This is a genomic window from Roseiconus lacunae (assembly GCF_008312935.1).
GTDB lineage: Bacteria > Planctomycetota > Planctomycetia > Pirellulales > Pirellulaceae > Stieleria > Stieleria lacunae.
In genome coordinates this window covers 230,686-346,028 of the sequence record NZ_VSZO01000005.1, presented here as the reverse complement: position 1 = coordinate 346,028, position 115,343 = coordinate 230,686, and the positions used below count along the sequence as shown (strand labels likewise).

The window sequence follows — 115,343 nt, the reverse complement described above, 5'->3', positions numbered from 1 at the left end:
AAGGGCCAGACCCTCCAGTGCCGCTCGATAAAACGCACCGTTGGATTCAGGTACTGGTTGTCCCGTCTCGCTGGCAAACGCTTTGATCGCAGTCAGCATATCTTGCGGGGCGACGAAAGCACGATGGTCGGGGTCAAGCAGCAATTCGAATTCGCTAGCTTCGCTTGCTTGCTGTACCATCTGTTCCCACGACACATCGCTACCCTGCCGTTGGACTGACTTTCGCAACTGTTGAAAGATCCACAACCCGCCGATGTTCTTCAGCAGCCGTGTGCTTTCGGCGACGCCGCCTTCGTTGGTAAAGTTCAGCTGTGAACAAACTTCGTTGACGCGAGGACTCGCTAGCTCGCAGCCCATCAAGGACCACGTTCCCGAACTGATGTAACACCAACTCGGTTGCTCTGGGGCAAAGTCATCGACGGGAACTGAAATGACCGCCGATCCAGTATCATGGGTTGCCGGCACAACGACCGGTACGTCCTTTAGTCCCGTTGCTTCGGCGACCGAGGCTTGGACAGGGCCAAGAATCGTTCCCGGCTGCACCGTCGGCTCAAACAGACGCGTCGGAATGCCAAGCTGCTCCAACATCGACGTTTGCCACTGTCCCGTCGCAGGATCGACCATCTGAGTCGTTGACGCGTTTGTCGCTTCGATGCTTCGCTTGCCAGAAAGCAGCCAGTGAAAGAAATCACCCATCATCAAAAAGTGATCGGCGATCTCTAGCGACCGCTCACCGTGTTCGGCGGCAGCAAAAAGTTGATACAGCGTGTTGATTTCCATGAACTGAAGGCCAGTCGCGGCAAAGATCGCCGCTCGTCCGGCCTCGCCTCCACCCATTCGTTCGCACGCGCGAGACAACATGCCCTGTGTTCGTGAATCACGATAGTTTCGCACCGGACCGGCGAGCTGCCCGTTGCGATCGATCAACACGTAATCGACTCCCCAAGTGTCGACGCCGACCGAACGGATCGCTTGGTACTTCCCCGCTGCAACTCGCAAGCCTTCGCGAATTTCGGCCCATAGCGAATGCACATTCCACTGAAGCGAATCCTGGATCAGTACCGGATCATTGGCGAAGCGGTGGACTTCTTCTAGCGATAACTTTCCACCGTCAAGCCAACCCGCGATCACACGCCCGCTGCTAGCTCCAAGATCGACGGCGAGATGGACAGATTTTTCAGTCATGGCGATGGGTCGCGTTTCTATCGGTGTTCTTCGCAAATAATTCAGCGACAGATCATAGCAGAACGGCGCGTCACGACAGGAGCACGTGACCGTCATTCACATGATTGTGGCTCAACAAAAGGCCTCGTCGGTAACTCTCCGGAAACCGATGAATGCCGACATACTCAGCCGATAGCGGTGGCCTCGGGTCCTGCTTTCTATATGGTTTCACCACACCCTCAACGCCAACGGATTGGGCCCACGGGTGTGTTGGAGATCGTTTAACACAACGACGTGACGAACGGCGGTGTCAAACAGCACGATCGCCTGCCTACTGCTGATCCTTTTTGCGTTGCCGCATGTGCGGCAGTGCACGCCCCTGAGATTGGGCAATGTCGAGTTGCTCGTCCATTTCTTGCAGGCTGAGCGGATCGATCGGTATCGTCATTAACGTTTCTGGATCGATTTCGCTACTCGCGTTCCGCTTTGCCAAGCGATCCACTTCTTCTTCTAAAGCGGCGAGCCACGCGGGCACGTCCAACCCGGCGCCAGTTGGCGTTCGCGAAAGCAGTTCGGCCTCGGCCTCCAGCAACTCAAACCTCGACGAATCAATTCCTGATTCTGCGTCTTGCATTGCCGGTAGGACCAACGCTTTCATACGGGCGATCGTCATTGGTTGAACAAACCGTTCGAGTATTCGGTCGGCGACCGTCGGCATCCGCATCGAATAGCTTTTTTGCATCATTCGCAAACGATCGACGAACTTGTCAGCTTCGGCGCCGATGCGTTCGCTCAGACTGCGCCGCCACATCATCGCGGCATTTTCCAACCCTTCTCCGACGAGGACTTCGTGAGCCCACATCACCGGTTTTAAATTCCACGCGATCCGCTCGTAACCTGCTCGCAGTCGCAGGAAATCGAGAAACATGTAAACCAAATCGCCCCGGTCACTCTGCGTCGTCGTGCTGTTGTAGTCTTGGTATTCCGAATGGTGATCGATCAATGACTCATAGACCAACGTGATCCAGCGTTGCGCCCGCTCCATTCGTAATTCCCCGCTTTCCAAATCTTGGAATAGCCGCATTTCGGCAACCTGCGGATCATCTTCTTCGAGTACACGTTGCAACCAATCGGCGACACCCTGGTGCAGGATCGCTCGCACGTGTCCAAGCTGCAAAAATACTTGCGTGAAGATCGGATCGCCGTACACCCTGATGAATGCGACCAAACGATCCCACTGAAGACGGTCTGTCACGGTTTCCAGTGGCGACAATCGCAGCGTTTGACTGTGGGCCAACCAGGAGCCGAGCATGGTTTCGGTCAACCGCTCGATCAATGGGATCAAGACATCTCCGGCGGTATCCTCGTCCTGCACGCGCCGACGGGAAGTTTTCGCGAGCGATTTGCCGGTTGGGTTTTCCGGTTCGGATTCCGCAACCTCATCGGTCTCCGGTTGCGTTCCGACTTCGTGCCGCACCGACTCGATCACGGCCCCCACGATCGCTCGAAAGCCATCGCAGAACAAGCTATCGAACTCGGTGACCGCACCAATACCGACGCTATTTTGTTGCTCCATCAACCGCGACACTTCGATCAGCCGGCAAGCCTCGCTGACCAGGCCGCGGCGTGGCAACCAATGCATCAGGTGACGTAGAACTCGCTGACGTAGCCGGGCGACAAAAATTTTGACCGGGTCGCCGCCTCGAGACAACGGTATATAAAGCAAGTTCTCGCGACTGATCGCTTCAATGTATTCCGGAAAAAGACTGCGTGTGGTTTCCTTATTTCCAGAGATAAGCGAAGCATACAATCGGACCGCTTGAACGTCATCGGCGGACATCTCGTCTAGTCCCGCTTCCTGGGACCCGAGTTCGCTGTCGCTCTGTTCACGCTGCAAAACTTCATGCCGGTCGACATGCGCAATGATCGCACCACAAATCAGCCGTCGTGCGTCGCTGATCTCAACCGCCGTCCCAATAATTCGCTCCATCAACGAATCACGAAGCACACGGCTGCGATCGTACTCGCGCATCGAATCTCGGTCGCTGCCGGCGGCGGCGATCTTATACGCACGCACTGCGTCGAGTAATTCCAACAGACCGATTCGGTTTTGCTTCGCGCATTCGGCCCATTCACGGAGCGCATCAAGCTGGTCGGTTGCCCGTTTTTCGTCATCGGTCACCTGATCGGTCATCACGATGTCCGCTGCGACGGCCCACATGCGCGCCAAAGACTGCAGAAAAGCGAGGCGGTCAATCAGCCGTTTCCATTCGGCCTCTAATTCGGTGTGGCTTCCCGAATCGCCTCCGCCTTCAAAGACGGACCCTTCCACACCGTCGTCGGTGGTGTCTTGATAGGTAACGTTTTCGTAAGCAGCGCTGAAGACATCGTCTTCCGACTCGTCATCCATCTCACCGGCGAGTTCTCGATCCCAGTCGCGCGGCGTTTCTGGTTGATCGACCAGTGAAAAACGTGGGGCGTGGTAAAAATCTTCGGCGTTGGCCTGTAAGTAATCGAAGCACTTTCGGGCCATCGGCCAGACTTGCTCCGGGGCGAGCGTCGAAGGTACCAAGTCCCCCGCCGATAGTTCGTCATCGGTGCCGCGCAATTTCATCAGCCAACGTTCGGCCAACCGCGGCAACGAATTACCACCTTGCCGCAGTCCGATCTCTCCGGCGTTGCCAAGCCAATGAATCAACAGCGCCATCGAAGGCAAGAAGTCATTGCGTTCAAGCAGTGCCGTCACTACCAACGCGTAAGCCCGTGGTGAATCGAAAAAGTCCGCATGGGGCGCCCAGAACTTGACGTCGCCTGCCGCCGCACCGCCTTCGTGCCAAATCCGCAGTGCCCGCGCGACCATCTTTGCACTGTCATAGGACTCCAACGGGTCGGCCGCCTCAAGCGATTCGACGGTGTGGGCACCAAAGTTTCGCCACCACTGGGCGACGTCTCGGTACAGCGTGCTGACCGCTTCGTAGCACTCCATGTTGTTGCTTGCCGCCGACTCACTCCACACGCGCGCCATGTAACTGAACAGTTGATCGATCAGATACAAAAGATCGTCGACACGTGAATCATGGACACTGCAGTCGGGACTGGGGTGCAGACTGAATTGCCCCGCGAATCCGATTAAGTCCCAGGGATCCGCCAAAGCTCCGCATTCAATGGCCCGATGAATCAGATCATAAACACGCGGCGCGACTTCAAGCGCCACGTCTAGCTTTCCGGAACGTAACGCTCGCAATCCAAGCGTAATCTCGCAATCGATGCGGCAGATCATGCGCGCCGATGCTGCGGGGACGACATCAATTTGACGCGTCGCCGCATCGGGATAACCCATCCGCGCGTAAAGTCGGGCCAGTTGAACGTGCTGAACCTGGGCCGCCCTTCGCTCGGCCAATGCCGCGTTTAAATGTTGACGTGCGGCCCCGAACGGTTGCTTTCGAACCTGCTGTTCTTCCCCCAATCGTTCATGATGTTCGCCACGAAGCCGGTTGAGACGATCGAGATAGAACGCATCGCGATATTCTGCGATCGGCTTCATCAATTTGCCGAGCGTAACGTCGGCCGAGTACGCGGCCGGCCCCCAACCACTGATCCCGCTGGCCATCAGAATGGTTCCCGCCAGGACTGTCGCGGCCTCGGTCAATAACTCGTCTTCACTGTAACCTTGCTGCGAAACGAGATCGAACTCAGTCACCCGCGCTAAAAGCGAATCGAGCGTGACTTGGCGAAGCACGAACCGACTGTAGTAGCCCTCTTCGGTGACGCTCCGCTCATCCCAACCACCGAAATGATAGTTTGGCCGGCGGTTGACGGGATGGTCGAAATCGTAGGCCCGTGGATCGAGCGATAACTCGGCGAGTTCATCAAACTCAAACGATGCCGACCGCAGTATTGAAGCATCGGTGTCGTTGAGGATCTCTACCGCTCGAGTGATCAACTGATAATACGGCCCCGCCGAGACGCCGGCGCCGCGGACATACAACGGGATCGGACGAACGAATTCGTGCTCGTAAGGTTGGCAACGTCGATTTTCTAAGATCGCGACCGGCCGATAGCCCACATAATCGTTGAGCAACAAGATCGCTTCGTGCACCATCGCAGCGCCGACGCCGGATTCCAACACCGACTGGTCGTCATCGGTTTCGGATCGGTGCTCGCTGTACAGATTTAATAAGATCTCCGACGCGCGGGCGAAGAAGAATCCGTTGAATAAGACTTCCGGCTCTTGGTGAAATAACAGGTCACGGTGGTAATCCATGTACGCCGGCAAGAGCTGGCTGAGCAACAGTCGTGACACGTCGGATGCTTGCGATGTGTCCTCGAACCCGGCAGAGCTAAGCGACAACCGCTCCAGCGTCTGTTCGATCCAGTTATGAAGCACCAACCATGCCGGTGTACCGGTTAACGGATTCCCCTGACTGGCATGATGATATGCCTCGTTCCACAGCGACGCGATGGCCGGGTCACTGCTCCCGCCGGAAAAGTTCAGATACCCCGCTAACCGCCGAAGAGAATCATCGAGCGACTCTGGTGGGGGAACGATGGACATAGCGGCGAATGGTTACCGTAAGGATTGAGTCGACCGCGAAAGCTCAGGCCTTGAATGTTCGATCAAGACCAATCAGTGTCTCTACCTCAAGAGTCGTTGCCCGCTTCACAGCGACCCAACAACGCCCAAGCTTCATGTCGATAGGTGGGATAGGTCCAGTGCTTTGTCTAAACCAAGCTGACTGATACAGCTCGTCAGCGACGGGTTTGATCCCCGTCCACTGCGGCACATCGGTGGCGATCGCCATTCGACGAATCGCAAAATCACAATGAAACAAAGCACCGGAAACATCGTCTCAAAATGAAGGCCGATCGCAAAGTGGGCGAACCGAATCGCGAAGTGATTTGTGCCCCGCAGTTGCGTTTCGGCAGAGCCTTACTTTTTGGCTTTCTTTTTCTTCGTCGCCTTCTTCTTAGCAGCTTTTTTCGTAGTTTTCTTTGCCGCTACCTTCTTCGTTGCCTTTTTCTTGGCCGCCTTTTTGGTGGTCTTTTTCTTGGTGCTTTTCTTCTTTGCGCCTCCAAAAATGTCGTCCCAGTTATTGGAGTACTTTTCGTTGGTTCCTACGCGGAGAATCGTCATGTTTCCGAAAGTGAATGCGAGTAACGAATCACCACCGCTCCTGCAGTGGCCTGGCTCCGAGGACGAAGCCATGAAGTGCCGGCTCTATCCGGCATGAATGCTTTTGTAACGAGCTTGCTTGACGGCATCGGGATCTTCGCCCAACCGTTCCCGCAAGTTTCGCTCGTAAACTTCGAAGTTTCCTTCACACCAATACACTTTCCCGTCGCCTTCGAAGGCCAGGATGTGCGTCGCGAGGCGATCGAGGAACCAGCGGTCGTGCGATGTCACGACGACACAGCCGGCAAAGCTCATGATCGCTTCTTCGAGGGCACGCAAGGTATCGACATCAAGGTCGTTGGTCGGTTCGTCCAAAAGCAAGACGTTGCAACCACGCCGGAGGAGCTTGGCAAGGTGAACGCGATTTCGTTCACCACCGGAAAGCTTTCCGACTTTCTTTTCCTGATCAGGGCCACGGAAATTGAAACGCGACACGTATGCTCGCGCGTTCACACTCCGTCCGCCAAGATCAATGGTTTCGTGTCCGCCGCTGATTTCTTCAAATACGGTGTTGTCGTCTTGAAGTGAATCGCGGCTTTGGTCGACGTAGCCGAGGTCGACCGTGTCACCGACCCTGAACTCACCCGAATCCGGGGGTTCTTGGCCGGTGAACATTTTAAACAGAGTCGTTTTACCTGCGCCGTTGGGCCCGATCACTCCGACGATTCCACCGGCCGGCAAACGGAACGACAGGTCTTTGACGAGGACTTTTTCGCCGAACGCTTTATCGACGTTTTTAGCTTCGATGACCAAATCGCCGAGGTGACGATTGGAGGGAATTTGAATTTCCAGTTCGTCGGGGCGATCCTCGAACGTCTGTGACGCAAGATCTTCGTAAGCTTTGATCCGCGCCTTGCTTTTCGCCTGGCGGGCTTTCGGGCTCATGCGAATCCAATCCAGCTCGCGGCTCAACGTTCGTTCGCGAGCCTTCGCCTGCCGCTGCTCCAACTCCATCCGTTTCTTACGGGCTTCCAACCAAGCGGTGTAGTTGCCTTCGAAAGGAATGCCTTGCCCGCGGTCAATTTCCAAAATCCACTTCGCCACGTTGTCCAGGAAGTAACGATCGTGCGTCACAGCGACGACCGTCCCCGGATACTTGTCCAGGTGCTGCTCCAACCAAGACACCGACTCGGCGTCAAGGTGGTTGGTCGGCTCATCGAGCAGCAACAAATCGGGTTGGCGAATCAGCAGTTGACACAACGCGACGCGACGTCGCTCACCACCGGAAAGCTTGGTCACGTCCGCATCACCGGGAGGCAGATTCATGACCGCCATCGACATCTCGACTTGGCGATCTAGCTCCCAAAGGTTGTACGTATCGATCGTGTCCTGCAGCGATGCCATTTCGTCACAGAGCTTCTGCATCTCGTCGTCGTCGGTGACGTCGCCGAGCAACATGCTGATTTCGTTAAAACGATCGACGATCGCGCGACGTTCGGCCACGGCCGTTTGGACGTTTTCAAAAACCGTCTTTGTTTCGTCCAGCGGAGGCTCTTGTTCCAGATAGCCGACGGTGAAACCTTTGCTCAGACGCGCGGTCCCATCGTACTCGGTGTCCTGACCGGCCATGATTCGCATCAGCGTTGACTTACCGGCCCCGTTGGGCCCGAGAACGCCGATTTTCGCTCCCGGGTAAAACGCCAAGTGAACATCATCGAGCACGACCTTTTGGCCATGCTTCTTTGTCAGCCCTTCGATTTGGTAGATAAATTGACGACCCATAGAAATCCTATTCCCATTCGATTGTCGCAGGAGGCTTGCTGCTAATGTCATAGCAGACTCGGTTCACACCCTGGACTTCATTGATAATCCGTGTACTCATTCGGGCCAGCAGATCATACGGCAACCGGCTCCAATCGGCAGTCATAAAGTCGTCCGTATTGACGCTCCGAATTGCGATCGCGTTGTCATAAGTTCTCGCATCGCCCATCACACCGACGCTTTGTACCGGTAACAACACCGCGAACGTCTGGCTGGTATCGCGATACAATCCCGCGGCTTCGATTTCTTCGATCACGATCGCATCGGCCGCCCGCAAAACGACCAGTTTATCGCGAGTCACCTCGCCCAAACATCGTACCGCCAGCCCAGGGCCGGGGAACGGGTGACGCCACACCAGCTTTTCAGGCAAGCCCAATTCCAACCCAAGTCGCCGCACTTCGTCTTTGAACAAATCTCGCAATGGTTCGATCAGCTCGAACCCAAGTTCCTCGGGCAATCCGCCGACGTTGTGATGCAACTTGATGGTCGCCGCCGGGCCGTCGGGATCGGCGCCACTTTCGATCACGTCCGGGTACAACGTCCCCTGAGCAAGAAAGTGAGCGTTCTCGATCTGCTCCGCCTCGGCTTTAAAACACTCAATGAAATCGTGACCGATTCGGCGGCGTTTCTCTTGTGGCTCGGTGATTCCGGCCAGCGACGCCAGGAACCGATCTTCTGCGTTGACGACGTGCAAATCCGTCTTAAAGTGATTGGAGAACTCGTCGATGACCAATGACTGTTCGTTCTTTCGGAGCAGGCCGTTGTCGATCAAAATGCATGTCAGCTGGCTTCCGATCGCTTTGTAGAGCAGGGCCGCGACGACGGACGAGTCAACTCCACCGCTCAACCCACAGATCACGCGTCGATCGCCGACTTGCTTGCGAATCTGCTCGATCGTCAGTTCCGCGAAGTCACTTAGGTGCCAGTTCGGTTCGCACTTGCAGATCCCTCGGACGAAGTTGGCGAGCACCTTTCCACCCAGCGGCGTGTGCGTGACCTCGGGGTGAAACTGCATCCCGTAAACGGGCAAATCGTTGTGAACAATCGCCGCGTACGGACAAGTACTCGTCTTCGCCAAAGCCGAAAATGATTCCGTAATCGACGACACCTGATCGCCGTGGCTCATCCACACGTCGATTTCACCGGGAAGATCTTCGAACAGCCCTTCGCCGCTGACGATTTTACACTTGGCGTGCCCGTACTCGCGAGTCGTCGTGCTGTCGACCTGTCCGCCCAGCGCCTTGCAGGCCAATTGCATGCCATAGCAAATCCCCAGCACCGGGATGCCTAACTTGAACAACTCTGGATCACACTGCGGCGCGCCGTCCTGATAAACACTCGAAGGACCGCCGGAAAGAATGATGCCCTTCGGGGCGAGTTCGGCAATCCGCGCGGCCGACAAATCGTGTCGCAGGATCTGGCAGTAAACGTTCTGCTCACGGACTCGGCGGGCGATCAACTGGGCATATTGCGATCCAAAATCCAGGACAACAATTCGCTGGTCGGTCAGTGCCGAGCTATTCGTCGTCGCCGAAGGATCTTGGGCGTGCGAAACACTCATGCGGGCGTCAGTTGGGTTAAGGAAACCGAAGCGGCATCGTCAATGCCAAAGGTGGAGTTTAGAAAATGCTTCGAAAATACCCAAGGGGCTAACCACCAAGGTTTCTCCCTGTTCGGCCGAAAGTCATCGATTGGCGCTACGGGGCAAGTCAGTCACCGTACCAGCCAGCCTTTTCACCACCCTCGCGATCGCGACAATCTGGACGTGCGAAATGAGCGGCGGATCAACACCGTCCAGACCGAATTCGCCGGCGATCGCTCGAACGGGATGTTTCGTCTCGGTCGGCAGGAAGTCGTCCCATTGGTATCCGATCCGTCGCCCTACGTTTTCCCTCGCAAACAACTCTTTACTAACCACCAAGCTTTCTTGCCACCACCATCATGCGAATTCTATTGACCAACGATGACGGGGTATTTGCCCCAGGCCTCGCCGCTCTCGAACAACAATTGCGGCATCTCGGCGAAGTGATCGTGATCGCGCCGGCGACCGAACAATCCGGCGTCGGGCACTCAATCACCTATCTGACGCCGCTGGTCGGCAAATCGATTCACCGCGACGGTCGCCATTGGGCTTGGGCCGTCGAAGGTAGTCCGGCCGACTGTGTTAAACTCGCGATCGCCGAACTTCTACGAGATGATCCGGTTGACCTCGTCGTCAGTGGAATCAACAGCGGACTGAATGCGGGTATCAACGTGCTCTACAGCGGCACCGTTGCCGCGGCGATCGAGGGCGCGTTTTTCGGGACCACCAGCGTCGCGGTTTCTTTGGAGTACGATCCCGATGCAGATTTTCAGTCGGCAGCGGTGATCGCCAAAAACGTGATTAGCGGCATCGCAAAGAACCCCGACGCCCAGGGAAAACTCTTCAATTTGAATATTCCAACCCAAGCGACCGAATCGCCGACCGAGCTATCGATCGTTCCGATGGGATTGGCACAATACGGCAACCGCTACGAAAAACGCCAAGATCCCGGTGGTCGCGATTACTACTGGGCACTCTGGCAGGAACCCGACGAACCACCGAAAGAACAAACCGACGTCACCGAACTACGTCGTGGCAACGTCACGCTTTCGTGCTTGCAGTTCGACATGACCGATCACGGTGCCACCGAAGAAATGAAAGCCTGGGATTTGAAGATCTAGACCGCATCTTGCGCTACGAACTCTCTTGATTTTGGATTTGAGTATTAATCCATCGCGACAGTTGTGCCGCGGTACACGCGTCCCACGCCTATGGCTGATGATCACAACCCGAGTTCAAATCGATACAATAAACTCTCGATTCGTCTTCTTTTCAGGTAGCGGAGCAAGCGTTTGAGCATCGGTTAGTCCTCTCGAACTGCAACGCCCTCTGCGACGTGCCGCTTACCCCCGAGGTACGCGACCGTTGCCGCTACGGCCCGACACTTCACCACCGCCTTGACCCGATCTTCTCTTCCGGAGCCGACCATGACGGAGTCCCCCACGCCACTCAGGGATGCGTTCGATGCACTCCGCCAAGGCGAGCAACGGCGAGCCGAACAGATTTGCGAGACTGTACTTGCCGACAGTCCCGACCACGCACCGGCTTGGTACCTGCGTGGTATCTTACACGCCCAGTCCGGCGACCTTGAAACAGCGTTGCCTTGTTTTGAGCGTGCGATTGAGCTGCAACCCAACTCGGCGACCTACCGCTACAACCATGGACTGCTGCTGAGCAACCTCGAACGAACCGGCGAAGCGATCGATGCCTACCGAGCCGCTCTGGCGATCGAACCGGACATGCTCGAAGCACTCAACAATCTCGGCAACTGTCTCGTCCTCGAAGAACAAACCGATGAGGCGGCGGAGCACTTTCGGGAGGTTGCCGAGCGTTTCCCCGACGAAGCGATCGTACAATTCAATTTTGCCAACGTGCTGGAGGATATCGGCGACTACAAAGCCTGCATCGCCGCTTTCGAAAAGGCGATCGAACTGGAACCAAACTTCAGTTCGGCGCGTGATAACTTGGGCCGCACGTTTGCCGGCCTCACCGAATACGACGATGCCCTCCGCGTCTGGCGGGAGTGGCTCGAACACGAGCCCGATAATCCGATCCCGCGGCATATGATCGCGGGAATCACGGGCGAACATGTCCCTCCGCGGTGTGACGACGACTATGTTCTCAATACGTTTGATGAAACCTTTGCATCCTCTTACGAAAAACAACTTCGTCGGATTAGGTACGGTGTTCCCGAGTTGATTCGCCAAGCGATCGAGTCAAACGAATACGAACCGGATGGCAGCTCTATCGTTCTCGACGCCGGTTGCGGGACTGGGTTGTGCGCTCCGGTGCTTCGCCCCTTCGCCAAGTCTCTTACCGGCATCGACCTGTCGCCCGACATGTTAAAACTGGCTGACCAAACGGGTCTGTATGATCGTTTGGTCGAAAGCGAACTGACAGCATTTCTAAAGTCGATTGACGATCATTTCGATCTGATCGCGATCGGCGACACGCTCTGCTATTTTGGCGACCTCAACGAGGTGCTCGTTGCTGCCGCGGGATGTTGCAGCCCTACCGGAACATTGGTGTTCACGGCTGAAAACCTAGCCCTCGTTCACGAAGACGAACAAGCCAACCTTGATCACGATTATCGGCTACTGCCCAACGGTCGCTACCAACACAACGAAGTGTACGTCGAATCGGCCGTCACACAGGCCGGGCTTCGAGTAACGAGCATCGTCAAAGACACTCTCAGAATGGAACGTGGCCGAGCGGTTGAAGGCCTGATCGTGACTGCACGACCTCAGTGAGGCGTTCAGTGCAACAGATAAACAGCTGCTATTTAAAACAGCTTCGTTCGCTCGACTGGCCGACGTTAGCTCTTCAATCTCGTCCGCACACCCGCTGCGATTACGATCACGATTGTCGAGACCGGCGTCGCAGTACAACAACGACGCCGCCACTGACCAGCGCCGCCAATGCAGAAGGCTCAGGGATCGCGACCGCAGAAACTCGAAAAGTCATCGAGTAGTCAAAATCCTCTAAGTCCGTCTCGCGTATCCACACCGAATAATCGCCTGCCCCAAGCGGTCCCGGGGGCGCGATAGAGTTGTAATTGTCACCCGGAGTGTTAATGGTCAATAAATCCGCTCCACTGTCGCTGTCCGAGAACAGGTGTGCGACCAACAGTGATTGTCCGTCATAATTCTCCGGAAAGGTGAGCGAGGTCCCAGTATCCAAACCGAAGAAATGCCGCGTCGCTCCAGTGGCGTAATCCAATGTGATCGACTCGAGCTGCGTCCCCGGGGCAATGCGAAACGTGAACGCATCCTCGTCACTCATACTCGCATTCAAGATGGATCCTTCCACAATCGTGTCTCCGATCCCAAACGCTCCCAGCTGCGAAGGCGTCAGGTAACTATCAGCGAATTCGTATTCGTTCAGGGCTTCGTCCACAGGGACCAAGTCTTCTCCGTCCGGCAAGGTCACAACATCTGCTTTCGTCGAATCGTACAAAATCGACATCGCCAGAATGGCCATGATCAATCGAATCATTGGAAACCCTTGGGAGAAGTATTTGCGAGGGATGAGAAGAGCCCCTAGTTTAGATACTCTGCCTGTCCACCGCGACTCATTGTTTTCCAAGACGCGGTGACTCACACCCCACCCAGACCTACGCCGATGCATTACCCCACACCACACCTTCGGGTTTTCTTTCTCCTCGTCGCACTTTGCAGTGCGATCCTCGTGCCCTTGACCATTCCGCAGCGTGTGCTCGCCGACCGCCCCAATTTTGTCTTCATTCTCAGCGATGACGTGGCCCAGGGAGACCTGGGGTGCTACGGACAGCAACTGATCGCGACACCGCACCTGGACCGGATGGCCGCCGAAGGCACGCGTTACACCCAAGCCTACTGCGGCACCACGGTCTGCGCTCCCAGTCGCTCTTCCTTCTTCACCGGGTTGCACAGCGGGCACTGCCCCGTTCGAGGCAACTATGAAGTTCCACCGGAAGGCCAACTACCGCTCCCGACCGACGTTGTCACGATCGCCGAAGTCGCTAAGTCAGCCGGTTATGCGACATCGACTTTTGGGAAATGGGGAATGGGCTTTTTCGAAACCACCGGTGATCCTTTTCGCCAAGGTGTGGACCGCTTCTTCGGATACAACTGCCAACGCCACGCCCATTCGTACTTCCCAACGTACCTGTACGACGACGCTCAACCGTTCGCCTTACCCGGTAACGACGGACGCACCATCGGAAAAACCTACGCCCAAACGTTGATCCAGGACGCCATGATCCGATGGGTCAAAGATCATGCGGACGAACCGTTCATGCTCTTTTACGCAATCACCCTGCCACATGGCCGACACGAAATCGATGACTTGGGTGAGTACGCTGACAAACCTTGGACGCTAAAACAAAAAAGCTATGCCGCCCAAGTTACGCGAACAGACTCCGATGTCGGTCAACTTCTGCAAACACTTCGAGATACCGGCATTGCAGAAAACACTCTGGTCGTTTTCTCCGGCGACAATGGTTCGTCGTTCAATAGCCAATCCGAAATCGGAAAACGTTTTGACCAAGCGAGCAATGGTCTTCGTGGTTTCAAGCGTGGCATGTACGAAGGTGCGCTACGACAAGCCGCGATCGCATGGTGGCCAGGCGCCGTCCCCGCAGGTAGGGTGAGTGATCAACCCTGGGCGTTTTGGGACCTAATGCCAACGTTTGTTGAATTGTCCGGCGCGAACGTTCCACAAGGATACGAAACCGATGGTCATTCCCTGGTCAGTTTTTTCAAAGGCGGTGACGCACCTCAACGTGACTACTTCTACTGGGAACTGCACGAAGGCAATCTGCCTTCTCAAGCGGCTCGATTTGGTTCGTGGAAAGCCGTCCGAAACGGATTTGACAAACCGATCGAAGTCTATAACCTCGACCGCGATCCTGGTGAATCCCGTAATATCGCCGCGAAACATCCTGGCATCGTTTCCAAAGCAGAATCGATCTTCGCCAAAGCCCACAGGCCCGATCCCAATTGGCCTCTGAACGGTCGATCGGAGCAACGCATCAAAGTTTCTCAGCAAGCCTGGGCAATTAAACGGCAGAGAGACAAATCCGGTTGGATCCCAGAAAACGCCATAACAGCCGATTCGCTACCAGAGAACTCTCAATCCGATTGAGAAGCGAACCTTGTATGACGCGAGGTCATCGTTCACTGGCGTTATCCCGGGAATTTTTGCCGCGACGGCTTTGCCGAGTCACCGGTCATCGGTTTTCCGCAAGATCCGTCGAATGAGCATGAGAATTCGGCGTATCTCGGCGACCGATTTCGGTGGCTGACCTGCATGTATTCGAAATCGGCTCCAAAATGGCATCGCCGACCTGGGATCAGACCGTTCATGCTCGGCATGCGAATCGCTACGGTTTAGAAACCGGTTCAAGCGTGACTTAAAAGGAACGTGAATTGAAGCGGGAACACGAGCTGTTTTAGAGGACGCGTTTCGCTTTACGGCATGACAATCCGCCAAACGGCTCCGATTTCTTCTCAGCCAACGCCCCTCCATCGCCAGTGTGCCATAACCTGTGACCAGCCCCGCGAGACCACAAGCGACGACCATCAAAACCGTTTGAAGAAACGAAAAGGCCGCGACCGCCGCAAGCATGAAACCAAGGCCGCACCCCAGAATCATCAAACCAATGATTAGAAAAAGCTCCGCCATGATGTCGCTTCTCCAGCGAACGTCTGGGATACGTCAACACTCCCGCCAACGCTCTGTCACATCCTCGTCCGTTGCGAGCCCACGCTCTTTGGATGCAGTCAAAATCAGCTCACACAGGTCTGCCCGATGATCGGTCTCGATCAAGCATCCGTCACAACTTCCGTTCAGTTTATTCAACTGCTTAACGACAAACTTCACCGCATCGAAGATCGCTGGTTCATCGATACAGCCTTGTCGTTCGCCAAGGAATCTCCCGATCACAGTATTACATCGATCAACATCGCTTGCCGAATAGCCACAGCCGAAGTTGAGCTTTAAGACTCTACACGACACGGTTCAACGTCCACCCATGTGCCACGTCAAAATCGAGAGATCAATCGTCGGATAAAAATCCCAGGAAACCGCAAACACAGAACCGTTGCTGCGGTTCACAGCGACAAGTAGGCGTCTGCCCCACAGCCACTTGACGAATTCTGGAATGCGGTTTCCCGAGCGAAGACGGACTCATCGACCGTCACCATCAAACGCGTCGGTCCTGCGAAACCACCGCACCATTTGCGCAAAAAATTGCACAGTTCGTATACGCGGTCGAAACGTCCACCGGATTGGCTGAGCGGTTCCCGCTCGTTTGTCTGCCCGAATTCGATTTGACTGTTTGCCGACAGATAGACGAAGTTCCACGTCGTCTTTCCCCCTTTCTGGCGTCAACTGCTCACCGCAAGGTAGTATCGATCAATAGCTGCCTTTGCTCCACGATTTATGCTTCCATGCCGTTGCCCTCGCCCTTTCGAATTCTACAGCGAACCAGTTTCGCAATCCTGACTATCGTCGTTACCCCAGTCGTACTGATGATGGTCGCGACACTTGTCTGTTTACTTGCATACAAACGTGTAGAAACGAATCTTGACGAGATCGTTGCGGGAAGCATCCCGGCCACTCAGGCCTCATCCGATGCGGAGCTCGCGCTCACGAAAATGGGCGTCGCCACCCTGAAAGCCGTCGCGGTCTACGACCTCGACAAACGTCAACAGTATCTGGCGGAAGCGAGGCAACAAGGTCAACGTCTGCTCGCCGCGACCCACCGCCTTGAACGGTTGCCGCTTCCGTCCCCGGGAAAAGAAAAAGCGATCGCGATCGCAGAACATACGCCTCGACTTGTCGAAACGCATCTTCCGATTTGGCGTCTGCTAGACGAATGCACGGTATTCGCAACCGAAGACGCCCACCAACTGTTTGAACAAACGGTACCACCGCTTCATCAGAAAGTGTTCGACAGCGTTTCAGAATTTAAGGCCTACCATAAAGACCGGGTCAGCCGCCAGAAACAGTCAGCCGCCCAAGCACTCCACACCTCAAAGCTTTGTCTGCTGGTCGGCAACATCTTGATCGCAGGCATCGGATTGCTTCTCGGCTATCTGCTGTCACGTCGGATTCTGACCCATGTCGCGTGGACGCTACAAACCCTCAAACAAGTCGCCAAAGGAAACCTCGAAGCCCGACTGAACATTGTATCTGAAGGTGAGTTTGGTGAAATCGCGGCAGTCCTCAATAGCGCGATCAAAACCTCACAGGTCACATTGAAGCAACTGACCGATCGAAACAGAGACATTCAAACGCTTCTCGATTCGGTCGAAGAAGGATTCTTTACGATAGACAAGAATCTAACAATTAGCGATGAACGATCCGGAGCGGTGAAACGAATGTTGACCGATCCGGGGCCAAAAGAAACACTTCCCGATTTCATTCGTCGTTACGACACGACGGTCGGTGACTGGACTGAATTCGCGCTCCAAGAGGTGTTCGAAGAAGTCATGCCGATCGAAGTCACCCTCGATCAAGTGCCACAGCGGTTCGAACACGATGAACGTACATTCTCGATTCGCTATACGCCGATTCGTGACCTCAGCGGCGAATTAAAGCTAGCCGTCGTCTTCCGAGATATCACGACCGCGGTGCATCAAGAACAGCTTGAAGTGATCCAACGTGAAATGATGTCGATCGTTCATCGCATCACCGAAGACAAATCGGGGTTCTTAGAGTTTTTTCGCGAAGCCGATCACTTGGTCAAGTCACTACAAAGCGACTCGACCGAAGATACTCACCTGACTCTCCGTCGCATCCATACTCTCAAAGGTAACGCGTCGATTTTCGGTCTCGAACGACTCGGCCGCATTTGCCACGAAATTGAATCGGCCGTCGAGGAACTCCATCAACTCCCCGAAGATGGACGACTTGAACGACTCGTCGCTTGTTGGGATTCGGTCAAAGAATACATCGATCGCGTCATCGGTAACAACAGCGACCAAATTGAAGTTCACTGCAAAGAGTACAACGAAACCGTAATCTCGGTTCTCAATCGTATTCCTCACGAACGAATCGCGACACGAATGGCTTCATGGCGGCTCGAGCCGACCGAAATCTGGATGAAGCGTGTCAAAGAGCAAGCCGAAGCTCTCGCCAAGCGGATGGGAAAAGGCGACATCAACGTCACTTGCACGGGTGGCGATCTCCGCTTATGTCCCGATGACTGGAGTGAATTTTGGTCCGCATTCGTTCATGTCATCCGCAATGCCGTCGACCACGGGCTGGAGCCCCCCGAAGAACGTGTTCGCCTTGAAAAACCAGAAAGCGGTCAGATCGATCTTAGCACCACCATTCAAGATGACCGCTTTGTCGTCCAACTCACCGATGACGGACGGGGCATCGATTGGAAACGGATTCATCAATTGGCTGTCCAGCGGAAACTTCCTGCTAATACGCACCAACAACTCGTCGAGGCTCTGATGTTCGACGGGGTATCGACACGGGACCACGTCACAGAAACGAGTGGCCGAGGGGTTGGAATGGCAGCCGTACGATCTTCCTGTGAGAAGCTCGGCGGTGAGATGCAAATCGAATCCGCACTCGGCCACGGCACCACCATTACGTTTACGTTTCCCGTCGACCAAATGGCGACACAGACCATCGAGACACTCCGTCACCATGGGCTGCCAGAGCCGTTTCGTGTTGCGACGGGACCGGCCAACGTTGTGCTCGACAATTCGCTCGATACTCCGCTCGCCGATGGCCCAATGCTCCCATTTAACCATTCTTAGTCGACCGAAGTACGAATCGTGCTAAATCAAAACTCAATCGTCGCGGGATGGATCGGGCTGACCGCAATTTTCCTCGCCGGCCCGAGCTTGCCTGCCAATCCACCGCGATCGTCACAAGCCTCGGCCAACATTGCTGAATTCGATTTCAAGACGCTTGCCAAACGGTATGCCGAAACGCATGTTCGGCCCTTTTTACAGGACGATGAGAGTCTGATCGCCGAGCTTGAGCAGATCAACCAATCGAGAAGGCATTGGAAACCTTATCGTCACCGCTGGAAGGCATGGCGGCCCGACGAAGTCGAACTTAATCGAGAAAGTTATGACTACGCCGAGTACGTTTGGTCCGCACGAAAAGACCGTGAATTCAGAAATGCGCACACTCGATCCTCTGCCGCTGAAACCCTTCATCAGTTCAGCCAATCGAGCAACGGACTGATCTTAGAATTGTTTGTCGTTGATGCACGGGGTGGCAACGTCGCGGTCGCTTCTTGGACCAGCGACTGGTTTCAAGGTGATGAGCCGAAGTTCAAAAAGGCTGCGCAAAGTGGACAAATCGAAGTGTCACAACTGAGTCGTGATAACACCGTCGGTAGGGTGGTCGTACAAATCAGCATTCCACTCTTTGACCGCGACGGTGGCTTCGCTGGGGTCGCTATCGTTTCCCTCGATGCAGAACGACTGACGCAGCGGTAGTGACGCGAGCTGCTTATGCTTAACATCCCGCGGTCATACCCGTACGATCAGCAGGCCTTTTTCGTCACCTACGAAAACGGCGTCTTCATTCGTCGACCCGCAAATCGCTTAACGGGATGACGGCGAGTTCAGCACTGTTGTTGTTCCACAATTCGCGTCCCTCTCCCACCCTTCCGACGTTTCCCCCGTTGTTTGAGTAGCCGACATACAAATTGCCGCGGTACTCGATTGCGTAAGGATAGGACAGCGCGGCCTTGTGATGCGATTCGCCAGGCCCCTTTGGAAACACCCCATCGCGGATGATAAAGATCGCCGTGAAAACGTCTTCCCCTGGTCTCGACACAGCAATTGTCAACGGGGAGCGACGTCCACCGCTATCAGCAGTCGTCGTACAAACCAAGAACCGTTGACCCGAACTCAGTTTTCCCGCACAGGGTTTACTGGTCGCCATAGGCAGATTGCTCGGCGCCATCGGTGTCCAACTTCGCCCAAAGTCTTCGCTGACTGAAACCAAGGCCCTCGCTTCCTGGCCGTATCGTGAAATGTTCGTCACATGATTCCCTTCGACGATGACAGTCGACTCGCCCCACATTTTCCCTTTCGCTTGAACGGGAATCGTGACCACGTCCCAATTCTCGAACGTGTCATCCTTACTGATGGCGACGACCGCCGGATTACCATCGCCGACTTTCAGCCCGGCCATGATCCAGCTTCCATTGTCCATCTGGATTGGCTGTTGCATCGGCCAAAAACCTTGGCCGATCACCTTCCCCAGCCCGACCCAATTGCCGCTTTCTTCATCGTATTGGTACGCTCGAGTATGGACATCTTTCATGACTCCGCGATAAGCCCCCTGGAAAGCCCATAGTGAACCGTTGTGCGAAAGAAATGCACCGTGGCTCACCCCGATACCAGCGTCGTCTCCCGCATCGATTGTCTTCACATCTGACCATGTTTTTCCGTCGTCGCTGCTGACACAGAATCGTGCCTGCTCCGAATCGGTATTCTCGCCGCCCTGGTTGTGTCCAAACGAGGCATACAATTTGCCTTTGTGAAAACAAATCGCGACGCCATGCAAAAAGCGATAACCATCTTTGTCAAATTCATACGGTTTGATGACAGAGAACCTCGCATTCTTGAGTGCCCGAAGTTCAGCGACCGCCGGCACCGCTTGACTTCGATCCCAAAGCAAGTCTGTCTCAGACGCAAGACACCGGCCACTCAAACAAACCAATACCAACACTAACGACGACAACCAACACTTCATAAACGGGCTCCTATACAACCATCAGCGCAAGAAAAAAGGCGACACGGTTATTCTACCGTGTCGCCTCACCAATAATTCGTTCGCACTCGTTCGTTCGACGAGCCGATTTCTCGACTCCTACAGTTCCAACGCGTCCGTCATTTGCCGAGCTACAATCTCTACGTCATATTTTGACTCGGCCAATCGACGACTTTCTTTTCCCATCGAACTCAAAAGGCCGGGAGATTCCACAAATCGCTCCATCGCCCCTGCCAACGCGTCGGCGTTTCGAACTGGAACCAAAAAACCATTGATCTCGTCGTCGACGGTTTCTCGACATCCCCGCTGATCTGTCGCAATCACCGCCCTACCGCTCGCGAGGGCTTCCAGAATCGACCTCGGGGTTCCCTCCATGTAGTACGACGGTAACACAAACACAGAGGCTGCCTTAAGGAAGCCCTGCATATCGTCGACCAAGCCGACATAGTCGATAATCCCTTCCTTGACCCAAAGATCCATCTCCGACTCGCGAATTGCTGAAGGTGCTCGGTCATACTTCCCGGCGATCGTGAATTGAACGCGCTCGCCAAATTTACTTTTCAAATGCCGAGCCGCCTCAACGAACTCTGGGATTCCCTTGTCTGCCAACAACCGCGTCGCCATACAAAACCGAATCGGATTGCCCGGACATTCGGAATATGGAAATTGCTCTAGGTCGACGCCACTACCGTTGACTCGATGAATCGTCGCTCCGTGGAGACCGATCCCACAGTTCGCTAGAGTCTCTCGGTCTTCGTCATTTTGGAAAATCGCAATATCGACGCTTGAGTAGGCAAATCGGCAAAGTTGCCTCGCGGCGAGCTTCACCAGTTTCGCACGCATTCCATGGGAGGGCGCGAAGAGATAACCAAGCCCAGGAAACAAGATTGCGACCTTACATCCCTTCACGCTCCTGGCAGCGATCGCGGACCATGTGGCACATTTGGCTTGATAAGCGAGGATTCGATTCGGTCTCAACCGAAGAAACGCCTTTCGCAATCGCCGCGCGTAGGAAGCGTCCTTAAAAGGATTCATTCCGGTGCGATCCATCCGAATCAATTCCACCGACAAGCCTTGTGCGGACAGCATCGCAAGTCGCTCATCATCGCAGTCAGCGTCTGACGTAATCAGTGTGACGTGATGTCCAAGGCTGACCAGACGCAGCGCGACCGGCAACCGGAAACGCAAAAACGTACTCAACAGATCGCAGACAATGACGACGTGTTTTCCCGGTTTGACCTTCGGGGTCTCCACTTCTCCTATCCTTTGATTCACACCTTCGTCCAGTATTCGATTCATCGTCGCAATTGCAGTCACGACCGAACCAGTTCAGCTTGCCCGATCATTTGATAGTCGTAGTCGTCCGGCTCATAGTTCCGCTTCCGAGAACCCGGGACCAAGTCTCGCAGATGTGACCACGACAAGGTATCGATTTCAAAATCGCCTTCATCGTTCCGTTGCAACTCACAGATGGCAAGGAAAACCGCATACGCCAACCAAAACGCACTAAACCGAATGCCGTTGTGGGTCATCCCATAAGCATAAAGCGGTGCGAAAATTGAGATGAATAACTGAGGCGACGCCTTTAAACAGCGAAGATTGAAAAGGAAAAAGAACAGTGCACCAGCAACACCGTAACAAAAAACTATGTTACCTATCGTACTGTGCATCTCCAAAAGAGCCCCAAACCGCCGGTACTCACCTTCTCCAGCACCAAAGATTAATTTTTCAGGATACCGTTTGATACGGTTATAACCACGTCCTGCAATCGAGTCATCTCTATCGTGGCCAATATCTTGAATACGCGCGACGACACGCGAAACCACATTGGACTCAATGATTTTCGGCGCCAAAAATGGCAGGGTAATAACACACAACACACCTAGAAACGCTAGGTCACGACCTTTAATGCTGGGAGCAAACAGCAGGAGCCCCAAAAATGCGGATACGAGCGCCGCCTTGCTAAGCGATACAAGAATAAGGTAGACCGACGCCGCTATCCCGGCTAACGCTAAAATACGGGCATACTTGAGGGTGCAAACCGAATAACAAGCCAGAAACAGCATCACATCAATTAAGCCAAAATACCCAAGCTGATTCGGATTATTGAAGAATCCTGTTTGGCGCCCGGAATTAGGCCCCATGTTAAGTATCACACCCATCAATGCCAAACCGACTGCAAGAAGCATCCCGATAAACACATGGTTCAGTGCTGTCGTCCGGTACGTCACTATGTACCGATACATCACCACTAAGTAACCAAAATTGAACGAAATAAACGCGATGTACTTGAGCATTTCAGCCGACTCAAGCGTAATGCCGTAGATCAGTTGGACGACAAAGACAACAAAAACAAAACAGAATGCGGCACGCATTGGCCCGTAAGCGATTGCCCACTTCTCCGGCATCACATGCTGCAGCAACTCTTTATGGAACAACAAGCAGAAGAGGATAAAAAATCCATGGCTTGGCTGCGCACCGCCACTTGCAAAAATGTACAGCGGGAAAGTCGCGATCGTTGCGATCGCACTTAGCATTAGAAACAGTGATGGCCTCTTGGGCATCCGATCACCGTCCCAATCTTCGCCGCCGTGCGCCACCTGAGTGCTCCAGTTATTCATTTGACGGCTCCGTTACCCTTGCAAACATCAAAACACTCGGCGACTCGCCCGGTCAGACGGTCCCAGTCAAAGCTTCTGATGAATTCTTGGTCAACCTCTATCGGTATTGGACTCGGAGATTCCCAACGCTCATAATGCGATCGAATCACCTCCTTCGCTTCGTCGACTGTCTCCACCGTCTCGCCGGCTCCAGACTTCTCCAAAACAAACCCCACTCCATCGACATCATGTGGCGCGGAGAGAATGGGTGTGCCAGAGTTAAGGTACTCGAAAACCTTCCCTGTAACGACGCCCTGAATCTCTGTTGACCCAAGCGATAATAGAAGATCCGCAGACCGCTGCTCTCGAGCCGCTTCCTCTCGCTCGCACCATTCAACGATCTCAACACATCGTTCAGAAGAACGGTCGGCAAAATGCCTCCTCACGGCCTCTTCCTTGGTGCCGATCAGTCGAACTGAGACATTCGCTAAATCGATTCTCTGTTCATCTGCTAACGCGTCAAGCGCTTTGAAATAGATCGCAGGAGAGATACGCGCGGGATGCCCGGGCGGATAAAGCAGGCCAGTGTAGGTCAGCGTAAATTTGCGATTCTTGCTCAGACCAACTCGAGAATTCGTGTCCGCACTACTTGAGTCAAACCCATTTGGAATGACTGACACCTCTTTGCCATGCCGAGCGCGCAAGACGTTTGCAAGCGGCTTGGAAACAGTCAGAATGTGATCACACGAAGAGACAAGTCGCTTCGAATGCGATATCGCGAAACGGGGACGTTTGTGCAAATAATCAGGTAAGTCACGAAAATCAGCCACCCAAGGAATGCCGAACCGCTTGTGGATCACGTCTGCCGCTGAAAATGCAGCGGCGACTGGATAAGTCGCTAAAACTAAGTCCGGCTTTCCATTTTCGTCAACGTATCGCTCAAAACATCGTAACGTGTGCTTGTAGAATTCTCGTCTCGACACGAATTCCTGATAGAGCTGCCTGATGCGCCCCAGCTTCCCGCTGCGAGTTGATCCGCCCGAATCAACTCGCTTGGCACGAGCGATAACACGTCCCAACACCGCTTCATCGCAGTTATGGTCAATCCGATCGCAATTTGCTTCGGACCAATCACTCGTGAAAACGATGGGCTCCCACTGGAATTCGGGCAGATGCTGTGCGACGCACCGCATTCGCATTGCCCCAATTCCGCTGTAGGGCGGGAATCGGTAAGCGATAATTGCAACTTTCTTCATCACATCCCTAAAGATTCACGTTTGTCCGACGCAAAAATATTCAGCACAAGAAAATCTGGCACGACACGCTTACGACACCCCCAACAAATCAAATAGCGGCGCTGAGCTTCCTTGGAACCCCTAGGCTCCTGAAACCACGGTTGGCTCAATTTGACGGCTAACCAAAACTGGCCAGCAACTGAGCGATTTTCTCGGAGGCATCTCCATCACCGTAAAGCATCTGACCGCTCGGAGCGGATGGCGGGTGTCGCAAAGCATCACCAATCACTTCGGAGTCAGCCCCGACTAACCGATTGCACCCCGATTCAACTAACTCTGACCACTCAGTCTCATCTCTCAATGTTAAACAGGGTTTTCCATGGAAAAATGCCTCTTTCTGGACGCCCCCCGAATCGGTAGCGACGAGCTCGCAATGAGATTCCAACCAATTCATCTCCAAATAGCCAACCGGTGGGATCAACCGGAAATTCGCGGGGAACTGCAGCCCTAGCGACTCTACCTGTTTCTTCGTCCGTGGATGAACCGGCAGCACGACAGGCAGTTTCGACGTCGCTAGCCCATCAAGAATCGCAGAAAGACGTGATTGGTCATCCGTATTCTCCGCTCGGTGAATCGTGGCCAGAACAAACTGCTTCGGCGCCGCCTCGCTGCCCCAATCTGGCTCTTTCGCCTTGCTTTTGTAGTGAAGCGTCGCGTCAAACATTACATCGCCTACCATCTGCACCTTAGCCCCCTTAATTCCCTCGGCCTCGAGGTGCCGAACAGCCGTTGGGGTCGGTGCAAACAGCAAATCGGATGCATGATCGGTAAGCACCCGATTGATCTCCTCGGGCATCAACCGATTGAAAGACCGCAGCCCAGCCTCAACATGCGCGACCCTGATATGCAACTTTGTTGCCGCAATCATTCCCGCCAAGGTGGAGTTGGTGTCTCCATAAACAATCACCCAGTCTGGTGTATTCTTGAGCAGCACTTTCTCGATCGCCTCGATCTGCCGTCCCGTCATTTCACCATGAGTCCCACCACCGATTCCTAAATGAAAATCCGGCTTAGGAATCCCCATCTGCTGAAAAAACACATCCGACATATTCTTGTCGAAGTGTTGTCCCGTATGAATAATCTCCTCGGCAATGCCCGCCGAGGCCAAAGCTCGACTGGTTTGCGCAGCTTTAATAAATTGTGGTCGCGCGCCAATAATGGTTGCTACGCGAAAAACTGATTCCTGCATCGACGACCGTCCTCGTATAATCTCGTGAGTTACCTCGGTTCTTAACCGAGCGGCTCAAACTAGCCAACTAGCCCGCATAAAGGCGGATCACTGTCTATTAACGCATAGACCCCGAATTCAGAATTGACTCGTAGATCTCAATCACCGGACGTATCGCTTTGTCGGGGCAATGCCACGTGGACACGAACTCCGGCCCTTTGCCCGCTTTTTCGGCCAGACTGGAGCGATTTCCAATCGCTTTCAAGAGATCATCCTTGACACGCGCCGGCTCCGTACTGACGAACGTGTCCACAACATCCTTCCGCATTTCAGCATCCACCCGTGCGAGCGTATCATCGTTGATGTACGCCATCACGGGTTTACCAAGTGCGAGCGACTCAATCGCGAAGCCACCGTACCAACCGATCAGCAACTGATCAACAATAAGATGTGCCTTCTTATAGAGCTCAATAGCCTCGCGATTCGTCACACCTTCAACCAACAACAGCTCGACTGGCACACCATCTCGCTGCAAGCTCTTCACGGCGTCAACTAAAACCTGCGTACCCTTCAATTTCCGATTTGAAGGTGCATGGACAATCCTGAACGGCTCTGCATGCTCATCGTACAGAACCGGTGAAATATTACGTACGTTTTCTTTCACGCCCGGAAGATATGAACACTTCTCTTCGGGAAGAAACTGCAAGAGATCGGGAGTAGAAACAAAAGCGTGCGAGACGTGCCTCATCCAGATCTTTGCGCGATAGCGTTTCAACCGATCTTTCAAAAACCCCGAGACTGTATGATCAGACCTATATGGCGTATTGGGATTCACCTTGCGATGATCCCAATTACGAAGATCGGACCCGTTAAACGAGACGACGACCTTACAAAACCCTTCATACATCTTCAAATCCCGAAGATTGATCCCAAATCGCCTTAGATCAATTACACTCGTCCCGAAATTAAAGTGCAAGATATCGTATTGAACCCGAATTTCCTTCACTAGCTCTTTGCGTTTACGCAAAGACGAGAGTCGGGCCGTTACGCAGATTTGCTCGTCACAAGGAAATCCAAACCCATTGTTATCGAGAATTAATGAATGGCTATCCAATCCCGCAATTCGTTCAGCATTCGCCATGCTGTAACCATAACACCCAACAGATGTAGGCAGATGAAGTATCTTCACCATTCCCCCTGACTGTATTATCGAAAGATACCTTAGACTTCCTTAATCAACTTGGCGGGCACTCCGCCAATTACACTGTTCGCTTTGAAACTCTTCGTAACAACAGCGCCGGCTCCAACCGTAACGTTATCTCCGAGAACGACACCGGGAAGGATCACCGCACCAAACCCAATCCAGCAGTTCTCACCAATTACCACGTCTCCGGTCACAAAACTTTTTCGATCTAATAGCCCATGGTTCGCTGTTCGAATTGCCACATGGGGCGCAATTATAGTACGATCACCGATTCGAAGCGTTGTATCTCTGTGAACTGCGACACTCAAGTTAGCTGAAACGGCGAACGAAAGCTCTACCTCACTGCCTAATATTATATTGCCTCCGACTACGTGAGAGCTGTAGTGCACCAGAAAAGGCACCTTAGCATTCAACCGGAATATTTTTTGGGCAACAATTGAGACGAGGAGAATTGGCAATGGGACCTGTCGATACCTCCCAAACCCAATAAACGAAAGCAATTTTCGCGTGATATATCTTAGCATTACACTACACCAAAAAGGGCGCGTAGAAAGCCCAGCACCACTGCAAGAGCGATACTCAATCCCAAATAGATCACTAATGTACGCCAAGGCAAGACTTCGATAACAGTTGATCTGAATAGGCGTTGAATCTTATTCAAATACCAGGGCACTAAAATAAAACAAATCGTAAACGCGGTAGCAATCGCAGCTCCGAGAGGACCAATTGCTATCACGAGAATCATTGACAACACTAAGTTCGCAATAAAACCAATCGACGAACCCTTTCGAACCAGATCGTTTCGCCCTGCCGCAATACACACACTTCCATATGAAATTGACTTTGCCGGCAAACAAAGACAGTAGACCAAGAATACGGGACCGGCGGCGCGATACTTTTCCGAGAATACCAATACGACGATATCTTCAGAAAGAACCGCTAAGATCGCGGTCAACGGAAAGAGAATGCTGGAAACCTTGAGCGTTGCCCGCTTCCATAACTCGTGAGCTTCTCGAATCCGCCCCTCTTCAAAATACCGGGTCATCTCCGGCAATATGACGTTCGTCACTGCGCCTTGCACGATTCCCACAAACGGTACCTCACGGGCGCCGTTGGAAAAAATCGCATACTGCAGCGGGTTGGCAATGACCGCAACGATCAGCTTATCGAGTTGCTTGTGCAGAATTCCGAAAATCGTCGCGAGCCCGAGGTCAGCACCGTGCGTTAATTGGGTTCGCAACTCCGATCGAGATATCCGGCCAGACTCGCCTTCGGTCGCCGCATACATCCGCCATAGTCTTAGCGGAAGAAATACAAGCAAGATGGCTGTCTGGGCGGCGAGCACGCTTGCCAACGTCCCCGAGCTCCGGAATGCAAACAGGACCGCAAGGAACGTACCAATCGAAAATGCCATGCTCAGCAGAGCTGATTCCCGATATCGGTCAGTGGCAAACAGACACTGCTGAAACGATGCGGTGGCGATCTCAACGAAACCAATGATGACTGCCGCCCATAAGAACGGTGCCATCGCCGGATTACCAAACGCATACGTCACCAAATGATAACCTCCGAACAGGAGGCCGGCCGCATAGAGGGCGCCGATCAGCGAGAGCAACGCAGTGTTGTTCAACCAAATATTCTTACTGCTCTCCCGATTCTTGCTGACAAAAAACAGTAGCGTCGTTGGCAGCCCCAAGACTAGCACCGGGAGCAACGTCGCGCTCGGTAGCAGTACCTGCCGATACGTCCCAAGCTCGACCTCAGAAAGTTGCCGGGACAGGTAAGCAGCGATGAGCAGGTTTGTCATCGCCCGAACACCGCCCTGGCCGGCGAGCATGATCGTTTTGCTTGAACGCTTCACCGTAAAGAAAACTCAGTCCGTATCACCATCAACCGCCACTGGACGCCACAAACAAAGACCTACCGTCGCACGCCGACACAGTTGTTAGGGTCGACGCAGCCACCGGATCGTGATTTTTCTAACGAATTGCCGGGTAATTAGAACTCGCGGTAAGGCTTTGTCCCCGTTGCCAAATCAGTCGGAAGTGGCGTCTCTTCATCAAGAGAGACACAGCGGACCGAGCCCCCATCCAGCTTGTACTCCAATCCCGATTCTGGACAAACGGCAAGATCCCCTTGGCTGAAGTCCAGATGCTGACCGTGCCGACTCATCCATCCCATCTGTTTCGCCGGCACGCCAGAAACGAGACCGTAATCAGGAACATCTTTCGTGACCACAGCCCCTGCCGCTACGAACGAATATCGACCTAGCGTTGTCCCACAGACAATTGTCGCATTAGCTCCAATAGTTGCACCACGCCGAATCGTTGTTGCCTCATAGATTCCGCGTCGGTTCACTTGACTACGAGGATTGCTGACGTTCGTCAAAACGCATGATGGCCCAAGGAAGACATCGTCTTCGATCGTTGTCCCCGCATAGACAGAGACGTTATTCTGGATTTTTACGTTATTACCGATTGATGCCCCACCGGCTACAAACACGTTCTGCCCAAGATTGCATCCTTTCCCAAGAACGGCATCATCACTGACATGAGAATAGTGCCAGACTTTGGTTCCTGACCCAACCGATGCTTTGGGGTCGACCGTTGCGGTAGGATGAACGAAAGACGCCGACCGGGGCACAGATGAATCAGCTGAGATAAAGTTCCCACCTGTTTCCAAGCTTTTCTGGGCCAACTGCAGTACCTCCAGCACCCGAAGCCCCTCTGGCCCATCGGTCCGTGGTTGCCGTCGCTCGGCACAGCTATCCAAAAAGTGCTGACACTCAGTCTTAAGTGGCTCCGTCTGCTCAACAACCACAGGTTCACCGTCTCGTTTTTGCGCCTGCGGTACCCTTCCGTCAGACCAAGTGAGGTAGTCGCGATAAATCAAGAGCTTCTCTTCCCATGGCTTGGTGTCGTCGAAGACAGCCATTCCTTCTGACCCCACGACGGTCAGTTTCTGCTCTTTGAATGGATTTAGCCAACTCACGTAGATATGGCTTCGCAATCCGCCGGCGAAAACCAGCTGAGTCATCGTGGTGTCGGCTACACCTTCGGTCAAATAACTCTGCCCCCCGCACGCGACCTGTTCAGGCGTCTGACCCGCGATTGCGAGGATCACCGAAATGTCGTGAGGCGCAAAACTCCACAGCGAGTTCTCTTCGCTTCGAATCTTCCCAAGGTTAAGACGGTTCGATGTGATGTACATCAATCGCCCCAGCTCTCCTCCCTTGACCATGCTAATCAACTTTTCGACGTATGCATGATACTGAAGCAAGTGCCCCACCATCAAAATCCGGCCATTCGAATTGGCCAGATCAATCAGCTTCCTACCTTCGGTCGAATCGAGACACAGTGGCTTTTCGACATAGACATCTTTCCCCGCCAAGATCGCCTGTGATGCGAGCTGGTAATGCAAGCTTGCCGGTGCGGCAATCGCAACCTTATTAATCGAATCATTCTTCAGGACATCTGCAAATTCAGTTGTCTTTTCAACTCCTGAATAGTCTTCGCCATAAGACTGCAATGTGGCCGGACTAGCGTCGCATAGCGTGTGCAGTGCGTTTAGCGAATTAAAATTACGGGCAAGGTTTTTGCCCCAGTAACCGGCACCGACGAGGCAAAGATCTTTTTGATTCATAGATTGGTTGAAAGTTGTGCAGGCGAACGACCTGCGGGGATACAATTCCGCAGCAACAAAAATGGCTGCGATCAGGTAGTTAGATTCGCTCCGAAAACTGATGATTGCTTGACTGTGAACCGACGGCGATAGCCACCGAATCGGGCAATCTGCTCAGTTTGACACCGTCCCAATGAAACCGTTTCTGGCTCTCAGGATTCGGCAGTTGCCGTGTCACATCAGCGCTTGTTGGACTTGCAAGATTGCGCTACTCGCGGTTGCGACGTAATAGCCGAGGCCAACGCCCTTCGGCTAATTACTCTTAGCCGAACGTATAGTCCTGTCGAAGCATTCGCCTCATCAAGCGATCGCCGACTTTACCGCTTCGACGACGAGGTCTTGATCCTGTTCGGTAAGGAACGGGTGCATCGGCAAGCTGACGACCTCTTTGGATGCTTTCTCACACTCGGGGAAATCACCATAGGAATACCCCAGGAATTCGAAGACAGGTTGCTCGTGCAAGCACTTCGGGTAGTAAACGGCCGTTGGAATCCCCGCTTCCTTCAGCCTAGCCTGCAAGGCTTCGCGGTCATCAACACGAAGCGTGTATTGTGCATACACATGGGTGTTCCCATCCATAACTTCTGGAACGGTGCAACAATCGCGTAGCAATTCTGAGTAGCGTGCTCCGATCCTTCCCCGTGCTTCGACTTCTTTTTGGAAGTGCGGAAGCTTTGCTAAGATCACCGCCGCTTGCAGCGTATCAAACCGACCGTTAGTTCCGACGAGGGTATGGTGATGCCGCTTCGTACCGCCGTGCGTCCGGATGGCTTTCATCGCCGTAGCAAGCTCTTCATCATCGGTAAACAATGCGCCGCCATCGCCGTAACACCCGAGCGGCTTCGCTGGAAAGAAGCTGGTGCTGCCGATGTCAGCGACTCCACAACTTCTCTTACCGTTTTGGGTCGCTCCGAAGCTCTGCGCGGCGTCCTCGAGGATCGCGATCCCATGCTTCTTCCCAATTGCGTTTAGCTTCTCGAAGTTTGGCATCTGCCCGAAGAGACACACGGGCATAATCGCCTTGGTCTTTTCGGTAATCAACGATTCAATTTTATCTACGTCGATGTTGAATGTCACCGGATCGATATCGACGAAAACCGGCTTCGCGCCAACCAACAAGATCACTTCGCTGCTACTAATCCAAGTGAATGGGACTGTGATCACTTCGTCCCCAGGCCCGATATTGAGCGCGCGTAGTGCGATCTCAAGGCTATGTGTTCCACTGGAAACTGAAATGCAATGCTTCGCACCTGCGAAAGATGCCAATTCCGTTTCCACTTCGGCGATCTCGGGGCCCATGATGAACCGGCCATGCTCCATCACGGCCTGCATGGCTCCGTCAATTTCATTCTGATACTCTTTGTATTGCGTTTTTAAATCGATGAACTGCATGATGATTCTCGCCAATGAGATAAGTGTTAACTCTCGATCAGCAATACCAAAGGCTGATGAGAATGCAACTGATTTACTAAACGCCAGTGATCCTGGCGTGGAAATTCGATAGACACGAACGTGTTAGGGCAAGCCGTCGCCCGCGAACCAGCCTTCAGGTTCATAACTTCTCTTCCGTACCAGATAAATAAGAGACACTGTTAGTCTGGCAAGGTGATTTGGAAACCTCAGTCGACAAAGACCACCTGAATGGCGCGCGGTTGAGGCCGCGTAAGCTACAGAAACGACGGCAGCGTGATGAAGACTTCACTGTTGACCGGAAGACCTACATCAAACGCCCAACGCTGATATCGTTTTATGTACAACAACGCTCATTCAGATTGTTTTAGTCAAGGCAATCGCTACGTCGCTACGATCCTAACGCTTCGTTCTAACCTGTTTTTGCGATTAGTCGCATGGCGTTAGCCACGTTTTCGGTGCGATCACCGGGTCTAACGCCCGTCGGCGGATGACTTGAGCCCGTATTTTCAAATGGACCTACGCACTTTAGCAGTTCGCGTTCACGCGTCTCCGTCGCCGATTAATTCTTCTGTTCGGCTTGGTGATCGCTCGCTGCCATCATTTGATCGATCAACACCTGAAAACTTCTTTCTTCTGGAAAGTCTTGCTTGGCCTGTTGCGCCAACTCCAATGCGTCGCTTGTCGTTCCAAACTGGACCACACGCCTTATCAGCTTCACACGTAACTTGACACTAGCCGGGTAAAAGCGAACCGCTTCCCGCAGATGCTCAATCGACTCCGACGATCGCCCTACGTGCAAAAGAGCATCAGCCAAGATCTGCTCACAATTCGTACGTTCGATATCTTTGATGCACGACTCGCAATCCAGTAAGCCGATTGCGTCCGTGAAAAACGCATCCAACTGATCGACTTGTTCCGGGGACTCTGATTCAAGAGAGAGTGCGTGACCAACTGCGATGCGCTGGCACTCCGGTGCATCCGAAATCAAGTCCGAGATGCTAATGGACGGATCAGACCGTGCAAAATCAACAGCCTCTTTCGATCGTATCGGCTTTAACTGAGTCGCATCTCGCCAAGCCCTAGCCGCCAAAGCTGTATCGCCGCCATCGACAGCCAACTTCGCAACCCGCGCTAGTTGGCCAGGATTACGCTTTTGTAGCGCGTAGAGCTGCAGTAGTGCCTGATGACTGGATTCCCGGCGACGATGAACGAAGTCGAGCGCAACCAGTTGACCACGAGATTCGAACCCAAGTGGCATTCGCTTCAATGACGCCTCGGTCGCGCGAACAGCAACTTCGTACTGCGCAGGCAACTCGATTGCCTCGCCTGGACGATTCCGCCACGCCTTACGCCTTGCCGAGACCCCAGTCCTCACATAGGCATCGCGAAGTTCTTCTCGACTCTCCAAATTCATGCCTGCAACCGATTGCAGCCGCCCCGATTGACGGTTTATCGCTGCCCCCAAATCAAGAAGCTCGTAAGAAGGTGACTCCGCGATCGCTAAGTTAAGCAACTGAGCCTGGCGTTCCACCACATCTTTGTCATTACGGTTCGATCGAAACGCAACTTCAGCTTGCCTTTCGAGAGAGTCGCATACCGCATCCCGATACAATCCCGGCAAGCAAACGACCGCGGCTACCAAGCAGGCTCCGCCTACTGATCCCGAGATCATTCGTCGCAACGGACTAGCAAACTGCACCAATGAATCGCTGTTTCGTTGGTTTCCTACCGCGTATTTACGCGGCGTCAAGACTGGGCATCGAGACAACACGACTGCCCAAAAACAAGTAAACGCCAGTAAATTTCCGCCAACGATCAATCCAAAATCAAAGCACTGCGACCATATCGTCGCCCCGATGATATAGAAACCGGCCGCCTGAAGTCCAAAATCAAGTGGCTCATTGGACCTGGAAAGACGAACCAAAGCGATCAGCAACATGGCAAGCACCGACATGGCAACTGCCACGCCAACAAGCCCTTGTTCAACGAGCAACTCAAGCCAAAGATTATCGGCATGCTGAAACCAAGCCTCCGACCCCGACTGTTGATAGGGCAAGTAGGCGTATGAATAGGTAGCGATCCCCGATCCGGCCGGAAGATACTCCATTGCCGCACGAAACCCATCGGGCCAATGTTGAAAGCGGACGTCATTGAACAATCCGTCAATCGACCGCACACTCAGACGGTCAAACCGTTCCACGCTGCGGAAGCTCTTAGCAAAGGGCGCGAGCAGAAGAAATCCGATCAAAAGGACGAAAGCAGCGCCCGCCGAAATCGCCGGCACCGATCCCCAACCGCGGCCTCGATTGAACCAAGCCGCAACAAGAACACACCCGACCACGCCAGCCACTAAGCCGGCCCGTGATCCGCACATCAACAACCCCGCCCCCGACAACGATCCGGAAACAAGACCGACCAACGCCAGTGGATCAGCGAACACAAGCGATAACGCACCAAAGTCCACCCCGTCGGGACCGTACTGCACACCAGTCAGTGCGGCAATCCGCGACACAAAGATGCCAATGCCACAGCCGAGCCCAAGGTTGAGCATGAACGCCGCGTTGTTGTGATTGACGAAGCTGCCAAAGCTGCGACCCAACGTAAGCCGCTCGTCATATCCTCGTAACGCTGGGGCGAACTCCATTGCGATCCCAAACGCGGCGTGCAGCCCGATCCCAACGGAAAGTGCGACCAAAACACACTCGACTTGACTTCGCTCCCGACAAAAGACACTGACCGCAAACACGAGCGGCAACAACAGTGTCATGACGGCAGCGGCGTGTCGCGATAGGTCAGCGGCGATCGAAATTGGAAACGAGCCAGGCAGTTGCTCCATTGGCAAGAGCGGCTCCAGCCAAACGGTATAGGCCGAGTACGAACCTGGGCTGACGACAGAAACAATGGATGGCTCTAACCGAACAACCTGAATCCAGGTAAAGACCACCCAAAGCAGCAGCGGCCAGAAACGACGCAAGAAAGAAGCCCCGATCAAGCCATGCCGCGTAAAAGCGACGACAACCGCAATCGCACCGAGCCCACAGCCCCCAAGCCCGGCAACATAGTGCGTCCACGGCAAAACGCCACCGAACTCGATTGCCGCCAGGGGCCCTAAGAGAGCTAGGCAAGCACCGATCGAACAGAAGAAGATCTGTTTAAAGTCCATGATTTGAAACGATCCAAATCATTGGACCGTCTTACCGGAACCCTGAAGAGACGCAGCGGCAAACTGCGTCAATCTTCGGGCTACCTAAAGCCAATGTTCTACCGGTGGCCAACCGCTATATCGGGCGAAAAACTGGCCATCACACGCGGCCCTCGCCATTTACCCAACTGAGCTTGTTACCCCTGCACGCTACTCAGGGCTTCACTCCGAGCTAGCTCCAGGTCATGATCGACCATCAATTCGGCCAACTCTTTGCAACTGGTTTCCGGCTCCCAGCCCAAAACATTCTTTGCCTTGCTGCAATCACCAAGCAGCAAGTCGACTTCGGTTGGGCGGTAGTACCGAGGATCGGTTTCGACGTACTGCTTCCAATCCAATTCGAGATACTCGAACGTGTAATCCAGGAACTGGCGAATGGTGTAAGTCTCGCCGGTTGCCAACACGTAGTCGCCTGGCTCGTCGTGCTGAAGCATCATCCACATGCCGCGGACATAGTCCTTCGCATAGCCCCAGTCACGCTTGGCGTCGAGGTTACCGAGGTAAAGCTTTTCTTGCAGACCAAGTTTAATTCGCGTCGCAGCACGCGTGATCTTTCGCGTGACGAATGTCTCACCTCGACGCGGCGACTCGTGGTTGAACAAAATACCGTTGCACGCAAACAAATCGTAGGCATGTCGGTAGTTGACGGTTTGGTGAAAGGCGTAAACCTTTGCACAAGCGTACGGGCTTTGCGGGCAGAAAGGTGTCTTTTCTGTTTGCGGGGTCTCAAAGACGTCTCCATACATCTCGCTACTGGATGCTTGGTAGACCCGGGTTGGCTTTTGGCGATTCAGCTGCCGAGCAGCTTCGAGAACGTTTAGGGCTCCGATCGCTACCGTTTGGACGGTGTAAACGGGCGCGTCGAAAGAGACACGCACGTGCGACTGGGCACCGAGGTTATAGATTTCATCAGGTTCGATGTTCAAAACCAGGTTGGTCAGGTTCTGACCGTCGGTTAGGTCACCGTAATGCAGGAATAGCTTTGCGTCTTTGTCGTGTGGATCGATGTAAATATGCTCAATCCGATCGGTATTGAACGTACTACTACGGCGAACAATGCCGTGCACCTCATAGCCTTTTTCCAACAGGAGCTCTGCTAGATAGGAGCCGTCTTGACCAGTGATACCAGTGATGAGTGCCTTTTTCGACATAGCCACGTTGATTGGGTTCGGTGTTGGTGAACTTCAAAATCCATTGACCTGCTGACGGGCGTCGAGCAGGCAGCTCCGCTAAACTTCGCGCAATCGGCCCGAATCGGTCGCTTGCAAGTAATCTTCGTAAGTCTTTTTGATCCCCATTTCCAGAGCAATCTCGGGACGCCACCCCGTTGACTCAATCAAATCGGTGTTAGTCCGCTTTACGGGTGTCCCATCCGGCTTACTCGGATCCTGGGTAATCCTACCGGTAAAGCCGGTCACCCTGGCAATTAATTCTGCCAATTCACGAATCGAAATGTCACTGCCGGTACCAACGTTCACTAGGTTGGGCGGATCTTCGAGATTCACTAGATGAATCAAGCCACGTGCCAAATCATCGACGTGGAGAAACTCACGCCGAGGCGTACCGGTTCCCCAAATCACGACCTCGTCCGCACCACTACGCACCGCCTCATCGAAACGGCGGATCATCGCCGGCATCACATGTGAATTTTGTGGGTGATAGTTGTCCCCGGGGCCATACAAATTCGTAGGCATCGCCGAATGGTAAGCGACGCCGTACTGTGTTCGATAATGCTGACACAGCTTTAGCCCACTGATCTTTGCCAATGCGTATGCCTCATTAGTCGGTTCCAGAGGGCCGCTCAGCAAGCAATCTTCCGGCATCGGCTGAGGTGCCATGCGCGGATAGATGCAAGTACTACCGAGAAACAGGAATCGCCGAGTTCCATTTCGATACGCCGCATCAATGGAGTTTGCGGCCATCATTAAATTGTCGTAGATGAACTCCGCCGGGTACGTATCATTGGCGTGAATCCCGCCAACCTTTGCGGCTGCAAAGATCACCACATCTGGACGCTCGTCACGATAGAACTGCTCGACATCCGCCTGGCGGGTCAGATTCAATTCGCTTCGATCGCGGGTGATTAAATCGCTCTCGGCGATTCCTAGTTGTTGTAGCAACCGGACTAAGGCGCCACCGACCATCCCGCGATGACCGGCGACGTAGACGCGTCCCTGTGGCAACTTGACTGAGTTCATGACGATTTAAAAACCAATTCCGTGGTATTCGAACCCGCTATCGACCAAATTTTTCTGTTTCAAGCGATTGCGTCCGTCAAAGACGAATGCGGGCTTTTTCATGGAGTCATAAATTTTACCAAAGTCGACTTCGGCGAATTCATCCCACTCGGTCAGTACCGCGATTGCATGAGCATCAGAGGATGCTTCTTCGCAACTGGAAGCAAACGTCACGTGGTTGTCAATCAACTCACGTTTAGCCGGTGAGATCCCATTGTCGCCTTCGGAAAGGACGTACTCCAGCTCTTGAATCACCTGCTGCTTGGTGACCTGTGGATCGTAAATGCAGACCCGCGCTTTTTCCAATAGCAGATCACGGACCACATAAATCGCCGCCGACTCTCGCGTATCATTCGTGTCCTTCTTAAAGGCGAAGCCCCAGATGGCGATCTTCTTATCCGACACGGTGTTGAACATCGTTCGCACCATGCGGCTAACAAAGCGTTCCTTCTGGTAATCGTTCATCCGAACGACCTGCTCCCAATATTGGGCAACTTCGGGTAGGCCGAAATACTCGCACAGATAAACCAGGTTGAGGATATCCTTTTGAAAACAACTGCCGCCAAATCCGACCGACGCTTTCAGAAACTTGGGGCCGATACGGGAATCGGTACCGATTGCCGCTGCCACTTCGTCGACGTCAGCCTCCGTCGCTTCGCAGAGTGCACTGATCGCGTTGATCGATGAAACGCGTTGGGCGAGAAACGCGTTGGCGGTCAACTTGGATAGTTCGCTACTCCAAAGATTCGTAGTCAAAATCCGATCGGTCGGTACCCAATGAGCGTACACATCGACAAGTTCCTGAATCGCCTCCTTGCGTTCCCCACCGATCAACACTCGATCGGGATCAAGTAAATCTTCGATCGCGGTGCCTTCGGCGAGAAACTCAGGGTTACTGAGCACGTCGAACGTCGACCCATTGCTTGCGTTGGAAAGAATCCGTTTGACGGCCTCCGCAGTCCGCACCGGCAACGTCGACTTTTCGACGACGATCTTGTGCCCCTCGGCGACTTCGGCGATCCGTCGAGCACATTTCTCGACGTATTCCAAATTGGCGGCCCGACCGGCCCCGACGCCAAATGTCTTGGTGGGCGTGTTGACCGAAATGAAAATCATGTCGGCTTCTTTGATCGCCGCATCGATCTCGGTAGTGAATGTCAGGTTCTTCCCACGACATCCTTTGACGATCTCATCAAGTCCTGGTTCATAGATCGGAAGCGTGTCAGAGTTCCACTGGGCGATCCGCGTCTCGTTGATATCGACAACCTTGACGTCGATATTCGGACACTTGTGGGCAATCATTGCCATCGTGGGTCCGCCGACGTAGCCGGCACCGATACAACAAATTTTTGAAACGCTCATGATACGAAACGTCTTTTCGGGGCTAAGGAGTAAGACACGAGAAACAGAAAACAGAGACGCACCGAAGACTACCCTTGCGTGATCGCAGAATCGCCGGCGGAACGACCAAGAGGTTCGAGCTGACAGTCATCAAGTTTGACGCTAACACCTTGATCCATAAACTGCACCGCGACGAGCAATCGTGTTTCTTGATCGCGGCGGATGACCACACCTTCGAAGCCGGCAAAGGCTCCGTTTTTGACGCGCACTTGCTGACCCGGAAGAATTCGTTCTTCGATCGACATCGGTGCTCCGATGGCAATCAGCTCGCTCACCTGCTTCAAATCGGAGAGCAGAATTTCTACGTCGGTGATCTCACTGACTTTTTGTACGCAACCGGTACAGACAGCCTGATAACGCTGTTCGTCGGTTCCGCAAAGAAACACGTAGTTACTAAATAACGGAACGAAACTCGTGCGAATCCGTCCTGCCGGTGACTTTTTTCGCTGCTCAATCTGCGGCCCATAATGCCCGAGCTCCAGATCTCGCAATTGCCGCATCAACTGCTTTTCCTGGCGACTCTTCGTGTAGAGAAGCCACCAGTTTGATTGCGACGCGTTTTCGGAATCCAACAAGTCCTCGGGAAACCGATCAGGTTCTTTCGGAAGGATGGGCACGAAATCAAAACCCCATGAATGATCGCATCAACTCTCAAGCGGATGGACGCCCGCTACCGCCGCGGTCGCGTCTTGACCTGATAGTCATTCCGCTCGAAGGAATGCCCGCGACTCAACGATCGCGTGACCGGCGCCGTCAACAATTTGCTGCGACGCGACTGGCCCATTTGACCGACAAGCGCGGACTTCGTCCACCTGGGTGACACGTTCGCTCGAATCCGAGCCTTTGTGACACACACAACGTGCGTTTGCTGTCCGGCACTCAAGCGCGACACTTGAGCCCGCCAAGTTAGTTCAACCGTCCCGTCGTACCTATTGGCTAGGATCGGTGTCGGCGGAAAGGTTTACCCTCAAACAGTCAGCCAACGCAGGTTCAGCCGAGTATCTGGAATAACCCGTCAGGTCGAGGGCCTATGACCGATGTACCGGTCATGGCAATAAAGAATACGCCTCGAAAAATCGTTGGGAATAGGACCAGCCACGAATAGGACCTGTCCTGTTGATTGCCCCGCTTCGACGCGCAAAAACAACCGGCCACATGCGGATACGAACGCTGGCATTAAGATCAGCCGAAGAAAGAACAGACCAATGAGGTGACTTCGCTGAGAATCGTCGCTGCCCTTCGAAGCCACGATCCTTCGCACCCAAAACACCGCGACGTGCAACCGCCAAGACAAGCCCGGACTCACGCCCAAGCTAAATCGCAAGATTTGAAATCCCGTCCTTGCTGCCCCGCCTCTCCCCCTGGAGAATTGATTGGTTGCCCAACGAGAACTCGATTAGTCCTGCAACACAACAATTCGGGTGTGATCAATCGGCCGACGGGCTATTGACCAGCATATTCCAGAAAGGCCGTGGCGAAGCCAAACGGCCGTTCCAACGTTGAAGAATCGCCAACCCTTAGGTCAGCAATGTTGAAGCGTCACTACGGCGATCGGCGTTACTCGAAAACGTGGGTGCCGGCGTTGCGGCAGTATCGGCGCGTTCGGTCGTGCCACTGTGACGTCTCTCTAGTTCATTGATCACCATCTTCACTTGTGGCTCTAAGTCCGAAAGACGCATCGCCAAGTCCGCGATCCGCTCGTGAATCCCCGGTGAATCCGCAGCAGCGACGACCTGCAGTGTGCCAATGTTGACACCAACCGATTTCTCGCTGGTCCGAATGATGATTGGCCACCGCATTTGAACCTGATTCATTCGATCGGGCATCCGCACCGCTGACCAGCTCGCATGATAACCTTCGTGAATCCAAGACAAATTCAAATCGATGTTGATCTTGGCGAGGTTATGAACTTGCGCGAAATCAACCAAGGGCTCCCAGACAACGCCCCAGTCTCCGCTGCCTTGCAATGGCACGCAGCGATGATTCTTCTCGGTCAAAGACTGTTTCGGCGAGATAAAAAACGATCGCGTCATGTGTGTCGCTTTCATCATCAACAATTGGCATTCGGCATGACCGAATGATCGTGTGGCAACCAGAAAGGCTCCCGCAAGGACAATCCCCAGCAGTGCGAGCCACGGCATGTCGAAGTACACCGATGCAACCGCCAGGGAGGTCGTGACCGCACATAGCAATGCGACCACCATCAACATTCCGCTGTGACCGTACTTCTTGTCGAGCACGTGGTGAAGGTGCGCCCGGTCGGTCGCGTAGATGCTTCGCCCGGTCAGCCACCGCCGAGCGATCGCCGCAGTCGAATCAAACAAGGGAATCGCAAGAATTCCGATCGGAGCGGACGCGAGCAGTGTTGACCCTTTCACACTACTCCAAACTGATAATACACCGATGATTAACCCAATCGTCATGCTCCCGGCATCACCGAGAAAGATCGATGCGGGCGGCTTATTAAAGACGAGGAACCCGATCAGACTTCCCGTTAAGCAAAACGCGAATGCCGCGCCCAACACTGATCCTTGGGCGAGTGACAACAAAGCCAAGCCAAACGAGATGAAGCAGCCGACTGTTGTCGCCATCCCGTCGGCGCCATCAATCAGATTCAATGCATTGACGCAGACGAGCAACCACAAGACGGTGACCGGGAACGCCAGCGAGCCTAGGTAGATTTCGAAACCGAGTAACCCGACTTTTGTGACGATCGTCCCGGTACCGACCAAAGCGGAGATAATCAAGATCTGCAGCAAAAGCTTTTGACGGCCTCGCATTAACCAGACGTCGTCGATTAGTCCGACCGTCATCACGGCGGCGGCCGCGAACGTCAGTCGGTACCAGTCGCTGGTCACATAGCCAAGAACAAAATCGCCAATGTGGCGATCATAGAGGACCGTCGCGGCAAAACCGGCGAGTAGCGAAGCCAGAACCGCCACCCCCCCGCCTAACGCGATCGGTTTTCGGTGAAGTTTTCGTTCGGCGTCAGGCTTGTCGACCATTCCAACGAGCCGAGCCAGCGAGCGCACCAGCGGCACAAAAACCAGAGCCGCGGTGATCGAACAGATAAGGGAAACCAGAGTGAGCCAAGTCATAGATGTCGTTCTACACCACTGTTTAGATTCGTAACGCCCGGTTGGCTTTTTGACTCGTCCCAACGGGGAAGGAGCGAGTCATCAAAGTCTACCCGACGATTCCAGATCGCCTCAGTCTAAAAGGGAAACACCAAATCAGAATGGGATGAAACCTGAATTTGGGTTTTCTTTGCAACGATCAGAGGGAAAGCCCGCCTCCACATTCATGCCAACTGAGACTAACCATCGTAATTGAAACGGGCACCAAAGACCTTAGAACCCGCACAAGCGGTCATTCCGTCAGTTTTCACTAAATCCTCGCCACCGTTACGGCGATAAACACCCCTAGGACGGTCTGCCCGAACCGGGCTTTCCGTCCGCTTTGAATGAATATTGACTTCGAATTCCGCCAGCAGCCAAGGGGGGCCAAATGGCGATTCGTTCTGACAGTGCGTCGAACGCACCCGAACAACGACCCATTTCAACGGGTTATTCGCAATCTAACGCGAACATCCGCCATCGAAATCTCCAATCAGCACGGCGTCGCAAGCTCAAAGCGCTCGTGTTGGCTGGGTCTGCGGCCCTCATTCTTGCTGGCTCCACCGGTTGCTCGATCATCAGCAACGCGTATAGCTACGCCCGCAAGTCCGACTGCCTCGACGACTTCATGCTCTCTCATCGAAACCGTGTTTTTGCTCAGCGAGCCTGGTTTCGTGAAGAGGCGTGTCATGCGGGCAAGCCGAATTTAGCAGAATTTAAGGCGGGCTTCATCAAAGGCTACATCGATGTCGCCAACGGCGGCTCGGGTTGCAGCCCCTCGGTGGCACCAAACCAGTATTGGGGATGGAAATACCAATCTCCAGGAGGGCAGGCAGCCATCGGCGCATTCTTCGCCGGCTACCCATGGGGCGCCAAAGCCGCCGAACAAGATGGCTTGAGCAATTGGTCGAACGTGCGGCCTCACCAGCTACCGGCCGAAGAAGACGCCAATGCGCCAAAAGACGAACAGCCGGCCACTCCCGAGCCAGCACCGGTGATGTACGGTCCCGATGGTATGCCCCTCCAGGAATACATCGTTCCCGGAAGCGAAGTCGAAGTCATCCTACCGAACGATGCAACGCCAAGTGAAATCCTGCCGGAAGGCGACTTGCTACTGTCCCCACAGGACGGAGCACAGGTCAGCCCCAGTATCGAGATGCTTCAATCGAGCGATCTGCCGGTCGACAGTTCGTCCAACGGAATGATCGCCGACTACGGCTCGCGAGCGGTTCGGCAGGCGAGTTCAACCGTCGCTGCCGAAACGTACACGCTGCAAGACACCCACGACGAAACCGTCGATGAACAATCGATCGAAGGAATCTTCGGCACCATCGAAATGCCATCCGCCGGTCCGCAGTCCGAGCCGAACGCCGAAACTGCGAACGCCGACGCCATCCCCTTCAAATTCGAATAAGCAGTTCGTGGCCAAGGTTCCACGCTGAATCCCCTCAGTGAGAAGTTCAAGGATGAATACAACCTCTTCAAACTTGGTTTGCCGCCAGCAAGATGCTGGCCAAGGACTGCGCGCTATGGTTTGGCAAAAACTACAACGCTTCGGCGCCGCCGTCGCATCTGCGACGTTGCTCGCCGGCTCCCTGACCGGCTGCTCGGCGCTGACGCAACCGATCGACGGGATTCCAGCCAGCCGGGTTCCACAGCAGTTCTTCGCCGAACCGAAAAACGATCTGGTTCCGGTCGACATTTCGTTGCTCACGCTCGAACCACCTCGTGAGTACGTGATCGGCCCCGGCGATATCCTTGGTGTGTATATTGAAGGCGTTCTGCCATTCAATCCGCCAAGCGCCCCGCCGGAACCACCGCCGGTCAACTTCCCCGACGCACAAAGCACGTTGCCGCCTTCGATCGGTTATCCGATCGCTGTTCAAGAAGACGGCACGCTTTCACTACCGTTGATTGAACCATTGGACGTCGAAGGGCTCACCTTGGACCAAATCCGCGATGCAATCCGCGATGCCTACACGGACAACGATATTCTGCGAACCGACAAGGCTCGGCCGATCGTCACCATCATCCAAGAACGCACCGTCGACGTGATCGTCGTTCGTGAGGATGGCGGAGGCGGAAACGGACTGTCGCGTCAGTCTGCAAGCTCCGTCTTCCTACGTGGCGGTACCGACCGCAGTGCGAGCGGTGGCTTGGTGAAACTAAAGGCCTATCAGAACGACATCCTGCATGCCTTGGTCGAAACCGGTGGACTGCCTGGCTTGAACGCTAAGAACGAAGTCAAGATTCTTCGAGCGAGCACTCGGAATCGCGAAGCACGCGAGGAATTTCTTGCCGAGTTCCGAAAGCAACGCTTGGCCGCGATGGCAGATCCCTGTGCTTGCCCGCCCAAGCTTCCGGAAGATCCGTCGATCTTGCGAATCCCTTTGCGTCTTCCGCCCGGAGACTCGCCAAACTTGTCACCAGAAGACATCACGCTTAAAGAAGGCGACATCGTTTATATCGAATCACGTGAGACTGAGGTGTTCTACACCGGTGGACTTCTTCCCGGTGGCGAGTTCCCACTGCCGCGTGACTATGACCTCGATGTCCTCGGAGCAATGGCGATGGTCGGCAACGGTGTTTATGGCCAGTCGTCTCAAGCACAGCGGTCGGGCGGCCTTGGTGGCCTCGGCGGTGCGATCGCTACGATCCCGCCAGGACGTCTTTTCATCCTTCGCAAAACTGGGTGCAATGGACAAATCGCGATCGAAGTTGACCTAGCCAAAGCGATCAACGAACCGAGTTCACGTCCGCTGATCAAAGCAGGCGACACACTGGTGCTGCAGTACAAGCCAGAAGAAGAGATCCTGAACTTTGGTCTTGGAACCTTCTTCACCTACGGTATTCGCGAGTTGATCTCGAATTAGTGCTCCGCCTAGACCAAAGATTCGGGTTCGGCTCCTCAGCCGACGCGCATTAGCCTCGGTTAATGCACCGAATCCGTGGCTAACGCCATCCGGCTAATCCTAATTTCAGAGGTTGACGAATTACTAGCGTTTGACTTCCGACTCGTTCAACCGACGACGCCGCCACGCAACGTTCACCGTTGCGTGGCGGTTTTTGCATTGAACTATTTCAGACGCGCTGACGGCCTTTCGATTCAATCACAGAATTGCATTCAAGCGGTCAACTCAAGCGCTAAGTCTTTACTGCCCTTCAGATCTAGCTTCCCAGTTCCCAAGAGCGGAATCGCCTCGACTTCATAGAACGCATCTCGCGAAGGGATAAATAGGTTCGGCAGCCCAGCTTCCTTCAATCCCCGAATGACGTCTTCCACATCGGCGTCCATTGGCCGGTGCAGCACGATCAACCGTTCGCCCTTTTTCGCGTCTGGTACCGCAGTGACACAGACATTCACGGCACCCTCCTCTGATTCGCCGTCTTGACATTGACCACCGATGCGACCGAGCACATTGCAAATCTCTTCTTCAACCTTGACATGCGGAACCATTTCGCCGCCAATTTTGGAGAACCTGCTCAGCCGGCCCGTGATGTGGATAAAACCCTGCCCGTCGATGTGAGCGACATCGCCAGTGACGTAGAATCCATCGCGAATCACCTCCGCGGTCAGTTCTGGCTTGTTGGCATACCCGGACATGACGTTGGGCCCGGCGATCAACAACATGCCATCCTCGTCAGTGGCCAATTCCTCTCCGGTTTCCTGCGAGACGACCTTGGCGCAAACCCCGGGAAGTGGTCGACCGACCGACCCTTCGATCCGATCAGGCTGGTGAACCGATGGCGAACGGGATGGGGGCACGTTGACCGAGACCAACGGACTGAGCTCGGTCGTACCGTAGCCTTCGACAGGCCGAACGCCGAATTTTTCTTCAAAGGCATCGAACAATTCGGCCGGCATCTTTTCTGCACCAACCACACAGATATCAAGCTTGGCGAATTGTTCAGGTGCGATCCGTCTGATGTAGCCGCGGACGAATGTCGGCGTACCTAGGATCACTGTCGCACCGTATTTCTCCGATAATTTCCCGACTTGTTTGGCGTCAAGCGGATTGAAGTGATAGACACCGCACGGCCCAAGAACTTGAGCGCCCCAAAGGGTCACGCTATATCCGAACGAATGGAAGAACGGCAAGATTCCGAGGACAACGTCATCTTCGGTCAATCGAATCGCCTTGTCGATCGCGTCGACATTGTGGCTGATGTTTCCTTGAGTCAACATTACCCCTTTCGGCATCCCGGTCGATCCGCTGGTAAAGATGATGGTCATCAAATCATCGATCTTCACCTTGTTCAATCCCAGGATGCGAAACAGCCATTTCGCAGGAATTAGATTCGCTTGAATGAAAGCGATGATCTTATCCGCGGTCGAAACCTTTTCACGAACCGACTCAAGCGTGACGACATTCGAAGTAATCTTTAGACCAGTTTTGCTTAGGAACCGCTCGCTAGTCAGGACATGCTTGATTCCGACGTCGTTGACGCAGTGGTCGATGACTTCACCTGAAACGGTGTAATTCAAATTCACCGCGACCCGACGATCCATCGCTAAGGCGACATTGACCAGGACACCGCCCGCACTCGGCGGCAACAGAATCCCAACGTTGGTCTCGTTTTTTGAAAGCACTTCGCGGGCGAGCATGCGACGCAGTGCCAAGGCACGGGTCAGGGCTTCACGCCCTTTCAATTCGATCCCCATTGAATCCGCGATCTGCAATCCACTTCCGCGACGACGCCATGCCTTGATCAATTGCTTGGTGACGAGGGTAAACTCTTCCCGGTTTTCGACCTGTGATCGCGCGGCCAACTGACAAACCTGCGAACGGACCTTCTCGGTTGATGTATCATTGGGCAGCGGTTTGCCGATATAGACGGTCAGGCGGCGGCGAAACTTATCAGGCCATTTTAGAAAGAACTTGCCGCCAGAGAAGCTGAAAATACTGCCCCACATGCCTTCCAGGTAGATTGGAACGATCGGGGCGTCATTGTTTTGCAATATCTTTCGAAACCCCGCCTTGAACCCCTGAATCTGTCCGGTTCGTGTCAACGTTCCCTCAGGAAAAATCCCAATCACATCGCCGGCCTTTAGTCCCTCGCGGGCAGTCTTCAATGCCCGTGCGATGGACTTTGGATTGGCCAGCATCAGAATGGTATCGAACGCGGCGGCCAGCCATTTAGCAAACGATGTCCCAAAATTACCTCCATCGACAACGAACCGAACGTTCCGTGGAAGCATCCATAGCAAGACGACGCCGTCGATCCACGAAACGTGATTACTGACGATCAAGTAACCGCCTTCGCGTGGCAGATTCTCCAGCCCCACAACACGTTTACGATAAAGCACCGTCACCAACGGTCGGATCAGTGCCCGAACAAACATGCGGGGCGAAACCAGGGCAAAGCCAGTCATTAAAAACGCGACGGCAATGACGACTCCAAAGATGTACCAACCCATACGCGACGCTTCCTATCCCTTCGTGAGGTCTTGATCTTCGGCGAGATCGAATTGTGTTTCTGCGTCATGCGAGCCCGTGAGGAACGAGCACAATCCGAACTTTTTAGCACGATCGCGGCCGAAAAACTCAAAAGATAGGCGATGATTACGGACACGGGCAACACGTGGCCACGATCTCGATGCCCGTTCCATCGAAATTGTCCTCGTTTCACGTCTGCAACGACGACACAATCACAGTTTCGGCTCCCATCTTCCTGATCAAGTCACCGTGTGCTCGCGAAACCGGTCCGTGCGTGCTAGCTTCGTCACGCCTTCGATTCGACGGCGAATCACCCTGCTTTCCGTTGGCCGGATACTGATCGATAAAACGTCGTCCTTGGGTGTCTGATTCTCGGCCTTCAATCACGTTAAACAGGTAAACATGAGTCTTTGGGTTTAAGCATCTGGATAACACCCTCCCGCTTGCGGGAGGGTCGGACGAGCAAACGGCCGGGGAGGGTGCCCTCTCCGGGCCTGAAGGCCCGACTCTCCCAGTGGGAGAGTGATATGACTTAAGCCGAATCATTCGTGTTCAGCTTCTTAGGCGAAGACTCAAAGTCCAGTTTGCTCGTCATAAATTGGCATTGGAAAATCTGGCTCAACGGTCCGATCTTGCAAAAATGCTTGCTCTAATCGCGCAACGATTTCCGGATGCCGCTTCGCCAAATCGGTTGACTCCGCCCGGTCAGCACTCAAATCGTATAGCTCCCAATCTTTGGGTTTCTTTCGAAGCAGGTCTTTGCGAATCGCCTTCCATTTACCGTCACGAACTGCCACGATTCCACCGTAGCCGTTAAAGTTCCAGATCAGAGGTTTAGAGCGTTCCTTCGGTTGCCCTTCTAACAAGCTGACCAAACTCACTCCATCGAGAATCTGATCCTTTGGAAGTGCCGCACCGGCGACTTCGGCAAGAGTCGGAAACCAATCGGGAAAGTAGCTGGGATAATCATTCGTTGTCCCCGGATGAACGTACCCCGGCCAACGAACGATACAAGGAATCCGAATCCCACCTTCGTCGGCACTCCCTTTGAATCCTTTGAGTCCACCGGTGGATTGAAAGAACGTGCATGCCGCGCCTCCGACATGGAACTTGGGGTTGCGTGCTCCGTGAGTTGGACCGTTGTCCGATGTAAAAACCACGAGGGTGTTGTTAACCAATCCATGTTTTTCAAGACGCCCCAGAATCGTCCCCACGTGTTCATCCAGGTCTGAAATCATGGCCGCATATCCCGCTCTCGGTCGCGGGTGTGGCAAATAACCATTCTCGCCTCGGTACGGTCCGTTCTCCTCGTCCCACTCGGCAGGATACCGATCGATCCATTCCTGCGGTGGCTGCATCGCCACATGAGGCTCAACAAATGGTAGGTACAGGAAGAACGGTTTGTTCTTGTTTTGATCGAGAAACTTGACCGCTTCTCGAAGGATCAAATCCGGCGCGTAGTTCGCGGAGCGATAATCACCTGCCAATACCGGCCCTTCCGGTTTTGTATCGTGCCCCGGAATAGGATACTTATTGATCCTTACCTCGCGTTCGTTACTATCCAAAAACAAGGGGTAGTAACTATGCGCGTTACGTTGCCCATTGTATCCGTAGAAGCGGTCAAAACCTTGCTTAATGGGTGAACCGGTGGTGTTTGATGGTCCCAATCCCCACTTGCCGAATGCCCCCGTTGCGTAGCCAGCTTTTTGAAGCACTTCGGCGATGGTGACGATTTCATCAGAGATCGGATACTGGCCAGGAAACACTCGCCCATTGCCTGAGTCTCGGTTCGTTCGAATCTCCGCATGCCCCAAGTGCTGACCAGTCATCAATGTACAGCGAGCTGGTGCGCACACCGGTGCCCCGGTGTAGTGATCAAGGAATCGCACGCCCTGCGATGCGAGCCGATCGATGTTGGGCGTCTTAATTTTCTCTTGTCCATAGCAGCCCAGCTCTCCGTACCCCAGATCGTCAGCCAAAATGAAGACGATATTCGGAGGCGACGCCGCTTCTGTTTGCTGCGTTAGCCCAGACATCGCTTGTACTAAAAAAAACACCAACAACACCACCGCCCCAATCGGTAGTCTCGCCTGCTCTTTTTGACAGACTGGAAATTCATCACGAGTGATCACCGGTACAAGAAACTGAAGCATGTTGGATCCCATAGATTGAATTGTGGACTTAGTCCGCTCTCGGTCCACTCGTGCCCCACCCTCGATGGCGGGTAATCGCACATTCTAAACGTTGCATGTCAATGAAGGTGCCAACGAGAAAAAACAGGCGACCGTCGCTACCCACATTTTCGATGCCGCTGTATTCGGCAACCACGAATTTTCATTGACGTCCGCCCGACAGTGTCTTCGCTGCTGGAAACGAAGTCAATTCAACCGAGCCAACACTTGCGATCATTTTGCGTCACTCGCGAATCTTGCAGATCACGCACTGATTTGAACGTTGCGATCACTCGGGCCCGCAGCATTCGTGCTGCCCCCTGTCGATGAGCAGATTGGCGAAGCAGGCCGAACGAGTATCAAGACGGTCATTGAGTTGTTTGATCGCGACCTCTCGACGCAACTCCCGTTTTTAAGCGTAAACCTTCTTCTCGCCGGCATGTCGAAGGCAATCAGATCGTGTCTCCCGGGGCCAAGCGAGTAACTCGCCTTCACCGTGCGACCGCGACGCCGGGCGATATCGCGGTAAGCTGCCAGCATCGTTTCCTGAACCAAGTCCGATAGACTCGACCTGCGCCGCAATCGAGCGTTCTAAGGACAACGAATCAGAAGATGAAACGGAGTTCATCATGGGGCACAGATGCAAGCGGAGCAGATGAAAAGCCCCACCGTGTCAACTGAGTACCCGACAACGATCTGGGGCTTGAGCGAAGCGGGACCGAATAGACCATGCTTGGTAATCCGGAAAGCCAGATAGCGCTAGCCACGCTGCGTCCCTTGCAGAAGAAACAAAGGGCAATTTCCATGGCGATTTTTCAACCTCGGAAGTGTCAAAAATTGCGAAAATTCGCTTCACGCAAACCACTCCGTATCGATCGCGACTAAGGTGGGCCCTTGCCCAGTCAGGAGGAGGGAAAGTTGTTGCGTCCCCAATCCGTGACAGCTAGTGATGTTTTCCATACCTACAAGGCGGTCACCCGAGCGGAAAAATCACCAATACCGGTGACACCACTCCTCCTCTGTTTCTCTTCGTAAGTGATACGATGACGCGTTTTCGGAACCTGCAATCTGGCGTCGATCGAGTTAAAACACGTGACACTCGGCGGCTAAAAAAACAACGGCGTCGCCCTCGGGTAGAAAGGCTCGAACGCCGCCACTTGTTAGCGGCTAACCTTTTTCACAACGAACTGCTTCCAGAAGACGTCAACGAGGACGGCCAAGTCTCGCCGCTCGATGCGCTCACCGTCATCACTCGATTGGGCCGGCAACATGGGGACAACGCTTCAACAAGCAAGGATCCTCGACCGCGTGAGCCGGGTCGGATGACGGATGTGAATAACGATGGCAGGGACAGCCCAATTGATGCGCTGCTGGTAATCAACCGCCTCAGCCGCGATCGACATGCTCATCCGCCTACAGATCCCAACAACGACGAAGACAATGGAAATCCTGACTCCGTTACTGACCCACCAGAAGATTTAAGGTCCGACGCCGTCATCGCCTGGAACGATTGGTTTGGTGAAATCCTCTCCGATTCCGATGCCGGGTACCAAACGCCGGGCGATGCGTCACGAACAATGGCCATGCTGAACTTGGCCATCTACGACGCCGTGGCATTGGCATCCGACGGTGCCGACGCCGATACCTTCTACGACTATGAATTCGAACTGGGCGGAATCGAAACACTGTCAGCCGGAACCACCGCGTCATTCGCAGCCCATACGGTGCTAAGTGATTTGTATCCTGAGATGCAGTCTCGCCTGGATGGCCTTCTTTCCAAAGCGACCGAACATCGATCTGGCGAGATCGTCGACATCAGCGAAACGATTGGCGTGGAGATCGGAAACCATATTCTGCAGGCCCGCGCCAACGATGGCACTGACGTTATCGGTGACTACACCTATGGCGACGCCCCCGGCGACTTCCAACCCGATCCTCTGAACCCGGACGTCCCGGCGTGGGGGCCGACCTGGGGACAATCACAAACCTTTGTGATTTCATCGAGTGACGATTACCGCCCTGATTCGCCGCCAGAACTTTCGAGCGACGTCTATGCCGAGCATTACAACGAAGTCCTCGAGCTCGGCTCTGCCGACAGCAGCGTTCGCACCGCCGATCAAACAGAAGCCGGAATTTTCTGGGCTTATGATCGCGCTGGGATGGGGACGCCGATGGCGCTCTACAACGATATCCTACAAACGGTGGCGATTGAACAAGGAAACTCGCTTCAAGAAAACGCCGCACTCTTTGCCCAGGCGTCCGTTGCGATGGCGGATGCTGGTATCACCGCCTGGGATACAAAGTTCAGCGAGGAATTTTGGCGGCCGGTAACCGCAATTCACGACGGAGACTCCGACGGCAATTCACTCACCGACGGAGACCCCGAGTGGATCGCGTTGGGGGCGCCCGATGGCGGAGTCGACAAGATCGGCTTCACGCCACAGTTTCCTACCTACATCTCCGGGCATGCGACCTTCGGCGGCGCACTATTCGGAACGCTGCAAGAATTCTACGGTACCGATGAGATCGCCTTCGATGTGATCTCGGAAGAACTTACAATCTTGCTCGACAATCCCGAACTGCAAGAAGCTTATGGGATCGATCTCGACGACGCGACGCGATCGTTCAGCTCTTTTAGCGAAGCGATGGAAGAGAACGGACGCAGCCGAGTCTATCTTGGTATCCACTTCGCATTCGATGACCTCGTCGGACAAGCCGTGGGTCAATCGATCGCTGCAAGTGTCGCGTCAGAGTTTGTGGTCGCCAGCAACTGTCCGCAAAGACCTGACGAAGTTAGAAGACTTGGTAACGGTCAAAATCAAGATCAAGACCACCACCTCCTTGCCCCCGGGCCTCAAAACGCCCCCTCGGTTCGCCCGCAAAACCACGAGCACCTCGAAACCGTTGATTCAGTCTTCACGGACAACTTGTTCTGATTCGCCGGAACGCCTCTACAGTGAGACGACCTCAACTGGCGAATCAGAATTATAGCTTTACTTCTGAAGCAAGCGTTACGCTACCGAACGCTTGTCGAGAAACGCGAGCCGCAAGCCCATCGCCTTTGCGGCAATGATGGCTGTGACAGGAGCCAGGAAGCTTAGGAGAGCACCCATCTTGACCGAATCCTGGATCGGACCTGGTTCTGGAAATGCCGCGGTTGAAACGAACAAGGCGACTGTGAATCCCAGGCTCGCAATGCAACCGATCACCGTGACATGCTTCAGGTTCATGCCACCGGGCAGTTCAAGCTTCAATACACGGACCGCAAAATACGCGAACGCAACAATCCCCAGCGGTTTCCCGACAAAGAGTCCCAGCGTCACTAGCCAAGTGCCCGCTCCGACGCTCGACATCACGACGCCGGCGTTGACCAAGGCGAACAAGCCCAAGATCAACTCGACCGGCTCTTTCCACCAGTGCTCGAATTGATTCAAAGTGTCGGTTTGCGTCCCGTCTTCGGCAAAAATTCCTTCGTCACGCTTGGCGTGAGGCAACGTCGGGATGATCGGCACCAAACCTAGGGCCGCGTGGATCCCCGACATGTAAAACGAAATCCAACTCAAAACACCCGGAATCGCGAGGTACCACCAAAAGTTCTTTACACCACCTCGATTCATCGCCATGCCAGATGCGACGGCAGCAGCGGTCAACCCGAGCCACCCCAAGTTGACTTCGCCCGACGGATAAAAGACGGCCAAAATTCCTAATCCGACGGCGTCATCAGCGATCGCCAACAGCAGCAAGAATGAAATCGCAGGATGGCCATTTCCAAAAATCAGACGCGCGATCAAGTAGCTAAATGCGATATCAGTCGCGCACGGAATTGCCCAACCATTTCCGAGTTCTGCATATTGCCCCACCACCAACGCGCCGACAATGTAAACGACCGACGGACCGACGACGCCACCGGCTGTTGCCAGCAGTGGGGTCGCCGCGGTTCGGATGTTCGACAGTGCGCCCCCGGGAAGAATGGATTCCCAAACTTCCTTGGCGGCGATGGCAAAGAACAATGCCATTAAGACATCGTTAACGACAAAGTGGAACGTCAACCCATGGGCGTCATGACCGTGGCTGGCAAACGGAAGCAGATTCACATGGACAAAGTTGTGATATGAGTGACCGGAAAACCACCCATCGGCGTTTGCCCAGATCAACGCAAGGAGTGATCCGATCACCAAGAACATTGAATTGCTATACAAGAAATTGCGAATCGGCTGATCGCCTGTCGGCTGCGACATCTTCCTACGGCCCCTAGATTTTGAATATTTGCAAAGTCCCCACCCGCGGCGACTATCGCGCAAACGTAGGTTCCAAATTAAAGCCCCCCCTGTTTTTAAGTGCCGGACATTGTGCTCTGAGGGTGAAACGCCAAGATTAATGCCGCCCTGTTCACACGTCCTCTCTCGAAACCGACCTCGTACACAATGAATCGACTTACGGCCGTCCCCAACCTGCTGTCACTCGATGCAGTCACGGTGGGTTTGGTATGGATGTCGATTTTCTCAATTCAGTTTTTGAATCGATGGCCACACGGGTACGAATATATTTCGATTGGCGGTGCGATCTGGATTATCTACACGGCCGATCGGATCCTTGATGGCTTGGCGGTCACCGACGACGCGACGGCAACCGAACGACATCGATTCCACCGACAACACCGCAGAAGAATGACCTTGCTATGGTGCGTTGCCGTCACGACGGTTGCTTGGGTCGCCGCGACCGCCGCGACCGAACGTCAACTGCGCGGAGGAATCTTGATGATCGCTTTCGCAATCTGCTACTTGGTCAGCGCCCAGTGGCTCAATCGAGCCCGCACGTTGATCCCGAAAGAATTCCGTGCCGGAATCTTGTTTGCGTTTGGCGTTACCCTGACTTGCTGGACCTCGACGGAAAGTCCTCCACAGGGATCATTGGCTATTTGCACCTTTTTGGCCGCCGGACTGTTCACGATCAATTGCCTCCTTGTTTCGACGCTTGAGATCAAAATCGATAGCGTCCAAGGCAGCGATTCACTCGCCAGACGAATTCCCCTCCGGACCGCATCGCAAACTTTCTGGATAGTCGCTCATGCGATCACCACAACAGGCGCTCTGGTGACCGGGCACGCCCCGACCGCGATCGCGTTTTCTATTTTGCTCAGTGATGCCTGCCTATTTGCCTATGCCCGCAAAGTCCTGCGTCCTGATCCGACGTGTGGACGTTTTGTGCAACACGCTGGGGGCGTTCGCTCTCACGCGGCCCTCAAAGCCTCACTTGCAGATGCCTCGCTGATCGTGGCTCCACTGCTATGGATCACGGTGTCATGAAACGAGCGCGACAACCGACGATCGGAAATCAATCGCACGCCGGCTATGATCGCTTGGCCCCGATGTATCGCACGCTCGAGTCAATCCTTTTCGCTAACCGCTTGCAAGAAGCACGTGTCGCGTTGATCGAAGCCCTGCCAACGATTGAGTCAGCGTTGTTCTTTGGCGATGGCGACGGCCGACTACTCAATGTATTTGCGACCCGTTTTCCGAACTGCTTGATCACAAGCGTTGATCAAAGCCGTCGTATGCTAGACCTGCAACAAAAGCGATTCCCCGACCACACCGTGACCGGCCGACAAACATTGATTCAAGCAAACGCTCTCGACTACCATCCGCCACCTGGGCAGTTCGACCTGCTTGTCTGTAGCTTCTTTCTCGACTGTTTTTCCGAATCGGAACTCGCCCGGGCGTTCCCACAGTGGCTAAGCGCACTCAGGCCCGACGGCCTGTTGTATTTTGTGGATTTCCGCATCCCCGAATCAGGTTGGCGACGCTTACGTGGGCGATGCCTATCTTGGCTCATGCACCGATTCTTTCGACACTCCACTGGCCTGAAGAACCGTGCCCTTCCAGATTTTGAGTCACTGTTCGCGAGTCATGACCTGGACACAGTTGCTGACGCGGATACACGATGTGCTTCTGACACAGGGACACGATGCGCGATCGATTCAATGTGCGTCTGCCGCATCTACCGGATGGTAAAAAATGAGACCGGCCTTCGTCCGTGAAGGTCGATCCCAGGTTTTGTCACGAAGTTGAGGGCGCAGCACGTCCATGGCATTGACCTAGTCCAACCGAATTAAGTGACAAAACGGAAGTTACTGTCCTAGTCGCAAATCGGGGTTTGACTTGCCGGCAATCCGTTCAGGCCGACTTCCTACGTTACGAACGCAGATCCTTGCGCTCGCTCGAGGAAAACGCCTCCTACGCTTCCCCAATGGTTCTTTCGCTGAACGATCTTGTTCAGCCATCCGGGGCTAGTTCAAGCAATGCGATGGGGCAGGTGAACTCGCTGCGAAAAGACTTGCAACGAGATCGTTGTGATCTGGAAGAACAAAGCGAATCCGTTGTTCGCAAAAGCGTTTGTCGAATCACGACAAAACGTCTCCCGTGCACGAGTGAAGAGCAGTACTTGGCCGAGAAGTGAAACATCTTTTCCACAACCCGAGCGAGGAGAAATTTGCCAACGTTGCCCCCGAATGTCAACAACAAAGTTTGACGACTATGCGAGATGGCAAAGCGACAATGGCGAAAGCTTCGGCAATTTCCGATGTGAAATGAACTCAAAATTTTTTCACGTTTGTATCCACCGTTCGCCCACCTCAATGCCTCCCATCAAATCGCTGTCGCACCTCTCCTTGCAACATAGACACCACGACTAAAATCGCTCATCACAATGGAAGTGCGAACGACCAATCGAACCGAACAAAAATCCCGTTTTGACTTGCGTCTTTTTTCCGGCTACCACGCGTCGCCGACACTCAGCCCCCGAAGATCTTGCTACACTGCGGCACAGTCGCGTTCGAAAGCGCACTCGAAATCGGAGCGCACGAATCTCCTCGACAAATTCCAAACGCACCCTATTCGCTCGCAGCGTCGTTCATGTCCGATCGTGATTTGAAGAGTCACCAAGACGATCAACGCGATCCTCCGGCATCGTACTTTTGGACCACCACGTATGCCGAAAAGATGCGAGCCACACTTGGCATCGATGCATGTCGCAAGTTGGCGATCTTTCCATTGCCGAAAGGTTTCCTGCTTTCAGTGATCGTGCCGGTCTACAACGAAGGAAACACCGTCGCATCGGTCATCGATCGCTTGCGCGCGACAGGTATTCCGATGCAGATCATCATCGTTGACGACGGGAGTCAAGACAGCACCCCGGTGGCGCTCGCTGAACTTTCGCAAGATAACGCGTTGATGGTGTTCAGCCACGAACAAAACCGCGGTAAGGGCGCCGCGATCCGCACCGGGATCGCAAAAGCGACCGGTGACATCGTTGTCATTCAAGACGCCGATCAAGAATACGATCCGTCCGATTTCCGATACCTGTTGCAACCGCTCATTGCAGGCGAAGCAGACGTGGCCTACGGGACCCGGTACGGACACTACGACCGCCAACTTTCGCCCTGGTGGCACCAAGCAGTCAATGGCTTGATCACCTACCTCGCAAGCATCGCGATCGGCATTCGGCTGAGCGATGTCGAAACCTGCTACAAAATGGTTCCTCGGGAGCACCTGCATGCGATTCAGGATCAGCTTTGTGAGAACCGTTTCGGAATCGAAATCGAGTTGACGGCGCGATTGGCTCGCCAAAATCTGCGTTTCACCGAACGACCGATCCGTTATCGTCATCGCTGGTACGACGAAGGCAAAAAGATCGGTTGGCGCGATGGTGTGAGCGCACTCTGGTGCATTCTCAAGTACGGATTGCTTCGCAGATAGCCGACCATTGATTTGTTCCCAGATTCCTGGCGACAATCCCCCGCACAGGACGGAATCGATCGTTTAAACTGGGTTGCGGTCCTGCGTCGCCGCGGACTCTCTTTTCCGTCATCGTCAGACTCTCCCCCATTCCCATCTCGCCAGCCCACCGATCGATCGCCCATGCCCACTGTGAATCGCGTTGCCGTCGTCACGCTGCTAGCCATCACTTGTGTCTTTCCATCGGCAACGTCCGCCAATGATTGGCCCGGTTTCCATGGCCTCTCTCATGCCGGAGTTGTTGCGGACGCATCGATCCCAAAATCCTTCGGTTCACAGCAACCAAGTTGGACGTTCGACCTGCAAACACGCGACGTCGGTTCGATCGCGATCCAGAACGGTCAGGTATACGTCTTAGCGATGGTCAAGGGACAACCGACGATCCGACTTCATGCGATCGACCTCGCCAGTGGACAATCACGATGGTCGAAAGATTTCCCTCAATCCGACAACCACCTCCACAGTCGCAATACACTTGCGTCGAGCACTCCCGCGACAGATGCAGAGTTCGTCTATTTCGCTAACAGCGATCGTGAGCACACTTGGCTCCGATGCCTCGACCATGACGGCAACGAACAATGGACACGAGATTTCGGTCCCGCACAAAGCCAACATGGCTTCGGTACTTCCCCCACAGTCGTCGGCGAAAAAGTCCTACTTAACTTTTCCCAACAACACGACCAAGTCCGCCGTGGCACACCGGGCACCAGCAAAGTCATTGCACTTGATCGCAAAACGGGCGCTACCATTTGGGAAACTCCCGTTACTTCGACCCGGGTTTGCTATGGTGTTCCTGCCGTCGTAAATAACCAAGTCATTGGCGCGAACACAGGTGACGGCATCTATTCCCTTTCACTTCAGACCGGCGAGATGTTATGGCGTCTACCGGTTTTCAAGATGCGCTGTGTCAGTTCCCCCATAATTGTCGGCAACTTAGCGATCGGAAGTAGCGGCAGCGGTGGTGGTGGCAACCACATGGTCGCCGTCAAAATGCCGAACCAAGCTGGTGAACAACCGAGTGAAGCCTACCGGGTTGAAAAGTACGCGCCCTATGTTCCTACCGCAGTCGTCAAGGACGATTTGATGTTCATCGTCGATGACAAAGGGATTGCTTCCTGCATTGACGCACAAACCGGCGAATCCAAATGGACCAAACGGATTGGAGGTAATTTCGGTGCGTCACCAATCTTGCTAGGCAACGATGTTTTGATCATCAGCCTCGATGGCGAAGCAACGGTGTTCAAGGCGTCGCCCAAATTTCAGAAGGTCACGGCGTTGGACCTCGGTGGGCCCGTCGGTGCGACACCGGCGTACGCAAATGGCAAGTTGATCATTCGCGTTGGCACCGAACTTCGTTGCTTCTAAGCCGCTAGTGCTCGGTCTAGACGAAAGATTGGGTCTCGGCCCATCGGCCGACGGACGTTAGCCCCGGTGATCGCACCGAAACCGTGGCTCACGCCATCCGGCTAATGCTAATTTCAAAGGTTGACGAAGCACGAGTAACTTCAACAATGATGCACCGAAGCGGTTCTATCGCTCCGCGATCAATCCGACATTGCTGGATCGTCTTCGCGATCGCATTTTGTTCGATCGGTTGCTCCAAAAAGCAACTCTCTGATCTCGCTGATACCGTGAGTGAAAAAGGCGGTGACCTGATCCGTGAAAGCAAACAAGCGACGGATTCACTTGTCAACGATCCCGAACCGCAACCCGGTCCGACGGGTCACTTTAGCGTCCAACTTGCTTCACCACTCGAATTTGATCAGGCAACAATCCGCTTGTTTGTGATCGGCGACGGACGCCCCCAGTCGCTGCAGATCGCGACCTACGACACGGAATCAGATCAGCTTAGTTCCCCTAGCTTGTTCCTTGTCGGTTCAACATCGATCGAAACGATTCCACTTCACGAAAACCAAACGATCGCGTGTGATCTATTCATTGCTCCGCCATTGAATCGGCCACTGCTAAGAACACCGATCGGGTCCACCGTTGATGTCACCTTCGATAGCATCGATTTCTCCGTCGGAACAATCACGGGAATCATCTCTTCCTGCACGCTGCTCTCATCCGACGGAACGTCCGTCAATTGCAATGGCGGACAATTTCGTGCCGTGATCGCGCATTGACGCTCGGAGCATTCATCAAAATGTTTTGTTTTCTCAGCCACCGGACGCAACGAAGACTTGGAATTTCAACGCAATGGGTTGCGATCGTTGCGTGTTCGCTTGTCGGCAACTTCAACTCAGCGATCGCCAATCCATCGATCAATGACCCAAATGCCCCCTTACCGGCTCTCGGCGTGATCGAAGGCGCTGAAAAGCAAATTCGATTGATGTACGACGCATTCACCAAGTGGGAGCAACTTGCGGCCAACAGCTATGCCGCAGCAAAAACCGGAAACACGATACCCCACGCCGAGCTTTCGAAGACCTATGTGCGATCGTATCAAGGAATTTGGTACGCCCAGCACCTCCAAGCAATGGGGGAGCCCGCGGGCTACGATCTTGAACAAAAATTCGTTCTGCTACGCAACGCGTTGGGCGGTTTCGCCGGCGCCCTTTCAAAGTATCAACCCAAACATCTTGCGTTGCTAAAATCAAAGGTTGTCCCCCTACGCTCGACCGTAGAAAAGGCAAACGAACTGCTCAAAAGTGATCAACTCGAAGCCGCCGAACAATTGATTCGCGAGTTTCATCTCAAACAGCTTGCGAGCGTTTTCTATTTGACGCACTCACAATCAAAAGACTTTGAGAACGCAATCGCCCCGCTTCACAATCGAATTCTGCGCTCCTTGAACCAGCGGCGAAGGAACGAATACCGCGACCGCGCTCAAGCTGACCTCCCTTGGGGCGCCCCGCAGCGTCAGCAGTTCCAGGTAGACCTACATGACGTCCTATCACGATTCGACGAATCGGGTGCTCGATCTGCCGAAGCGATCACATCGATCGGTCGACTTTGGACCAACGCCGTTCGGGCGATCACGCGAAGCGAAGTGATCACTCTGGCGTTTGCAACGGGGGGATCGAATGGTTTGCGTCGGATTGGAGACGACGACTTATCCGAACTCCGGAACCTGGTAATAAGTACGCTCAACGAGGTGATCCGTCGATCGGCCCAGGGACTGCCCCCTGACTCGGAAAACGCACCGGCGGTCTATGCTCAGATACTAAAGGAACTTTCGATAATCGATCGACGCTGCCACGTTGATTTGGAAAGCGAAATGGCGGCATCGCTGGAGGAGTTCCTCGATCGTTTTCCGAAACTTTCCGTTAAAGCGACGACCTATCGCGCCGCGACCGAGCAACCGATGAAATGGATGCATCGATTCGCCGAAGAACAACGAACACATGCGCAACGGGCAATATCGCCGACCAGTCAATTGCTTGATCGGAAAGCTACGGCTCATGACATTGAGATCCTTCCAATTTATAGGCAGCGTCACGGCGGAAACTACATTCTGACCCCCAAAACACTTTCTCGCCCGTGCAATTGGGTCGTCGCAGAATCGCAAACGTTGCTCGGTGAAGCGATTCGAGACAGCCACCTTCATCGATACTCTGAACAACCGCCTGCGGTTTGTACACAATCTGACGCCCGCTATGTTTGCCGCATCGCCGCCCCCCCACGATTCCAGATCGCTGAGCAGCAAGTCTACCGAACGCTATTGATTGCCCACCAGTTTCCTCCACTCAGCTACCAAGCCGCCAACGCAATCACATCGATCGAACGTCTGGAGTATGCCGAATTCGGTGGATCAGTTTCCGGATTAACCCTCGCACCGATCGCCACTCGGTTTGGTACCGATCATCCAGACGCAGGCTTAGCGATCCAACTTGACCGCGGACTGCAACACGATCCATCGATCACATTTGCTAAACAGGTGATCTGGGAAGTCGACGTCACGCCCCATTGGATCCAACACGACCTGTACTTTGCCGAACTGCCTTCCGTCTCATCTCAAGGCTCCATTCAAAGCCCAGTTCAAAACTGAAAGTAGACAAAGGGCGTAAATCCGCGCGGTGCATAGAGTACGAGACACCAAATCATGATCGCGGTAAGCACGGGCGAGTAAAACTTTGAAGCCGGCGACCGCATCGAAAGACGCAGCCGGCTCGACCAGACAGCGTGGTCGATGACCATGCAAAGGATCGCCAGGACCGCAAGTGGTGGGTACCAAGCGATCCCGTCATCTTTAAATGCGAGCTGCCGCAATACAACCTGGACGTGCGCGAGCGAGTCGCAGCGAAAAAGAATCCATCCAAACAGAATGACTGCAGTGGTCAGCAACCAACCGAACATTTTCGGAACTCGCAGCGACGTTTGGCGAAATGCCCGCTGGCAACACAATGCGGCACCATGCCATATCCCCCAGAACACAAACGTCCAAGCTGCGCCGTGCCACAACCCTCCAAGCGTCATCGTTGCCATCAGGTTCACAAACGTTCGGCTGCTCCCGCGTCGATTGCCACCGAAGGTTATATATACGTAGTCACGAAGCCATCGAGATAACGTCATGTGCCAACGGTGCCAGAAGTCCGCAACGCTAACCGCCAAGTAAGGGTGGCGAAAATTGCGAGGAAATCGGTAACCGAGCATCTTTGCCAGTCCGATCGCGATATCGGAATACCCCGAAAAGTCATAGTAGATCTGCCCGGCATAGGCGATCACTGCCAGCCACACCGTCGCGCCATGATAAAGGTCTGGACCGGCGAAAACCACATCAACAAATTCTCCCAACCGATCGGCGATCAGTACTTTCTTCACCAGACCGCGTAGTGCTGTTTGAAATCCATGATAACAGCGACGACTTGACCACTTGGGTGTACATGCCAGCTGAGGCAGCAATTCTGATGCCCGTACAATGGGACCCGCCACCAATTGTGGAAAAAACGATACGTACAACGCAAAGGTTAACAGGGACGAACAGGGATCCAATCGACCACGATAAACATCGATGGTATAGCTCAACGTTTGAAACGTATAAAACGAAATTCCAACGGGCAAAATGATGTCGAGGGTTTGGACGTGAAAGCCGGTCGGTTCCAATAACACGGCAAAAGAATCGATAAAGAAATTGCAATACTTGAAGAATGCCAACGATCCCAAATTCGCGCACAAACTGATCCCAAGCCAAAGACGTCGCCGTACCAATGTGGAAGCTATGGAAATTCGGTCGGCGACAACGAAATCGATCGCCGTCGAAAGCATCAATAACGAACAGAATCGTATATCCCAGTACGCATAGAAATAGTAGCTTGCGACCAGAAGAATTCCATTTCGGAGCGTAACCGACGAGGCGTTCCAAACTAGCGCAAAGACGACCAAGAAAAACAAGAAGAATTCGGGGATGGTGAATAGCATTTCGCGTCACTGCCCCGAAACTAGATTTGTCGATTTCGTCTTTGCTTGGTTACCTTTTTGATCCCACCACGCGACGACACGATTTGCGATCCAAGCGTTCCCAAGTGCGTTGTAGTGACCGTCGCCAAAACGCCCATTATGAAACCCACGCGGCCATTGCCCGTCTCTTACCAACTCACGAAAATCCTCGCGCAGATCGATTACCTCGATCCCATTTCTTATCGCGAGTTGAAAAACTAGTTCGTGTAGTCGTTCTTGTTCGTCTGCCCATAGGACCTCTCCTCCCACGATTGCCGGCATCATTGGAGCATTGACCAACACGCAGCGTTTTTCCGTTGCCAAACGTAGTCGCGCAAACTGCCTTTCGATCATGCCAACTCCATCCGTTTGTCTCGGTGCCGACAGATGACGGTCGGATGAGATTGGTCCGGGACGAAATCGCAACGAACGCCTCTCGTTCGAAATGCCATCGGTGATCACGTTCCGTGCGGCCTGGATCAGGAATGCGGGAAGATGACCGGAGGCCTGATTGACAAGCGGATTTACCGACTCCCTTGGATCTTCAATCGGTATCATCCAGTCGCTCCACTCAACAACCAGGATTAAGTGGGCGTCTACCGTGATCGCTGATTGCCCTGAGTCGATTGATTCGATTTGGCGAATCCAATCATTGCAGTCGTCTCCGCTACGAGCGAACGGCAGAACTGCGATCTTTTTAAGAGAAGCATCTTCGATCGCCGAGTGAATTTTGTCGGAATCGTCGACGCACATTCCTTCCGCTTGCGAGTCGCCCCAAAGTGCAATGACGCGTCGTTCCGCCGACGGCCTGACCAATGACAAACGCCCTGCCATCCCGTGTGGACCAATAGAGGTCGTCGCGTACCCCTCACTTCGCCAACGATAGCGGTGCCCGCTTTCGAACACCAATGCATTGCGCTCGGCATCAAATCTTCGTGGCACATAACTACGTACCATCAGTGGCGACGTGATTCCAACCAGCACCGTCCCCATCAACAAACCGGCACACCAACGTACCAGGTCACCGCGAAAACCTCTGGCCTTCGCTGTGGATATAGTTGTGGCGCGTTGCATGAGCTGGGCGGACGAATTCAAGATGACACGGTTTTAACCGGCCCAGAATAGCACAAACACGACGAAGATCGACGGCCTGGGGTTGTGCCCCAGGCCAAGTTTAGCATTCGCCGAATAGCATCGGCCACGGTTTCCGAGCAATAACCGGGGCAGAGTGCTTCGGCTGAAGACTCACACGCGAAATTCCAAATGGAACAGAACGCTAGTGTGACTTCTTCGATTGGCAGAAGACCTTTCGTGCCATCGCCGCATCATCGATCCCCATCAGATATGCGGTGCGTCCGTTGGGGTCAAGACAATGCTCGGTCAAAACATCTGAAGGCAAACTCGCTAACCCGCGATAGCGTTGGTAGCGGTGGGGAATCGATTTTTCCTCCAATGCCGACCGCAATTGTTGGAGTTGATCTTCGCTATAAGCAAACAGGCAGTCACGCGGGTCGTCACCCTCGATCCGGAACAGCGGTGCCTTGATCAAACTGACGCGACGACTGGTTAGCAATTCTGGAAAGTATCGTTCTAAGAACATCAACATCAGGGCGCCGCAATGAATCCCGTCCGCATCAGGGTCAAACAGCAGCAACAGCCGGCTGTACCGAAACGTTTCCCGCAACGCCGGATCCCACGTCGTTCCCAACGCCTCGACAAAAGCGGCAAACCACTGATTTCGTCGAACTGCCTTTGGACTCGCTTTCACGGCATTCATCGGCTTGCCTTGCATCGGCAACACCGCTTGATATCGTACATCCCGTGCATTTGCGACGGCCTGCGAAGCCGAATCGCCCTCGACGATAAACAATTCGCGGTACAAGTTGTCGCCGCCGGTTCGGTCCCCCGTACATGCCGCCTTGTTCGAGGAGCGCGACGATACCGCGTTTGACCGAAATTCGATTCCGCCGGCACAATCGATCAGTTTTGTTGCTTGGCTTATCCATGTCATGGCGTCAGTCATCGCATCTTGTTGGACACCTTTGGTCAACGCAAGCCGTTGAACGCGATCGTTGCCGGATGGTTAGTCTTCGTAGGCTCAGTCGATCCACCGCTTCAGCAAGCCATCGTAGGCATCGATTCGTCGGTCACGCAAAAACGGCCAATGGGTACGCACGACGTCGATTTCGCCAAGATTGCATTCGACACAAAGTACTTCGCTTTCTTGATCGCCGCCTTGAGCCACCATTTCCCCTCGAGGTGAAGCGATAAAGGAAGACCCCCAAAATTCGATTTCGCCTTCGATGCCCACTCGATTGGGGGCGACCAACCACACGCCATTCGCGATCGCATGAGCTCGCATTGCGGTCTGCCAGGCATCGCGTTGGCCGGCACCGAATTCATCTTTTTCCTCCAAGATCCACCCAATCGCGGTTGGGTAGATCAAAATCTCCGCTCCGGCGAGCGCGAACAACCGAGCCGCTTCGGGGAACCACTGGTCCCAGCAAATCCCGACCCCCAGCTTTCCATACCGCGTTTGAATTGGTTTGAAGCCTATGTCGCCGGGGGTGAAATAGAATTTTTCGTAAAACAAAGGGTCGTCTGGAATGTGCATCTTTCGGTACACACCGGCGATCGTGCCGTCGCATTCGACGACGACCACCGAATTGTGGTACACCCCGGGGGCCCGGCGTTCGAACATCGGAACAACGATCACACATTCCCATCGTTTGGCAAGCAGTTGCATGCGTTGAACAGTCGGCCCATCCAACGGCTCGGCAAAGTCGAAATTGCGGTGATCTTCACTTTGACAGGGGTAGGGCATTGCAAAGACTTCCTGAAGGCAAACAATCTTTGCGCCCTCGGCAACCGCTCTTTCGATCATCCCCTCGGTATGGTCCAACATTGCCGCCGGCGAGCCTGCGTACACACTCTGAACCAACCCAACTTTGACGTTCTGTGATGTCACTTGCGGAAACCTAATGCGTTGAAATGAAGCTGACTTTTGTATCGGGAACCGGCACGGATGTCGGCAAAACCTATGTGGCGGCAACGTTTGGCAAATCGCTCGCCGGTCGCGGCCATCGAATCGGAGTTTACAAACCGGTCGCCAGCGGGTGTATTGGTCAGTCAAACAATTTTGTGGATCGCGTGTCTATCGACGCCGACTTGCTCACACGCGCACTCGATGGCGGTTGCACCGAGTCATCGATCGATCCGCTGCTGGTTTGTCCACAGAGATTCCTCTCGCCGACGGCGCCTGACGCCGCCGCTCGCACCGAGGGCTCGCAGGTCGATCCACGTTTACTGTACGAAGGAGCGTTGCGTTGGCAACCGAGATGCGACCACTTGATCGTCGAAGGGGCCGGTGGTCTTTTTAGCCCGATTGCTGATGAGTTACTCAACATCGATCTCTATCGACAGTTTCTCGCCAATGGATCGCTTGACTGTCAGCTTGTCTTGGTCGCACCAAACCGACTCGGCGTTTTGCACGACACCATCGCCACCTATCGGGCTGCCATCGCATGCGGAGTTTCGGTCGATCGGCTGTTTCTAAATACGACGGACGAGAATCCAGATCCGTCGGTCGCCACTAACGCGATTCAACTCCGGAAGTGGCTTCCGGAGCTGCATCTGATTGAGGTCGACTGGCAGGCAACCGCAGAGTCATTAGACTTCTAAGTCGCTCTAAGCACTGGGAGGATAGGCAATCTCCAACACTTTTTTCAAATCGACGCGTGTTTACGGCGTCGCATCACTGGAAAGTTTACGAAGACCGAAAACGTTGTCACTGGACGTCCCCTCGATTTTAGAATCGACGTCCTGCTAGTGCATCGTTTCATTTGAAACGACGGGTTAGAGCCATCAGCCGACGGGCGTAAAGCAGGTGAACACGAGTCTTTGGGGCTAAGTATCTCGGCAATATCCTACCGCGTGCGTAAGAGTGAAATGACTTAAGCCGAGTCATTCGTGTTCAACTGCTTGTTCCCGGTTGATGGACCGGAACCGTGGCCTATGCCATGCGGCTAATCGCCAAATCGAATTGGAACGAAGCAAGAGTCTTCAAGAACGATGGCTAGTCTTCAAGCAGGCTATCGCAGACTTGAACCTGAGCCCAGTTTTCTTTTTGTCGCTCAATGAATGTCAAGTGACGCGGGGCGGTTTGATAGACGTCGTGAGTCGCCCGATCTTGAAAAATAACATGCAGTGAAACATCGAATTTCGCGTTCACCTCGCGATCGAGTTCTTCGTCACGACGTCCGACGGCAAAATCAACCACTCCATCGTGATTGTCGAGGTACTCTTTGCAGTCGTTGACCAAGCTGGTGATAGCGGCGTCGCTCTTGTCCTTTAGTGTGAAAAAGACATGGTGTGCCAATCGCGCCATGGGGGGAAGCCTCGTTGGAGTAAAAAAGGGTTTTGGGTGGCAGACACCAATCCTAAACATTTTGACTCTCACGACGAGACCCGCTCGACAAGTTCGTAACTTCTACCCTATGCGTTCTCCCTCGCGAAGTGCGTTATCCCGTCAAAAGATTCGTGTCATCCCGCCAACGTGTATTCGCTTCCGCTCGCAATTCCACCGAACGCCAACACGATCCCACCCATCCCGGACGCGCTTCTGCAGAAAGAACGAGCGAGCAGCCATGCTCAGTGCTCTCCCGTGCAACACCAGGATTCGGTGCGTCGCTCGAAAGTTCGGCGCGATCGTAGCTCAAGCGACGATTTCAGAACCAATCGCTTGGTTGCTAACTCCACTTTTATCTCCGATCGTACCGGATGAGCACTTACCGATCGTTGCGTTGCACGGCGCTGATGACGGCATCGACGATTTTTTCCGCCGAAAGCCCTTCGGCATTGAGCAACTCTTCAGGTTTCCCGCTGATGGGGCGACGACGGACGGCAAGGCAACTGACAGGCGTCGGATGATCCGAAAGACTGGTAAGAATCGCTTCCCCCAAACCGCCTTCAGGAAAGTGGTCTTCGACGGTGAAAAGATGTTCGGTCTCGTCGGCCGCCTTTCGGACGGTGGCATGGTCCAATGGCTTGATCGAGTACAGGTCGATCACGCGACATGCGATCCCCGATTTCTGAAGCACACCGTGGGCGTTCAAGCATTCATGAACTGTGATCCCGGCTCCGATCAATGTCACCTTGTCGCCAGTGGACTTTCGGAGAACCTTGCAACCACCAATCTCGAAATGATCCGATCGGTCGTAGATCACCGGTGTCTTCCCGCGTGTTGTCCGCAGATAGGCGATGCCATTATGAGCTGCCATGAGGTCGACTAAGCACTCTGTCGCCACCGCGTCACTGGGGTAGAGAACGATTCCGTTTTGAATGGTGCGAAACATTGCAATGTCTTCGAGTCCCATCTGTGAAGGACCATCCTGCCCGATTGAAACGCCACAGTGAGAACCGACAAACTTTACCGGCGCACCCGAGTAAGGTGCCATTCGAATCTGATCGAAAGCTCGTGAAAGAAACGCGGCGAACGTCGAAACGAACACCGTCTTCCCCCGAAGGGCTAGTCCGGTGGCGGCCCCCACCATATTTTGTTCGGCGATGAACATTTCGAAGAAACGGTCTGGAAATGCGTCACGAAATGTTTTGGCCCGAGTGGAGTTGCACACTTCGCCATCGAGAGCAATCAACTCGGGATACCGAACGGCCAATCGTTTGAGTGCGTTGCCATATGCGTCTCGTGTCGCGACTTCCGCACCGACGTGGTAGTCCATCGGCTCTGGTCGCCGGCTTTCTTTCGCGTCGGACTGATAGGCTAAAGGCTTTTCGAACTCTCCAAGAATCGATTCGCCACCTCCGCTCAGCCGTGCCATCGTCCTCGCAAAAGCGTCATCATCGACAGGCTTGCCATGGTACCCTCCCTCATCTTCGATCGAAGGAACGCCTTTGCCCTTGATCGTTCGTGCGATCAGCATCACCGGCCGCCCGTCGTCGCGTCCTAGCTCGGCATAGGCATCGCTAATCTGCTGGCTATCGTGACCGTCTTCGATCAAAATACATCGCCAACCGAAGGGCTCGATTCGCTCCCGATAAGCCTCTAAATCATGGCCGTACATCGTCTCTCCCCGCTGACCGAGTCGATTCACGTCTAGAATGCCAATAAGATTGTCTAGCTTGTAGTGCGATGCCAACTGAAGCGCTTCCCATTGAGCCCCTTCCGCCATTTCACTGTCGCCGATCAAGACAAAGGTTCGACTCGGGGAGTGCTCAAGATATTTGGCGGAGATCGCCATGCCAACTCCGATCGAAAGCCCTTGCCCGAGCGATCCTGTCGCCGCTTCGGTCAATTCAAAGCGTGACGTTGGGTGCCCTTCTAGCTGGCTTCCGAATTGCCTATAGCTCGACAGCTGCTCTGGTTTAACGAGACCTGCCGCTGCCCACAACGAGTAATACAACGGCGAAGCATGCCCCTTCGAAAAAATCAGATGATCATTGGCCGGACATTCGGGCTGGTTCGGTGCGAATCGGTAAACGCCGCCAAACATCAAGTTCACCATCAGCTCGACCGCGGAGAGAGATGAAGTTGGATGCCCTGAATCAGCCGCCGCGGTACTCTGCAAAATCCAACGCCGAACCTGCCGAGAAATCGCGTCGAGGTGGTCGGATCGATGGTCACTTAATATGGACATTCTACTCTCTCCTTTATGTTTGCATCCCTTCCACCTTGGTCGTACCAAACTCAATCGACCGGTGGTTAATCCAACAGCACAAGGGCTGCGGAGCTTCTCTCGACGCCAATCGCGTCAAAGAATTTCGAGGGAAATTGCGTGCAAACATCGCGCCACCGCCGAAGGATCAACGGAGATGCAGTTCAGTGGAAATGACAAAGGGCGTGACAATGTGCACGTTTCGTTTGATGCCAATTTGCAGAGTCGGCACTCATTTCGTTCATTGACATGTAGGAATTCAGTCGACCGACGATTTCCCAATGGTTGCAAGTTCCGTTTCGTAGCGCGATAGCCGATAACTATTGATGTCCAGATTGTCCCGTCGCACTAAACGTGATCGCGCGCAGTTGTTCCCAACAACCGTCGATTTGGAGTCAAAGCTAGCGCTCCGTCAACCTTTGATTTTAGGATTAGCCGCGTGGCGTTATCCACGGTTTCGCTGCAAAAACCGGGTTAACGCCCGTCGGCTGATGAGCCGAACCCGATTTCAGATGTTGCCCATTTTCAGATGTTGATGGATCACTCGTCAATCAAGATCGTCCTACGTGACTTACGTTCGGGAGTACAGACCGCGGGAATACAGACCGCGGGAGTGGAGTACTGACCTCGGACAATCCGATGACCTAGAATTTTCATCGCCGATAGGGTCCTAATGGTCATGCACCGAGTGACCGACGCTAGTGGCGATTTGAAAATACGTTCAGAATGCAATGCTGACTGAGACGGTGAATCCCAGTTCCTTTCGACTCGAGTGTGAAAAAGATGCCGGTTCGGAACCTTGAAAAAATCTTTGCCGCAAAGAGTGTCGCCGTCATTGGCGCCAGCGATCGTCCGCTGAGTGTTGGCCAAACGGTGCTCCAAAACCTAGTCGAAGGCGGTTATCGCGGAACGGTATTTCCTGTCAATCCAAATCATCAAGAGCTTCAGGGACTACCGTGTTTTTCATCGGTCGAACAACTGCCGATCGTAGCCGACTTGGCAATCATCTGCACGCCGGCGAAAACGGTACCTCACATCGTCCGTCAATGCGGCGAAGCTGGCATCCTTGGCCTTGTGATCCTCTCTGCCGGATTTCGTGAAGTTTCCAAAGAAGGCGGGGCGTTGGAACAAAAGGTTTTATCCATCGCAAAGAAGTTTCGGGGCATGCGTATCATCGGGCCGAATTGTCTAGGCTTCATGACGCCGCATTTATCGCTCAATGCAAGCTTCGCCAGCGATTTACCGTTGGAGGGTCACGTTGCGTTCATTTCACAGTCAGGCGCGCTTTGCACCGCCGTTCTTGACTGGGCAATGCAAGAGAATGTTGGCTTCTCGCACTTTGTCTCGATCGGCAACATGCTCGATGTGGGGATCGCTGACCTGATCGACTACTTTGCTTTGGACAATCGTACCGAGTCGATCATTTTGTATGTCGAATCAATCGACGAAGCTCGCCGGTTCATGTCCGCGGCCCGAGCTTTTACGCGTACTAAACCCATCATCGCGTACAAAGCGGGCCGATTCGCCGAATCCGCCCAAGCAGCGGCATCGCACACCGGCGCGATGGCGGGCGTCGACAGTGTTTACGAGGCGGCGATGGCACGCGCCGGAATTGTTCGAGTGTTCGAAGTGGACGACTTGTTCAATTGTGCGGAGTTGCTCGCCCGACAAACGCCTCCGTCCGGCCCACGACTAGCAATCATCACCAATGCCGGTGGCCCCGGAGTGATGGCTACCGATGCACTGCTTGAACGGCACGGTGTACTCGCGGACTTATCTCACCATACCTTCGAAACGCTCAACAACCAGTTGCCTGCCGCATGGTCCCACGGCAACCCGGTCGACGTTTTGGGCGATGCCCCGCCTTCTCGGTTCGAGGCCGCCGTTAAAACGGTACTGACCGATCCGGGAGTCGATGGCGTTCTGGTCGTGCTTTCTCCTCAAGCGATGACGGACCCGACCGGCGCCGCCAGAGCGGTGATCAAAGCCACTCAAAAATCGGGCAAACCAGTTTTAGCGGCGTGGATGGGAGGTAGAAAAGTTCGAGCGGGAATCGAGCTTCTCAACCAAGCTGGCGTTGCCACCTACTCGACTCCCGAAAAATGTGTGCGAGCCTTCATGCACCTCGTTACATTTGCTCGAAACCGGGAAATGCTTTATGAGACCCCGCGAGAAATTCCGATCGAGTTTTCACTTGATCGTGATCGATTACGCGACGTATCCACTTCGATCCTAAACGAAGGCGGAAACGTTCTCAGCGAAGTGGCTTCGAAGGCACTCTTGGAGGCTTACGAAATCCCAGTTACGCCAACGCTGATTGCGACGTCATCTGAGGATGCCGTTGGCCACGCCGTGCATGTCGGCTATCCGGTCGCCCTCAAGATCTTCTCACCCGACATCACTCATAAGTCAGACGTCGGCGGAGTAGAACTAAATCTGGCAACGTCCGAAGATGTCATAGCAGCCTTCAATCGAATTCTTAGTCGTGCCAAACGTTGTCGACCGGGCGCTAGAATCGACGGTGTCACGGTGCAACCGATGGTGGTCGAACCCAACGGACGTGAACTAATCGTGGGTGCGAAACGCGATCCGGTTTTCGGGACCGTGCTCCTGGTCGGTGCCGGCGGAACGAATGCCGAGTTATTCCATGATCGCGCACTCGAACTGCCTCCGTTAAGCGAAAACCTTGCCCGACGGATGCTAGAATCACTTCAATCGTGGCCGCTATTGCGAGAGAACCGCGGTCGGCCGGCCGTCGATTTGGATCAACTCATCAAAGTCCTAATGCGACTATCCTATTTGGTTGCCGACTGCCCCAAGATCGCCGAATTGGATGTCAACCCGCTATTGGCAACCCCCGACGGCGTCGTCGCTCTTGATGCGAGAATTGTCCTCGACGAACACACAACCATCGATTCAACACGCCCGTACTCGCATCTCGCAATCCGCCCATACCCACACGAATACATTCGCACAGCCGTTCTGAACGATGGAACGACGGTTCGGTTTCGCCCCATCAAACCTGAAGACGAAAAATTGTGGTGTGACTTTGTCGGCAATTGCTCGCCCGAATCTTTGCACTTGAGGTTCCGCTACATGTTCAAGGCGACGACTCACGAAATGGCGTCAAGATTCTGTTTCATTGACTACGATCGTGAAATCGCAGTCGTTGCCGAAACCGAACACCAAGGAAAACGCAAACTGATTGGAATTGGCCGCTTGGTCGCAGACGTTGATCATCGCGAGGCGGAGTACGCTGTCTTGGTTGCCGATCAATGGCAAAGCTTGGGGATCGGATCACAGTTGACCGACTACTGTTTGCAACTATGTGAAGAATGGGGAGTCGAGTCGATCATCGCCGAAATGGCCCCGGGAAACCGAAAAATGATCCGGATGTTCGAACATCGTGGATTTCAAATCGATCGAATGTTTGGCAATGATGTGGTCATCGCACGAAGGAATGTGATAGCCCAAGAACCAATTGCACCAGTGACAACCGTCGATCGCCTCGATTGACGTCTATCATCAGCCACGGAGCGATAGCTCGCGGTTAAGTGCCCCGGCGGCGTTAACCACTTAACTGCATTCCACCCCATCGCGGCTGATCAAGAAACGCCCAGCGACCGTTCGCGTTCGTGTCTTTCACGTTGATCGAACGTTCGCATGAACGCGCCACTGGGGTTAACGCGAACAATCGACTGAGACCGTTCTTTAACTTGCATCCAACAACTCGTGCAGGTGATAATCGACCGATTCGGTGAGCGAATATCGGTTGTAACCACCTTCCAACACACTCACAAGCTTGCCATCGCAGTGTCGTTGAGCGATCTCTAATAAACAGCGAGTCAAGCGCTTGTAATCTTCGCTCTCAAGTCCCAATGAACCATTCGTGTCCGCCTTGTGTGCGTCGAAACCGGCGCTGACAAGGACCAATTGGGGACGAATGTGCTCCGCGAATTGGCTTATTCCGATTTCAAAGGTTCGCACTAAACTCTCGCGCGATGTCCCAAACTCGATCGGCAAGTTGAACGTCGTTCCGAGGCCTTTGCCAGCACCGATTTCATCGGATGCTCCGGTGCCGGGGTAGAATGACGCTCGATGGATGGAAAAATACCCGACATCGGCATCTTCCCAAAAAATTGCTTGAGTCCCGTTTCCGTGATGAACGTCAATGTCGATGATTAAAACGCGTCGAAGAGCCAGCTCGTGTGTTGCGATTCGAGCGGCGATTGCAACGTTGTTAAACAGGCAGAACCCCATCGCACGATCGGGCATCGCGTGATGCCCTGGAGGCCGGACCAAACAGAACGCGTTACTTGCTCTCCCAGCGACGACACGACGGACCGCGTCGCCAACGGCACCAACCGCCTTTCGAGCGACTTCAAACGACTTTTCACTGACCACCGTGTCATCATCAAGGTTGCCGCCACCCTCGGCAGCGAATTGCCGGATCGATTCAACATACTCACGCGTGTGGACGTAGCACAGCTCGTCGATTGTCGCCGGATCCCAGGCTGGCCGTTCACAGCTGGAATCGAGCCCTAAAAACTGCAGATGGCGAACGACGGCAAGAATTCTCCAACCGCTCTCAGGATGATCACCGGTCTCGTGTTCCTGGAAAATCGAATCGTAGTAAAGCAACGTCATCTCGTCGGTTCCTGCTGAGACCCTCGACAATCGTGCACGATCGCTAGAACCTTGCCGCCATCAAAATCCTCTACTGAGTTTGGCCGGTACCGGGTTGAACCGCGATCGCTTCGATCGGCTATCATTGGCTATACGGTATCAACTAGCAGCATCCTCTGACTACCGATTCTCCAAACGTTTCTTCAGCATGATTCAATTCTTCAGTTCGCCATCGACAGGTGGCTCGCCCTGGCGGCCCCAGCGACTCACACTTCAGCCACGGTTGATCCTCTCGCTGATCGCCATCTGTTGCATTCCATTGACCGGCCGGGACGTTTCTGGCAAAGGAACCACGTCTCGTCCCAACATTGTCTTCATCCTTGCCGATGATATGGATTAGTTGACAGCGGACCGCAGTCGATTTAGCTGAAAAACAGCGCATTTCATTGCTTTTAGGGAGACTTAGAGATTGTGACAGATTCCTTGAAATTGGGTTGATCTCAGGTCGATTAGCTACATCTTGCTACACGATCTATCTACCCCACCAAACGAGTTTTGGATGAATTCAAAGGCCATCAAACCAAAATCACCAGCACACAAAGCCGTCAAACCACATGCGACTCCCTCTTAGTGCTTCGATGATTTTTTCGAGGGCGAAAGAGTCCGTATTGGGATATTGGTGAATTTACTGAAACAACATACCAAACCTGAAAGCGAGAATGAGATCACGTACCCAGACCGCGAGTACCGTTTTACAACGCATAGCTGGGAAAAGCCATTTTCCTGAGACACACAGCCACGGCGAGAAAAGTATGAGCAAGGGACTTAGCACAAATCTCGCCGAGAGCGAATTCGCTACTTCAGTGGCTTCTCCCTTGCCAATCAATGCGGGGAATGAAGTCTGTGACCGCTGCTTATACCCCGATGCGAGGTCACAATCGTTGACCAATGCGAAAAATGCCAACCAGGAGAACTGCGACGGAAAGGTAGGCATGCCAACCAGGAAGCATAAGCTTACGGGGATCAGTTGAAGTAGGATCTCGCTTCGACCAAGAATGCGACTTGGCAAATGTCGCTCCCACCCGAACTCGATTGAACGTCACGGACTACGCCGCCATGGCTGTGCAACTTTCTTCGCACTTGCGGCAGCACTTCACGCAATCATCCATCCCGCCAACTTCTTCGCAGCTGTCACCGCACGCCTTGCAGATTTCCGCGCAAGCTTGGCAGTAGCTTTGGTGAAAATCGCTGTTACGGCTCATGAAGTCGATGCAGGCGGCACACGCAGCCATGCAGTCGAGCATCAGCTTGACGTGATTTTGCTCGACATGGGAACCACCCTTCTCCAGACAAGTACCGGTCAGCATGGATGCCAAAGTGGTCTGACATTCTTGACAGTTGGATAGGCAATCTTGCTTCGAGATCGTTGAACTGGCCATAGAAAAATCTCCTTAAGGAATCTGTGTTTCGGACGAAATTGCTGGCAGGAAGGCATGCAAACTGCATACCGTAGTGGGGTATACTGAATTATTCCTAGGCTCCATTGGCCTTTTTGAAGAGAAACTATGACTTCCGTCGATGAAACTGCGGTCGACCCCGTTTGCGGGATGACCGTCGAAACAAATGAGAGTATCAGCCGTCACCATGAAGGTGATGACTACTTTTTTTGCAGCCAAGGGTGCGCGGCGAAATTTGATACCGACCCTGCCGGTGTAATCGCGAAGCGAGCTCAGCAAAATGCTGCTCATCCGGAGCAAGCGAAAAACCATAGTTGCTGTTCAAATCACGAACACGGTGGATCGAAATCCGCCAATGCTGCCGTTGAATCTCAACCAGGAACGATTTACACCTGTCCGATGCATCCGGAGATCGAACAGGTGGGGCCGGGGGCTTGTCCAATTTGTGGCATGGACTTGGAACCGAAGTTTGCTTCTGCGGAGGACGAAGGCGATCAGGAACAATACGCCGATATGAAGCGACGTTTCTGGGGCGGCGTTGCTTTGTCGATTCCGTTGCTGATTCTGGCAATGGGACCAATGGTTGGGTTAGATGTCACGAAACTCATCCCGACGCCGTACTTTGGATGGTTACAATTCGCACTGGCGACACCGGTTGTCTTTTGGTGTGGATGGCCACTGTTGGTTCGAGGTGTGAAGTCGTTTCAAAATTTTAATCTCAACATGTTTTCGCTGATTGCCGTTGGTAGCTTGGCGGCATTCCTATTCAGCGTTGTGGTCGTGGTTGCCCCAGGATTGATCCCTGAGGCTTTCTACGAGAACGGAGTTCCGCCCCTCTATTTCGAAGCCGCTGCGGTGATCATCACATTGGTGCTACTGGGGCAGGTCCTAGAACTTCGAGCTAGGCAGCAAACAGGTGGAGCAATTCGCGAGCTCATGCAGCTTGCTCCGGAGATCGCTCACCGTATCACGCAATCCGGTGACGAGGAGGATATTGCGCTCGCCGAGGTCAAACATGGAGATCGACTACGGATCCGCCCCGGTGAAAAAGTACCGGTCGATTCGGTCGTAATCGGTGGCAGTTCCACCGTCGACGAATCGATGCTGACCGGTGAACCGATCCCGGTTGACAAATCCGAAGGCGATGAGGTCACTGGTGGCACCATCAACCAAAGTGGTGCACTCGAAGTCGAAGCAACGAGCGTGGGCGGAGAAACCGTACTTAGTCGCATCGTCCAGATGGTAGCCGATGCGCAGCGAAGTCGAGCTCCGATTCAAAAACTGGTCGACGTGGTTGCGCGATATTTCGTGCCCGCTGTCATCGTCTGTTCTATCTTTGCGTTCATTGGGTGGTCGATCTGGGGACCGGAACCTCGCCTGGCTCATGCGTTTGTTGCAGCCGTCGCAGTCTTGATCATCGCCTGTCCATGTGCTCTTGGGCTTGCCACTCCCATGTCAGTGATGGTTGGCGTCGGACGAGGTGCCCGCGATGGTGTACTGATCAAGAACGCGGAAGTTTTGGAGGTCATGGAGAAAGTCGATACGGTTGTCGTCGACAAGACGGGGACACTGACAGAAGGTCGGCCGGAGGTAACCTGGATTGAGCCAGCACCTGATTGGTCCAGGGAAGGGTTGCTTGCCATCGCTGCGGCGGTGGAAAACCAAAGCGAACACCCTTTGGCGAGTGCGATCGTACGCAAAGCCAAGGCGGACAAGATCGATATTCAGCATGCAAATCAATTCGATGCAATGACTGGGATTGGCGTGTCCGCTCAGGTCGAAAGCCGAGCGGTTTTAATCGGAAGTGCGAAGCTCTTAACTGACCAGTCCATCGAAGCGGATCAGGGTTTGATCGACGCTGCGAACGAGAGGCAGGCTGGTGGAGCAACGGTCGTGTTTGTCGCCGTCGATCAACAGTTCGCCGGCGCGATCGGCATTTCTGACCCGATTAAAGAGAGCACTCCTGCTGCGCTCGGAACGCTGCAAGACTTGGGATTGAAAGTCATCATGCTAACCGGTGACGCTGAACCCACCGCACGTGCAGTCGCAAAGGAACTCGGTGTCGACGAATTCCACGCGGGTGTTTCCCCGCAGGACAAACACGATTTCGTGAAGAAGCTCAAAGACCAAGGTAAGTCGGTCGCGATGGCCGGAGATGGAATCAACGACGCACCAGCACTCGCGGCAGCCGATGTCGGGATTGCGATGGGGACGGGTACCGGAGTCGCGATAGAGTCCGCAGGCGTGACGCTGGTCGGGGGAGACTTACGCGGAATCGCTGCTGCGGCGGTGCTAAGCCGAAAGACGATGAGCAACATCCGGCAAAACCTGTTCTTTGCGTTTATCTACAATGCGCTGGGAATACCGATCGCTGCCGGATTGCTATATCCACTCTTCGGTGTCCTCCTCAGTCCAATGATTGCTGCCGCAGCAATGAGTTTTAGCAGTGTTTCCGTTATTGGAAATGCGTTAAGACTCAAAGGAGCTAGCTTGAGCCATTCGTGAACGGAAGGCTTCCTAAGGATGTAACGAACCAATGATTACCCCACACTCAACTTGATTAACGACCATGACGAACCCAGAAGATCGCCGACGTTTTTTGAAGACAAGCTCGCTTGCTGCCGCTGGACTTTCCAGTGGCCTGTTGTCGAACTCCGCCACGGGACAGCAGCCAACGCTTCCGAATGATTCGGATGCTCCGCCTCCGGTAGCCAATCCGGGAGCTGCGGCGAGCGTACCAAACGACTCAAACGTCGCCGCCGAGATCGATGGATTCAGCCGGTTCAAGCCGTCAAGGGGAAACGATCCGGACTCGGACTACTATCTCGGCAAACTGATGCCCGGCTTCCGCCCCGTTTCCGCTGGACCAGCCCCGTTTGTAGCACCCGATCTGGAAAAGTTGCCTTGGAAGATGGTCGATGGGGCGAAGGAATTTCATTTGGTCTCGATGCCTGTCGAGCGAGAATTCCTTCCCGGCTACAAGATGAATGTTTTTGGTTTCAACGACAGCATGCCTGGACCGACCATCGAGGTAAACCAGGGTGATCGAGTTCGCATCATCGTGACCAACGAATTGCCCGAAGACACGTTCGTGCATTGGCACGGATTCGAGTTGCCGATTCAGTATGACGGAGCGGCCACGCTGACTCAGAATCCGATCAAGCCCGGCAAATCGATGGTTTACGAGTTCGACGTGCATGAAGAAGGCACCTTCTTCTATCACTCGCACGTCGCGATGCAAGAAGCTTTCGGTCAGGTGGGTTGGTTCATTGTGCACCCAAAGAAGGTATTTGATCCTCCGGTCGACCGTGACTTTGGTTTGATCTTTCAGAACTTCCACATCGCGCCGACACAGACCGTATCCGATTCTTGGGCGATGGATTGGAACTGGCACACGATCAACGGCCGAAGCGGTCCGTACACAACGCCGCTCGTGTGCAAGCATGGTGAGAGAGTACGAGTACGTCTGATGAACTTTGCGCCGATGCAGCACCATCCGATTCACTTGCACGGTCACACCTACTGGGAAACCGGACACGAAGGTACCCGCTCGCCGAAAAGTACCTGGGTCCCTCGCAATGTATCCCTCGTGGGTGTTGCGCAAGCGACCAACTTTGAATTCATCGCCAATAATCCTGGCGACTGGATTTTTCATTGCCACATGGTTCACCACATGATGAACCACATGGTTCGGCAGGTCGGTCCACGCGTTCGTCAGAATGTTTCTGTCGACCGTTATCTTGCCAACACCGATACGCGACCGGCGGTCGATTTCAGTCGAGAAAGTGAAGGATGGGACGTCCCGGGATATCCACAGAAGATGCAGGGGATGGAAAAGGATCAGCAGATGATGAAGGCGATTTGGTCCCGTAAGGAAACGCGTGGGATGCGCGCCAACTACCCGATGGCGGTGAAAGGACTGATGACCGTGATGCGCGTGCTGCCGGACGACTTATTCAAACTGGTCATGGAGAGTGACAAGCCCGTCGAAAAGGGGGTGGTTTTCGCAGAAATCGTGCGGCGGTTCGGTGATCCAGAACGCTACGAGGCGGCTCCGAAGATGATGGACATGGGCTAGACGGAGGCGAGCAGACCGCTCCCCGAATGGAGAGGATGCCAGTAAGATGAGGCTTCTTGTCCGCTGCTTGCCTAGAGGACATCTCATCCCAGCGATCGAAGCAGCGTAGACTCAATCCAATCCATTCCGAAGAATCATTCCCCGTTTACGACCGCAGGTGGCGACGTAACTCATGCTCAGTGACGACGAGAAACGGCGAATCCACCACCGTTTGCGGCGAATTGTCGGTCAAGTTGAGGCGATTGATCGAATGGTCGGAGAGGACACGCCATGCATTGAGGTCGTGATGCAGGTCAGTGCGGCAACCGGCGCCCTAGCGAAAGTAGCCCGGTTGATTCTGGAAGATCACCTGAAACACAGCCTGGCTTCCGCTTCCAACTCCAAGAGTGAATCGGAACGCCAAGCGATTCTCGATGAATTGATCGACCTTATCGAGAAGTACTCGCAAACGTAGTTTGTGATTTCGCCTATCGCGGCTTCGGCGTTGCCGAAATGTGCCCCGGTGGCGTTGGGCCGGTTGGAGGCGTCAGTCCACCTTGCAATAAGAACCCGGTGATCAGTGTCTCTTGGCTGCGCCATGCGACTAGATGTTGCACATAGTTGGTCTGCTCTTGATAGAGATTGCGTTGACTCTGCAAAACGGCTGGCCAGTCGACACGATTTTCCTTGTACGCATCAAGCAGGACTTCATAGGCTCTCTGTGATTCCGGCAAAATCACTTCTTGATAACTCCGGACGTTCTGCAAAGCCGTCAGATAATTTTGATACGCCTGGGCAAGTTGTCGTTGAAGCGAAAACTCAATCCGTTCGATTTCGCCACGCTGCCGCATCACGTCGGCTTCCGCTTGCCGGATCGTACCTTGATTCCAATCGTACAGTGGGACTTCCAGCGACACGCCGGTGTTATGCGTGTTTTGCCCCGCCTCAAAGTTGCGACCGTAACCGTAAGTTACAACGAGATCGGGAATCGGCTCAACGGTTTCTCGTCTGACTTTGATCTCGTCCGCTTGGAGCTTAGCTCGGGCTCCGAGTATCTGCGGACTCTCGGTGGTCAATCGATTCAAAGCCTGATCGAAATCTATGAGCGAAAGCTCACCTTCGAGTGAACCATCCAGTGGCGTGGGCTGCATTCGAAGGCCAGCCAGCGACGCCATCTCGTACCATTTTGCGTGCAGCTGGTTCCGGATCATGAGTAGATCAAGTCGAGCCTTTTGCAGCATCACATTCGCTTCGTGCAATTGTGCCCGAGTCGCTTGACCTTCGTTGTAAAGCTCGCGTGCCGTCACAACGGCATCTTCGGAGTTCTTTAGAATCTCGTTGTGAATCGAGACCAGCTGTTGCTGCCCGAGCGTCATCCAGAAACTCATTCGAACATCGTTCAGCACCTGGTACTCTTGTTCGAGCGCTCGCCACTGGGACGCCCGGGTCATCTGCAGAAACTTAGCTCGGCTGAGTTGCAGCTTTTTGGCCGTAACAATGCGTTGCGAAAACTCGACGCCCTGCCATTCACCGGCCGTGCCTTCGAGTCCCGCTTGCTCGCCGACGTAACGAAGCGTCGGATTCGGCACGAGCCCTGCTTGAATCGCTTTGCCAAGCTCGCCCTGAGTCTGTGCTTGAGCCTGTGTCAATGTCGGGTTGCGGCTGCAAGCGAAGGACTCGATCGCCTCGATGGTCAACGGCGCCTCGCCCGATGTGAACGTCTCCTCGGTCAGAGACTGCGGTACGGGCGGAACCGGCGGCGGCTCGGTGAAGTCCTCGCCGACTCGTCCTCGCAGATCTTGAGGCATGGCATTCTGCGGTGGATTGACCTGGTTCGATTCGATTCGAATCGAGTCGGTTGTGGGGGACTGTGCAGAGCAAACACTCGCAATCGATCCCAGGACCAAGCCGGCGGTGATGAGCTGAATCTTTCGTGACATGGTTCAATCCGTTGAACGCTTTGTTTGGGTCTTCTGGCTTGCTATTCAGCGAGGCTACTTAATGACTTCAGCGACTGCTTTCTTGCGTCGCACCATCCGTAAAGCCGCGTCGTACCAATGCGTCGTCTTGGCATCATTGATCTGAGGGTACAGCGGCAGAATGGGATCGTCGTCCCGAGGATTGGTGCCGTAGTAGATCCGCGGCGAGCAACCCGAATAAAGAGGACCTTGGCAGCGTATGTCGGGACACAGGTTGCAACCATGTCCCCGAGTTGGAAACGCGGGCAAGCCTTGAAGCCCTGCGGGCGCCAGCGTCAGAATTCCACTCGGTCGCGTGATACTCGCAGGCAAATCGTCGCGAGCGCTATCATCAAATTGCAAATGCACCGCTTGATTCTGCTGGGACATCAACGGGACGTCCTGCACAACCGCCGTTACCAGCTTGGGTGCGTTTGCAAGATTCTCCTGCGCTTCCGCGGCTTGTACGGTCATTGTTACCGCCGCCACAGCCATGCAAATTCGATTGAGCTTCATCGGACCTTCCGCGAGAGAGACGAAAACCAGCGTCATCAACTGTATCGGACATACCTTACCGGGGTATCAATCCAATCGTTCCGCGGCCTCACAAGTTATCAATTCGACTTCGGGCGAAACGGAATCAAGGGAGGCACGAATTTAGGCCAATCTTAAAAGTCCTCTAAAGTTTCCATCGTTTCGTGTCCCCGACCCGGTAGCGTCAGCCGGCAACGTGAATTGCAATCATCGTCATAGCCATGAGAATCATGACGGAGTTTTCAATGACTGTTACGACTGACATCGGTAGATTGAACGCGGTTCCCAAGCAAGCACATTGGATCGACTGCTTCTTCCGAACTGCAGAGACGACACCAATCAATCCGATCGACATGATGACAACTGTGGCGATGTTGGCCACCAAAAGAGCGCTGCCAGTAACGAACATTGCTCCCAAGGTCACTTCAACCCACGGATACGCCAATGCGTATGCTCGAGACCGTTTGGCGATGATATCGTAGGTTGCGAAAGCATCTGCAAATTTGGATACATCAAGCAACTTGAAGAATGCAAAACCGAGGAAGAAGAATCCCATGAAATAGGTCGTCCCCATCGACAGATGCCATGTACCGGCCGCCCGCAACATCAGTAAAGATGCACCGAGGACATACATCACCACCAGAAACAGTGGCTTGTAAGTTGAAACTCGGAAACGGCTCTCTTCCGCGGCACCGTCTTTTTGTGCCGAAGCATACGAAGCTTCTTCGACAATACTCGCTTCGAAACCTTGATCGCGAATCAGTTCGACAACTCGCCCTGGATCGATTTCAGGAGCCAAATCGACAAACAGTAGTTTTCGCGGATCACTCAGGTCTGCACGCCACGAATGCATCCCTTCAAATGCATCGAGTTGGGGGCGTACCTTGCTTAAGCAACTTCCGCATTTCAGCGTTGTCGCAATTTGAGTGGTCATCGTTTGTCCTTGTTGATTTCTGTGGGATCGGGTGAAATTAGCGCTTCAATAATCGGGCACCCAGGAACCTTTCCGCGCCCTGAGCATTGGCAAACAAGATCGTGGAGCGTCGTTTCCATCTGCCGCAGATCAGCGATCTTTTGACGAATTGATCCGAGTTTCAATTCCGCCAATCGCTTAACGTCGGCCCGCGTGCCGTATTCTCCGTCTGACAGCTTCAGCAAGTCGATGATCTCGACGAGCGTGAACCCGAGGTCTTGCGCACGCTTGATGAAGCGAATTCGTTCAACTGTCCCAGCCGGGTATTCGCGGAACGATGTCGAAACCGGGCGCGGCTGTTGTATCAATCCTTTTCGCTCGTAAAAACGAATGGTTTCAACGTTGACTCCCGCTGCTTTTGCGACGGTTCCGATGGTTTGACGGCTCATTGATCTATCCTCCACGCGTATTATCGGCTCCGTACTACGGTACGGAGTCAAGCCGTTTTCTGCAGAATCGCTGCCAGATGCGCGGAGACGCCTATTCGCAGGTCGGTACTTCTTCGAGCAGCACCCCTTCGGCAACGCGAATTGTTACATCCATCCTGGCCATCGTCATGCAGAGCAAGTTCTGTGGACAGCCAGGCACAACTTCCTTGCTTGGGGTACAAGACGTGCGCATGACCGGTACCGTTGAAATATCATCCGGTTCATTTTGTGATGACATGTGTCAGAGCAGAATTCAATCGCCGCAACTATTGGCAATGCATTTAGCTGCTCGCGGCTGAGCGACTCCGACCAAGACGTTGCTGGGCATCGGGCCGGTTTGAGAATTCAACCGTCGGCCTTTTCTAGTATGGGGTTCCAGAAAACTGTCGTCGACGTCGCAAATAGGATAGACTTCTGCCGTTTCGACTGTCGCTAATTGCTGTAAACCAGGATCGCAATAGTTTTAAAAACAAGAACGCTCGGCAAAGACGAGAAGATCCGGGAGCTAATGACTATTTTTGGGAAATACGGCGCATGATGAATTGGTTCATTGCCGCTGGCGGTTTTCTATTGACTTGCTTAGGAGTCTGGGAAACGTTCATGGCTGTGCTCCATCCACGGGCAACGGTCGGCCCGATCACGAAAGTCATCAATTTTGGATTTCACTTTTTAGTCCGAACGCAAACGTTCGCTCATGCGCGAGTTCTCGTTCACTGCGGTCCCGCACTAATCGTGACGCAAGTGTTGTGTTGGGCGACGCTGCTATTGTTTGGCATCAGTCTGATCGTTTGGTCTCAACTCGGAAGCGGCATCACAGCGACCGGATCGACTCCGACTGATACGGATTTTGTAACCGCGGTGTATTTTTCTGGGTTTACCATCACGACGCTGGGCGTCGGCGACTTGGTTCCTCGAACGCCAGCGATGCAGTTTTTGACCATCACTGCCGCTGGCCTGGGGTTCAGCTTCTTCACGCTTGTGCTTGCCTACGTCATCTCCGTCTATTCGACACTCGCCCGTCGCAACCAGTTTGCCAATGAGATTGAGTATCGCACTGGACGAACCGGAGACAGCCTTGGTTACTTGCGAGCATACCTAACCCAAAGCGATCCTTCATTGGTTAACCAAGACCTTTACACACTGTCGTCGAACATGGCGGAGTTGTTGGAATCGCATCATTTCTATCCGGTCTTGCATTACTTTCGGTTCAGCGAATCTCGATACGCCATGAGCCGCATGTTGAGATTCTGTCTGGAGGTATCTTCGATCATGCGAGCGGCGCGACAGGTCGATGGTTACAAGCCTGCCGCTAGCGTTGAGGCCGTCGATCGGCTCTGGCACGCCAGCATGCAGATGCTAGAAGAGACCATGCTGCATTTCGTGGTCTGTCACTCGACGCACAGCGATCCCGATCCGCGACTGGCGATCGAGGTCTCGCAGTCGATCTGCGACTCGGATGACCTAGCGAGCCAATTGCAAGCTGCGTTCGTCGATCAGCAATCCGTGTGGCTTCAGGATCTGAACGCGCTGGCTGTTTGCACCAGAAGCGAATCCGGCAAAGAATCCTAGAATCTTTTCGCAAAGTCGTGAAGAAACGTCGGAGCTGTGCATCCAAAGAGCATCAAAGAAGAGATTCCTTCAAACGAATCTTTTGAATGCATTTGGAAATGCCTGTCATGAACCGCCGCCACACCAACTCGACCGCTCGATTTTTTGCTGCTTATGCAGTGTTCGCGGTGCTGTTGGCATCTTCGCCGGCCGCTCGGGCGGGATTATATGCAGGGAAACCGTGTCCTCACGTCTGCTGCCAGTTGCAGACGGTTGGGCACAATTGCTGTGACGGCGAACCGTCGCCCGAATGCCCCGCACTGGTGTCTTGCGGTACGAAGGTTTGGCTGCCGCCTCGAACGTCTGACGCCGATCTGACGCCGCGCGGTTTGAATCGCAGCGACTTTTCACGGATCATTTGGAAACCTGAATCGGTCGCTCTCGGCCGGCTGGTTCCCTCGGTCCGCCTCAACTCTCTGATTGTTTGGCACGTTCGTCTTCAGATTTAGCGGTTGGAGTTGCTTCGACTTGCGAAGCCAGGCCCAATCCAAAAATGAAGATGTATCTGTTTCCTAATCGGTGCATGTCGATGTCCGCTGCGCCGTCAATCCAGGAGTTTCCAAAATGTTAGCTACTGTATTCTCTGCTGTTTTGTTTACCGTTTCATTCGTCCCCGGCAACGTTGATGCCGCTGCCTCTGCGGGGCCTATGTGTTGCGCCAAGCATGCCTACTGCTGTACGGTTCACGCGCCATGCTGTGGCAAACATGCTGAAGGCAAAGTAACCACAGTCGAATTTTCGGGTGCAACTTCTCAGTCCACATGCTGTGCCAAGCGGGCGTATTGCTGCTCGGTGAGTGCACGGTGCTGCGGAAAGCACGCTGAACCAAAAGCCGCGACCGGCGATGTGGTCAGTTCCCCAGGTCAATCAAGCTGTTGCGCAAAGCGAGCATATTGCTGCAGCGTTGGCGGTGCGTGCTGCAGCAAAGGATCGTCGGGTTCCACGGAAGTCGAATCTGCTGAACTCAGCTAGTCGCTTCTGGTCCCGTTCGATCCCTGTCAGCCGGGCGAGCCTTAAAACTCGTCCGGCTTCTTTGTTTAAGGTGCCGTGATGGATACATTCAAACACCGATGGCATCAGTTGCCAATCAGTCGGCAACTGCTTGTCCTAGTCAATGCAATTCTCTTCGTAGTCGTCGTTTCGTTTCTTCTCGTAGACTACCGACTGCGGATGGATCGGCATTTGCACGAGAAACAGATCGCGTTGACCGAAGAAGCGAAAACGATGTACGAATCGTTGCTGGTCGCTGAAGTTCATGGCGGGAAGGCGATTCAAAGTTTGGTCGACAATGTATGCGCTCGAATGAACACAGACGATTCCCCCGGTCACCATATTGCTGCGGATTGGCGAGGGCTGCCTTTCCAAGCGATCTCGCATGGGCATGCTTCCGATGAAATGCTCGCTGCAATGCGTTCAACAGCTGACTCAATAGACGCCGAAGCCAACGGATCGCTCGTTGTCGGGGCTTTCACTGGACCAGCAGGCACCGTCTATATCTCCGAGAAACGTTCAGCCGTAGTGAGATCAACGCGTCGCTCATTGTTGACCCAGATGTTTGCCGTCTTGTTGCTCGGAGCGATTGCAGCGTTCGTGGTCAGCGCAGTGCTGCGGCAACTGATCGCCAAGCCGATCCAAGGCTTCGCTTCGGCACTACGGAGTGTTGCGTCCGGGGACTTGAGCGTGATTGCCCGCACGAGAAGCTGTCGAGAACTGAGTTACCTTGCTGAACAGATCAATACAATGACAGCTGCATTGGATCACGCTCAACGCGACCACCGTGTTCACATGGAAAAGGCACGTCAGATCCAACAAAACTTGCGTCCGACAGTAAGTGAACTGGTCGGAATCGACGTCGCCGAACTGTTCGAGCCTGCCGACGATGTTGGCGGCGACTACTACGACGTGATTTCCTTATCGGATGGACGCTATCTACTTTGTGTCGCCGATGTTTCAGGGCACGGTGTTCCGGCTGCGATGGCGGCGACATTGTTGAAAGCGTTTGTTTCAGAAGCGGCAAAGAAGTCGTCTAGCCCCGCGGAAATACTGACAGATGTCAATCAACATTACTGCGAGTACGTTATGATGGGACATTTTGCGACGATGGCGCTATTGGTCGTCGATCCGCAAAAAAGGCAACTGACCTACGCAAATGCTGGCCACGAGTTTCCGTTCTTGCAGATTGGGAGCGACACGCCAGTGCGATTGAACGTGGGCGATCTGATCTTGGGTGTCGAGGACGATACTCACTACCACGAAGAAACCATTCCACTAGGCGATTCAGCTCGCTTAGTCATCGTAAGCGACGGTGTGACAGAGGCCTTTGATCCATGTGAAGAGCAATTCGGAACGGAACGGATTGAAAATTTGTTGCATTCCGCTCAGAGCTGCAGTGCTCGTGAATTGGTTGAGATGTTTGGTTCGTCCATCGAAGTGTTTCGCAAAGGCCGAAAGGCGTTCGATGACACAACACTATTGGTGGCGCAATTGGCTTAAAGGGACTGCGGTATCGTCGCGCACAAACCGACTGCCTCGGTAGGCAGATTAGACCAGTACTTGGATTGATCTGAATCTAGCTTCCTGAAGTCCCGTTCTGAGATCGAACATTCGTGCACGTGCAAGCGAAGCAGGTTTGAGGAACACCTCTCGATTATCAATCCATCGGGAATGGGTGTTCATTGAATCGCAGCATCCCTCGATACGCCAACCAGCGTATCGAGGCAATGGATCGACTCTTTGTGGCAATGCGAACACCGGCGCTAATGGCAGCAGCTTCCGCCACCTGACAAGGGGCGAGAGGAAACGGAGTTGGGAGCAGCGGAGAACGAGGTCGCTGCGGACGGCTGATAGTCCGTGTCCATGTCGACCGATGTGTCGTATTGAATATTGGCAGCAGTTTGCTCAGCGTACTGCTGAGCGGTCATTGCCGGTTCGTCCTTTCGATTGCCAAGCCAATGCAGCGATTGGCATCCGGCCGACAGTGATAGGGTGTAGATGAGCACGGCGATGGCTCCAGACTTCCATTGAGATTTCATGACGACGTCCTTGTCGTGAGTTGAAACAAAAAAGGGCAGGGGCGGCGTATTGACGTCTTTGCAAAAGCAAATCGGTCGTGACACCGCCCCCGCGAACGGAACAGCGGAGCCAACTCCGCCGTGTTTTGAAATTCGAGAGTTGCTACCGAAGAAGCGGTGCAGCAACTCCCTGGTTGCTCAAGATGGCCAAGTATTTTCCAGGCTCGGCTGCGATTCGCTTAGCACAGCCAGGACAGCAGATGTAAATCGCTTTGCCATTCGCGTGGACTTTGTAAGGTCCACCCATCGCGTCAAGCGGCTCGTCCATCACGGGACACTTCTTTTGCGCCGAGATGAATGGAGCATCGGCAGCAGTCACTTTGTAAATGCCTTCTCGTACTTGCTCTGCCCCCGAAGGAACGCTGCCCTGTGAAGTCGCTCCGTAGACTTTGGCGAGATACTTTGCCGGTTCTGCTTCGACTTTCTTGATGCAACCACGGCAACAGAGGAAGACCGGTTTATCACCCACCATCAACTTGACTGGTCCGCCCATGCTGCCCAGCGGCTCGTCCATCACCGGGCAAGTTTTTTGCGTAGCGATCAGTGAAGCATCCGCTGGCGTGGCACGGACGACCGAGACCGAAAGATTGCTCGTCGCACTCGATGGATTGGATTCTGTTTGAGCTCCGCCATAAACCATCGCGAGATACTTCGCCGGTTCTGCTTGAACCTTTTTGATACAGCCTTTGCAGCACAGATAGATCGGCTTGTCACCAACGGTTACCTTCACCGGAGTGCCCATGCCACCGAGCGGCTCATCCATGACAGGACAAACTTTCTGTTTGGCGATCGCCGCAGCATCGGCAGCAGTAGCGGTCGTGACCGTGATTTTTGGACGCCCGGATGCGTACTTCGCCGGATCGGCTTTGACGGCATCAACACAGCCAGCACAGCAAACGAAGACTTGTTGACCGCCAACATCGACGCTGACCGGATCGCCCATACTCCCCAGTGGTTTTCCACTGACGGGGCAGATCTTTTGACGTGCGATAGCTGCGGCAGCCAATTGAGTTTCACTTGCCGGCACCGTTGCGACTTCATCGAAACGTACGCCCGAACTACCGACGCCGATGAGTTGCACGTCGATCTCGATCTGGCGTCCAGCGATTTGAGAAAGATTGACAGGGGCCAGCAGCGATCCTTTTCCATCGGGCAAAAGATCGTAGCGATAGCGTTTCGCGTTGCCTTCGACACGGAGGATGGCTGCACCACGTCCGCGATCGACAGACACTGGGGAGCCTTGGCGATCAAAGGCGAACATTTGAATGCCGCCTTGGTTGACAACCGTTTCAAGTTGTAGATCGCCTGCGACTTTCAGGCTACCACCGTGCGGACCGACTCTCGCTGGTGTGCTCTCGGCAAGCGCAGGCGACATTGAGTGGGTGTGACCCGTATGAGGCCCCTGCGCGAATGTAAAGCCAGTCGATAAGGCAGCGAGACAGATAGTCAGGATTGGGGAGTGACGCATTTCTTCTCCTTCGTGAAACGAAGCGGGCATTCCATCTGGCCCGCCGTGAATCGGTTTAGTTAGTTGGTTTGATGCCTGAGAAACCTCGTTCTTCACGAAGTTTCAAAATTGTTTTTATGCAGCGATTGGAAACTCCTCCTGTTCATCAGATTGCTCTTCAGTCCAGAGTTCGTCCTTGAAGCCAAACCGCAATTTGGTCTCCAAGTAAGCGGCATAGAGCGTTGGCACGATGAAAGACGTAAACGGCTCGGCGAGCATTCCACCGAATACCGGAAGAGCCATGGCTCGAGCCACATCGGCACCACGTCCAGAAGCAAGTAGCACGGGGACCAATGCTGCCAATGTTGTGACTGTCGTCATCATGCAGGGTCGAATTCGCTTAAGCCCCGCCTCGTAGATCGTGTCGCGTATATCCTGCACCGAATTGATCTTTGTTCGACTGAGCCGCTGGTGGATGTACGTTGCCATCACGACCCCATCGTCCACGGCGAGTCCAAACAACGCGATGAAGCCGACCCAAACCGCGGTGTTCAACTCCACTTCCATCCAGCCGACCGCAACCATCCCACCAGCAAAGGCAACGGGAATTCCAGTGAAGACTGCGAGCGAAATGGGAAGGTTGCGAAACTCGAAATAGATCAGCAATAGATTGATCAAAATGACGACTGGAATGATCCACATCAGTCGGCGGTTCGCCTCGATCTGATTTCGGAAACTGCCGACTGCTTCGAGTGAATACCCCGCCGGCAAATCCAAGCGATCAGGATTGCTGGGGGCCAGCGACTGGGCAACTCGCAGCTGTTCTTCAATCGCTTCGACCGACTCGAGATCACCCGCCGAGCCGTTCGTCATGAACGAGACGTGAGCGACAAGTCGGCCGTTCTCACTGTTGATGGCGCCAGGGCCCCACGTCGTCTCGAGCGTTGCGAGTTTCTCAAGAGGCACGACCGCTCCACTGTGCGTGACGACGGGCAGACGTTTCAGACCATCGATTTGTTCTCGCAGATCCCGGTGGTAACGGAGACGCACCGGATAGCGTTCGCGTCCTTCCACTGTCTTAATAAGATTCATCCCACCGAGGGCAGTCTCGATCACCTGGTTCACCATCGCAGCGCTCATCCCATAGCGAGACGCAGCCTTCCTATCTACGGTGAACTCGACGTACGGCTTGCCGAGAACAATGTCGGGATTGACGGTGCCTGCATTGATGTACGGCGACTTCTTCAGTTCGCTGGCGACATCCATTGCTGCCGTCGACAGTTCATTCAGTTCGTTGCCATACACACGAATCGCCATCGGTGCCTTGATGCCCGATTGCAACATGACCACGCGGCCTTCGATCGGTTGGAGCGCCGATGCAGGTGTCACACCCGGCAGCGTTGCGACCCGATTGATCTCGTCCCAAACATCGCGGGCGGTGATTCCTGGTCGCCACTCGCTCTGTGGTTTCAGCATGACATAGGTTTCGACCATCGCCGCAGGGGCTGGATCCAAAGCAGACTCGACTCGCCCGATCTTGCCGAGCACATCCTTGACTTCGGGGATTTGTCCGATCAGCACATCCTGTGTTTGCAGCACCTGCATGGCCTGCGAAAAACTAGCTGCTGGATACAACGTCGGCATGTAGAACCAGCTGCCTTCATCGAGTGCGATCCAATCATCACTTTGCAAACCGGTGAAAGTGTGTTTGGCATCGACGTACCCGGGAAAATCATTCAGGTCTGCACCGAACAGAGCTGCGAATCGCTCGACAGGCTTTAGCACCGTTGGCAAACCGACCCAGGCACCGAGTCCGATAACCAGCAACAACGCTGGGAACGAGAGCGCGAATGATTTATGGTTGAGTGCATGTCGAAGCCGCGCCGCATAGATCCAACGGACGAAACGGCTCGACGGAATCTCTTCGATTGGTTTGATCCGTTCACGCATCAATTGCCAACCGGCGACTAGTCCAATTGCCGCTGCGGCCAGCGTGATCGCCCATGAGGGAAGCGAGAAGTACTCTGCCAAACGCGGTGCCCACATGAATTGGGACAGTGCGGCCAGGAGAGTCGCCAATGCCACGGCAGAAAGGGATGCTGTCAACCGACTGCCGCGAGCGCTCTTCAACATCAATCGGCAAAGGGCCGGAACAATCGTGACAGCGGTGACCATCGCTGCGGCGATGGCGAAAGTCTTCGTATACGCCAGCGGTGAAAACAGCTTGTAATCTCGACCGGTCAAGAAGAACACCGGCAAGAAGCTGACGATGGTCGTCGCAACGGCGGTGACGACGGCCGGCGCAACTTCGATCGCTGCCGTGTAAACCACTTCAGTACGGCTCTGCTTCGTCTTGAGCCGCGATCCCAAACCGTCCTTTTCCCAGTCTGAAAGATGCTGGTAGATGTTCTCGCTGACGATGATCCCCATGTCGACCATCGTACCGATCGCAATTGCGATTCCAGCAAGCGACATGATGTTCGCGTCGACGCCTACGAATCGCATGGCGATGAAAGACATCAGCACGGCGGCCGGCAAGCAAATCGCGACCACGAAACTGCTGCGAATATGCAATAGAAACAGCAAGATGATGATCGCCGTGATGATAATCTCGTCACGCAATGCGTGCGTCAGCGTTGCCATCGTTTCGTCGATCAAGCCACTTCGGTCATACACGCCGTTGATCGTCACTCCGCCAAGTGAAGGCGTAATCGCAGCGATCTTTTCCTTGACTCGATCGATTACGACTCGAGGGTTTTCGCCGTATCGCATCACGACGACACCGCCAACTGCTTCGGCACCGTTGTAGTCCAGTGCGCCTCGTCGAAAGTCAGGTCCAAGCTGAACCGAAGCCACATCCCTCACATGCACGGGAACTCCATCTCGCTGCAAGATGACCGTTTCCTCGATGTCCTCGACGGCCTTTTCCACTCCGCCGTCTGAGCCAAGAAAGCCCTTGCTGCGAACGATGAATTCCATGCCGGTGGTTTCGACTGTCTTAGCTCCCACGTCTAGGTTGGAACCCTTAATCGCCATTGCCAATTGATCGAGCGTTACCGCATGGAATCTCAGTTTGTCCGGATCGACTTCGACTTGATACTGGCGAACATATCCACCAATGGAAGCTACCTCACTGACGCCTTCGACAGCCTGCAATTCGTACTTCACGACGAAGTCTTGAAGGCTGCGAAGTTCCGCCAGCGTCATGCCATCTTTCGGTGGTTGAAGCGTGTAGTAATAGATCTGCCCAAGTCCCGTGGCATCGGGGCCGAGCTGTGGAACGACGCCGTCGGGCAATTGTGATGCGGCGGTTCCCAACTGCTCAGACACGCGACTTCGTGCCCAATAGAAATCGATTTCGTCTTTGAACGTGACCTGAACAAAGCTGTAGCCAAACATGCTTTTCCCACGTACCGATTCGGCACCGGGAACAGCCAGAAGGGACACACTCAATGGGTAGGTAACTTGATCCTCGATGTCTTTTGGCGAACGGCCGGGCCACGGTGTCAGGACAATGACTTGGTTTTCGCCAACATTGGGAATGGCGTCGATCGGAACCGACTTGAAACTGAACCAGCCGGCAACACTCACGCCCACGGTCAGCAGCACAACTAGCCAAGGTTCCTTTGTGCAGAAACGAATAAGAAGGCTCAACATTGTCTTTCTCCTTATTCGATCCGATTCGAGATGCTTGGAACTTCCGCGTCAGCAACCGACAGGTTGCGAACTTCTTCACCACATCGCAGCATCTCGCTGCCCCAGTAGGGATTGGCAAGTTCGCCCTCAGGCTGCATCCAGTCTCCGCCGCCGCCAGGAACCATTGGGCAATAGAGATGTACGAGCTTCTCTGCCGTTTTCGGACCTCTAGCAACAGTCGCCGCGAGCAATAGCGCTCGGCTGACGGTTCGGTACGATTCGCGAGCGGTCTCCAAGGAACCATCCATGCGAGATGCGGCTCGACGCGCCGCCGCAAAACGTCGCTGCGCCTCATCGGGTACCTCGGCGGACATTTCAAGTTCCTGCAATCCGCTGATCATGTGATTCAATGCAACGGGTGGTGGTGTTTGGTCTGCCGCCATCGCGCATTGAATGTCGAAGTATGCAGCGTAGGTTGCGTCAAAGGCATCACCGACAGCACCTGCCAAGAGCTGCGGGCTCGTATTCGGTAGCTCCAATGGCCCCGGGGGAAACTCGGTTGCCTTGCTTGGGTCCAAGAGCGATGGATTGCCGGCAAGTTGCATCTGTGAATCGATCAAGAAGTTTCCTCCCGTTGCAACGGTTTCTCCGGCGCTAAGCCCTTCGACAATCACAGCCTCTTGCTTGCTCATCGGGCCGACCGTGACTCGTCGAATCTCAAAACGCCCCGGCTCGGTTTCGACATAGATCACCGAGTGCTGCCCAGCCATCAGGACTGCGTCTCTCGGCACCGTTACCACACGCTGCTCAGGGAGAGGTTCATCGGAGTAGCCGAGTTCTGAAGTCGGAACCAACGGCATCCCACAGAGCGGGCAATCGCCGGGTGCATCGCGGATTACCTGTGGATGCATCGGGCTAATTAACTTGCCCGCTAGGGCCGGATCGTAAACTCGCGCTGCCGGAACAGCGGGCACGGTGACCGTCGCGGTCGCATAGTCGCCCGGACGCAGTTGGCCGTCGAAGTTGAGGATCTCGACGCGAACCTGAACCGTACGAGTCTTTGGGTTGACGGTTGGATCGATGAAGGCCACACGACCAGTAAAGACTTCGCCTGGCTTGGATTCGATTTCGGCTTCGATTTGCTGACCGAACCGAATCGCTGCCGCATCGTCCGGGAAAAGGTCCAGCATCAACCAAACGGTGCTCAGGTCAGCAACCCGGAAGATCTTCTGTCCCGTCTTCACATAGTCCCCCTCGACAGCCGCTTTCTCAATTACGGTTCCGCTTTGTGGAGACTTGATGCGAATTCTTGATTCAGGCTTTCCACTTTCGATCAGATCTTCAATCTGCTGGTCCGTCATGCCAAGTTCCGAAAGGTTATCTCGAGCGACTTGAGAAAGATCGCCATTGTCGATTTGGAACCTGCCGACTTTGCCTTTACGTTCCAAGCTAGTGATGAACTCGGTCTGGGCTGTAAATAGTTGAGGGCTATAGATAAGCGCTAAGTCGTCACCTTGATTGACCTTCACGCCGACGTAGTTGGCGAACATCTTTTCCAAGCGTCCGTCGATGTACGCGGAGATCGTCGACAGGCGGCTTTCATCAAATTGGATCGTCCCAATCGTGCGAATTGTGCGATTCAGTTCGCCCATCTTGGACATGCCGGTTTGGATACCAACGAGTCGTCGGGCAGCAGGCTCAATGGAGACCGATTTTCCATCTCCTCCGGAATCGCCCGTCGCCTCAACCAACTCCATGGCGCAGACCGGACAACGGCCTGGTTCCGTGGATGGCGGTGTGCACATCATCGGGCAGATGTACCGCGTGTCAGATGAACCTTCGGACGCGGTAGCCGACTCGGCGTTACTTCCGCCTCCAGCCGTCAGCCAACCTGTTCTCTGGGCAAGCCCCATGAGAAAGAAGCAGGCACCAACGACCGCGACAACGGCGAAGGATTGAACGGCAGTACGAATCAACCATTTACTACCAGTGGCGTCGACGACTGCGGATTTCGCCGTACCAGTAGCCTGGTCATCCTTTGGTTCCGTTGTGACTGCCGCGGCGCTACTCGAATGCTTTTTTGCTACCGAGTCGGTTTGTTGAGCATTTGCGGTCGTAGTGCCACTAGTCGTCGTTTCCCGTTCTTCCGGTTCACCGCTTGGAACGTCAGGCTTTGCGTTGTTTTGTTTGGTCATAACTTCTATTCACCAAAATGCTGATTCCGTTCATGCTTTTCAATCGATCGAAAAAGGGGGCAGACCCCAATAGCCGGGACGGCCCTTCGGGTGCTTTGCACTATTAGGGTCTGACCCCTTTTTCGCTACGACAATGCCGTTGCTTATTCACCACGCTGCGTAGAACTGGTTCGCAATGAATCAGCTTGGGCGCGCGAGAGTTTGGACGGAGAAATTGCTGTGGCCGGTCTATTAGGCTTGCCTCAATACCATGCTCTCGCAACGAGCAGCATGCATTGGCAGCCAGCCGGCAATCAAAGAAACTGGACGTTTAGCCAGTTGGAAAGAGACTCGCTACAGCCGCCACACACAAAGGTGGCATTGATAGTCGAGTAGTAGGTGCGATTGCGTATCTTCAAACCGATGACGCAAATACGTTTCAGCACTACGTTGGTGATCGAAAGACGGCACATTTCCAAAAGCAAGAGACTGCGTGTCCGCTTCTTCGTTGACGGGCGCGCGTGGCGACGTCGGTGTCCCCGGCTGCGATCGCAGCGAGCACATGCAGACTCGCGCTAGCGCTGGCGTGTCCGTTCGGGCCGTCCATGCTGCACCATCCGATTCGCTTCCTGGAAATCCAGGTTCAGGAACGAGATCTGAAAGCGCACCAAAAATCGGATCCGGCCCGGATTGATTTGACTCATCCGTCGTATTGTTGCCGCAGCAAGACGGTTGGCCAGCGTCAGTGTGACCATCGCTACAGCAACCACATAACTCGCCAACCGACGAGACTTCGCAGTGGCCGCAATCCTCGCATCGATGCTGGGCATCCGTTGCAGATGTACTGTTCGCTCTCTTCGCCGCCGTGCAAGACGTCTGCGCAGCACTAATAGCGATCGGCTGAGTGACGATCGCCGCGATCAGGCAAAGGCTGACGAGTGTGCGAATTAAGCGAGAGTTGACCACGATGTTGTTCCGAAAAGGATACCCGTATCCGGTATACGAACTGTATCGGAAATTTGCCCGCCGAGTTCAAGAGGAATGTGCGGATTGGGCAATTTGTATCACAAGCATTCTGTACAAGCCTAGCTGGAATTGCCATGGATCGGCCGTCCAAACAGCATATTTTGAAATGTCAGCGACGTCGATTGCTCCTATTGGGGCTGCTAGTGCCCGCCTCGACCGGATTGCTTTCTGGCTGTGCCACCCCTGGGGGCACCCGGTCGGTTCATTCGGACCGGATCTCAACGAATGAACCTACGCACCCGAGTAGTGTGACTTTGGAAAGCGATTCCAACTCGGCCGAGATCGCTAGCATCAATCCGGATGTCAGTCTCAAACGCTCCCCCGCGGTGACTCCCGTTGTATACGAGGATGGGCTTCAACTAGCACCAGCGATCGAATTGACGCCGGACTCGAAGCCGATGACTGCTGATTTCCGTACGCTCGTTTCGCAAGAGACTCAAACACCACCAGAGGAAGCTTCCGGTGGTGACTCTGAAAATGACTTCACCATCGAGCCCGTAGCTGCAGAGCCGGTTTCCAGCGATCAAGGCCAACCGGTCAAGTTCTTTGTTCAACAAGCACTCGCCGCTCATCCACGGATCCATGCAGCCCGACAACGTGTTGCCGCAGCCACCAACGTGATTCCTCAGGCTCGAGCTCTACCAGATCCAAATTTCAGCAACACATTTTGGCCGTTCCACGACCAGGCGCTTCAAACGGCTGCCGGACGCATTGGAAATCAAATGTCGCTGAATCAACAGATTCCCTTTCCGGAAAAGCTCAGAGCAAAAGCAGATATTGCCAGTCGCGAAGTTCAGATTGCTCAAGCGGAAGTCGAGGCCATCGAACGAGAAGTCACCGAATCGGTGCGTTTGGCCTACTACGAAGTCTGGTTCAACACACGTGCGATCGCGATTCTCGAAGAAACCAAGACGCTAGTAGACGACCTCACCGAAGTCGCCGAGGCCCGTTACAAGTCAGGTGGGTCTCAGCAAGACGTACTTCGTGCCCAGCTGGAAAATGATCGGCTCGATGACCAGCTGGTCAACCTGCGGAAGCAAAAGGCAGTTGCCCAGGCTGACTTGGCCGCGCTTTTGCAACAGCCGGTGAACCTAGTCCCCGAGGCAAGTGAAGAACTAGACGCTGGCGGCACACCCGCGGACGTTCAGTCGCTCATTTCACTGGCCGAGCAGTGTAATCCCTCCCTTCGCGGGCTCGCGTGGGAAATCCAACGTGATCGCGAAAAGCAGCGTCTTGCCTGCCTGCAACAGTACCCCGACTTCAATGTGGGCGTTCATTGGGGACTCGTAAGCGACGATCACAACGTGATCAGTCCCGTTGCGAATGGGCACGACAACTTGAGCTTCACATTCGGCACCTCGCTTCCAATTTGGAGAGAGAAGATCAATGCCGGTGTTCGTGAAGCAGGACATCGAACTGCGAGCACATCACGCCGACTGGATGCTACCCGAGACGAAATCTACGGCAAGCTTCGTCGTTTGATGGCTCAAGCCGACGCGTTGATTGAACAGCGGGACATCTATCGAGAGCGAATCGTTCCTCGAACGGAGGACACCCTAAAGCTTGCCATCGCAGACTATCGTGGAGAACGCACTGACTTCTTCACATTGATTGAAACCTACCGCGAGCTGCTCATGTTCGAAACCCAATTGGCCAGGATCGAGGCAAGTCTTGCGGGCACCGTTGCCCAGATCGATCGAACGGTCGGATGTCCGGTTTCTGAATAGCTGCCATCGCAATGCGGTAGGTTGTTGGAACGTTGCCCCGACGCTCTCGAGCGTTACGAGGTTTCAAATCCAAGCAATCTCGCAAGTTCCCGCCGAGCCCGATTCAGTCTCGATCCGACCGTACCTTCAGGAATCCGCATGGCTTCCGCGATCTCGCGATACGAGAGACCGCCATCTTCCTTCAGACTGATGATGGTGCGAAGATCAGGTTCGAGTTGGCTGAGTGCTAACTGTAGCCGCTGTGAAAGGTCATCGCCTTCAAATGATTCTGCCTGAGCGGTTACCGGCTCCGTTTCCATGGGGACCGTCTTTCGCACCCGTTCGCGTCTTAGATGTTGCAGCGCTTCATTGGTCGCCAGTCGGTACAGCCAGGTTTCGAACTTTGCGGATCCCTCGAACTGCCCCAGCCTCGCGAACGCCTTGACGTAGGCTTGTTGTGTTAAGTCTTCGCTGTCCTGCCGTCCCACCATTCGCACCATCAATCGGAAAACGCGATGCGAAGTCCTTTCGTAGATCTCGCGCAGGGCGGAACGATCTCCGCGTGCAGCGGATTCAACAAGCGATTTTGGGACGGGAGTTTCGTCAGGCTGCGGACTCAGGGATTCCATTCCCGCCATTCTATCGATACCCTCCCAGGGTACATAGCGGACACGGAAATGCTGCAGGGCTACTGGCCAAGCATCTGGCAGACGATTCTTGTTTCGCCCGCGACTTGCTCTTCCCAGGCCGCGACGACGACTGCCCCGTCCTGGCCAGACTCAATGACCGGATCATTCGCTTTGGCCGCAAGCAGGTTTTGTTTTCCGTCCGGCTGAAGACACTTCAATCCGCCGCTGCGCCGCTCCAGCCAAAGTAGCCACGTGCCATCGCTAGCATTAGCGATCCAAGGTTGCTCGCCCTGACCGATCGGCTTTTCATACGGCTTGTCTGCTGAGCTCACATAGATCGTTTTCTGTCGACGCCAAACAGTTGTTACCTGGCCGTCCTGGTCTATTGAGAGGTCACCTCCATCCATCGGGCATGCGTTGAGAGGCCAACTGCCGGTACCGAGCTTTTGTGGCGGGTCAAAACTTTGACCGTCGTCCGATGACGTTAGGTACATGTCTCGATCGCCATCGACGAGGTTGCGCCACATCACGACAACGCGACCGTCAGGACCTACCGATACTGACGGATGGCAGCATTCGCAAACGGTACCCGAGGGCGACCGATAAACGCGGACATTCTCGGACCAACTAGCACCGGCGTTTGACGATTTCGAAAGATAGATCTCAGTGCTGCCACTACGCAGGTCCAGCCAGACGAGATACACGGAGCCTTCAGGTCCGCTGGCCATTCCATGAAGTCCTTCACGAGCACTTCGTGGAACCGAGTTGACCACCACTCCTTGGGACCATGAGTCGCCGGCGTCGGTCGAGTTCCAAGCCATCAAATTACCCGTTTCATGACTGATCGCAGTAACAACGACCGTATTCTTACTTATGTTGATTCGGGGGCCTCGCCTCATTCCCAATGCAAGTTTAGGAAGTTGAGCGACTCGGACCTCGGACGCAAAGTTTTGCCCGTCTTCACTGCGAACGACAAAGATTTCGTTCCCCTCCCCGTAGGCGAGGAAGATCGCTCCGTCTTGATCGATGCAAAGCTGAGGCTGGCGAGGCTTTGCGTTTGCCCCGCCCCTGACCACTGTGACCGGCTGCGCCGAGCAAACAAATCCAACGAGGTAAAACAAAGCAACCAGGAAAGTACGCGATGTAGTCATCTTTCGAATTTACTCTTTGCAGTCCAAGACAAATACTCTCTCTGCGATCCGCTTTACGGAATCTCCGCGAGTGCACGAAGGCTCACTCATGGATGAAACAAAAAACCGCCAAACAGGGGGCGTGGCTTTCGGTGGAATTTTGGCGTCAAAGTGCCGGGCTGATCGATAGAAAGCCCGCGCAGCAAGGCAATGACTCGTAGCAGTGGTGCCGGTTGTGCGTGTTCTTGTACGAGTGGGAACGAATGTCAGTATAGGAACCAATAACGTCAAAGAGCAATCGTTGAACATTTTGAATCTGTGTGCAGAATGCGTTGATGGTTTTTCGATCCAACCTGAAGGATCGACGACGGCTATCTCCAAACCCGTAGTCGCTTAGGTCTCGGGACGTGAGACGCCAAACGACGAGACGATCCGTGCGATGGCTAGTGGTTTAAAGCCAGTCTCAATTCTGAATCCTTTCTAAATCCGAAATTCAGGCATGAAGTTACTTCGAACACGACGGGCGCGATCGTCTGAGGCCGTAAACCAAAAGCATCGCCGAAGGCTCCATGCGCAGCACCTGGAGTTACGGATGCTGATGCATGCTGAGGGAGTCATTCGGGGAACCGTCTTTTTCGATTCGAATGGTTCGGGTGCACTTGATACTGACGATGTCGGAGCGTCGGGGGTTGTCGTTGACCTAATTGCTCCGGATGTGACCGCTAATCGTTCACAAGTGACCGACGACCTTGGGAACTATACGTTCGGAGACCTTGAACCTGGAACTTATCAGATAGCCAAACGGAGCATGAGGGCGACTGTCGAAACGAATGACATCGCGATCATCGATTTGACTCTGGCGGATGGAGGAGTGTCCGAAGGAAATGTGTTCGTCGAAGGTTCAATTCGTCTAGAGTATATAAATATCAATTGGTATCTCGCCTCGTCGCCGCCAGAAGCCACACTCATCAGGAACTCGATTGCTTTGGCCGAACGGCAGGCGGGGCAACGCACGCTTGCAGACCAGATCTTGGCGGGCGGGAACGCGATTCAGGACGCGAACCGACCTCCAGTCACATCAACCGAAAAATATTCAGTCGCTATCGATTCGAGTCTCGATGTGAATGTTTTGACGGGAGTGCTAAGTAACGATTTTGATCCAGATGGCGAATCAATTACGGCAGAACTTGTTGAATCACCGAGCCGAGGAAGCATTGATTTCAATCAGGACGGTTCGTTTCGTTACACACCAAACTCCGGTTTTGCAGGCGTCGATACATTTTCGTATCGAGCAACAGATGGCCGATCACGCTCCTCGAACGTGACGGTCACAATCACGGTCAATGACAACCAAAGTGCGAATCGGATTCCCACCGCTCTAGATGATCGCTACTTCGGTCGTGAAAACGAGGCGATCGTAATTGGAGTATCCAATGGTGTTATCGCGAACGATATCGACCTCGATAACGACGTACTTACCGCGACGGTAATCGATTCACCGACAAGCGGATCGATTAATTTGAATCAGAATGGTTCGTTTACGTATCAGGGGAACGCCGAGTTTTTCGGTGACGATTCATTTACATACGTGATCAGTGATGGAACGGCAACTTCCAATGTAGCGACAGTTTCGATTACGCTTCGCCCAGTCGATGACGGAACGCCGTTTGCTGATGTCGAGGCTGGCAGTTTCGAGTCACCAAATTTGCTCGGAGCGCGGACAGATTTGGTTGCGGGCGCGCCGCCGATTACTTCCGACCACGTGTTCGGGGAAGTTGACTACTCCAAGCATTCCAATCCACCTACCTATGGTGACCATCACGGTTTTGATCCTGACGGAACCGACCAGAACCCGGGGATCACACCGCGGCCCACCGGGATTTATCGCCAAGAACAACCGGACGAGGCACTTGTTCACAATCTTGAACACGGGCACGTGTGGATCAGTTATTCACCGTCTCGACTGTCGACTGCAGATATTGGCTCACTGGAGCAATTAGTGCGTGACGGTGCTGGAAATTCTGGAGGCAGCGGCGTTGGTGTTATCCTGACTCCTCGCGAGGCGAATGACCAATCAATTGCTCTAGCGTCTTGGGCACATCTCCTAACCTTAGATCATTATGACCCAGATACGATTCGAGCGTTTATCAATACGAATCGTGGCAAGGCCCCCGAAGGGTTCATTACACCGTAATGCCCCATTATTCAATCTTGTTTCCGAGCACCGAAGAATGGAACTGCAACTGACTAATGGGCCGAGAACTTTTCATCATTGATGCCAAGCCTCAACTTCCATTCCATCACGGCACAGTACAGCACTGGAACAACGAGCATCGTGATGATTTCAATTGCCATCCCACCGAAGCTCGGGATCGCCATTGGAACCATGATATCACTTCCACGACCACGCGACGTGAGTACGGGGATCAGCGCCAGAAGGGTTGTCGCCGTCGTCATCAAACAGGGGCGAACCCGTCTTAGCCCTGCTGTGACGGTCGCCTCACGAGCGTGCTGGGCGTTGGTGATGCGATCCTTGCGAAAGCTCTCGTCGAGATATGATGCGATTACGACGCCATCATCGCTTGCGATTCCAAACAAGGCGAGAAAGCCGACCCACACTGCAACGCTTAGATTGATGGTTTTGACCTGGAATAGCTCACGCATGCTTGTCCCGAACACATCAAAATTCAGAAACCATTCGGTGCCGTAGAGCCACAGCATGATGAATCCACCCGCCCAAGCGATCAGAATGCCGCTGAAGACCAAACTCGTCGTCATCGCTGAACGGAATTGCAGATAAAGAATCAAGAAGATGATGCCAAGAGACAGCGGCAGAACAACTGCGAGTGTTTTCTGTGAGCGGATTTGATTTTCGTAATTGCCAGCGAACGTGTAGCTGACGCCGGCCGGCAAGACCAACTCTCCGTTGGTGATCTTCTCTTGCAAAAACGCTTGAGCATCCTCCACGACGTCTACTTCAGCTTCACCGGGACGTTTGTCGAACAATACGTAGCCAAGCAAGAACGTGTCTTCACTCTTGATAACCTGTGGCCCGCGAACGTAGCGGATGTCCGAGAGTTGTCCGAGCGGTATCTGCTGTCCTGTTGGCGTCGGCACGATGATCCGTTCAATCGATTCAATATCGTCGCGCAGTTCTCTCGCGTAACGAACTCGCACCGGGAAACGCTCGCGACCTTCAACGGTCGTCGTGATCTGGCGACCTCCAATTGCCACTTCAATGACATCTTGAACGTCGCGGATGTGAAGCCCGTATCGCATGATGGCATCACGATCGATGTCGATTTCGAGATACGGCTTGCCCACAATGCGGTCGGCGATCACGGCCGATGATTGCACGGTTGGAACTTGCTTCAGCAACGCTTCCATCTGCAGCGCCACCGACTCGATCGTTTCCAAGTCAGGACCTTTGATCTTCATGCCCATTGGTGCTCGCATTCCGCTTTGCAGCATGACGATGCGGGCGGCAATTGGCTGCAACTTCGGCGCGGACGTCGTTCCGGGAATCTCCGCCGCCTGAGTAATCTCTTGCCAGATGTCGTCGGCATTACGGATCTTCTCGCGCCATTGGCGGTAAGGACGGCCACTGGGATCTTCCACCAGCTCACCTTGTTCGTCACGAACGAAGTCACCATTGTCTTCGTCGTAGCGGAAATAGAGTCGATTCCCGTCTTTGTCCGTTCTGTATTCGGACTTGTAGGTGATGTAGGTCTCGATCATAGAAACCGGTGCCGGATCAAGCGGAGTATCCGCCCGTCCGATCTTCCCAACGACCGACTCGACTTCGGGTATGGACACCAGCAACTGATTCTGAAGCTGCAAAACGTCCATCGCTTCTCCGATGGATGCGTGCGGCATCGTTGTCGGCATGTAGAGGTAGGATCCTTCATCGAGCGGTGGCATGAACTCCTTGCCAAGTCCAGGAAACGTCGATGATGCGAGTTTCCAGGGGGCAGATTCGCGGACTGTCGATTGCGAAATTCCTACGACCTGCGCCGCCTTAGGAACAAAACCAAACAGCGTATTGAATCCGAGCCAGGAGCAACCACCGAGGACTAGCAGAAGAGCGGGCAGACTCAAGAACGCGAGTTTGTGCCGTAGACTCCACCGCAGTATCGGTTCGTAAAGGTAGCGTTGAAACAAAGTGAAGAAGCCGAGCAGTCCACCAATCAGCAAGGCAACAAAGAACAGGTTGACCAGCAAGCCTTTTTGCGGTCCCAGTGGTAGCCACTCCGAAGCCAATAAAATGCCGACGACCAAAACAGCGAGACCACTTGCCGCGATGGTCGCGTATCGATTCACCTGGGCCGGTATCTGTCGCTCGATCAACTTGTAGACCGCGATGCCGATCACGATGGCACCGATCCACCAAGTCAGCATCATTGCCGCTAGAAGGCCGGCAACGAGCAGGCCAGCTAATAGGATCCAACGACCGATCAATCTCAAGCGGTGACCGTTTTCTCTGCTCGGTTTACGTCGCCATCCCATCAACAAGTGTGCGGCAGGCGGAATAATTGTCAGGGCTACGACGACGGACGCCAGCAAGGCAAAGGTCTTGGTAAACGCCAAGGGCCGAAATAGCTTTCCTTCCGCTCCGATCATCGTGAAGACGGGCAGGAAGCTGACGACCGTGGTGGTTACGGCTGTTACGACAGCGCCGGCAACCTCATTGGACGCCTTGAAAACAGTATGCAGAGGACTTTCGGAATCTGGAGCCTCATCCAAATACTTCAGGATGTTCTCGGTAAGGATGATCCCCATATCCACCATGGTTCCGATCGCAATGGCGATGCCGGACAACGCAACGATGTTGGCATCCACGCCAAAGGTCTTCATTGCGATGAAGCACATCAGCACGGCCAGCGGCAACAGCGCGCTGATCAAAAATGAACTGCGCAGATGGATCACCATGACCAGGATCACGATGATCGTGACGAGAATCTCCTCGTAGAGCGCCGTGTTCAATGTTCCAAGAGTTTCGTAGATCAGTCCGGTGCGATCGTAAAATGGAACAATCGTCACCTGACTGGTTGTGATCCACTGAGGCCAAGTATCGCTGGGGATCTGTCGTAGGAGCGATAGATAATCGTCGGGCGATTCTGTCGGTTCAACGTCGGCGAAACGCGCACCATATCGGCCAGCCCAACTCGTGACATCGTCCGGCTCGACAGCGGACCAATCAATCAGCACCTTGGTAGGCAATCCGGCTGAGACTTCCTCGATCCTCTCTTTCACATTCTTAATTGCAGCCAGCGGATTGTAGCCGTAGCGTACGACGGCGATGCCGCCCACGGCTTCGGCACCCGCTTTATCAAGTGCCCCGCGACGAAGAGCAGGCCCAAGAGTGACATCGGCAACATCGTCGATCGTGATGGGGACGTTGTCCGAGACCTTGACGACGGTCTTTTCAATATCTTCGACTTGCTCGATGAACCCTAAACCACGAATCACATACTCCGCCTTGTTCAGCTCAATCGTTCGAGCGCCGACGTCGACATTCGACATGCGGACTGCGCCGAAAACAGCGTCAAGGGTGACGCCAGCCGCCCGCATGGCATCAGGGTCGACGTCGATCTGATATTCCTGAACGAATCCGCCGATCGAGGCGACTTCGCTGATTCCTTCCGCCGATGCGAGTGAATAGCGGACGTAGTAGTCTTGGACCGTTCTGAGTTCTCGTAGGTCCCAGCCACCGGTTGGATGCCCCTCCGGGTCGCGACCTTCTAGCGTGTACAGATAGATCTGTCCCAGGGCGGTAGCGTCGGGACCAAGCGTCGGCTGAACACCATCGGGCAACGTTCCGGCCGGCAAACTGTTGAGCTTCTCAAGGACACGCGTTCGAGACCAATAGAAATCAGCGTTGTCGTTGAAGATGACGTAGATTGACGAGAATCCGAACATTGAATAGCTTCGGATCGTCTTGACCTCAGGAATGCCGAGCAATGCGACCGTCAGGGGATAGCCAATCTGGTCCTCGACATCCTGGGGACTTCGTCCCATCCATTGCGTGAAGACGATCTGCTGGTTTTCACCAATGTCGGGGATCGCGTCGACGGGAACGGGGTCGCGTGGTAAAACGCCCGTGTTCCAATCGAACGGTGCGACCATGACGCCCCAGCCGACAGTCGCTAGGACAATGAGCAAGACTACAAGCTTGTTGGTCAAACAGAACCAAATGATGGCCCCAAGGATTCCGCGTTTTTCAGGTGAATTTTGAATCACCTCTGGTTGCGATTCGTTCTCTGTGCTGTTGCTCATGATTTGTTGATGCGTCGCCTTGATGATTCTTAAAGCTTTTCAAGTTTGTCAGCGCATTTGAGCATCGAAGCCCCGTAGTACGGATTTCGAACGGCATCATCGGTTTGCAACCAGGACGCACCTCGTCCTTCAAATGCCATCGGGCAGTGCAGCAGATAGAGATCTTGTTGAACTGAGATTCCAAACGTGCGCTCGATCGAGATCATCGATTCCGAAAGCAATGCGAATGCGGATCGCATCGCTTTCAGATCTGGAGAGTTCATGAGCTTCGCAGTGATTTCCGAAAGGTCTTTGCTTTCTTCTCGCCACAGCTTGGCTGCTTCCGCATCGTTACTGATTTCTTCCCAGCTTCCGATTTGGCGTTGCAATTGTTCGATGGCCGCCTTTGCTGCATCTGCTTGATCTGCCGCGAGAGCTTCCGAGACGCGAACGTAGAGTGGCAGAAGACTCTGTATTTGCGCCGCGACTGCCGTTGGGACTTCTAGACCGGATGGCACTGGAACTTCCGGTGCGGCGTTTGGAGACTGCAGGCCAAACTGCATGCTTAGTTGATCGATATGCTGTCGGGTCAGACGATAAACTTGATCTGCCTCTTCCAACGTCTTCACGTCAGATCCTTCAACGGCATCGTTCCGTAACAACATTGCAATTTCGTTCCACATCGCGCCCGCGTCGCCATGCAAGTGCTCGGACGGGACGCTGGTAAGCTGATTACCCAATCCTGTATATGCTGTGCGAATCGTGCTGAGATCTGATTCTGCGATAGCTGATTGAATTGATGTGTAGGACTGCACCACCGATCGCAAATGCTCTTTTGTCTCTGGTGGTACGTGGGCCGCGTGATTCGTCATGCCCGGCATCTCTGGATTGGCAGACGCTTTCATCTCTCCATGCTGGTGCCCGCCCCCGCCGCCACCCTGCGGAGTCATCATCGACGGCTTCGCGGCGATTTGCAGAGCGCTATCTAACTTGAAGTTTCCGTTGGTCACCACGAGATCGCCTTCGGACAGTCCTGATTTCACGAGGTAGTGATCCCCAGCTCTCGGACCGACGATGATCTCACGACCTTCGTAAGTGGGCTTCTCGGCACCAGGAACTTGCACATAGACAATCGCACGTGTCCCGGTGAGCAGCACTGCAGACGCCGGCACCACTAATGGTTTGGCCGACTCGATTGGTTCTGCCGTCACGTAACCCATCGACTCGGCGCGCACCAACGGCATGCCACAGATATCGCAATTGCCCGGTTCGTCTTTGACGATTTCCGGGTGCATCGGACTGATCCATTTTCCTGCCAAGGCCGGATCGAGAACGCGACCTCCCGCGGCCACCTGGGATCGAACGATGGCGCGCACGAACATTTCCGGCTTCAGTCGGCCGTCTGAATTGTCAACGTTGACGCGAACTTTCACCGTCCGAGTTGATTCATTGAGAACCGGGTCGATGAAGGCTACGCGGCCATGGAATGTTTCGCCAGGATAAGCTTCCGTCGTGAACTCGACGTCTTGGCCGTATCTCAACCACGCCAAGTCGGATTCGTACGCGTCCAGCATGATCCACAGATGATTCAGGTCGGCCACCGAATAGATGCGATCACCGGTTTGCACCCGATCACCTTCCTGACGCAGCTTCTGCACAACGACGCCACCAACAGGCGACTTGATCGTGACCGTTTCGGAAGCGGTCCCCCGTTGTTCAATCTCTCGGATTTGCTCCGCAGTAAGCCCAAGTCGGCGAAGTTTCTCACGAGCCGATTCCAGCAAATTAAGCGGTTCAACAAATCGTGATGACGTTCGGGGTTGGTTCCGATCGAGAGCCGACAATAATTCCTGCTGGGCCGTGTAGAGTGGCTCGCTGTAGATGTCCACCATGTGGTCGCCCTGTTTGACTTCGATCCCCGTGAAGTCAACGAACATTCGCTCCAACCGACCAGGCACCCACGCCGTAATGTGGGCCATACGGGTTTCGTCGTAAGCAACTTTTCCGACCATTCGTACTTTTGCAGGCACGTATTTGCTAACGACCGGAGTGACCTCGACGTTCATCAGCTTCTTGACATCATTACTGATTGAGATCGTGCGGACGCCTCCAGATGACTCCTTCACGGGCACCAAGTCCATCCCGCAGATTGGGCAGTCGCCAGGACCATTGCGCCGGATCTGGGGATGCATCGAACACGTCCAAATCGTCGCTTCATTCGAAGCGGTCGAGGCAGCCTCCGTCGAATCAGAAGCCGAACCGGAGCCCGTTGGTTTGATCCACCAGGCAACAGCAAAGCCGAGGATGACCAGAAGAATCGACTGGGCAACCCAAAACTTGTTCCGGTGTTGATCTAGAAATTCGCGCATTGTCTTGTCAGCTATAAGTTCTTAGAGATTGACGCCGGTTTCAGGACTGCTTGAGCGCGTTGACTAACGTTGTGACTTCGTCTTGGTCACGTGCACCGACCGCGGTGATACTCCGACTGCCTTCCTTCCAAGTTGCTGCGATATTCGAATTTAACTCAACCAAGCAGCAATCTTTGTCTCCGCAAGTAGCCATGCTGGACTGACGATTACCGAACCAAGCAGCCTTTTCGTCGTCGTGTTCGAAGAGAACCAGTGTCGATCCATCCGCACGACGACAGACGGCCTTGAAACAAGTGCAGCAAGGCATCTTCACGACGCTGGACGAAGCAAGTTCGTAGCCGTTCGGCAAACCCCTTGAGATCAACGGTCGGTAACCCACCAAAGATTCCGCCTGGTCCGGCGAGACGCGTTGGCCGTCATACTTGGCGAGCAAAAAGTCTTCCGCTTGATCGGGGTCCACAGAAAGCTTTGCCAAGTAATCATCCATCACGTACTGAAATTTCAGCATGTGCTCCGGATCCATCGCCATCTCAGCCATCCCCATTGCGTTCGGCCCCATCTCGTCCATAAGCGGATCACTACCGTGCTGAACAGCGGAGCTTTCAGCCGGGTCGTTTGAGGCCAACTTGGCTACGTCATCGTTTGGTGAACTAACCCACAATCCAAAGGCAATCAAAAGAGACGCCGCGATGGCCACGGCTACACCAACACTTGGTTTCTGCCACCAGGACCAACCAACCGGGTGAGGAGTAGGCAATTGGCTTTCGATTACATTCCACTGATCCGGGGCAGCGTCCGTCCCTGCTCGGACGAATAGACGTCCGACTTCACGGAAACCGGCCAATTGCGATCGGCACGCATCACATCTCGATAAATGGTGCTCGATCTGCGCACGCTCCGGAAGGCCAAGTTCTCCATCGAGAAAGGCAGATAAATGTTCCTGAACGGACTGGCATGTGCTCGGCGCCATTTCTTTGGCCTCCAAGGGAATGACTCTCTAACCGACTCTTCAGATGCTCGGCTCCTTCATTTCTTCACGAAAATCTCTGCCGAAAAAAGCTTTTCAACTTCGTGAAGAATCGGGCACTCGACGCATCCAAACGTGAAAAGAGGCTCCGAAAGGGTCCTATTCACGACAATCTCGAAGCACAGGAAAACAAAACATGCGACGGCTTTCGTACGCTCTGGCAGCAGTAATGACAATCGGCACATCGCAATTAGTGGGAACTTCGCAGGCAACCGCACAGGACGCAAGTCAACAACACGCCGCAGCAGAACACACTCACCAAAAGTCCGGACATGGAGACATGAGTGGGTCTCACGGCGGATCCTTGCAAATGGTGGACGGAAACAAAGTCGAAACGGTTCTCCAAGAGAAGGGGATCATGTTTGCCTTCATGACTTCAGAGGGCAAAGCGATCGACGCGTCCCAAGCATCCGGCAAACTGACACTTCATGTTGGTGACAATCCCAAGAAATACAGCTACACGCTAAAGCCGCTGAAGAACGGCATGGTGGGAGTTGGCGTGGACCTTTCCAAAGTGAAAGGGATCATGCTGCATATGAATGTTCAGCTCAGCGGCGTCGCGTCATCGCCTTTGGAATTTCATTCGATGGGCAAAGTGGGTGAGGGTGCAAAACTCTCAGACGAACTGCTGATCAGCCTCCAAAGTACTTGTCCCGTGAGCGGTCAGAAGCTTGGTTCGATGGGCAAACCTCCGAAGGTAGAGTTGGGCGACAAGTCGTTGTTCGTGTGCTGTGCTGGCTGCATCGAGAAGGTCAAAGCATCGCCTGACCAGTATCTGACTAAATACTACAAGTCGTCTGGTAAAGAGATCCGACCTGGTGTTTTCGAAGCGACTTTGGCTGACGCAGAAGCAATCGCCAAGCAGAAAGTCTGCCCCGTGATGGACGAACCACTGGGTGGAATGGGAACGCCCGGCAAAGTGAACGTGAAAGGGAAAGCCGTCTTCATTTGCTGTGCCGGATGCGCCAAGAAGCTTGCTGCTGAACCGGATAAGTATTTGGCTCAGTTGAAAGAGCAAGGCGTCACGCCACCTGAGTTCAAATAGGGACGTTCCTGCGAGTGCGGTGTATCTTTAGCGGGTCCTGCGAACAGGCCAAAGCCACAACCCAAGCGGAATTTCTATTGCTACCGGCAAAGTCTGCCGATAAACTATCCCTATGCGTCCAGCGATGATTTTCCTTCTGATTGCCAGCATTTTTTCGTGCCCTTTCCGGTGCGTTGTGGGTGCTGGCTGCGCGGACGCCGTGCATCCTGCTCAGCCGGTTCATGCTTGCTGTGACTCCTGTTGCGGCAATGACATTCAGGATGATGAGAGTCCTCAACCCTCCTGTCCTTGCGACGACTGCGATTGCTTGGCTTGTATTTGCCACGGCGCCACCGTTGATCGCGACTCAGTAAACCTGGATCTATCGTCAGCGGGGATCGCTTGGGTTGCCATTGAATCGTTTAAGTGGACTTCGCAGTCCCACTCCTTCTCTCCTGTTTCAGTGGACCACTCTCCGCTGATATCTCGGTTTGCTAGCGGCCGCGCTGCGCGTATCGGTCTTCAATCTTTCCAGATTTGATTTCTTCTCTCGGCCGTTTCTATTTGTTCGTGGTTTAGCAGACAGCAGTGAACCCTGCGCGTGCTGCATCTCTTTGAACGCGTAATCGAACGGTCACCGAGTCGTCGCACCCGTTGTGCCCATCTGCCAAAAGTGCGTCCCAGAGGTAATCGTTTTTCTGCAATTGCTGCGGAAAGTCGTGTGCAGGCGTTATTGAGAGAGAAGTGGACCAATGAGTCAAAAGAGTATCGATCGGCCATCAAAGATCGCGAACCGAAGTCCCAGTGCTGCTCCAGATTCAATGGAAGAACTGAAAGCAGGTCATGGTGAACCACCGGTCGAGCATTCCAGTGCCTTGGTTGACGATGGATCACGCGCGTCGGCTACCATGCCTGTTTCAGAATCGAACGCTGAGGCACGGGAACCCGTACCCGCCAAGGGGAAACCTAGCGAGGGTGTTTCAAAACGAAAGCACAGAGCCGGCGTCCCCTTGTTGAAGGGGTTAATCGGAGCTGCTGGTCCGACGCTCGTTTTGCTGGGCTTCGCCGCGGTTTTCTACTTCGGCCATAAGAACGAATGGCGAGTGCCAAAGTTCGCTTCTGTCATTGGAACAGCGACTACCGAATCGGATGATTGGTGCTCGGACCACTCGGTGCCGGCTTCCATTTGCGTTCAGTGCAATCCCGAACTCATGCCACCCAACGAAGATTTCGGTTGGTGTAGCAAACATGGAGTTCACAACTGCGTCCTCGATCATCCGGAGCTGGCAGAAAGAAAGACACTACCTTCCCAGGAACAATTGCAGGAAGATCAACGACAGGCTCAATCTTCATTGGCGATGGGAGTACGCAAGGAAAACAACAGTCGATGCACGCTCTACCAGAGCCGTATTCAGTTTGCGTCGGTCGAATCAGTTCGCCAGGCTGGAGTCGATATCGGTCTCGTCGAGCGCGATCGCGTCATCGAAGCGGTCAGTGGCAATGGCGAGATCGTCTACGACCCGACTCGTAAGGCGACGATCGCGGCACGAGTGCCAGGCAGTGTTTGGGCGGTTGAGAAGAATATCGGAGACGTGGTACGCCAAGGCGAACTGCTGGCTCTTATCGATGCGACGGCAGTCGGCAAAATCAAGTCAGAATTGCTCCGAGCCTTGGCCGAGAAAGCTCTTCAAGCGAAGAACGTCGCGAGACTCAAGGATGCTCGCGGCGCCGTCGCGGGAGCAAGAATCATTGAAGCCGAAGCAGCTTTGGCGAAGGCCCGTGCCGATGTGCTCAATGCTGAACAAGCAATTCGAAACCTTGGTCTTCCTATCGATGCCGACAACTTGCGTGGCTTGAGTGAGGACCAAGCAATTGACAATTTGCGACTGCTGGGAATTCCACAAACCTATCTTGCAAACATCGACGAGCTTGCAGCATCCACAAACCTGCTTCCCGTGGTGGCACCGATCAGTGGGACTGTTGTTGATCGATCGGTCAGCCTAGGAGAAGTCGTCGATCCGTCGATGCAGTTGTTTGAGATTGCTGACACCAGCCAAATGTGGCTCAGACTCAGTTTGCCGCTGGAAACAATCGATCAATTATCGATCGGACAGCAAATTCGATTCTCGCCCGACGGTAGCAGTCGCATAATCGAAGGTCGCCTGGATTGGATCAGCACGGGCGCCGACCAGCATACGCGGATGATCGACGTGCGTGCCATCCTGGATAACCAAGACGGTCGTCTGAGAGACCGAACGTTTGGCACCGGGAAAGTGATCCTTCGTGATGCAAATGACGCCATCGTCGTTCCCTCAGAGGCAACCCACTGGGAAGGATGCTGCAACGTCGTCTTTGTACGAGACAAGGACTATTTCGCCAGCCCCGATAGCCCGAAGGTTTTCCACGTTCGCAGCGTCAGGCTCGGGGCAACCTATCAAGGCAAGACGGAAGTCATTGCTGGCGTGTTGCCAGGCGAGGTGATCGCGGTCGAAGGAAGCGACGTGTTGCGAGCGCAGCTGTTGAAGAACGGCTTGGGCGCCGGATGTTGCGTTGAGGAATAAGGAGCAAGGACATGCTGAACTGGCTGATTGATTTTTCGCTCCGACACCGCGCCGCGGTCATATTAGGCACCATCGTGTTCGCAGTGGTGGGTGCGTTCTCGCTGCGGCAATTGGACATTGATGCGTTCCCGGACACGACTCCGGTTCAAATTCAAATCAATACAACGGCCCCATCACTTTCTTCCGAGGAGGTGGAGCGTCAAATCACGTATCCGGTGGAACAGGCGATCAGCGGACTTCCGGGCCTGCAGGTGATGCGTTCGATCAGCAAATTCGGCCTCTCGCAGGTTGTTGTGTTGTTCGAGGATGGGATCGATATCTACTTCGCTCGGCAGTTGATCAACGAACGTCTGAGCACCGTCGAATTGCCTGTTGGGATTGAACGTCCTCAAATGGGACCGGTATCGACTGGGCTCGGTGAAGTCTTTCACTACGTATTAACGTTCGACGGAGTCGATTTTTCACAGGTTTCGCAAGCAGAACGCGTTCAGCGTCTTACCGAGTTGCGTACGGTCCATGACTGGGTCGTCAAACCTCAATTGCGTTCCGTACCGGGCGTTGCCGAAGTCAACAGTTGGGGCGGATACGAGAAGCAATATCAAGTCCGTTTGATCCCTGACGCTCTGATCAAGCATTCACTCACGTACGAGCAAGTCACCGACGCGATCCAAGCGAACAATCAGAACGTTGGCGGCGGAACCATCACCGATGGCAGCGAATTGTTGCTCGTTCATGGCGTTGGACGAACGGTCAACATTGACCAGATCAAAGACATCGTCGTGAAAGCAGAAGACGGCGTGCCGATTCGTGTGAGCGATGTAGCAAACGTCGAGATCGGCCATGAGATCCGCCGAGGCACCGTGACCGCCAATGGTCGGGGCGAAGCGGTTCTTGGTTTGGGCTTCATGCTGATGGGAGAGAACAGTCACGATGTCACCTGGGCCTTGAAAAATAAGGTCGATCAGATTCGCGACACACTCCCCGCTGGCATGACGATTCAGACGGTCTACGATCGCACCGAGTTGGTCGACCACGTCATTCACACCGTTCAGAAAAATCTGTTCGAGGGCGGTCTGCTCGTCATCGCTGTGCTGTTTATCTTCCTAGGCAATCTGCGAGCCGGCATCATCGTCGCGTTGGCAATTCCGCTATCGATGCTGTTCGCATTTTCCGGCATGCTGCGATTTGGAATCGCGGCCAGCTTGCTCAGCCTCGGTGCGATCGACTTTGGACTGGTTGTCGATAGTTCGGTGGTGATGGTTGAAAACTGCGTTCGCCACCTTTCACATCCCCGTGACGGTCGCAGCCGACTAGAGATCATCCGTGACGCCGCAATCGAAGTTCGCAAGCCAACGATGTTCGGCGAACTGATCATCATGATCGTTTACCTACCGATCCTGACATTGGAAGGCGTTGAGGGCAAGCTATTTCGTCCGATGGCGATGACCGTGATCATGGCGCTTGCCGGATCGATGGTTTTATCGCTGACGTTGATGCCGGTCTTGGCCAGTCTCTTCCTACCCAAAGGAATCAAAGAGAAAGATCCATTGCTGGTGCGATTGCTGAAGCGACTTTACGCACCCGTGTTGCGATTCACGATGAATCACAAGGTGTTCGTCGTCGGCTCGGCATTGCTGTTGATGGTATCCGTGTTTGGACTCATTGCACCGAACCTTGGCAGCGAGTTTGTTCCCAGGTTGTCTGAAGGGGCGATCACGCTCAATGTCGTTCGCCTGGCCGGAACGGACTTGGAGGAGTCGATTCGTTACAACACGCGAATGGAAAAGACGCTGCTGGAAAGCTTTCCGGACGAGATCGCCCACGTCTGGAGTCGCGTCGGAACAGCCGAGGTGGCAACCGACCCGATGGGGACGGAACTGACCGACTTGTTCATTACGCTGCGACCGCGCGACCGGTGGAAGCAAGCCGAAACACAAGAGGAACTGACACGATTGGTCCAGCGCGAACTTCGCGATCTACCTGGACCACGACTCGCCCTGTCTCAGCCGATTGAAATGCGGATGAATGAGATGATCTCGGGAGTCCGCGCCGATGTGGCTGCGATCCTGTACGGCGATGACTTGGACCTGATGGTTCAAAAGGCAACCGAGATCGAACGCGTTCTCAAATCCATTCCCGGCGCATCCGATGTGCGAGTTGAACAGGTTACAGGACAGCCCGTTTTGCAGATCCGGATCAAGCAAGATGAGATTGCTCGCTACGGTGTCCCTGCGTCACAGATCATGAACCTAGTTCGATCGCTCGGTAGTCGAAACGTCGGTGAAGTTTATGAAGGGCAGTTACGCTTTCCGCTGATCATTCGCTTACCGGAAGAGGCGAGGGCCAGCCCCGAGGCGATCAAAGACATATTGGTTTCGACTGCATCGGGACAGCGAATTCCGCTTTCGCGTTTGGCAACCATCGAGCGGGTAGAAGCTCCCAACACCATCAAACGCGAGTG

General features: G+C 54.1%; 76 protein-coding genes (2 of these 76 only partly in view). 29 read left to right on the top strand and 47 right to left on the bottom strand.

The features are described from left to right. The 5 genes from FYC48_RS09800 to guaA form a co-directional block, all read right to left on the bottom strand. On the bottom strand, positions 1-1,185 hold the 5' portion of the coding sequence (locus FYC48_RS09800) for a rhamnulokinase (protein WP_149496506.1). 357 nt of this gene lie to the left of the window's left edge; the window shows 1,185 of its 1,542 coding nt (coding positions 1-1,185); the start codon lies at positions 1,183-1,185; the stop codon falls past the left edge of the window. Between the two features lie 310 nt (positions 1,186-1,495). Further along, a complete protein-coding gene (locus FYC48_RS09795; RefSeq protein WP_149496505.1) occupies positions 1,496-5,719 on the bottom strand; it encodes a hypothetical protein in 4,224 nt (1,407 codons plus the stop codon). Positions 5,720-6,094: 375 nt separating this feature from the next. After that, entirely contained in the window at positions 6,095-6,370 is a 276-nt protein-coding gene (locus FYC48_RS09790; protein WP_230773420.1) for a hypothetical protein, read from the bottom strand. A gap of 12 nt (positions 6,371-6,382) precedes the next feature. Continuing rightward, positions 6,383-8,059: an energy-dependent translational throttle protein EttA gene (gene ettA, locus FYC48_RS09785; RefSeq protein ID WP_149496504.1), complete on the bottom strand. Its 1,677-nt coding sequence runs from the start codon at positions 8,057-8,059 to the stop codon at positions 6,383-6,385. A 7-nt stretch (positions 8,060-8,066) separates the two neighbouring features. After that, a complete protein-coding gene (gene guaA, locus FYC48_RS09780; protein ID WP_149496503.1) occupies positions 8,067-9,659 on the bottom strand; it encodes a glutamine-hydrolyzing GMP synthase in 1,593 nt (530 codons plus the stop codon). Here guaA and FYC48_RS27705 point away from each other — a divergent pair. The 3 genes from FYC48_RS27705 (at position 9,645) to FYC48_RS09770 (ending at position 12,430) form a co-directional block, all read left to right on the top strand. Next, entirely contained in the window at positions 9,645-10,055 is a 411-nt protein-coding gene (locus tag FYC48_RS27705) for a hypothetical protein (RefSeq protein ID WP_160149430.1), read from the top strand. The two genes, guaA and FYC48_RS27705, sit on opposite strands and share 15 nt — an antisense overlap. Then, complete coding sequence (surE, locus tag FYC48_RS09775) at positions 10,040-10,801, top strand: 5'/3'-nucleotidase SurE (RefSeq protein WP_149496502.1); 762 nt, start codon at positions 10,040-10,042, stop codon at positions 10,799-10,801. The genes FYC48_RS27705 and surE overlap by 16 nt, the downstream gene beginning before the upstream one ends. A 306-nt stretch (positions 10,802-11,107) precedes the next feature. Next, positions 11,108-12,430 carry a tetratricopeptide repeat protein gene (locus tag FYC48_RS09770; RefSeq protein WP_149496501.1) on the top strand — a complete coding sequence of 441 codons (1,323 nt, stop codon included), beginning with the start codon at positions 11,108-11,110 and terminating at the stop codon, positions 12,428-12,430. A gap of 106 nt (positions 12,431-12,536) precedes the next feature. On the opposite strand, the gene FYC48_RS09765 is transcribed toward FYC48_RS09770, so the two are convergent. Then, positions 12,537-13,175, bottom strand: a complete 639-nt coding sequence (locus tag FYC48_RS09765; RefSeq protein WP_160149429.1) for a PEP-CTERM sorting domain-containing protein — start codon at positions 13,173-13,175, stop codon at positions 12,537-12,539. 126 nt (positions 13,176-13,301) lie between these two features. Between FYC48_RS09765 and FYC48_RS09760 the strand changes: the two genes are divergently transcribed. The 4 genes from FYC48_RS09760 to FYC48_RS09745 all read left to right on the top strand — a co-directional run bounded on the left by FYC48_RS09760 (position 13,302) and on the right by FYC48_RS09745 (position 19,132). Continuing rightward, positions 13,302-14,804: an arylsulfatase gene (locus tag FYC48_RS09760; RefSeq protein ID WP_149496499.1), complete on the top strand. Its 1,503-nt coding sequence runs from the start codon at positions 13,302-13,304 to the stop codon at positions 14,802-14,804. Between the two features lie 666 nt (positions 14,805-15,470). Beyond that, on the top strand, positions 15,471-15,662 hold the full coding sequence (locus FYC48_RS27700) for a hypothetical protein (protein WP_160149428.1): 192 nt from the start codon (positions 15,471-15,473) through the stop codon (positions 15,660-15,662). A gap of 449 nt (positions 15,663-16,111) precedes the next feature. Next, positions 16,112-18,439, top strand: coding sequence for an ATP-binding protein (locus tag FYC48_RS09750; protein ID WP_149496497.1), 2,328 nt, complete (start codon positions 16,112-16,114; stop codon positions 18,437-18,439). A gap of 18 nt (positions 18,440-18,457) precedes the next feature. Beyond that, positions 18,458-19,132 carry a PDC sensor domain-containing protein gene (locus FYC48_RS09745; protein ID WP_149496496.1) on the top strand — a complete coding sequence of 225 codons (675 nt, stop codon included), beginning with the start codon at positions 18,458-18,460 and terminating at the stop codon, positions 19,130-19,132. Between the two features lie 85 nt (positions 19,133-19,217). On the opposite strand, the gene FYC48_RS09740 is transcribed toward FYC48_RS09745, so the two are convergent. From FYC48_RS09740 to FYC48_RS09665, 16 genes are all read right to left on the bottom strand, one after another. Beyond that, a complete protein-coding gene (locus tag FYC48_RS09740) occupies positions 19,218-20,399 on the bottom strand; it encodes an exo-alpha-sialidase (protein WP_149496495.1) in 1,182 nt (393 codons plus the stop codon). A 117-nt stretch (positions 20,400-20,516) separates the two neighbouring features. Next, positions 20,517-21,716: a glycosyltransferase family 4 protein gene (locus FYC48_RS09735; RefSeq protein WP_149496494.1), complete on the bottom strand. Its 1,200-nt coding sequence runs from the start codon at positions 21,714-21,716 to the stop codon at positions 20,517-20,519. 14 nt (positions 21,717-21,730) lie between these two features. Continuing rightward, positions 21,731-23,038, bottom strand: coding sequence for a hypothetical protein (locus FYC48_RS09730; protein WP_149496493.1), 1,308 nt, complete (start codon positions 23,036-23,038; stop codon positions 21,731-21,733). Then, on the bottom strand, positions 23,035-24,273 hold the full coding sequence (locus FYC48_RS09725) for a glycosyltransferase (RefSeq protein ID WP_149496492.1): 1,239 nt from the start codon (positions 24,271-24,273) through the stop codon (positions 23,035-23,037). The genes FYC48_RS09730 and FYC48_RS09725 overlap by 4 nt, the downstream gene beginning before the upstream one ends. A 157-nt stretch (positions 24,274-24,430) precedes the next feature. Further along, entirely contained in the window at positions 24,431-25,501 is a 1,071-nt protein-coding gene (wecB, locus tag FYC48_RS09720) for a non-hydrolyzing UDP-N-acetylglucosamine 2-epimerase (RefSeq protein WP_149496491.1), read from the bottom strand. Positions 25,502-25,598: 97 nt separating this feature from the next. Next, on the bottom strand, positions 25,599-26,621 hold the full coding sequence (locus FYC48_RS09715; protein WP_149496490.1) for a glycosyltransferase family protein: 1,023 nt from the start codon (positions 26,619-26,621) through the stop codon (positions 25,599-25,601). 80 nt (positions 26,622-26,701) lie between these two features. Continuing rightward, a complete protein-coding gene (locus FYC48_RS28800) occupies positions 26,702-27,208 on the bottom strand; it encodes an acyltransferase (protein WP_149496489.1) in 507 nt (168 codons plus the stop codon). Continuing rightward, entirely contained in the window at positions 27,208-28,521 is a 1,314-nt protein-coding gene (locus tag FYC48_RS09705; protein ID WP_149496488.1) for a lipopolysaccharide biosynthesis protein, read from the bottom strand. The genes FYC48_RS28800 and FYC48_RS09705 overlap by 1 nt, the downstream gene beginning before the upstream one ends. Positions 28,522-28,682: 161 nt before the next feature. Beyond that, positions 28,683-30,326 carry a Gfo/Idh/MocA family oxidoreductase gene (locus FYC48_RS28710; RefSeq protein ID WP_149496487.1) on the bottom strand — a complete coding sequence of 548 codons (1,644 nt, stop codon included), beginning with the start codon at positions 30,324-30,326 and terminating at the stop codon, positions 28,683-28,685. Between the two features lie 339 nt (positions 30,327-30,665). Continuing rightward, positions 30,666-31,757, bottom strand: a complete 1,092-nt coding sequence (locus FYC48_RS09695) for a DegT/DnrJ/EryC1/StrS family aminotransferase (protein ID WP_149496486.1) — start codon at positions 31,755-31,757, stop codon at positions 30,666-30,668. A 580-nt stretch (positions 31,758-32,337) separates the two neighbouring features. After that, positions 32,338-34,941: an O-antigen ligase family protein gene (locus FYC48_RS09690; RefSeq protein WP_149496485.1), complete on the bottom strand. Its 2,604-nt coding sequence runs from the start codon at positions 34,939-34,941 to the stop codon at positions 32,338-32,340. Positions 34,942-35,117: 176 nt separating this feature from the next. After that, on the bottom strand, positions 35,118-36,131 hold the full coding sequence (gene gmd, locus FYC48_RS09685) for a GDP-mannose 4,6-dehydratase (protein WP_149496549.1): 1,014 nt from the start codon (positions 36,129-36,131) through the stop codon (positions 35,118-35,120). Positions 36,132-36,209: 78 nt separating this feature from the next. Beyond that, positions 36,210-37,178: a GDP-L-fucose synthase family protein gene (locus FYC48_RS09680; RefSeq protein ID WP_289162605.1), complete on the bottom strand. Its 969-nt coding sequence runs from the start codon at positions 37,176-37,178 to the stop codon at positions 36,210-36,212. A 6-nt stretch (positions 37,179-37,184) separates the two neighbouring features. Continuing rightward, a complete protein-coding gene (locus FYC48_RS09675; RefSeq protein ID WP_149496484.1) occupies positions 37,185-38,579 on the bottom strand; it encodes a UDP-glucose 6-dehydrogenase in 1,395 nt (464 codons plus the stop codon). A gap of 68 nt (positions 38,580-38,647) precedes the next feature. Then, positions 38,648-39,235 carry a transcription termination/antitermination protein NusG gene (gene nusG / locus FYC48_RS09670; protein WP_149496483.1) on the bottom strand — a complete coding sequence of 196 codons (588 nt, stop codon included), beginning with the start codon at positions 39,233-39,235 and terminating at the stop codon, positions 38,648-38,650. 900 nt (positions 39,236-40,135) lie between these two features. Continuing rightward, positions 40,136-41,716 carry an MraY family glycosyltransferase gene (locus FYC48_RS09665; protein ID WP_149496482.1) on the bottom strand — a complete coding sequence of 527 codons (1,581 nt, stop codon included), beginning with the start codon at positions 41,714-41,716 and terminating at the stop codon, positions 40,136-40,138. 646 nt (positions 41,717-42,362) lie between these two features. Here FYC48_RS09665 and FYC48_RS09660 point away from each other — a divergent pair. Together FYC48_RS09660 and FYC48_RS09655 are read left to right on the top strand one after the other, a co-directional pair. Next, on the top strand, positions 42,363-43,148 hold the full coding sequence (locus tag FYC48_RS09660; RefSeq protein ID WP_149496481.1) for a hypothetical protein: 786 nt from the start codon (positions 42,363-42,365) through the stop codon (positions 43,146-43,148). 115 nt (positions 43,149-43,263) lie between these two features. Then, complete coding sequence (locus FYC48_RS09655) at positions 43,264-44,607, top strand: polysaccharide biosynthesis/export family protein (RefSeq protein ID WP_149496547.1); 1,344 nt, start codon at positions 43,264-43,266, stop codon at positions 44,605-44,607. 251 nt (positions 44,608-44,858) lie between these two features. Here the strand turns inward: FYC48_RS09655 and FYC48_RS09650 are convergent, their stop codons facing one another. Further along, entirely contained in the window at positions 44,859-47,153 is a 2,295-nt protein-coding gene (locus FYC48_RS09650) for an AMP-binding protein (protein WP_149496480.1), read from the bottom strand. Between the two features lie 591 nt (positions 47,154-47,744). After that, a complete protein-coding gene (locus tag FYC48_RS09645) occupies positions 47,745-49,325 on the bottom strand; it encodes an arylsulfatase (protein WP_235034174.1) in 1,581 nt (526 codons plus the stop codon). Positions 49,326-50,386: 1,061 nt separating this feature from the next. Between FYC48_RS09645 and FYC48_RS09640 the strand changes: the two genes are divergently transcribed. Beyond that, positions 50,387-52,279 carry a dockerin type I domain-containing protein gene (locus tag FYC48_RS09640; protein ID WP_149496479.1) on the top strand — a complete coding sequence of 631 codons (1,893 nt, stop codon included), beginning with the start codon at positions 50,387-50,389 and terminating at the stop codon, positions 52,277-52,279. 75 nt (positions 52,280-52,354) lie between these two features. Here the strand turns inward: FYC48_RS09640 and FYC48_RS09635 are convergent, their stop codons facing one another. Beyond that, positions 52,355-53,581 carry a Na+/H+ antiporter NhaA gene (locus FYC48_RS09635; RefSeq protein WP_200836575.1) on the bottom strand — a complete coding sequence of 409 codons (1,227 nt, stop codon included), beginning with the start codon at positions 53,579-53,581 and terminating at the stop codon, positions 52,355-52,357. 186 nt (positions 53,582-53,767) lie between these two features. Here FYC48_RS09635 and FYC48_RS09630 point away from each other — a divergent pair, with 186 nt between their 5' ends. The 6 genes from FYC48_RS09630 (at position 53,768) to FYC48_RS09605 (ending at position 61,127) form a co-directional block, all read left to right on the top strand. Beyond that, positions 53,768-54,649 carry a hypothetical protein gene (locus FYC48_RS09630; RefSeq protein ID WP_149496478.1) on the top strand — a complete coding sequence of 294 codons (882 nt, stop codon included), beginning with the start codon at positions 53,768-53,770 and terminating at the stop codon, positions 54,647-54,649. Further along, on the top strand, positions 54,646-55,380 hold the full coding sequence (locus FYC48_RS09625; protein ID WP_160149426.1) for a class I SAM-dependent methyltransferase: 735 nt from the start codon (positions 54,646-54,648) through the stop codon (positions 55,378-55,380). The genes FYC48_RS09630 and FYC48_RS09625 overlap by 4 nt, the downstream gene beginning before the upstream one ends. An 874-nt stretch (positions 55,381-56,254) precedes the next feature. Then, complete coding sequence (locus FYC48_RS09620; RefSeq protein ID WP_149496476.1) at positions 56,255-57,097, top strand: glycosyltransferase family 2 protein; 843 nt, start codon at positions 56,255-56,257, stop codon at positions 57,095-57,097. A gap of 162 nt (positions 57,098-57,259) precedes the next feature. Then, positions 57,260-58,501 carry an outer membrane protein assembly factor BamB family protein gene (locus FYC48_RS09615; RefSeq protein ID WP_149496475.1) on the top strand — a complete coding sequence of 414 codons (1,242 nt, stop codon included), beginning with the start codon at positions 57,260-57,262 and terminating at the stop codon, positions 58,499-58,501. A 266-nt stretch (positions 58,502-58,767) separates the two neighbouring features. After that, positions 58,768-59,262 carry a hypothetical protein gene (locus tag FYC48_RS09610; protein ID WP_149496474.1) on the top strand — a complete coding sequence of 165 codons (495 nt, stop codon included), beginning with the start codon at positions 58,768-58,770 and terminating at the stop codon, positions 59,260-59,262. A 20-nt stretch (positions 59,263-59,282) separates the two neighbouring features. Beyond that, positions 59,283-61,127: a hypothetical protein gene (locus FYC48_RS09605; RefSeq protein ID WP_149496473.1), complete on the top strand. Its 1,845-nt coding sequence runs from the start codon at positions 59,283-59,285 to the stop codon at positions 61,125-61,127. Here FYC48_RS09605 and FYC48_RS09600 read toward each other — a convergent pair. The 4 genes from FYC48_RS09600 to FYC48_RS09585 all read right to left on the bottom strand — a co-directional run bounded on the left by FYC48_RS09600 (position 61,118) and on the right by FYC48_RS09585 (position 65,483). Further along, positions 61,118-62,497, bottom strand: a complete 1,380-nt coding sequence (locus FYC48_RS09600; RefSeq protein ID WP_149496472.1) for an MBOAT family O-acyltransferase — start codon at positions 62,495-62,497, stop codon at positions 61,118-61,120. The two genes, FYC48_RS09605 and FYC48_RS09600, sit on opposite strands and share 10 nt — an antisense overlap. Positions 62,498-62,503: 6 nt before the next feature. After that, positions 62,504-63,589 (bottom strand): hypothetical protein, encoded by a 1,086-nt coding sequence (locus tag FYC48_RS09595; RefSeq protein WP_149496471.1) that lies wholly within the window; start codon positions 63,587-63,589, stop codon positions 62,504-62,506. Between the two features lie 202 nt (positions 63,590-63,791). Continuing rightward, the gene (locus FYC48_RS09590; RefSeq protein WP_160149425.1) at positions 63,792-64,526 is read right to left on the bottom strand and encodes a toprim domain-containing protein; all 735 of its coding nucleotides are present in this window, start codon (positions 64,524-64,526) and stop codon (positions 63,792-63,794) included. Between the two features lie 87 nt (positions 64,527-64,613). After that, positions 64,614-65,483 (bottom strand): carbon-nitrogen hydrolase, encoded by an 870-nt coding sequence (locus FYC48_RS09585; protein WP_235034173.1) that lies wholly within the window; start codon positions 65,481-65,483, stop codon positions 64,614-64,616. Between the two features lie 23 nt (positions 65,484-65,506). On the opposite strand from FYC48_RS09585, the gene bioD reads away from it, so the two are divergent. Continuing rightward, positions 65,507-66,196 carry a dethiobiotin synthase gene (gene bioD / locus FYC48_RS09580; protein ID WP_149496469.1) on the top strand — a complete coding sequence of 230 codons (690 nt, stop codon included), beginning with the start codon at positions 65,507-65,509 and terminating at the stop codon, positions 66,194-66,196. Between the two features lie 394 nt (positions 66,197-66,590). Here bioD and FYC48_RS09575 read toward each other — a convergent pair whose 3' ends face one another. Both FYC48_RS09575 and FYC48_RS09570 read right to left on the bottom strand, forming a co-directional pair. Further along, a complete protein-coding gene (locus tag FYC48_RS09575; RefSeq protein ID WP_149496468.1) occupies positions 66,591-66,902 on the bottom strand; it encodes a Dabb family protein in 312 nt (103 codons plus the stop codon). Positions 66,903-67,302: 400 nt separating this feature from the next. After that, complete coding sequence (locus tag FYC48_RS09570) at positions 67,303-69,168, bottom strand: transketolase (RefSeq protein WP_149496467.1); 1,866 nt, start codon at positions 69,166-69,168, stop codon at positions 67,303-67,305. Between the two features lie 801 nt (positions 69,169-69,969). Between FYC48_RS09570 and FYC48_RS09565 the strand changes: the two genes are divergently transcribed. Continuing rightward, on the top strand, positions 69,970-72,702 hold the full coding sequence (locus tag FYC48_RS09565) for a bifunctional acetate--CoA ligase family protein/GNAT family N-acetyltransferase (protein ID WP_149496466.1): 2,733 nt from the start codon (positions 69,970-69,972) through the stop codon (positions 72,700-72,702). A gap of 195 nt (positions 72,703-72,897) precedes the next feature. On the opposite strand, the gene FYC48_RS09560 is transcribed toward FYC48_RS09565, so the two are convergent. After that, positions 72,898-73,833, bottom strand: a complete 936-nt coding sequence (locus FYC48_RS09560) for a histone deacetylase family protein (protein WP_149496465.1) — start codon at positions 73,831-73,833, stop codon at positions 72,898-72,900. A 187-nt stretch (positions 73,834-74,020) separates the two neighbouring features. Between FYC48_RS09560 and FYC48_RS09555 the strand changes: the two genes are divergently transcribed. Then, complete coding sequence (locus FYC48_RS09555; protein WP_149496464.1) at positions 74,021-74,212, top strand: hypothetical protein; 192 nt, start codon at positions 74,021-74,023, stop codon at positions 74,210-74,212. 706 nt (positions 74,213-74,918) lie between these two features. Here the strand turns inward: FYC48_RS09555 and FYC48_RS09550 are convergent. Then, complete coding sequence (locus FYC48_RS09550; RefSeq protein ID WP_149496463.1) at positions 74,919-75,251, bottom strand: four-helix bundle copper-binding protein; 333 nt, start codon at positions 75,249-75,251, stop codon at positions 74,919-74,921. Between the two features lie 126 nt (positions 75,252-75,377). On the opposite strand from FYC48_RS09550, the gene FYC48_RS09545 reads away from it, so the two are divergent. The 3 genes from FYC48_RS09545 (at position 75,378) to FYC48_RS09535 (ending at position 79,801) form a co-directional block, all read left to right on the top strand. After that, on the top strand, positions 75,378-77,774 hold the full coding sequence (locus FYC48_RS09545; RefSeq protein WP_149496462.1) for a heavy metal translocating P-type ATPase: 2,397 nt from the start codon (positions 75,378-75,380) through the stop codon (positions 77,772-77,774). A 64-nt stretch (positions 77,775-77,838) separates the two neighbouring features. Next, positions 77,839-79,347 (top strand): copper oxidase, encoded by a 1,509-nt coding sequence (locus FYC48_RS09540; RefSeq protein ID WP_149496461.1) that lies wholly within the window; start codon positions 77,839-77,841, stop codon positions 79,345-79,347. 172 nt (positions 79,348-79,519) lie between these two features. Continuing rightward, positions 79,520-79,801, top strand: a complete 282-nt coding sequence (locus FYC48_RS09535) for a metal-sensitive transcriptional regulator (RefSeq protein ID WP_149496460.1) — start codon at positions 79,520-79,522, stop codon at positions 79,799-79,801. Between the two features lie 13 nt (positions 79,802-79,814). On the opposite strand, the gene FYC48_RS09530 is transcribed toward FYC48_RS09535, so the two are convergent. The 4 genes from FYC48_RS09530 to FYC48_RS09515 all read right to left on the bottom strand — a co-directional run bounded on the left by FYC48_RS09530 (position 79,815) and on the right by FYC48_RS09515 (position 83,180). Next, the gene (locus FYC48_RS09530; RefSeq protein ID WP_149496459.1) at positions 79,815-81,266 is read right to left on the bottom strand and encodes a TolC family protein; all 1,452 of its coding nucleotides are present in this window, start codon (positions 81,264-81,266) and stop codon (positions 79,815-79,817) included. 54 nt (positions 81,267-81,320) lie between these two features. Next, positions 81,321-81,800, bottom strand: a complete 480-nt coding sequence (locus tag FYC48_RS09525; protein WP_160149424.1) for a hypothetical protein — start codon at positions 81,798-81,800, stop codon at positions 81,321-81,323. A gap of 202 nt (positions 81,801-82,002) precedes the next feature. Beyond that, positions 82,003-82,752, bottom strand: a complete 750-nt coding sequence (locus FYC48_RS09520; RefSeq protein ID WP_149496457.1) for a MauE/DoxX family redox-associated membrane protein — start codon at positions 82,750-82,752, stop codon at positions 82,003-82,005. Beyond that, complete coding sequence (locus FYC48_RS09515; RefSeq protein ID WP_149496456.1) at positions 82,749-83,180, bottom strand: MerR family transcriptional regulator; 432 nt, start codon at positions 83,178-83,180, stop codon at positions 82,749-82,751. The genes FYC48_RS09520 and FYC48_RS09515 overlap by 4 nt, the downstream gene beginning before the upstream one ends. A gap of 573 nt (positions 83,181-83,753) precedes the next feature. Here FYC48_RS09515 and FYC48_RS09510 point away from each other — a divergent pair. Together FYC48_RS09510 and FYC48_RS09500 are read left to right on the top strand one after the other, a co-directional pair. Further along, a complete protein-coding gene (locus tag FYC48_RS09510) occupies positions 83,754-84,788 on the top strand; it encodes a potassium channel family protein (RefSeq protein WP_235034172.1) in 1,035 nt (344 codons plus the stop codon). A gap of 1,089 nt (positions 84,789-85,877) precedes the next feature. Next, positions 85,878-87,320, top strand: coding sequence for a PP2C family protein-serine/threonine phosphatase (locus FYC48_RS09500; protein WP_149496454.1), 1,443 nt, complete (start codon positions 85,878-85,880; stop codon positions 87,318-87,320). A gap of 263 nt (positions 87,321-87,583) precedes the next feature. On the opposite strand, the gene FYC48_RS09495 is transcribed toward FYC48_RS09500, so the two are convergent. The 5 genes from FYC48_RS09495 to FYC48_RS27695 form a co-directional block, all read right to left on the bottom strand. Then, positions 87,584-87,859 (bottom strand): hypothetical protein, encoded by a 276-nt coding sequence (locus tag FYC48_RS09495; RefSeq protein ID WP_149496453.1) that lies wholly within the window; start codon positions 87,857-87,859, stop codon positions 87,584-87,586. Positions 87,860-88,001: 142 nt separating this feature from the next. Then, positions 88,002-89,273 (bottom strand): hypothetical protein, encoded by a 1,272-nt coding sequence (locus FYC48_RS28365; protein ID WP_235034171.1) that lies wholly within the window; start codon positions 89,271-89,273, stop codon positions 88,002-88,004. Positions 89,274-89,480: 207 nt separating this feature from the next. Continuing rightward, entirely contained in the window at positions 89,481-93,002 is a 3,522-nt protein-coding gene (locus FYC48_RS09485) for an efflux RND transporter permease subunit (protein ID WP_149496452.1), read from the bottom strand. A gap of 11 nt (positions 93,003-93,013) precedes the next feature. Next, positions 93,014-95,176, bottom strand: a complete 2,163-nt coding sequence (locus tag FYC48_RS09480; RefSeq protein WP_149496451.1) for an efflux RND transporter periplasmic adaptor subunit — start codon at positions 95,174-95,176, stop codon at positions 93,014-93,016. Between the two features lie 554 nt (positions 95,177-95,730). Continuing rightward, positions 95,731-95,985 (bottom strand): hypothetical protein, encoded by a 255-nt coding sequence (locus tag FYC48_RS27695; RefSeq protein WP_160149423.1) that lies wholly within the window; start codon positions 95,983-95,985, stop codon positions 95,731-95,733. A gap of 444 nt (positions 95,986-96,429) precedes the next feature. Between FYC48_RS27695 and FYC48_RS09475 the strand changes: the two genes are divergently transcribed. Continuing rightward, positions 96,430-97,908, top strand: coding sequence for a TolC family protein (locus tag FYC48_RS09475; RefSeq protein ID WP_456238981.1), 1,479 nt, complete (start codon positions 96,430-96,432; stop codon positions 97,906-97,908). A 53-nt stretch (positions 97,909-97,961) separates the two neighbouring features. Here FYC48_RS09475 and FYC48_RS09470 read toward each other — a convergent pair whose 3' ends face one another. Together FYC48_RS09470 and FYC48_RS09465 are read right to left on the bottom strand one after the other, a co-directional pair. Beyond that, positions 97,962-98,516 carry an RNA polymerase sigma factor gene (locus FYC48_RS09470; protein WP_149496449.1) on the bottom strand — a complete coding sequence of 185 codons (555 nt, stop codon included), beginning with the start codon at positions 98,514-98,516 and terminating at the stop codon, positions 97,962-97,964. Positions 98,517-98,575: 59 nt separating this feature from the next. Then, complete coding sequence (locus tag FYC48_RS09465) at positions 98,576-99,667, bottom strand: sialidase family protein (RefSeq protein ID WP_149496448.1); 1,092 nt, start codon at positions 99,665-99,667, stop codon at positions 98,576-98,578. Positions 99,668-100,238: 571 nt separating this feature from the next. Between FYC48_RS09465 and FYC48_RS09460 the strand changes: the two genes are divergently transcribed. Continuing rightward, a complete protein-coding gene (locus tag FYC48_RS09460) occupies positions 100,239-101,840 on the top strand; it encodes an Ig-like domain-containing protein (protein WP_160149422.1) in 1,602 nt (533 codons plus the stop codon). A gap of 53 nt (positions 101,841-101,893) precedes the next feature. Here the strand turns inward: FYC48_RS09460 and FYC48_RS09455 are convergent, their stop codons facing one another. From FYC48_RS09455 to FYC48_RS09445, 3 genes are read right to left on the bottom strand one after another with little or no spacing between them, the layout of a single operon-like run. Next, positions 101,894-105,922 (bottom strand): efflux RND transporter permease subunit, encoded by a 4,029-nt coding sequence (locus FYC48_RS09455; RefSeq protein WP_149496446.1) that lies wholly within the window; start codon positions 105,920-105,922, stop codon positions 101,894-101,896. Between the two features lie 29 nt (positions 105,923-105,951). After that, a complete protein-coding gene (locus tag FYC48_RS09450; protein ID WP_149496445.1) occupies positions 105,952-108,270 on the bottom strand; it encodes an efflux RND transporter periplasmic adaptor subunit in 2,319 nt (772 codons plus the stop codon). 40 nt (positions 108,271-108,310) lie between these two features. Further along, the gene (locus FYC48_RS09445) at positions 108,311-109,240 is read right to left on the bottom strand and encodes an anti-sigma factor family protein (protein WP_149496444.1); all 930 of its coding nucleotides are present in this window, start codon (positions 109,238-109,240) and stop codon (positions 108,311-108,313) included. Between the two features lie 337 nt (positions 109,241-109,577). Between FYC48_RS09445 and FYC48_RS09440 the strand changes: the two genes are divergently transcribed. The 3 genes from FYC48_RS09440 to FYC48_RS09430 all read left to right on the top strand — a co-directional run. After that, on the top strand, positions 109,578-110,342 hold the full coding sequence (locus FYC48_RS09440; RefSeq protein ID WP_235034170.1) for a hypothetical protein: 765 nt from the start codon (positions 109,578-109,580) through the stop codon (positions 110,340-110,342). 731 nt (positions 110,343-111,073) lie between these two features. After that, on the top strand, positions 111,074-112,882 hold the full coding sequence (locus tag FYC48_RS09435) for an efflux RND transporter periplasmic adaptor subunit (RefSeq protein ID WP_235034169.1): 1,809 nt from the start codon (positions 111,074-111,076) through the stop codon (positions 112,880-112,882). A gap of 11 nt (positions 112,883-112,893) precedes the next feature. Next, positions 112,894-115,343: the 5' portion of an efflux RND transporter permease subunit gene (locus FYC48_RS09430; protein WP_149496442.1), read on the top strand. 742 nt of this gene lie beyond the right edge of the window; 2,450 of the gene's 3,192 nt are visible here — the first part of the coding sequence; its start codon is at positions 112,894-112,896; the stop codon falls past the right edge of the window.

Bases quoted from the DNA above. Each gene is read 5' to 3' on its own strand.
- FYC48_RS09795 (WP_149496505.1), bottom strand. From the start codon at position 5,719: ATGTCCATCGTTCCCCCACCAGAGTCGCTCGATGATTCTCTTCGGCGG.
- FYC48_RS09790 (WP_230773420.1), bottom strand. From the start codon at position 6,370: ATGGCTTCGTCCTCGGAGCCAGGCCACTGCAGGAGCGGTGGTGATTCG.
- ettA (WP_149496504.1), bottom strand. From the start codon at position 8,059: ATGGGTCGTCAATTTATCTACCAAATCGAAGGGCTGACAAAGAAGCAT.
- guaA (WP_149496503.1), bottom strand. From the start codon at position 9,659: ATGAGTGTTTCGCACGCCCAAGATCCTTCGGCGACGACGAATAGCTCG.
- surE (WP_149496502.1), top strand. From the start codon at position 10,040: ATGCGAATTCTATTGACCAACGATGACGGGGTATTTGCCCCAGGCCTC.
- FYC48_RS09770 (WP_149496501.1), top strand. From the start codon at position 11,108: ATGACGGAGTCCCCCACGCCACTCAGGGATGCGTTCGATGCACTCCGC.
- FYC48_RS09765 (WP_160149429.1), bottom strand. From the start codon at position 13,175: ATGATTCGATTGATCATGGCCATTCTGGCGATGTCGATTTTGTACGAT.
- FYC48_RS09760 (WP_149496499.1), top strand. From the start codon at position 13,302: ATGCATTACCCCACACCACACCTTCGGGTTTTCTTTCTCCTCGTCGCA.
- FYC48_RS27700 (WP_160149428.1), top strand. From the start codon at position 15,471: ATGATCGGTCTCGATCAAGCATCCGTCACAACTTCCGTTCAGTTTATT.
- FYC48_RS09750 (WP_149496497.1), top strand. From the start codon at position 16,112: ATGCCGTTGCCCTCGCCCTTTCGAATTCTACAGCGAACCAGTTTCGCA.
- FYC48_RS09740 (WP_149496495.1), bottom strand. From the start codon at position 20,399: ATGAAGTGTTGGTTGTCGTCGTTAGTGTTGGTATTGGTTTGTTTGAGT.
- FYC48_RS09735 (WP_149496494.1), bottom strand. From the start codon at position 21,716: ATGAATCGAATACTGGACGAAGGTGTGAATCAAAGGATAGGAGAAGTG.
- FYC48_RS09730 (WP_149496493.1), bottom strand. From the start codon at position 23,038: ATGAATAACTGGAGCACTCAGGTGGCGCACGGCGGCGAAGATTGGGAC.
- FYC48_RS09725 (WP_149496492.1), bottom strand. From the start codon at position 24,273: ATGAAGAAAGTTGCAATTATCGCTTACCGATTCCCGCCCTACAGCGGA.
- wecB (WP_149496491.1), bottom strand. From the start codon at position 25,501: ATGCAGGAATCAGTTTTTCGCGTAGCAACCATTATTGGCGCGCGACCA.
- FYC48_RS09715 (WP_149496490.1), bottom strand. From the start codon at position 26,621: ATGGCGAATGCTGAACGAATTGCGGGATTGGATAGCCATTCATTAATT.
- FYC48_RS28800 (WP_149496489.1), bottom strand. From the start codon at position 27,208: ATGCTAAGATATATCACGCGAAAATTGCTTTCGTTTATTGGGTTTGGG.
- FYC48_RS09705 (WP_149496488.1), bottom strand. From the start codon at position 28,521: ATGCTCGCCGGCCAGGGCGGTGTTCGGGCGATGACAAACCTGCTCATC.
- FYC48_RS28710 (WP_149496487.1), bottom strand. From the start codon at position 30,326: ATGAATCAAAAAGATCTTTGCCTCGTCGGTGCCGGTTACTGGGGCAAA.
- FYC48_RS09695 (WP_149496486.1), bottom strand. From the start codon at position 31,757: ATGCAGTTCATCGATTTAAAAACGCAATACAAAGAGTATCAGAATGAA.
- FYC48_RS09690 (WP_149496485.1), bottom strand. From the start codon at position 34,941: ATGGACTTTAAACAGATCTTCTTCTGTTCGATCGGTGCTTGCCTAGCT.
- gmd (WP_149496549.1), bottom strand. From the start codon at position 36,131: ATGTCGAAAAAGGCACTCATCACTGGTATCACTGGTCAAGACGGCTCC.
- FYC48_RS09680 (WP_289162605.1), bottom strand. From the start codon at position 37,178: ATGAACTCAGTCAAGTTGCCACAGGGACGCGTCTACGTCGCCGGTCAT.
- FYC48_RS09675 (WP_149496484.1), bottom strand. From the start codon at position 38,579: ATGAGCGTTTCAAAAATTTGTTGTATCGGTGCCGGCTACGTCGGCGGA.
- FYC48_RS09665 (WP_149496482.1), bottom strand. From the start codon at position 41,716: ATGACTTGGCTCACTCTGGTTTCCCTTATCTGTTCGATCACCGCGGCT.
- FYC48_RS09660 (WP_149496481.1), top strand. From the start codon at position 42,363: ATGCTCTCTCATCGAAACCGTGTTTTTGCTCAGCGAGCCTGGTTTCGT.
- FYC48_RS09655 (WP_149496547.1), top strand. From the start codon at position 43,264: ATGGTTTGGCAAAAACTACAACGCTTCGGCGCCGCCGTCGCATCTGCG.
- FYC48_RS09650 (WP_149496480.1), bottom strand. From the start codon at position 47,153: ATGGGTTGGTACATCTTTGGAGTCGTCATTGCCGTCGCGTTTTTAATG.
- FYC48_RS09645 (WP_235034174.1), bottom strand. From the start codon at position 49,325: ATGCTTCAGTTTCTTGTACCGGTGATCACTCGTGATGAATTTCCAGTC.
- FYC48_RS09640 (WP_149496479.1), top strand. From the start codon at position 50,387: ATGACGCGTTTTCGGAACCTGCAATCTGGCGTCGATCGAGTTAAAACA.
- FYC48_RS09635 (WP_200836575.1), bottom strand. From the start codon at position 53,581: ATGTCGCAGCCGACAGGCGATCAGCCGATTCGCAATTTCTTGTATAGC.
- FYC48_RS09630 (WP_149496478.1), top strand. From the start codon at position 53,768: ATGAATCGACTTACGGCCGTCCCCAACCTGCTGTCACTCGATGCAGTC.
- FYC48_RS09625 (WP_160149426.1), top strand. From the start codon at position 54,646: ATGAAACGAGCGCGACAACCGACGATCGGAAATCAATCGCACGCCGGC.
- FYC48_RS09620 (WP_149496476.1), top strand. From the start codon at position 56,255: ATGTCCGATCGTGATTTGAAGAGTCACCAAGACGATCAACGCGATCCT.
- FYC48_RS09615 (WP_149496475.1), top strand. From the start codon at position 57,260: ATGCCCACTGTGAATCGCGTTGCCGTCGTCACGCTGCTAGCCATCACT.
- FYC48_RS09605 (WP_149496473.1), top strand. From the start codon at position 59,283: ATGTTTTGTTTTCTCAGCCACCGGACGCAACGAAGACTTGGAATTTCA.
- FYC48_RS09600 (WP_149496472.1), bottom strand. From the start codon at position 62,497: ATGCTATTCACCATCCCCGAATTCTTCTTGTTTTTCTTGGTCGTCTTT.
- FYC48_RS09595 (WP_149496471.1), bottom strand. From the start codon at position 63,589: ATGCAACGCGCCACAACTATATCCACAGCGAAGGCCAGAGGTTTTCGC.
- FYC48_RS09590 (WP_160149425.1), bottom strand. From the start codon at position 64,526: ATGACATGGATAAGCCAAGCAACAAAACTGATCGATTGTGCCGGCGGA.
- bioD (WP_149496469.1), top strand. From the start codon at position 65,507: ATGAAGCTGACTTTTGTATCGGGAACCGGCACGGATGTCGGCAAAACC.
- FYC48_RS09575 (WP_149496468.1), bottom strand. From the start codon at position 66,902: ATGGCGCGATTGGCACACCATGTCTTTTTCACACTAAAGGACAAGAGC.
- FYC48_RS09570 (WP_149496467.1), bottom strand. From the start codon at position 69,168: ATGTCCATATTAAGTGACCATCGATCCGACCACCTCGACGCGATTTCT.
- FYC48_RS09565 (WP_149496466.1), top strand. From the start codon at position 69,970: ATGCCGGTTCGGAACCTTGAAAAAATCTTTGCCGCAAAGAGTGTCGCC.
- FYC48_RS09560 (WP_149496465.1), bottom strand. From the start codon at position 73,833: ATGACGTTGCTTTACTACGATTCGATTTTCCAGGAACACGAGACCGGT.
- FYC48_RS09555 (WP_149496464.1), top strand. From the start codon at position 74,021: ATGATTCAATTCTTCAGTTCGCCATCGACAGGTGGCTCGCCCTGGCGG.
- FYC48_RS09550 (WP_149496463.1), bottom strand. From the start codon at position 75,251: ATGGCCAGTTCAACGATCTCGAAGCAAGATTGCCTATCCAACTGTCAA.
- FYC48_RS09545 (WP_149496462.1), top strand. From the start codon at position 75,378: ATGACTTCCGTCGATGAAACTGCGGTCGACCCCGTTTGCGGGATGACC.
- FYC48_RS09540 (WP_149496461.1), top strand. From the start codon at position 77,839: ATGACGAACCCAGAAGATCGCCGACGTTTTTTGAAGACAAGCTCGCTT.
- FYC48_RS09535 (WP_149496460.1), top strand. From the start codon at position 79,520: ATGCTCAGTGACGACGAGAAACGGCGAATCCACCACCGTTTGCGGCGA.
- FYC48_RS09530 (WP_149496459.1), bottom strand. From the start codon at position 81,266: ATGTCACGAAAGATTCAGCTCATCACCGCCGGCTTGGTCCTGGGATCG.
- FYC48_RS09525 (WP_160149424.1), bottom strand. From the start codon at position 81,800: ATGAAGCTCAATCGAATTTGCATGGCTGTGGCGGCGGTAACAATGACC.
- FYC48_RS09520 (WP_149496457.1), bottom strand. From the start codon at position 82,752: ATGACCACTCAAATTGCGACAACGCTGAAATGCGGAAGTTGCTTAAGC.
- FYC48_RS09515 (WP_149496456.1), bottom strand. From the start codon at position 83,180: ATGAGCCGTCAAACCATCGGAACCGTCGCAAAAGCAGCGGGAGTCAAC.
- FYC48_RS09510 (WP_235034172.1), top strand. From the start codon at position 83,754: ATGATGAATTGGTTCATTGCCGCTGGCGGTTTTCTATTGACTTGCTTA.
- FYC48_RS09500 (WP_149496454.1), top strand. From the start codon at position 85,878: ATGGATACATTCAAACACCGATGGCATCAGTTGCCAATCAGTCGGCAA.
- FYC48_RS09495 (WP_149496453.1), bottom strand. From the start codon at position 87,859: ATGAAATCTCAATGGAAGTCTGGAGCCATCGCCGTGCTCATCTACACC.
- FYC48_RS28365 (WP_235034171.1), bottom strand. From the start codon at position 89,273: ATGTCGCCTGCGCTTGCCGAGAGCACACCAGCGAGAGTCGGTCCGCAC.
- FYC48_RS09485 (WP_149496452.1), bottom strand. From the start codon at position 93,002: ATGTTGAGCCTTCTTATTCGTTTCTGCACAAAGGAACCTTGGCTAGTT.
- FYC48_RS09480 (WP_149496451.1), bottom strand. From the start codon at position 95,176: ATGACCAAACAAAACAACGCAAAGCCTGACGTTCCAAGCGGTGAACCG.
- FYC48_RS27695 (WP_160149423.1), bottom strand. From the start codon at position 95,985: ATGCCCAGCATCGATGCGAGGATTGCGGCCACTGCGAAGTCTCGTCGG.
- FYC48_RS09470 (WP_149496449.1), bottom strand. From the start codon at position 98,516: ATGGAATCCCTGAGTCCGCAGCCTGACGAAACTCCCGTCCCAAAATCG.
- FYC48_RS09465 (WP_149496448.1), bottom strand. From the start codon at position 99,667: ATGACTACATCGCGTACTTTCCTGGTTGCTTTGTTTTACCTCGTTGGA.
- FYC48_RS09460 (WP_160149422.1), top strand. From the start codon at position 100,239: ATGCTGATGCATGCTGAGGGAGTCATTCGGGGAACCGTCTTTTTCGAT.
- FYC48_RS09455 (WP_149496446.1), bottom strand. From the start codon at position 105,922: ATGAGCAACAGCACAGAGAACGAATCGCAACCAGAGGTGATTCAAAAT.
- FYC48_RS09450 (WP_149496445.1), bottom strand. From the start codon at position 108,270: ATGCGCGAATTTCTAGATCAACACCGGAACAAGTTTTGGGTTGCCCAG.
- FYC48_RS09445 (WP_149496444.1), bottom strand. From the start codon at position 109,240: ATGGCGCCGAGCACATGCCAGTCCGTTCAGGAACATTTATCTGCCTTT.
- FYC48_RS09440 (WP_235034170.1), top strand. From the start codon at position 109,578: ATGAGTGGGTCTCACGGCGGATCCTTGCAAATGGTGGACGGAAACAAA.
- FYC48_RS09435 (WP_235034169.1), top strand. From the start codon at position 111,074: ATGAGTCAAAAGAGTATCGATCGGCCATCAAAGATCGCGAACCGAAGT.